At 64.1% G+C, this 110,599-nt stretch carries 110 protein-coding genes and 2 tRNA genes (1 of these 112 running past the window's edge); 44 read left to right on the forward strand and 68 right to left on the reverse strand.

What is annotated here, in order from left to right:
- Both JYG34_RS10245 and JYG34_RS10250 read left to right on the forward strand, forming a co-directional pair.
- On the forward strand, positions 1-356 hold the final stretch of the coding sequence (locus JYG34_RS10245; RefSeq protein WP_213660573.1) for a LysR family transcriptional regulator. Its footprint begins 550 nt before the window's first position; 356 of the gene's 906 nt are visible here — the last part of the coding sequence; the start codon falls outside the window, past its left edge; its stop codon occupies positions 354-356.
- 251 nt (positions 357-607) lie between these two features.
- The gene (locus JYG34_RS10250; RefSeq protein WP_213660574.1) at positions 608-868 is read left to right on the forward strand and encodes a DUF1652 domain-containing protein; all 261 of its coding nucleotides are present in this window, start codon (positions 608-610) and stop codon (positions 866-868) included.
- A gap of 52 nt (positions 869-920) precedes the next feature.
- Here the strand turns inward: JYG34_RS10250 and JYG34_RS10255 are convergent, their stop codons facing one another.
- Both JYG34_RS10255 and JYG34_RS10260 read right to left on the reverse strand, forming a co-directional pair.
- A complete protein-coding gene (locus JYG34_RS10255) occupies positions 921-1,208 on the reverse strand; it encodes a hypothetical protein (RefSeq protein WP_213660575.1) in 288 nt (95 codons plus the stop codon).
- Between the two features lie 185 nt (positions 1,209-1,393).
- The gene (locus tag JYG34_RS10260) at positions 1,394-1,705 is read right to left on the reverse strand and encodes a hypothetical protein (protein WP_213660576.1); all 312 of its coding nucleotides are present in this window, start codon (positions 1,703-1,705) and stop codon (positions 1,394-1,396) included.
- Positions 1,706-1,864: 159 nt separating this feature from the next.
- On the opposite strand from JYG34_RS10260, the gene JYG34_RS10265 reads away from it, so the two are divergent.
- The 3 genes from JYG34_RS10265 to JYG34_RS10275 are packed head-to-tail and all read left to right on the forward strand — an operon-like array spanning position 1,865 to position 3,989.
- Complete coding sequence (locus JYG34_RS10265) at positions 1,865-2,518, forward strand: STN domain-containing protein (RefSeq protein WP_213660577.1); 654 nt, start codon at positions 1,865-1,867, stop codon at positions 2,516-2,518.
- Positions 2,515-3,057 carry an RNA polymerase sigma factor gene (locus JYG34_RS10270; RefSeq protein WP_213660578.1) on the forward strand — a complete coding sequence of 181 codons (543 nt, stop codon included), beginning with the start codon at positions 2,515-2,517 and terminating at the stop codon, positions 3,055-3,057. The genes JYG34_RS10265 and JYG34_RS10270 overlap by 4 nt, the downstream gene beginning before the upstream one ends.
- Positions 3,058-3,086: 29 nt before the next feature.
- A complete protein-coding gene (locus JYG34_RS10275) occupies positions 3,087-3,989 on the forward strand; it encodes a FecR family protein (protein ID WP_213660579.1) in 903 nt (300 codons plus the stop codon).
- Here the strand turns inward: JYG34_RS10275 and JYG34_RS10280 are convergent.
- Complete coding sequence (locus JYG34_RS10280) at positions 3,982-4,578, reverse strand: type II secretion system protein GspJ (RefSeq protein ID WP_213660580.1); 597 nt, start codon at positions 4,576-4,578, stop codon at positions 3,982-3,984. The genes JYG34_RS10275 and JYG34_RS10280 overlap by 8 nt on opposite strands.
- Positions 4,575-5,009, reverse strand: coding sequence for a GspH/FimT family pseudopilin (locus JYG34_RS10285; RefSeq protein WP_249746241.1), 435 nt, complete (start codon positions 5,007-5,009; stop codon positions 4,575-4,577). The genes JYG34_RS10280 and JYG34_RS10285 overlap by 4 nt, the downstream gene beginning before the upstream one ends.
- Positions 5,010-5,125: 116 nt before the next feature.
- Between JYG34_RS10285 and JYG34_RS10290 the strand changes: the two genes are divergently transcribed.
- Entirely contained in the window at positions 5,126-5,545 is a 420-nt protein-coding gene (locus tag JYG34_RS10290) for a type II secretion system protein N (RefSeq protein ID WP_213660582.1), read from the forward strand.
- Between the two features lie 68 nt (positions 5,546-5,613).
- Here JYG34_RS10290 and JYG34_RS10295 read toward each other — a convergent pair whose 3' ends face one another.
- The 4 genes from JYG34_RS10295 to JYG34_RS10310 all read right to left on the reverse strand — a co-directional run bounded on the left by JYG34_RS10295 (position 5,614) and on the right by JYG34_RS10310 (position 11,361).
- The gene (locus tag JYG34_RS10295; RefSeq protein ID WP_213660583.1) at positions 5,614-7,302 is read right to left on the reverse strand and encodes an alpha-keto acid decarboxylase family protein; all 1,689 of its coding nucleotides are present in this window, start codon (positions 7,300-7,302) and stop codon (positions 5,614-5,616) included.
- On the reverse strand, positions 7,299-9,044 hold the full coding sequence (locus JYG34_RS10300) for a flavin monoamine oxidase family protein (protein WP_249746242.1): 1,746 nt from the start codon (positions 9,042-9,044) through the stop codon (positions 7,299-7,301). Before JYG34_RS10300 ends, JYG34_RS10295 begins: the two co-directional genes overlap by 4 nt.
- Before the next feature lie 198 nt (positions 9,045-9,242).
- A complete protein-coding gene (locus JYG34_RS10305; RefSeq protein WP_213660585.1) occupies positions 9,243-10,019 on the reverse strand; it encodes a hypothetical protein in 777 nt (258 codons plus the stop codon).
- A gap of 64 nt (positions 10,020-10,083) precedes the next feature.
- Entirely contained in the window at positions 10,084-11,361 is a 1,278-nt protein-coding gene (locus JYG34_RS10310) for a bifunctional O-acetylhomoserine aminocarboxypropyltransferase/cysteine synthase (protein WP_213660586.1), read from the reverse strand.
- Between the two features lie 199 nt (positions 11,362-11,560).
- Here JYG34_RS10310 and JYG34_RS10315 point away from each other — a divergent pair, with 199 nt between their 5' ends.
- Positions 11,561-12,043: an Hcp family type VI secretion system effector gene (locus JYG34_RS10315; protein ID WP_213660587.1), complete on the forward strand. Its 483-nt coding sequence runs from the start codon at positions 11,561-11,563 to the stop codon at positions 12,041-12,043.
- Complete coding sequence (locus JYG34_RS10320; RefSeq protein WP_213660588.1) at positions 12,040-12,756, forward strand: DUF4225 domain-containing protein; 717 nt, start codon at positions 12,040-12,042, stop codon at positions 12,754-12,756. The genes JYG34_RS10315 and JYG34_RS10320 overlap by 4 nt, the downstream gene beginning before the upstream one ends.
- A gap of 684 nt (positions 12,757-13,440) precedes the next feature.
- Here JYG34_RS10320 and JYG34_RS10325 read toward each other — a convergent pair.
- A complete protein-coding gene (locus JYG34_RS10325) occupies positions 13,441-13,731 on the reverse strand; it encodes a hypothetical protein (protein ID WP_213660589.1) in 291 nt (96 codons plus the stop codon).
- Positions 13,732-13,758: 27 nt separating this feature from the next.
- Between JYG34_RS10325 and JYG34_RS10330 the strand changes: the two genes are divergently transcribed.
- Positions 13,759-14,079 carry a hypothetical protein gene (locus JYG34_RS10330; protein ID WP_213660590.1) on the forward strand — a complete coding sequence of 107 codons (321 nt, stop codon included), beginning with the start codon at positions 13,759-13,761 and terminating at the stop codon, positions 14,077-14,079.
- A gap of 13 nt (positions 14,080-14,092) precedes the next feature.
- Positions 14,093-14,431 (forward strand): hypothetical protein, encoded by a 339-nt coding sequence (locus JYG34_RS10335; RefSeq protein WP_213660591.1) that lies wholly within the window; start codon positions 14,093-14,095, stop codon positions 14,429-14,431.
- 10 nt (positions 14,432-14,441) lie between these two features.
- Here the strand turns inward: JYG34_RS10335 and JYG34_RS10340 are convergent, their stop codons facing one another.
- Positions 14,442-15,389, reverse strand: coding sequence for an SCO family protein (locus tag JYG34_RS10340; RefSeq protein WP_213660592.1), 948 nt, complete (start codon positions 15,387-15,389; stop codon positions 14,442-14,444).
- Between the two features lie 211 nt (positions 15,390-15,600).
- Entirely contained in the window at positions 15,601-18,996 is a 3,396-nt protein-coding gene (locus tag JYG34_RS10345; protein WP_213660593.1) for an Ig-like domain-containing protein, read from the reverse strand.
- 241 nt (positions 18,997-19,237) lie between these two features.
- Between JYG34_RS10345 and JYG34_RS10350 the strand changes: the two genes are divergently transcribed.
- Positions 19,238-19,984, forward strand: a complete 747-nt coding sequence (locus JYG34_RS10350; RefSeq protein ID WP_213660594.1) for a sulfite exporter TauE/SafE family protein — start codon at positions 19,238-19,240, stop codon at positions 19,982-19,984.
- 89 nt (positions 19,985-20,073) lie between these two features.
- Positions 20,074-20,805 (forward strand): hypothetical protein, encoded by a 732-nt coding sequence (locus tag JYG34_RS10355; RefSeq protein WP_213660595.1) that lies wholly within the window; start codon positions 20,074-20,076, stop codon positions 20,803-20,805.
- A 25-nt stretch (positions 20,806-20,830) separates the two neighbouring features.
- On the opposite strand, the gene JYG34_RS10360 is transcribed toward JYG34_RS10355, so the two are convergent.
- The 3 genes from JYG34_RS10360 to lpxO all read right to left on the reverse strand — a co-directional run bounded on the left by JYG34_RS10360 (position 20,831) and on the right by lpxO (position 22,811).
- Positions 20,831-21,400: a GNAT family N-acetyltransferase gene (locus JYG34_RS10360; RefSeq protein ID WP_213660596.1), complete on the reverse strand. Its 570-nt coding sequence runs from the start codon at positions 21,398-21,400 to the stop codon at positions 20,831-20,833.
- A 78-nt stretch (positions 21,401-21,478) separates the two neighbouring features.
- Positions 21,479-21,823, reverse strand: coding sequence for a carboxymuconolactone decarboxylase family protein (locus tag JYG34_RS10365; RefSeq protein WP_213660597.1), 345 nt, complete (start codon positions 21,821-21,823; stop codon positions 21,479-21,481).
- Between the two features lie 88 nt (positions 21,824-21,911).
- On the reverse strand, positions 21,912-22,811 hold the full coding sequence (lpxO, locus tag JYG34_RS10370) for a lipid A hydroxylase LpxO (protein ID WP_213660598.1): 900 nt from the start codon (positions 22,809-22,811) through the stop codon (positions 21,912-21,914).
- Between the two features lie 458 nt (positions 22,812-23,269).
- Here lpxO and thpR point away from each other — a divergent pair, with 458 nt between their 5' ends.
- Positions 23,270-23,815, forward strand: a complete 546-nt coding sequence (gene thpR / locus JYG34_RS10375) for an RNA 2',3'-cyclic phosphodiesterase (protein WP_213660599.1) — start codon at positions 23,270-23,272, stop codon at positions 23,813-23,815.
- A gap of 8 nt (positions 23,816-23,823) precedes the next feature.
- On the opposite strand, the gene JYG34_RS10380 is transcribed toward thpR, so the two are convergent.
- From JYG34_RS10380 to JYG34_RS10395, 4 genes are all read right to left on the reverse strand, one after another.
- Positions 23,824-26,253, reverse strand: a complete 2,430-nt coding sequence (locus JYG34_RS10380; RefSeq protein ID WP_213660600.1) for a TonB-dependent siderophore receptor — start codon at positions 26,251-26,253, stop codon at positions 23,824-23,826.
- A 92-nt stretch (positions 26,254-26,345) separates the two neighbouring features.
- Positions 26,346-27,317, reverse strand: a complete 972-nt coding sequence (locus JYG34_RS10385; RefSeq protein ID WP_213660601.1) for a FecR domain-containing protein — start codon at positions 27,315-27,317, stop codon at positions 26,346-26,348.
- Positions 27,314-27,820: a sigma-70 family RNA polymerase sigma factor gene (locus JYG34_RS10390; RefSeq protein WP_213660602.1), complete on the reverse strand. Its 507-nt coding sequence runs from the start codon at positions 27,818-27,820 to the stop codon at positions 27,314-27,316. Before JYG34_RS10390 ends, JYG34_RS10385 begins: the two co-directional genes overlap by 4 nt.
- Before the next feature lie 121 nt (positions 27,821-27,941).
- Positions 27,942-28,541, reverse strand: a complete 600-nt coding sequence (locus JYG34_RS10395; RefSeq protein ID WP_213660603.1) for an NAD(P)H-dependent oxidoreductase — start codon at positions 28,539-28,541, stop codon at positions 27,942-27,944.
- 93 nt (positions 28,542-28,634) lie between these two features.
- Here JYG34_RS10395 and JYG34_RS10400 point away from each other — a divergent pair, with 93 nt between their 5' ends.
- The gene (locus JYG34_RS10400) at positions 28,635-29,231 is read left to right on the forward strand and encodes a TetR/AcrR family transcriptional regulator (RefSeq protein WP_213660604.1); all 597 of its coding nucleotides are present in this window, start codon (positions 28,635-28,637) and stop codon (positions 29,229-29,231) included.
- Between the two features lie 40 nt (positions 29,232-29,271).
- Here JYG34_RS10400 and nhaR read toward each other — a convergent pair whose 3' ends face one another.
- The gene (gene nhaR / locus JYG34_RS10405) at positions 29,272-30,165 is read right to left on the reverse strand and encodes a transcriptional activator NhaR (protein ID WP_213660605.1); all 894 of its coding nucleotides are present in this window, start codon (positions 30,163-30,165) and stop codon (positions 29,272-29,274) included.
- Positions 30,166-30,297: 132 nt separating this feature from the next.
- Between nhaR and JYG34_RS10410 the strand changes: the two genes are divergently transcribed.
- Both JYG34_RS10410 and JYG34_RS10415 read left to right on the forward strand, forming a co-directional pair.
- A complete protein-coding gene (locus JYG34_RS10410) occupies positions 30,298-30,537 on the forward strand; it encodes a hypothetical protein (protein WP_213660606.1) in 240 nt (79 codons plus the stop codon).
- Between the two features lie 15 nt (positions 30,538-30,552).
- Entirely contained in the window at positions 30,553-31,305 is a 753-nt protein-coding gene (locus JYG34_RS10415; RefSeq protein WP_011533390.1) for a TerC family protein, read from the forward strand.
- 80 nt (positions 31,306-31,385) lie between these two features.
- Here the strand turns inward: JYG34_RS10415 and JYG34_RS10420 are convergent, their stop codons facing one another.
- Positions 31,386-31,565 (reverse strand): hypothetical protein, encoded by a 180-nt coding sequence (locus JYG34_RS10420; protein WP_213660607.1) that lies wholly within the window; start codon positions 31,563-31,565, stop codon positions 31,386-31,388.
- A gap of 154 nt (positions 31,566-31,719) precedes the next feature.
- Between JYG34_RS10420 and JYG34_RS10425 the strand changes: the two genes are divergently transcribed.
- Entirely contained in the window at positions 31,720-32,463 is a 744-nt protein-coding gene (locus JYG34_RS10425; RefSeq protein ID WP_213660608.1) for a peptidase C39 family protein, read from the forward strand.
- A 74-nt stretch (positions 32,464-32,537) separates the two neighbouring features.
- Here JYG34_RS10425 and JYG34_RS10430 read toward each other — a convergent pair whose 3' ends face one another.
- On the reverse strand, positions 32,538-33,821 hold the full coding sequence (locus JYG34_RS10430; protein WP_213660609.1) for an NAD(P)/FAD-dependent oxidoreductase: 1,284 nt from the start codon (positions 33,819-33,821) through the stop codon (positions 32,538-32,540).
- Between the two features lie 202 nt (positions 33,822-34,023).
- Here JYG34_RS10430 and JYG34_RS10435 point away from each other — a divergent pair.
- Together JYG34_RS10435 and JYG34_RS10440 are read left to right on the forward strand one after the other, a co-directional pair.
- Positions 34,024-34,100 (forward strand) — tRNA-Val (locus JYG34_RS10435).
- 155 nt (positions 34,101-34,255) lie between these two features.
- Positions 34,256-34,825, forward strand: coding sequence for an SPOR domain-containing protein (locus JYG34_RS10440; protein ID WP_213660610.1), 570 nt, complete (start codon positions 34,256-34,258; stop codon positions 34,823-34,825).
- Between the two features lie 12 nt (positions 34,826-34,837).
- Here the strand turns inward: JYG34_RS10440 and JYG34_RS10445 are convergent, their stop codons facing one another.
- The 8 genes from JYG34_RS10445 to JYG34_RS10480 form a co-directional block, all read right to left on the reverse strand.
- The gene (locus JYG34_RS10445) at positions 34,838-35,143 is read right to left on the reverse strand and encodes an NIPSNAP family protein (protein WP_213660611.1); all 306 of its coding nucleotides are present in this window, start codon (positions 35,141-35,143) and stop codon (positions 34,838-34,840) included.
- Positions 35,144-35,213: 70 nt separating this feature from the next.
- Complete coding sequence (locus JYG34_RS10450; protein WP_213660612.1) at positions 35,214-35,792, reverse strand: hypothetical protein; 579 nt, start codon at positions 35,790-35,792, stop codon at positions 35,214-35,216.
- Positions 35,793-35,967: 175 nt separating this feature from the next.
- Positions 35,968-36,984, reverse strand: a complete 1,017-nt coding sequence (locus tag JYG34_RS10455; protein ID WP_213660613.1) for an XdhC family protein — start codon at positions 36,982-36,984, stop codon at positions 35,968-35,970.
- A gap of 22 nt (positions 36,985-37,006) precedes the next feature.
- The gene (locus tag JYG34_RS10460; protein WP_213660614.1) at positions 37,007-38,341 is read right to left on the reverse strand and encodes a c-type cytochrome; all 1,335 of its coding nucleotides are present in this window, start codon (positions 38,339-38,341) and stop codon (positions 37,007-37,009) included.
- A gap of 18 nt (positions 38,342-38,359) precedes the next feature.
- Positions 38,360-40,606, reverse strand: coding sequence for a xanthine dehydrogenase family protein molybdopterin-binding subunit (locus JYG34_RS10465; RefSeq protein WP_213660615.1), 2,247 nt, complete (start codon positions 40,604-40,606; stop codon positions 38,360-38,362).
- A complete protein-coding gene (locus JYG34_RS10470; protein WP_213660616.1) occupies positions 40,606-41,061 on the reverse strand; it encodes a (2Fe-2S)-binding protein in 456 nt (151 codons plus the stop codon). Before JYG34_RS10470 ends, JYG34_RS10465 begins: the two co-directional genes overlap by 1 nt.
- Before the next feature lie 252 nt (positions 41,062-41,313).
- On the reverse strand, positions 41,314-41,787 hold the full coding sequence (locus tag JYG34_RS10475) for a GNAT family N-acetyltransferase (RefSeq protein ID WP_213660617.1): 474 nt from the start codon (positions 41,785-41,787) through the stop codon (positions 41,314-41,316).
- A gap of 153 nt (positions 41,788-41,940) precedes the next feature.
- Positions 41,941-42,600: a DUF3885 domain-containing protein gene (locus JYG34_RS10480; protein WP_249746243.1), complete on the reverse strand. Its 660-nt coding sequence runs from the start codon at positions 42,598-42,600 to the stop codon at positions 41,941-41,943.
- Between the two features lie 99 nt (positions 42,601-42,699).
- On the opposite strand from JYG34_RS10480, the gene JYG34_RS10485 reads away from it, so the two are divergent.
- The 3 genes from JYG34_RS10485 to JYG34_RS10495 all read left to right on the forward strand — a co-directional run bounded on the left by JYG34_RS10485 (position 42,700) and on the right by JYG34_RS10495 (position 49,737).
- Positions 42,700-43,341 carry a LysE family translocator gene (locus tag JYG34_RS10485; protein WP_213660619.1) on the forward strand — a complete coding sequence of 214 codons (642 nt, stop codon included), beginning with the start codon at positions 42,700-42,702 and terminating at the stop codon, positions 43,339-43,341.
- A 378-nt stretch (positions 43,342-43,719) separates the two neighbouring features.
- Complete coding sequence (locus JYG34_RS10490) at positions 43,720-45,441, forward strand: ShlB/FhaC/HecB family hemolysin secretion/activation protein (RefSeq protein WP_213660620.1); 1,722 nt, start codon at positions 43,720-43,722, stop codon at positions 45,439-45,441.
- Positions 45,442-45,486: 45 nt separating this feature from the next.
- Complete coding sequence (locus JYG34_RS10495; protein WP_213660621.1) at positions 45,487-49,737, forward strand: hemagglutinin repeat-containing protein; 4,251 nt, start codon at positions 45,487-45,489, stop codon at positions 49,735-49,737.
- 141 nt (positions 49,738-49,878) lie between these two features.
- On the opposite strand, the gene JYG34_RS10500 is transcribed toward JYG34_RS10495, so the two are convergent.
- From JYG34_RS10500 to nhaB, 4 genes are all read right to left on the reverse strand, one after another.
- The gene (locus tag JYG34_RS10500; protein ID WP_213660622.1) at positions 49,879-50,580 is read right to left on the reverse strand and encodes a YoaK family protein; all 702 of its coding nucleotides are present in this window, start codon (positions 50,578-50,580) and stop codon (positions 49,879-49,881) included.
- A 117-nt stretch (positions 50,581-50,697) separates the two neighbouring features.
- Complete coding sequence (locus JYG34_RS10505; protein ID WP_213660623.1) at positions 50,698-51,312, reverse strand: dihydrofolate reductase family protein; 615 nt, start codon at positions 51,310-51,312, stop codon at positions 50,698-50,700.
- A 300-nt stretch (positions 51,313-51,612) separates the two neighbouring features.
- Entirely contained in the window at positions 51,613-52,221 is a 609-nt protein-coding gene (locus JYG34_RS10510; RefSeq protein ID WP_213660624.1) for a hypothetical protein, read from the reverse strand.
- 85 nt (positions 52,222-52,306) lie between these two features.
- Positions 52,307-53,809, reverse strand: a complete 1,503-nt coding sequence (gene nhaB, locus JYG34_RS10515; protein ID WP_213660625.1) for a sodium/proton antiporter NhaB — start codon at positions 53,807-53,809, stop codon at positions 52,307-52,309.
- Between the two features lie 151 nt (positions 53,810-53,960).
- Between nhaB and JYG34_RS10520 the strand changes: the two genes are divergently transcribed.
- Entirely contained in the window at positions 53,961-54,773 is an 813-nt protein-coding gene (locus JYG34_RS10520; RefSeq protein WP_213660626.1) for a crotonase/enoyl-CoA hydratase family protein, read from the forward strand.
- A gap of 34 nt (positions 54,774-54,807) precedes the next feature.
- Positions 54,808-55,638: an NAD(+) diphosphatase gene (gene nudC / locus JYG34_RS10525; RefSeq protein ID WP_213660627.1), complete on the forward strand. Its 831-nt coding sequence runs from the start codon at positions 54,808-54,810 to the stop codon at positions 55,636-55,638.
- Positions 55,639-55,844: 206 nt separating this feature from the next.
- Here the strand turns inward: nudC and JYG34_RS10530 are convergent, their stop codons facing one another.
- The 5 genes from JYG34_RS10530 to JYG34_RS10550 all read right to left on the reverse strand — a co-directional run bounded on the left by JYG34_RS10530 (position 55,845) and on the right by JYG34_RS10550 (position 62,223).
- Positions 55,845-56,624 carry a TSUP family transporter gene (locus JYG34_RS10530; protein WP_213660628.1) on the reverse strand — a complete coding sequence of 260 codons (780 nt, stop codon included), beginning with the start codon at positions 56,622-56,624 and terminating at the stop codon, positions 55,845-55,847.
- 197 nt (positions 56,625-56,821) lie between these two features.
- Entirely contained in the window at positions 56,822-58,165 is a 1,344-nt protein-coding gene (locus tag JYG34_RS10535; RefSeq protein WP_213660629.1) for a glutamine synthetase family protein, read from the reverse strand.
- 171 nt (positions 58,166-58,336) lie between these two features.
- A complete protein-coding gene (locus JYG34_RS10540) occupies positions 58,337-58,897 on the reverse strand; it encodes a helix-turn-helix domain-containing protein (RefSeq protein ID WP_213660630.1) in 561 nt (186 codons plus the stop codon).
- Positions 58,890-60,179, reverse strand: coding sequence for an NAD(P)/FAD-dependent oxidoreductase (locus tag JYG34_RS10545; protein ID WP_213660631.1), 1,290 nt, complete (start codon positions 60,177-60,179; stop codon positions 58,890-58,892). Before JYG34_RS10545 ends, JYG34_RS10540 begins: the two co-directional genes overlap by 8 nt.
- Before the next feature lie 94 nt (positions 60,180-60,273).
- Positions 60,274-62,223: a DNA topoisomerase III gene (locus JYG34_RS10550; RefSeq protein WP_213660632.1), complete on the reverse strand. Its 1,950-nt coding sequence runs from the start codon at positions 62,221-62,223 to the stop codon at positions 60,274-60,276.
- A gap of 234 nt (positions 62,224-62,457) precedes the next feature.
- Between JYG34_RS10550 and JYG34_RS10555 the strand changes: the two genes are divergently transcribed.
- Positions 62,458-64,308: a polyurethane esterase gene (locus JYG34_RS10555; protein WP_213660633.1), complete on the forward strand. Its 1,851-nt coding sequence runs from the start codon at positions 62,458-62,460 to the stop codon at positions 64,306-64,308.
- Positions 64,309-64,370: 62 nt separating this feature from the next.
- Here JYG34_RS10555 and JYG34_RS10560 read toward each other — a convergent pair whose 3' ends face one another.
- The 7 genes from JYG34_RS10560 to JYG34_RS10590 all read right to left on the reverse strand — a co-directional run bounded on the left by JYG34_RS10560 (position 64,371) and on the right by JYG34_RS10590 (position 72,280).
- Complete coding sequence (locus JYG34_RS10560) at positions 64,371-64,805, reverse strand: GNAT family N-acetyltransferase (protein WP_213660634.1); 435 nt, start codon at positions 64,803-64,805, stop codon at positions 64,371-64,373.
- A complete protein-coding gene (locus JYG34_RS10565) occupies positions 64,798-65,964 on the reverse strand; it encodes a cupin domain-containing protein (protein WP_213660635.1) in 1,167 nt (388 codons plus the stop codon). Before JYG34_RS10565 ends, JYG34_RS10560 begins: the two co-directional genes overlap by 8 nt.
- Before the next feature lie 81 nt (positions 65,965-66,045).
- A complete protein-coding gene (gene purB, locus JYG34_RS10570; RefSeq protein WP_213660636.1) occupies positions 66,046-67,416 on the reverse strand; it encodes an adenylosuccinate lyase in 1,371 nt (456 codons plus the stop codon).
- Between the two features lie 200 nt (positions 67,417-67,616).
- On the reverse strand, positions 67,617-68,243 hold the full coding sequence (gene hflD / locus JYG34_RS10575; protein WP_213660637.1) for a high frequency lysogenization protein HflD: 627 nt from the start codon (positions 68,241-68,243) through the stop codon (positions 67,617-67,619).
- Positions 68,240-69,364 (reverse strand): tRNA 2-thiouridine(34) synthase MnmA, encoded by a 1,125-nt coding sequence (gene mnmA, locus JYG34_RS10580; RefSeq protein WP_213660638.1) that lies wholly within the window; start codon positions 69,362-69,364, stop codon positions 68,240-68,242. Before mnmA ends, hflD begins: the two co-directional genes overlap by 4 nt.
- 60 nt (positions 69,365-69,424) lie before the next feature.
- Entirely contained in the window at positions 69,425-69,865 is a 441-nt protein-coding gene (locus JYG34_RS10585) for an NUDIX hydrolase (protein ID WP_213660639.1), read from the reverse strand.
- A 189-nt stretch (positions 69,866-70,054) separates the two neighbouring features.
- Complete coding sequence (locus tag JYG34_RS10590; RefSeq protein ID WP_213660640.1) at positions 70,055-72,280, reverse strand: NADP-dependent isocitrate dehydrogenase; 2,226 nt, start codon at positions 72,278-72,280, stop codon at positions 70,055-70,057.
- Between the two features lie 506 nt (positions 72,281-72,786).
- On the opposite strand from JYG34_RS10590, the gene icd reads away from it, so the two are divergent.
- Positions 72,787-74,043: an NADP-dependent isocitrate dehydrogenase gene (gene icd, locus JYG34_RS10595; protein ID WP_213660641.1), complete on the forward strand. Its 1,257-nt coding sequence runs from the start codon at positions 72,787-72,789 to the stop codon at positions 74,041-74,043.
- Positions 74,044-74,119: 76 nt separating this feature from the next.
- On the opposite strand, the gene cspD is transcribed toward icd, so the two are convergent.
- A complete protein-coding gene (cspD, locus tag JYG34_RS10600) occupies positions 74,120-74,374 on the reverse strand; it encodes a cold shock domain-containing protein CspD (protein WP_186716100.1) in 255 nt (84 codons plus the stop codon).
- A 232-nt stretch (positions 74,375-74,606) separates the two neighbouring features.
- On the opposite strand from cspD, the gene clpS reads away from it, so the two are divergent.
- Complete coding sequence (gene clpS / locus JYG34_RS10605) at positions 74,607-74,981, forward strand: ATP-dependent Clp protease adapter ClpS (RefSeq protein WP_203652216.1); 375 nt, start codon at positions 74,607-74,609, stop codon at positions 74,979-74,981.
- Positions 74,982-75,011: 30 nt separating this feature from the next.
- Positions 75,012-77,282, forward strand: a complete 2,271-nt coding sequence (gene clpA, locus JYG34_RS10610; protein WP_213660642.1) for an ATP-dependent Clp protease ATP-binding subunit ClpA — start codon at positions 75,012-75,014, stop codon at positions 77,280-77,282.
- Between the two features lie 133 nt (positions 77,283-77,415).
- Here the strand turns inward: clpA and infA are convergent, their stop codons facing one another.
- The 3 genes from infA to aat all read right to left on the reverse strand — a co-directional run bounded on the left by infA (position 77,416) and on the right by aat (position 79,183).
- Complete coding sequence (gene infA / locus JYG34_RS10615) at positions 77,416-77,634, reverse strand: translation initiation factor IF-1 (protein WP_002553999.1); 219 nt, start codon at positions 77,632-77,634, stop codon at positions 77,416-77,418.
- Between the two features lie 103 nt (positions 77,635-77,737).
- Positions 77,738-78,445, reverse strand: coding sequence for an arginyltransferase (locus tag JYG34_RS10620; RefSeq protein ID WP_213660643.1), 708 nt, complete (start codon positions 78,443-78,445; stop codon positions 77,738-77,740).
- 57 nt (positions 78,446-78,502) lie between these two features.
- The gene (aat, locus tag JYG34_RS10625; RefSeq protein WP_213660644.1) at positions 78,503-79,183 is read right to left on the reverse strand and encodes a leucyl/phenylalanyl-tRNA--protein transferase; all 681 of its coding nucleotides are present in this window, start codon (positions 79,181-79,183) and stop codon (positions 78,503-78,505) included.
- A gap of 357 nt (positions 79,184-79,540) precedes the next feature.
- Between aat and ftsK the strand changes: the two genes are divergently transcribed.
- From ftsK to cysG, 6 genes are all read left to right on the forward strand, one after another.
- Positions 79,541-81,958 carry a DNA translocase FtsK gene (ftsK, locus tag JYG34_RS10630; RefSeq protein WP_213660645.1) on the forward strand — a complete coding sequence of 806 codons (2,418 nt, stop codon included), beginning with the start codon at positions 79,541-79,543 and terminating at the stop codon, positions 81,956-81,958.
- A gap of 62 nt (positions 81,959-82,020) precedes the next feature.
- Positions 82,021-82,644 (forward strand): outer membrane lipoprotein chaperone LolA, encoded by a 624-nt coding sequence (lolA, locus tag JYG34_RS10635; protein ID WP_213660646.1) that lies wholly within the window; start codon positions 82,021-82,023, stop codon positions 82,642-82,644.
- A 12-nt stretch (positions 82,645-82,656) separates the two neighbouring features.
- On the forward strand, positions 82,657-83,982 hold the full coding sequence (locus JYG34_RS10640) for a replication-associated recombination protein A (RefSeq protein ID WP_213660647.1): 1,326 nt from the start codon (positions 82,657-82,659) through the stop codon (positions 83,980-83,982).
- On the forward strand, positions 83,979-84,353 hold the full coding sequence (gene crcB / locus JYG34_RS10645; protein WP_011533436.1) for a fluoride efflux transporter CrcB: 375 nt from the start codon (positions 83,979-83,981) through the stop codon (positions 84,351-84,353). The genes JYG34_RS10640 and crcB overlap by 4 nt, the downstream gene beginning before the upstream one ends.
- A 30-nt stretch (positions 84,354-84,383) precedes the next feature.
- The gene (gene serS, locus JYG34_RS10650) at positions 84,384-85,664 is read left to right on the forward strand and encodes a serine--tRNA ligase (protein WP_213660648.1); all 1,281 of its coding nucleotides are present in this window, start codon (positions 84,384-84,386) and stop codon (positions 85,662-85,664) included.
- Positions 85,665-87,056 (forward strand): siroheme synthase CysG, encoded by a 1,392-nt coding sequence (gene cysG, locus JYG34_RS10655; protein WP_213660649.1) that lies wholly within the window; start codon positions 85,665-85,667, stop codon positions 87,054-87,056.
- Between the two features lie 33 nt (positions 87,057-87,089).
- Here cysG and JYG34_RS10660 read toward each other — a convergent pair whose 3' ends face one another.
- The 8 genes from JYG34_RS10660 to JYG34_RS10695 all read right to left on the reverse strand — a co-directional run bounded on the left by JYG34_RS10660 (position 87,090) and on the right by JYG34_RS10695 (position 92,873).
- Positions 87,090-88,049: a glutathione S-transferase family protein gene (locus tag JYG34_RS10660; protein ID WP_213660650.1), complete on the reverse strand. Its 960-nt coding sequence runs from the start codon at positions 88,047-88,049 to the stop codon at positions 87,090-87,092.
- Between the two features lie 96 nt (positions 88,050-88,145).
- Entirely contained in the window at positions 88,146-89,129 is a 984-nt protein-coding gene (locus JYG34_RS10665; RefSeq protein WP_213661145.1) for a glycosyl transferase family protein, read from the reverse strand.
- A 14-nt stretch (positions 89,130-89,143) separates the two neighbouring features.
- The gene (locus JYG34_RS10670) at positions 89,144-89,479 is read right to left on the reverse strand and encodes a TusE/DsrC/DsvC family sulfur relay protein (protein WP_213660651.1); all 336 of its coding nucleotides are present in this window, start codon (positions 89,477-89,479) and stop codon (positions 89,144-89,146) included.
- Positions 89,476-89,772, reverse strand: coding sequence for a sulfurtransferase complex subunit TusB (gene tusB, locus JYG34_RS10675; protein ID WP_213660652.1), 297 nt, complete (start codon positions 89,770-89,772; stop codon positions 89,476-89,478). Before tusB ends, JYG34_RS10670 begins: the two co-directional genes overlap by 4 nt.
- Positions 89,772-90,131, reverse strand: coding sequence for a sulfurtransferase complex subunit TusC (gene tusC, locus JYG34_RS10680; protein ID WP_213660653.1), 360 nt, complete (start codon positions 90,129-90,131; stop codon positions 89,772-89,774). Before tusC ends, tusB begins: the two co-directional genes overlap by 1 nt.
- A 1-nt stretch (position 90,132) precedes the next feature.
- Complete coding sequence (tusD, locus tag JYG34_RS10685; RefSeq protein WP_213660654.1) at positions 90,133-90,525, reverse strand: sulfurtransferase complex subunit TusD; 393 nt, start codon at positions 90,523-90,525, stop codon at positions 90,133-90,135.
- An 87-nt stretch (positions 90,526-90,612) separates the two neighbouring features.
- The gene (locus JYG34_RS10690) at positions 90,613-91,992 is read right to left on the reverse strand and encodes a nucleobase:cation symporter-2 family protein (protein WP_213660655.1); all 1,380 of its coding nucleotides are present in this window, start codon (positions 91,990-91,992) and stop codon (positions 90,613-90,615) included.
- Between the two features lie 209 nt (positions 91,993-92,201).
- Positions 92,202-92,873 carry a Bax inhibitor-1/YccA family protein gene (locus JYG34_RS10695; protein WP_011533446.1) on the reverse strand — a complete coding sequence of 224 codons (672 nt, stop codon included), beginning with the start codon at positions 92,871-92,873 and terminating at the stop codon, positions 92,202-92,204.
- A gap of 148 nt (positions 92,874-93,021) precedes the next feature.
- Here JYG34_RS10695 and JYG34_RS10700 point away from each other — a divergent pair.
- A tRNA-Ser gene (locus JYG34_RS10700) sits at positions 93,022-93,109 on the forward strand.
- A 109-nt stretch (positions 93,110-93,218) separates the two neighbouring features.
- On the opposite strand, the gene JYG34_RS10705 is transcribed toward JYG34_RS10700, so the two are convergent.
- From JYG34_RS10705 to JYG34_RS10715, 3 genes are all read right to left on the reverse strand, one after another.
- The gene (locus JYG34_RS10705) at positions 93,219-94,238 is read right to left on the reverse strand and encodes a tyrosine-type recombinase/integrase (RefSeq protein WP_213660656.1); all 1,020 of its coding nucleotides are present in this window, start codon (positions 94,236-94,238) and stop codon (positions 93,219-93,221) included.
- Between the two features lie 1,294 nt (positions 94,239-95,532).
- Positions 95,533-95,754 (reverse strand): phage virion morphogenesis protein, encoded by a 222-nt coding sequence (locus JYG34_RS26640; protein WP_213660657.1) that lies wholly within the window; start codon positions 95,752-95,754, stop codon positions 95,533-95,535.
- A gap of 145 nt (positions 95,755-95,899) precedes the next feature.
- Positions 95,900-96,946, reverse strand: a complete 1,047-nt coding sequence (locus JYG34_RS10715) for a sensor domain-containing diguanylate cyclase (protein WP_213661146.1) — start codon at positions 96,944-96,946, stop codon at positions 95,900-95,902.
- 307 nt (positions 96,947-97,253) lie between these two features.
- Between JYG34_RS10715 and JYG34_RS10720 the strand changes: the two genes are divergently transcribed.
- The 3 genes from JYG34_RS10720 to JYG34_RS10730 all read left to right on the forward strand — a co-directional run bounded on the left by JYG34_RS10720 (position 97,254) and on the right by JYG34_RS10730 (position 99,763).
- Complete coding sequence (locus tag JYG34_RS10720) at positions 97,254-97,436, forward strand: hypothetical protein (RefSeq protein ID WP_213660658.1); 183 nt, start codon at positions 97,254-97,256, stop codon at positions 97,434-97,436.
- A 306-nt stretch (positions 97,437-97,742) separates the two neighbouring features.
- Complete coding sequence (locus JYG34_RS10725; protein ID WP_213660659.1) at positions 97,743-98,603, forward strand: RNA ligase family protein; 861 nt, start codon at positions 97,743-97,745, stop codon at positions 98,601-98,603.
- Between the two features lie 14 nt (positions 98,604-98,617).
- A complete protein-coding gene (locus JYG34_RS10730) occupies positions 98,618-99,763 on the forward strand; it encodes an AAA family ATPase (protein WP_213660660.1) in 1,146 nt (381 codons plus the stop codon).
- Positions 99,764-99,833: 70 nt separating this feature from the next.
- On the opposite strand, the gene JYG34_RS10735 is transcribed toward JYG34_RS10730, so the two are convergent.
- The gene (locus JYG34_RS10735; RefSeq protein WP_213660661.1) at positions 99,834-100,262 is read right to left on the reverse strand and encodes an anti-virulence regulator CigR family protein; all 429 of its coding nucleotides are present in this window, start codon (positions 100,260-100,262) and stop codon (positions 99,834-99,836) included.
- Positions 100,263-100,382: 120 nt separating this feature from the next.
- On the opposite strand from JYG34_RS10735, the gene fos reads away from it, so the two are divergent.
- Positions 100,383-100,793, forward strand: coding sequence for a fosfomycin resistance glutathione transferase (fos, locus tag JYG34_RS10740; protein WP_213660662.1), 411 nt, complete (start codon positions 100,383-100,385; stop codon positions 100,791-100,793).
- Positions 100,794-100,804: 11 nt separating this feature from the next.
- Here fos and JYG34_RS10745 read toward each other — a convergent pair whose 3' ends face one another.
- A complete protein-coding gene (locus tag JYG34_RS10745) occupies positions 100,805-100,990 on the reverse strand; it encodes a hypothetical protein (protein ID WP_213660663.1) in 186 nt (61 codons plus the stop codon).
- Between the two features lie 355 nt (positions 100,991-101,345).
- On the opposite strand from JYG34_RS10745, the gene JYG34_RS10750 reads away from it, so the two are divergent.
- Positions 101,346-101,837: a GNAT family N-acetyltransferase gene (locus JYG34_RS10750; RefSeq protein ID WP_213660664.1), complete on the forward strand. Its 492-nt coding sequence runs from the start codon at positions 101,346-101,348 to the stop codon at positions 101,835-101,837.
- A gap of 46 nt (positions 101,838-101,883) precedes the next feature.
- Positions 101,884-102,237, forward strand: coding sequence for an SH3 domain-containing protein (locus tag JYG34_RS10755; protein ID WP_213660665.1), 354 nt, complete (start codon positions 101,884-101,886; stop codon positions 102,235-102,237).
- A 2-nt stretch (positions 102,238-102,239) separates the two neighbouring features.
- On the opposite strand, the gene JYG34_RS10760 is transcribed toward JYG34_RS10755, so the two are convergent.
- Positions 102,240-102,800, reverse strand: a complete 561-nt coding sequence (locus JYG34_RS10760; protein ID WP_213660666.1) for a cysteine hydrolase family protein — start codon at positions 102,798-102,800, stop codon at positions 102,240-102,242.
- A gap of 515 nt (positions 102,801-103,315) precedes the next feature.
- Between JYG34_RS10760 and JYG34_RS10765 the strand changes: the two genes are divergently transcribed.
- Positions 103,316-103,510, forward strand: a complete 195-nt coding sequence (locus JYG34_RS10765; protein ID WP_213661147.1) for a hypothetical protein — start codon at positions 103,316-103,318, stop codon at positions 103,508-103,510.
- A gap of 117 nt (positions 103,511-103,627) precedes the next feature.
- Here JYG34_RS10765 and JYG34_RS10770 read toward each other — a convergent pair whose 3' ends face one another.
- Positions 103,628-104,545 (reverse strand): LysR family transcriptional regulator, encoded by a 918-nt coding sequence (locus JYG34_RS10770; protein WP_213660667.1) that lies wholly within the window; start codon positions 104,543-104,545, stop codon positions 103,628-103,630.
- A 99-nt stretch (positions 104,546-104,644) separates the two neighbouring features.
- Here JYG34_RS10770 and JYG34_RS10775 point away from each other — a divergent pair, with 99 nt between their 5' ends.
- Entirely contained in the window at positions 104,645-105,403 is a 759-nt protein-coding gene (locus tag JYG34_RS10775) for a sulfite exporter TauE/SafE family protein (RefSeq protein ID WP_213660668.1), read from the forward strand.
- A gap of 1 nt (position 105,404) precedes the next feature.
- On the opposite strand, the gene JYG34_RS10780 is transcribed toward JYG34_RS10775, so the two are convergent.
- The 4 genes from JYG34_RS10780 to JYG34_RS10795 all read right to left on the reverse strand — a co-directional run bounded on the left by JYG34_RS10780 (position 105,405) and on the right by JYG34_RS10795 (position 109,798).
- Positions 105,405-106,829 carry a GGDEF domain-containing protein gene (locus JYG34_RS10780; protein WP_213660669.1) on the reverse strand — a complete coding sequence of 475 codons (1,425 nt, stop codon included), beginning with the start codon at positions 106,827-106,829 and terminating at the stop codon, positions 105,405-105,407.
- A gap of 115 nt (positions 106,830-106,944) precedes the next feature.
- On the reverse strand, positions 106,945-108,774 hold the full coding sequence (locus JYG34_RS10785) for an SLC13 family permease (protein WP_213660670.1): 1,830 nt from the start codon (positions 108,772-108,774) through the stop codon (positions 106,945-106,947).
- Between the two features lie 384 nt (positions 108,775-109,158).
- Positions 109,159-109,539, reverse strand: coding sequence for a glycine zipper domain-containing protein (locus JYG34_RS10790; RefSeq protein WP_050706284.1), 381 nt, complete (start codon positions 109,537-109,539; stop codon positions 109,159-109,161).
- A 73-nt stretch (positions 109,540-109,612) separates the two neighbouring features.
- Positions 109,613-109,798 (reverse strand): hypothetical protein, encoded by a 186-nt coding sequence (locus JYG34_RS10795; RefSeq protein WP_213660671.1) that lies wholly within the window; start codon positions 109,796-109,798, stop codon positions 109,613-109,615.
- A 183-nt stretch (positions 109,799-109,981) separates the two neighbouring features.
- On the opposite strand from JYG34_RS10795, the gene JYG34_RS10800 reads away from it, so the two are divergent.
- Positions 109,982-110,332 carry a hypothetical protein gene (locus tag JYG34_RS10800; RefSeq protein ID WP_213660672.1) on the forward strand — a complete coding sequence of 117 codons (351 nt, stop codon included), beginning with the start codon at positions 109,982-109,984 and terminating at the stop codon, positions 110,330-110,332.
- The last annotated feature ends 267 nt before the right edge of the window (positions 110,333-110,599 follow it).

The following is a 110,599-nucleotide window of genomic DNA, read 5'->3' on the forward strand; positions in this document are numbered from 1 at the left end:
CCCAGGTGTCGCTGCGCGACCTGTGCCCGGAACCGATGATCTTGCTCGACGTGGCGCCCAGTCGCACTTACTTCGTCAGCCTGTTCAACGAGCTGGGGCTGACACCCAACATCGTCTTCAGCTCACCCTCCATCGAGATGGTGCGGGGCATGGTGGGGCAAGGCTTCGGCTTTTCACTGCTGGTCACCCGGCCCTGTTCGGAGTTCACCTACGACGGGCAGCGTCTGGTGATGCTGGATATCGTCGAACCTGTGGCGTTGTCGGGGTTGGCGGCGGCGCACCTCAAGCGTGTGCAGTTGACCAAGCCGGCGCAGTTGTTCGTGGAGTTCTGCCGGGAGGAACTGGCGCGGTTGTAGCGCCGAAATGGCAGCGCCTGAACGAGGCTCGCTTATCGTCCAGTTTCCGACCACCCGTCGCTCCGTGCGCGCAAATGATCGAACGAACACTGCCTGGCAGGATTCTTCCACTAAGGTGCTAGAGGATCTTGCATGCCTTCATTAGGCGCGACGCATGAAGCGCCGCTTGGGCATGGGCAATATCAATTGGCGCCCGTCCACGCGAAAGCGTACTCACATGACAGGCCATCCAGCACAGAGAGGGTCGTACCATGTCGTTGATAGGAGTTTCAATGCTTGAGATGCGGCAGATGATCGAGCAGGCCTGCCTGCCGGACCGCTGCGAGGTAAGCTGCCCGGACGGCGAAAACCTCACCATCCGCCTGGGCCAGGGGCAGAACCTGGACGACTGCCTGACCCTGACCGGCGTTCCGGTCGCCAGCCTCAACAGTTGCCGCGACCTGGTGGGGTTGGTGACGCAGCTCAAGGAGCAGCGTCACGCCCATCCATCCACGCTCAAGGCCATCGCCTGAGCATCAGGTCAACCCGGCCGACCAAGGTTGGCCGGGTACACACAGGGCCGGCTCATTGCAGTTCGAGCAGAAGGTTCAGCCCGCCATCCCCACATTTGACGTGATCGCGAACGACGCCTCGATAGCTGCGTCCCTCCCAGGTGAACGACACACTGTGCGCACGGTCGACTTTGCCAGGCAGCGGCGGCTCGATATGCAGGCGCAGGGCCGGGCGGCCCTGGAGGCTCAGGGCGGCGATCTGGACCTGGCATTCGGCGTGTTGCGCCACCGGGCCGAACAGGGTGTCGCGTACGTAGTCCAGTTCCAGGCAGGCGCAGGGGGCACGGCAGGACATGCGCATGGCGGAGCTCCGGATGATCGAGGGCAGTCATCAATCATTGGAAGCCTACCGCGCGCAGACGTTCAATTTATTTCAATTCGCAAAATCAATGGGCGAACATCCCCTGGGGTTGCCACTGCCTTGTGCTGATTGCTCTGGCCCATTCGCCGGCAAGGCCGGCTCCTACAGCAGCGCCGTACTTGATTTCAAGGTCGTTGCGGTAGCACCGAGCCACCGAATGCATTACCCATCCGCGTCGAAGTCGCCGCCGGCGTGGCCAAGCCCATCTGGTTCGGTGCCTGGCGTTGCAACTGCTGCACCGGATCAAGCCGTTCCCGCAGGCCTTTGGCCGCCCGCGGATCGCTGCCTTGCAACTGCTGGCTCAGGCAGTCATAGGCCAATACCCGTGACTGGCCGACCTGCACGTCGATGCAGCCTTGGCCGGTCTTGGGCGTCTCGGCGAGCGCCGGCAACGCACAGGCCAGCAGTGCACAGGTAGCCAGCGACAATCTGCCCATGGGCACACTCCTTGAACCATTCCTCGGCGAAGTCTAGCCCGTGCTGTGTCGACCCTGGGTGAAGCTTTGGTTGCCGCGCACTGTCACCACAGCGTCATGCACAAGCCCCAGGATGGCGTTTCCCGGGCAGCGGCGGCCAGCAAGGAGGCCTGTTCATCCATGCGAGCATTGCGTGTGGCCGGCCTGGTGGCCCTGGCCTGGCTGCTGGTTGCGCTGCCCGTGCGCAGCCAGGTGCCATTGGCCCTGGATATCCCGGCGCAGCCTTTGAACCTGGCCCTGGACAGCTTCGCCCGGCAGAGCGGCCTGGCGGTGCTGGTCGACCAGGCGCTGCTGGCCGGGCAACGCTCAAGCCGGGTACAGGGACGTTACGCCGCGCGGGAAGGCCTGCAGCGTCTGTTGCAAGGCACCGGCTTGCAAGCCCACTACAGCGCGGCGGGCGGTTTCACCTTGCAGCCAGTGCGTCGGGAGACGGTGACAGGTGGGGGGCGCGGCAGCACCACAACAACGGAGGGCAACAGTTATGCCCTGGCATTGCAACAAGCGGTGGAGCAGGCCTTGTGCAGCTCCACACTGACCCGCCCCGGCAGCTACCGGGCGGCCGTGCAGGTGTGGATCGACGCGGGAGGCCAACTGGTGCAGAGCCGGCTGCTGGCCACGACCGGCGATTTCACCCGTGACGCCGAGCTGGTCGAACGTTTGCGCGCGGTGCGTCTGCAACGCGCACCACCGACATCCCTGGCGCAGCCGGTCACCCTGCTGTTGCGCCCGGTACCTATGGATTGCCCTTTATCGCAAGGAGCTGCGGCGGCATGAACACACCTCGGGACAGTGCGTTGCTCAAACTGTTTCTGAACTCCTACGACGCCCTCAGGCTACGCCTGAAGCGCCGGTTCGGGTGCGATGACCTGGCCCACGATGTACTCCAGGAAACCTACCTGCGGGTCGACCGCATGGAGGTGGTGCACAACCTGCAGAAGCCGGACGCCTATCTGTACCGTATGGCCCTGAACGTCGCCGCCGACCGCCGCGAGGCCGACGCACGGCTGCTTACCGGCGCCGAGATCGAAGCCCTGCTGCAGGTGGCCGAGGACCAGGACCCGGCGCGCATCGTCGGTGGCCAGCGCGAGATCCAGAACCTGCTGGGGGCGCTCTACGAGCTGCCGGCCAGGCGCCGCAGAATCTTCATTGCCGCACGCCTGGAGGAGGCTTCGCACCTGGAGATCTCCCAGCGTTTCGGCATTTCCACGCGCACCGTGGAAAAAGAGCTCAAGGCCGCGCTGGGACATTGTGCAATGCGCCTGGACAGAAAAGCGTTCCAGCGGTTCGGTCCGGGGGCGGGAAAACCGTCTTGATCAATAGTCGATTCTTTCATGTGAGCACCATGCACCAGATTTCGCCCGATCCCGACTTGCAGCGCCAGGCCCAGGACTGGGTCGTGCGGCTGACCTCCGGCCAGGCCACCGAGGCTGATGCCCAAGCCCTGCGACAATGGTGCGCGCGCAGCCCGGCGCATGCCGAAGCCTTCACCCAGGCACGTCGATTGTGGCGGCTGCTGGAGCCTGCCGCATGCCAGGCCAACCAGGTGCTGCCGCTCCTGGGGCGGCGAGCCTTGCTCGGTGGCGCGGTGGCGGCCACGGCGGCATTCGCGGCCTGGAACACCGGCCTGTTGGGCAACGTTGATGTTCAACCGGCTGCCTTCGAGACGGCGTTGGGCGAGCAGCGCCGGGTCGAACTTGCACCGGGGATCGACCTGGAGATGAATGTACGCACCCGTGTCAGTCGCCAGGCACACGGCATCGCGCTGCTGGGAGGGGAGATCGAGGTGTTCGCCCGCCACGCTGTGCAGGTGCGCGCGGGCGAGGGGCTGATCCGTGCCGAACAGGCGCGGTTCAATGTGCGCGAAGACGACGACGGTGTCTGTGTCACCTGCCTGAGCGGTGAGCTGCGCATTACGGCGTTGGGGCGTGTCGAAGCCTTGCCAGCCGGGCGCCAGCTGCGTTTTGGCGCTCGGCAGATCGGCGAGCCCCAAGCCTTCGATGCCAGCCAGGTGATGGCCTGGCGCGAGCGCATGCTGGTGTTCAACGACGCACCTTTGGCCCAGGTGATCGACGAGATCAACCGCTACCGCCCCGGGCGCCTGCTGCTGCTCAATCCGTCCCTGGGGCGTCGCCGGGTGCAGGCGCGCCTGAGCTTCGAGCAGTTGCCCCAGGCCGCCGAGCTGATCCGCGCCGCCTACGGGGCTCGTTGCCTGGAGTTGCCCGGTGGCGTGGTGCTGGTCAGTTGAAGGGGCCCAGTACCTGGCGGTAGTGCTCCTCGCCCTGGGGGCCACGCCAGGCCAGGCGCACTTCGAGGCCGGCAGGGTTGTCCAGGGGCTGGCTCCCCGGTGCCTGCCAACCGCCCTTGGCCTGCCAGCCGCGCAGGCTGAAAACCGTCACGTTGGCCAGTACCGCCGTCGCCGCCTTTGGCGCCGGCAGCGGGTAACGGTCACTGGCTGGCGCCATGGCGCGATACAGGATGCCACCGCGTACATACCAGCGCACACGTTGCAGGCCGCTGCCCGGCACGGCGCCGTTGCGGACCAGCTCGAGACGGTCGGGGCGGGCGCGCAGGGCAGGCAGTAGCGGTTTGTCGGGCGGCTCGCGCCCCGGCAGCGGTGGTTCGGCCAGCTCCAGGGTCGCGCGCAGCGCCAGGTCGCGCTCCAGTTGCTGGAACACCCGTAGCACCGCCTGGCTGTCCTCGCTGGCCTGGCGCACATGGCGGTCGGCGCGGCTGACGCTGTCCAGCCCGCGCCAGGCGATCAGGCTGACCACCGCCATCAGCAGGATGGCGATCATCACTTCGATCAGGGTGAAGCCTTGGGCGCGGCACTTCATGGCTGGCTCACCCGGACCTGCCCGGCGCCCGTGCGCGTCAGTTGCACCGTGGCCTGGCCGCTGCGCAGGCGCAGGCTCAGGGGCGCCGTGACCCATTCGCCCTCCAGCCACAGCGGGCCACGCGGCTCGACCTGTACCTTGACCGCCTCGGCCTGCCAGCGTCGTGGCTGCAACGGACCCTCTGCGAGCACCTGTCCGTCGGCCCGGACGAAGCGATAGCCGCCTGGCTCGCTTTGCCAGCGCAGGGGCTGGCCGTCGGCCTGGGCTTCGCTTTGCGCCAGTTCCAGCAGGTGCGCCAGGCGTTCGCCGTCGGTGCGCAGACGCTTGCCGGGGTCGGGGCGGATGTTCAGGCTGATGGCGGCGCTGGCGATTCCGACGATCACCAGTACCACCATCAGCTCGATCAGGGTGAAGCCGCGTTGTCCATTCACAGAATCGCTCCTTGTCCTGCAAGGCAGCATGCCCGACGAAGATGATCGCGATGTGAAACAAAACCGTGAGAATTGGCCGTTATGCTCGGGCGCAGGTGCACAAGGAGCCCGTGACCATGCAGATTGCCCGCATCACCTTTTCCCCCAACCTGCTGCTGCAAGGGCTGGGGGCGTTGGCCGCAGTTGCCGGCGTGCTCACCTGGGCCAGCGTGATGTTGCCGTCGGCACCGTCGGCGAATCTGGTTGAGCCCGTTGCCACGCAGGCCATGGGCGATGCGCCTGCCGCTCGCTGGTTCGCCGATATCCCCGTGCAGGTGGACATCAAGGTCAGCGGGGTGATGGCGGGTAGCCAGGGCGCTGTGGCCATCGTCAGCCTGGACGGCGGCCCGGCCCGTGCGGTGCGCAGTGGCGAGGAGCTGGCCCGTGGCGTGCGTCTGCTCGCCATCGAGGCCAGCGGGCTGCTGATAGAGCGTGCAGGGCAGCGCAGCCGTGTCAAGGTGCCGGTGCTGGTACGTACATCGTTCTGGGGGGAGTGAGTGGGCAGTGCCGCTCAGGGGAATGAGAAGCCGCTTCCACTGATGGGGAAGCGGCTTCTCACCGACCCTCAACAGGAGTTGCTCACCCCAGCCAACCGCTTGATCTGCTCGGCAAAGTCTTTTTCGGCGATCTTCACCTCCACCAGCACCGGACGGCCCACGACCATCAGCAACTGCGCCAGCAACTGCTCCAGCTGGTCCACCGTCTCCACCCGATACCCCAGCGCACCATACCCTGTGGCCAACGCGGTGTAATCCAGCGTGGGCAGGGTATCGAATGGCGCGAACTCACCGCCTGGAGTGAACGCATCGGGATCGACGAACGCCTGCTCGATCGCATACACCTGGTTGCTCATCACGAACACCACGGCATTGACCTGGTTGCGCGCCAGTGCCGCCAGCGACTGGCTGACCATCATGAACCCGCCATCGCCGGCCACCACCACCGGGCGGCGGCCGCTGCCCAGCGCCACGCCCAGGGCGCAGCCGGTCTCGTGGCCGAGCGAGCCCCAGATGGCGTCGGAAATGAAGCTGCCGCGGGGCATGCCATTGATGTTGCTGGCCACGTACAGCGACGAGCTTTCCCCCAGGATCAGCGTGCTGGTCTGCCACAGGCGGTGTTCCTGGGCGAAGTTCACCAGGCTGTCGAAGAAGCTCGCGTAGCTCAGCGCGCTGGGCACCGCACCGCTGCCCAGCAGCGGACGCGCAGCGGCGAGGGCCATGCCCTGGCGGGGGAACTGGGTGTCCACCTTCAGGGCCTTGAGCAGCGCGTCGACGTAGTCCGGCAGGCGTACGTTGGGGTAGTTGTCGTCGCCGGCGCGGGCCAGTTCGCAGTTCACCTGGATGATCTGGCCGTAGCGCGCATTCAACAGGTCGAGGTAGTCATCGGTGAAGATCACGCCGATGGCCAGGATGCAGTCGCAGGCGTCCACCCGGGCCGAGGTTTCCGGGCGCGAGGCGGGGCCGGCGTAGGTGCCGATGAACGGTGCCTGGCTTTCGTCGAGCACGGTCTTGGCGTCGAGGGTGGTGGAGAAGGGCAGGCCGCAACTGTCGATCAGATGTTGCACGGCATCCTGCAGGCCGTAGCGGATCACCTCCACGCCCAGCAGCACCAGGGGCTGGCGCGCCGCGGCCAGGCGCCGGACGGTGGCATCGACCAGCTCCTGCAGGGCCTGCGGGTTGGACGGGCGCGGGGCCGGGGTCAACTGGCCGTGGGGGCGGTTCACCTCGGCGCCCCAGATATCCTGGTAGGCCTCCAGGTAGATGGGCTGGCGGTGGGTGAGCGCAGCGATCAGGGCGTTGTCGATCTGCCAGGGCGCACGGTGCGGGTCGGACAGGATCTCGCAGGCCACGGTTACCTGTTCCAGCACGTTGCGGTCGGCCTCGAAGTCGCCGGTGGAGTGGTGGAACAGCACATTCTGGCTATTGGCCTTGAGGCGGTCTGCGGTCGAGGGGCTGGCGGAAATCACCACCACCGGGTTGCGCTCCACGAAAGCGCCGGCGATGGCGTTCACCGCGCTGAAGGTGCCCACGCCGTATTGCAGCGACACGGCACCCAGGCCATGCACCCGGGCGTAGCCATCGGCGCTGTAGGCGGCGCCCATCTCGTAGATCTCGCCCACGGCGTCGATACCTTCGAAGGCATCCAGCGCGCTCATGAAGTGCGAGCAATAGTCCCCCGGCACCTGGAACACCTTCTCCAGGCCCAGTTGCTTGAGCCGGGTGAGCAAGTAGTCGGCCACGGTGAATTGACTCATGGCTTGATCCCCGCACAGATGTTCTGGGTGATGCCGTCGAGCACCTGCGCGGGATGCGTGGGCATGGGTGGCTTGCTGTAGTCGATTTCCTCTGGCGCCGGGGTTGGCAGCAACTGATAGCTGGCGGGCAACCAGCTGGGGCGTGGCAACTCGAAGAACTCCTGCAGGGTGGACTCGGCGGTGGTCAGCGCGCCCTCGACCCAGCCCTGGCCATAGGAGTAGGCCTCGCCGACGATGAACACCTGCTGGTCTTTCACCGGGTGGCGCATCTTCTGGATGATCAGGTCCACGCGGTAGTTGGCCTTCCATTCGTGCCAGCCACCGCCGTACGGGTCGGCGTCCCAGGCGTGGTAAACGGCCGAGTACGGCGCCGGCAGCTCGACCTGTGCATGCAACTGGGTGACCTGGCGTTGGGCGATGCGTACCATCTCGTCGCTGATCTGGAACTGCGTGCGCGGCACCACCGCGTCGTTGGCGATGCGCCCTTCGAGGCTGCGCGGGGTGTAGCCGACGAACTCGGGGCCGTCTTCCAGGCCTTTCCAGAACGGCACGGTGCCGATGTCGTTGTAGGAGGCCATCAGCAGCGAGTTGAAGGTCTGTTCGCCGCCCGGCTGATCGCACTCGGTGCCCATGTAGTAGCACTGGCGGATCGGCAGGTCGGTGACCGAACGCCCGGCCACCAGGCCGAGGTTGCGCCACCAGGGTTGCTCGTAGGCCAGGAACAGCTTGAAGGCCGACTGCACCAGCACCGACTTCAGGTTGTCCTTGAGCCACGGGTCGTCGAACAGCGGCGAGTCGATCAGTTCCAGCGAGCGGCGCGGCAGGGCGAGGATCACCTGGCGGGCCTCTACCACGTCCTCGCCTTCGAGGTCGTGGGTCTTGCCGTTGATGGTCTCGGTGTGGCGCAGGTGCAGGCGGTAGGGGTATTCGCTGTTGCCGCTGTAGCTCAGGGCGGTCAGGCGGCGGTTCATCTGGATGCGCTGGTCGCCGGGTACCAGCCCGCCGGCGTGCTCGACGAAGCGCTGGGCCAGGGTCAGCGGCAGGCTCTGGAAGCCGTCTTTGAGTGTGTGGAACACGGTGGCGTCGCTGTACTCGGTGGCGGGCAACTGGGTCACGGCGCTGGCGTTGGCGACGTTGGCGTCATAGCCGCCGGCGTCCTTCATGAATTGGTAGCCTTCGTTGCTCAGTACGCGGTAGAGCAGGTCCCAGAAGCCGTAGCGCCAGATCGGCTTGCCGAACACCTGCACTTGCATCTGCTCGGCCAGGCTCAGTTTGTCGAAGCCGGGGTAGAGGCTGTTCATCACGTTGACCTGGAGGTCTTCGGGGTTGTAGCCGCGCTCGGTCCAGCCCAGGTCGTAGGGGATCTTGTGCGGCGCTTCGACGAAGTCGCGGAAGCGCAAGCGTTGGCCACGCAGGTAGAACAGGTTGTCCTTGGCGCCGATATGGTCCTGTTCGTTACCCATGGGGAAGACTTTGCTCGGCAGGCCCAGGTGCTGCACCAGGGTATCGACCATCACATGGCCGTCGGCACCGGGCATGTAGCGCATGCCACCCACTTCGGCGACCACATTGGGCAGGCCGGGCAAGTTGACGCTGAACAGGCGCCCGCCGATGCGATCACCGTATTCGAAGAGTTGGATGCGTTGGTTGGTGCCGTGGGCCTGTTGCAGGCGCCAGGCGCTGTAGGTACCGGAGACACCGCCGCCGATGATGGCGACGTCCAGGGGGTGGTTGTGGCTCATCGCAAATTCCCTTTTGTTGTGTGTGGGCAAGGAAATCCATGTGACGAGCCAGTATTGTCGAGGTTTGCCGGAATGCCAGTTTGCCATCACCGATTACCCATCGATTTGGCAAAACCTCCGTAGGCGCGGCTTCAGCCGCGATCACCCGCGCAGCGGGTGCCAGGCACCGCGCTGTCTGCATCGCGGCTGAAGCCGCTCCTACTGAGGGCGTTGTTTCTTGCGTGACAGCGCCGCCAGCCCGACAGTCAGCACTACCGCCAGCCCCATGGCCAAGCTGATGGTCATGGCCACGCCCAGCCGCTCGAGCAGCCCTGCCATCGCCAGGTAGAACGCAATCACCCCCACCGCGCCGATGGCATTGCCCCGTACCATCGCGGCCATCCCGGCCCGCCCACCCTGCACATGGGCGAACACCACCAGCGGCCAGGCGATCACCGGAATCGGCGCCAGCATGCCGCTGGTCGCCGGGCCCAGCCAGCTGGCCAGGCTGGTGGTGATCATCAGCAACGAGGTGGCGGACACCATGCGCAGAGGAATCTCCCAGTACCGGTGTCGGGGGCGTGCGAGTGTATCGGGTGTGGGCTCGCGGCCACTGGCGCGGATCAGCACGGCGATTAGTAGCAACGCCACGGCAATCGACAGGTACAGGCTGCCCCAGTGGGTGAAGGCGTAGGCCGCCAGGCCGTAGAAAAGGATCGCCAGTACGACCGCCGGAGCGATACCAAGCTTGCGTGTGGCGAACAGATAGAACGTGTAGGTGGCCTGCACCGCCGCCAGCCCACCGAGCGCGCCGGGCACCGCGCCCAAGGCGAAGTCCGTGCCTTGTTCCAGGCACAGGAAGGTCATCACCAGGGCCGAGGTGATCGGCAGCCCGGAAAGCAACCCACCCAGCAGGCCACCCCAGCGTCGCGAGGCAAGGGAGATGGCCCACATCAGCAGCGGGGTGACGATGAGTTTCAGGTAGAAAAGGGTCATTGCGCGGGGTTCCGGTTCTGCAAGGTGCGCGCCCGCCGTCGGCATTGGGTGGGGCGCGGGTGACTCAAGCGCGGCTGGCCTCCAGCGCCTGCGCGAGGTCGGCGATGATGTCGTCGCTGTGCTCGATGCCGATCGACAGCCGCACCATGTCCCGTGGCACGCCGGCCTTTTCCAGCTCTTCGTCGTTGAGCTGGCGGTGGGTGGTGGAGGCGGGGTGGCAGGCCAGCGACTTGGCGTCGCCGATGTTCACCAGGCGCACCACCAGTTGCAGCGCATCGATGAAACGCGCCCCGGCCGCCTGGCCGCCCTTGATGCCGAACGACAGGATCGACGCCGGCTTGCCGCCGGTGTAGCGCTGGGCCAGTTCATGCTCGGGGTGGTCGGGCAGGCCGGCGTACTTCACCCAGGCCACCTGGTCGTGTTGTTGCAGGTAACGGGCGACCTTGAGCGCGTTCTCGGTGTGGCGCTCCATGCGCAGGGCCAGCGTTTCCAGGCCTTGCAGGATCAGGAAGGCATTGAACGGCGACAGCGCAGCGCCCGTATTGCGCAGCGGCACCACGCGGCAGCGGCCGATGAAGGCGGCGGGGCCGAAGGCTTCGGTGTAGGTGACGCCGTGGTAGGACGGGTCGGGGGTGTTGAGCAGGGCGAAACGCTCCTTGTTTTCACTCCAGGGGAACTTGCCCGAATCGATGACGATGCCGCCGATGCTGGTGCCATGGCCACCGATGTACTTGGTCAGCGAGTGCACGACGATATCGGCGCCGTGCTCGAACGGGCGGCAGAGGATCGGCGTGGCGACGGTGTTGTCGACGATCAGCGGCACGCCATGGCGGTGGGCGGCGTCGGCCAGGGCCTGGATATCGACGATGTTGCCGGCGGGATTGCCGATGGACTCACAGAACACCGCCTTGGTGCGTTCATCGATCAACGCTTCGAGGGCGGCGATGTCGTCGTGGGCGGCGAAGCGGGTGGTGATGCCCATGCGCGGCAGGGTGTGGGCCAGCAGGTTGTAGGTGCCGCCGTACAGCTTGGCCACCGAGACGATGTTGTCGCCGGCCTCGGCGACGGTCTGCAGGGCGTAGGTGATGGCGGCCATGCCGGAGGCCACGGCCAGCGCGCCGACCCCGCCCTCGAGGGCGGCCATGCGCTGTTCGAGCACGTCGTTGGTGGGGTTCATGATGCGCGAGTAGATGTTGCCGGCCACCTTCAGGTCGAACAGGTCGGCACCGTGCTGGGTGTCGTCGAAGGCGAACGAGGTGGTCTGGTAGATGGGCACGGCCACGGCCCGGGTGGTCGGGTCGGGGCTGAAGCCCGCGTGGATGGCGAGAGTTTCCAGCTTCATGCGGTCGTTCCTTGCGCGTGGGTGGAAGCGGCTGAGCATGGGGTGGCAGGCGCAGGGCGGTCAAGCGCGCGGATGGCACGTCGGGGCGCGATTGTCTGTCGTACTTGGTAACTTCTCTATGTCGTAATTTCGGACGCGTCCGACATACAACGAGGTTTTACGTTTTTACAGTGCGAACTTTTTACAGGGAGTTCGCAGCATGGCTTATCACGGCTACATGACGATCACGGGCGCGCTTCAGGGCCTGATTTCGGCGGGGTGTTCCACTCAAGACTCCATCGGCAACAAATGCCAGGCGGGTCATCGGGACCAGATCATGATTCTCGCCTTCGATCACAGCCTTTCCAACCTCGACAGCGTCAGCCGGGCGTTGCACCGACCGGTCTACCTCACCAAGTTCGTCGACAAGTCCACTCCGTTGCTGGCGCAGGCGCTCGATTCGAGGGAGCGGGTGGAGTGCGATCTCACCTTTTTCCGCACCAGTGCTGCGGGCCTGCAGGAGCGGTACTACTCGGTAAGGCTCGGCGGCGGGCTGATCGTCCAGCAGAACGTGGCCATGCCCCATGCCGTCCTGCTCAACGAGCAGGAACCGCAGGAGCACCTGGCGATCCGCTATCGGGAGATTTCCTGGGTGCACCATGCGGCGGGGACCACCGGTTATTCGACCTGGGGTGAGGAATGACGGCGCGCAGCGAGCACGAGGTCCCGTGGGATGACGACTTCTGGGAAGTGAGCCATGCGGCGGCCCGGCTGACTCAATATGCCTGTGAGGTGGCCGCGCGGTGTTTGGATGACGGGATGTTGCGGCTGCAGTTCACGCAGGAGATGGCGTATGTCGGGAAGGGCATTGTGGAGGAGGTTCGGACGGGGAAGAAAACGCCGGAGCAAGGGCTGAATCTTATAAAAAAAGAGCATGTCGAATTGACTCGGCAGGCGCTTCAATATTCAAGGTTGGTTGCGGGTTTGGCGGCTGGAGTGTTGCAAGTTGCTGGAGGCGTTGCGGTCTGCAAACTTTCCGCAGGGATTGCATGTGCTACGGGTGGTATTGCGCTCGTACAGCACGGAATCAATGGAATTTATGAAAATGGCCGGAATATTATTCAAAGGCGAACCGATACGGTAGGACCACTTCGGTCGGGCTATCAAGAAATGGCGAAGGCTCTTGGTGGGAAAGCGTCACATGGGAATGTTGCGTATGGGGTTATGGAAATCGCTCTTTCGGTGTTTGGGTTGACCACGCTCGTGGTCAGTCGTTCTGCATGGCGACTCTACAGGTATGTCAGGGCTGATATGGTTCCTGCTTACAAAAAAATGGGGACGACTCTTGTAACGTTTGAGCTTGGGGTAAATGTCATGAACGGGGAGTTGATCTGGGTGGAGTTGACAAAGGAATGATCTCCTGGCTGTTTGGAGTCTGCGTAATTATGGGTGTGGTCGCCGCGCATGCACTCAGGTACAGATTTTCTGGGCAGAACTTCAGGTGGTGGAGTTTTTGGGTTTGTCTAATTTTTAATTTGTTTTTTATAACTTACTACATGAGGATTATGGAGCGTTCTTACTTGCTGTTTATTGGCTATAGGCCTGATTTTTTGTATGAGAACCCTGCTACAGGTTGGTGGTGCCTGGTGGGTATGGTGCTGCACAGCTTTGCAACACCTGTGCAATGGGAGCCCAAAAGATGGTTTAGGAAAAAATGAAGGGCGTCTGCATGGCTGTGGATGAAGTGGTACGCCAATAATTAGCGGGTGCTAAATGGGGTGTGAAGCTCATGTTGTATATTGCAATGATGGTTTGGTAAGTTCTGAAGGTCAGCAGCCTCGGAGGTGAATGATGGGTGCTCAGGAGGAGAGGTGATGATTTTATACATTGTTCTGGCTGTGGTGGGGCTTGCAATCTCAAGAGTGCTTCGTTGCTTGTTGACCACACCAAGCGAAAAGCGTGAGCTGAATTTCTTTGTCGTCATGTACAATTTTGTTCTCATGCTGCTACATGAGGATGTCGCTATGCGGGATACCTATTTGTTTCTCTACCACTGGCCAGAGATTTCGGAGAGGTATCCAGCTATCACATGGTTGGCGTTCATGTTCCTGTTTGTTCACCTTTATGGAATTGTGGCGAAAAATAATGTTCGGTGTTTTCCCGGGATGAGAAGGAAGGGGCAGTCAATTTAATTGAAGCTCCATGCCACTTCACTGCCCCTGTACCCGTACGGTCTTCTCCTCCGTATACGCCAGCAAAGCCGCCACCTCCGTCTCCTCCCAACTGTAGGTTGAGCATCGCGAACGGGTTGTGCTGGGCAGCAAATAGGGGCGGCGAGTGATAATCAATAAATTTTGAGCCTGTCGGCGTGAATGTTCGGGGGTTGTGCATTTAACTTTTGAGGAAGGTGGGGGTTGTATGCTGGCAATTTATCTGGTTTTTTCGGTCGTTGGGCTGGCTGGCTCCCGCCTTCTTCGTTGTTTGGTTACGATGAGGGGAGAGGAACATCTGAGGCATGGCTTGGTGATGTTTTATAATTTCATTTTTGCTTTTATGCATATGGCAGTTATAGCGCAGGACAAATATTTTTATGTTTATGTGCGGCCGGATCTGGTGGGGCTTCATCCTTGGTTGGTCTGGTTTGCCTGGTTGTTTATGGTTTTGCACGTTTGGGCTAAATATCGTAATAATGATGTAAATTGCTTTCGCTGGAAAAAAGACATGGATCGATTTAAGTGATGGCGGGGCGAAGATGAGTGTTATGGTGTTTGTCCTTGTCGTGGGTTGGAGTTTTATCTCTTCACCTCTTTTGAATTTGGTGCTTTCGGGAGCTGATCTGACCGAGGGCAAAGAGCTTGTCGGCATTTATTACAACAGCGCATTCGCGGTTTTTTACTACTTCAATGTATTCCCTGGGGAGTATGGTGGCTTTGGTCCACCTCCTGAAGTCATCTTGGATCATCCCTGGATCGTATGGCTCTCCATCCCGATGATCCTCTTCCACCTCTGGATGTTCCCTGGTCTGCGCCCCGCCCCTCTTCGCCTACGCCGAAAATGGGACCCCACGTTCAAACGCCACGGTGAACCATAGCCCTACCACCTCACTGCCCCTGCACCCGCACGGTCTCCTCTTCCAGATACGCCAGCAAAGCCGCCACCTCCGTCTCCCCCAACCGCAGGTTGGGCATCGCCAGTTGGTTGTACTGCCCGTACAGCAGCACCGCCAGCGGATCGCGCTCGGCCAGCATCTGGTCCGGTGCCATCAGCCAGCGTTTCAACCACGCCTGCTCCCGCTGCCGGGTAACGCCGAGCAGATCGGGCCCGATGCCGCGGGTGGCGCCGGGTTCGGCCTCGCCGACGGTATGGCAGGACGAACAGCGGGTGCGGAACAGCTGCTCGCCCGCACTGGGTGGGCGGATCTCGGGGGCCTGGGTGTAGTCGTGTCGCTGGGCGCTGGCGGTCTTCCAGTTGTGCAGGCTGTTGGCCAGGCGGTCGGCGAGGATGTACGGGCTTTCGAACGGTGATGCCTTCATCCAGCGCCCGGTGGCCTGGTTACCAATGATCAGGCTGAGGTTGTGGTCGTTGCTGCGGCCGTTCTCCAACCCTTCGATATACAGGCCGAGGCTGCGACGCAGTTGCTCGATGTCGGCAGCTTCGCCGGTGAGCAGGGTCCAGCCGGGGCCGATGGCGAATTTCTCGGCGTAGCGTTTCAGGGTGGCAGGGGTGTCGTTGTAGGGGTCGATGCTGATCGAGTAGAAGAAGATGTCCTGGCCGACGCGCTCGCCCAGCAGCTTCTGCACCTGGCGCAGGCGGGCGGTCTCCACCGGGCAGGCGTCGCCGCAACCGGTGAAGATGAAGTTGATGGCGACCACCTTGCCCTGGATCAGGTCGTCGTAGAAGTGCACTTGCCGGCCGTCCTGGGTGAGCAGGGGGATGTTGGGGAAGTAGTCGGCGCCCCAGGGGCCGGGGTCGGCGCTGGTGGGGGGGAGGGCGCCGGCGAGGTTGAGGAGGATCAGCAGGGGGAGCAGCAGGCGCCAGTGCCGAGGCATGGTGGTCGTCCTCTGATTGTGGGAGCGGGTTTACCCGCGAATCAGGCAACACAGTGCATGGCACCGGCTTTGCCGGTGTTCGCGGGTAAACCCGCTCTCACAGGAAGGCGTGCCAACCTCAAGAACAACGCCGTACCTGCAGGAGCCGGCTTTGCCGGCGAAGAGGCCCGCTCGGCCAATACCGTTGCTCCCGCAGGTAGGGTGCATCAATTCACCTGATACTGATCGGCGCGGTCACGCTCTGCCCCAGCGCCGAGCGCACGGTCACCGTCGGTGGCGAGGCTGGGCCGCTACCAATGGTGGTCACCGACAGCCGCCAGCGCGCGCCGGTGCCGCTGGTGGTGAGTGTCGCGGCCCCCAGCTCCAGTGGGCCGCTGGTGGTGTTGGCGGTCACGCTGATGCTGTTGTTGGCCGCCACTGACGTGGTGCCGGACAGCTCCCAGGTCCAGCGGTTGTTGCTGCGCAGTTGCACCGTGGCACTGCTGACCTGGATCTCGTCCATGGCCACCGCCGGCGTCACGGCGACGCTCACCGTGGCCGGCACCAACGACTCCAGGCTTTTGGCGTCGCGCGCGGCGTAGGTGAAGCTGGCGGTGAACGGGTTGGCCACCGTGGCCGGTGGGGTGTAGGTCACCTGGGTGCCGTTGCTGCTGGCCGTACCCTGCCCGGAGTCGGGCTGGGCCAGGCTGCTCACGCTCAGCGGCAGGTTGCCGTCGGGGTCGCTGTCATTGGCCAGCACGTTGAGCACGATCGGTTTGCCGGCGCTGGTGGCGGCGCTGTCGTTCGCCGCCACGGGCGGCTTGTTGCCGCTGTTGTCGTCGCTGCTGGCGGCTGTGCGGAAGGTCGGCAGGGCGGCGGAGTCGACGTACTCCACGCCGTCCCAGCCGGGCAGGGGCGTGGGCATCAGCTGGAACTGGCCGGGGTGTTCCAGGTCCCAGCGCAGCAGCATGGAGGTGTCTTCATGCTGGGTGTTGTGGCAGTGCTCCATGTAGGTGCCGGCGAACTCGCGGAAGCGAATGGCCATTTCCACTTCCGCGGTCGATTCGCTGTCCGGGCCGATGCGGTAGACGTCCTTGCGCGCCCACTTCTCCCACTCCGGCGGCGCCTTGCCGCCACGGCTGAGGATCACCCCTTCCTCGAAGTGCACATGCACCGGATGGCTCCAGCCATTGCCACCGTTCTTGATCTTCCACACCTCCAACGTGCCGTCGCCGCTGAAGCCGCCGTCGGTGGCCTCGCTGGCCAGCTGCGGGGCGGCATTGATGCGCCGTGGGTCCATGCTGTAGCCGAAGCCGCCGTCGGTCTTGATGGTCCAGGGCGCGCTGTCGGTGCCGTCCGCGCGGCCGAAGACGAACTCGCGGTGGCGCGCCGCCTTGAGCCTGGCCTGGTCGCTGGTACTGCCGGGGTCCAGGGGCAGGGGGATCATCACCAGGCCGGCGGCCTTGCCGGGCTTGGCCGGTTCGTACAGGGCCGGGTCCATGCTCAGGTCCTGGCCGCTGTAGGGCTGCACCAGCAGTTGCAGGAACTTGCCGACCGCAGGGTCGCCCTTGTCCCATTCCGGGCCCTTGCTGGTCTGCTTGATCACCGCCTTGTACTTCTCCGACAGCACGTCGGCCAGGGCGATGGCCTTGTTCGGGCCCTTGCCGGTCTGGTGTTCCATGAGGTTGACGAAGTACAGCTTGTCGCCGGGCTTGATCCCGTTTTTCGCGAAGTTGACGATGATGTCGTAGCGCTCGGCGATGCCTTGCATGGGCAGGATCGCGTTGTGGTCCTGGCGGTCACCGTCGCCGTTGAGGTCCATGCTGCCGTCGAAGGGCACGGCGTGCTCCATGAGGTTGCCGTCGTTGGCGACCAGGTGGAATGGCACGCGGTTGTAGGACAGGTTGGCGCCGGACGGCCCCTTGAATTCGCCACTGCTGCCGGCCACTTCACGCACCACGGCGAACTTGAAGTAGCGCGACACCGAGCCGTTGAGGATGCGGAAACGGTAGCTGCGCGCGCGCACCTTGAGCTTGGGTTGGTACTGCCAGTTGACCAGGATCTGGTCACCGAGGAAGCCGTCGCTGTTGAACGGGTTGAACCACAACTGGCCGTTGGCGTCCCAGGCCTTGTCGGCCACCACCAGGTTGACGTCGTAGTCGCGGTTGCCCCAGGGCATCGCGCTGCCGCTGGGCAGGCGCAGGTTGACGCCGTCCTGCAGCGCCTCGTTGCCACGGTCCAGGGCCGAGTAGTAGTTCATCATCACCGCGTTGCCCTTGTAGACGTTCTGCGCGGTGAAATCGAGCATGTGATCGTGGAACCAGTGGGTGCTCATGGTTTCGCGCCAGTCACCGCGGATCTTGATACTGCCGTTCTCGCAGGTCTTCAGCCCGGGGGAGGCGTCGTTGACGAACAGGGTTTCGCCCGGCGAGCAGGGGAAGGCGGCGCGTGGGTCCTGGGCGCGGGTGTTGATGGTGTCGTAGCCGGCCAGCTGGATCGGCCAGCGGTAGTCGTAGTACTGGCCGGGGAAGAAGTAGGCGTTGGCGAAACCGTCGCTCTCGGCCGGGGAGTGGCCGTTGTGTTCGTGAGTGGAGATGGTGTGCAGGCCGAAGCCGTTGTTGGCCGACGGGTCGATGGGCAGGGCGTTGTAGTGGCGCATCAGCACCGGTTGACCATAGCGCACCATCAGCAGCTTGGCCGGGAAAGTGCCGTCGAAGGTCCACAGGGCCTTGTGGCCCTGCAACGGCATTTTCGGGTGGAAGCGGGTGTCGATGCCCTTGGTGGTGCCCAGGGTGGTGGGGATGTCGGAGGTCTGGTAGTAGAGGCCGCCGGGGCCGAATTCGCCCTTGCTGTAGCCGTGCAGCTGCTTGCGGTCGCGCAGGCCTTGGTTGATGCGCGCACCGGCTTGCGCGGTCTTGAACGCGGCCTGGGGGTAGAACTCGTTCCAGCGCTGGTGCGACCAGCCCTTTCCTGGGGGCCGCCCTTCGGCGGGGGAACCGACCGAATTGCGGTTGAGGAAGGCTTCGATCTGCGCCTTCCACGGGTTGCGGTCGAGCACGTTGGCGTACTGCGACGGGAAGGGGGTCAGGCCCGGCTGGGTGAGGAAGGCTTCCAGGGCATTGCCGTTGGGGCTGCTGCGCGCGACGTTGTTCGGGTCCTGGGCGGGCGCCGGGCCGGTCACGGGTAGCGGGAAGGTGAGGCTGTAGGGTGGGGTGGCCGGGTCGAGTTTTTCCGGGCCGAACTCCTCGAACAGCAGCAGTTGCTGGGTGAACGGCTCGGCGCCGAACAGCGGGCTGGGCTTGCCGTTGGTGGGGTACTGGCTGGAGGTCTGCTGCGCGGGAGGCAGCACATTGTCGGTGCTGACCGTGGCGCGGGTGCCGAACACGCCGTCGTTCAGCTCCAGCGAGCCCTCGTTGGCCTCGGGCATCGATTTCAGGGCCTCCAGCGCCGCCGCCGTGGCTACCGGGTCCGCAGGCGGGTCGCTGTAGGCGGACGGATCGGTGGGCGGCGGCGGGCTCACATCGTCGAGCCCGCTGGCGACCGCACAGGCCACTCCGAGGCCGAGCAAAAGCGCCGTGACAGAGGATAACCTGAACAGGTGCGTGGAAGTCGCTGCTGGTTTCTTCATAGCCGTGTGCCCCGTGCTGTGCAGCCTGGCATCTGCTGCCACCGGCGAAGGTGGCGATGTGCCTTGTTTCAAAGGGGCTGAGCAACGGTTATGCCAAGGTGAAAACGGCTGGAAGGTACATGTTTCAAGATGTTGCAGTGATGCGAAGTAGAACCGATCCGGTCTGCCCCGCAAACCTGGGGCTGGACACCCACTCCTGGGTGGGGAATGCTGCCCCACGACCACCCCGCCGGGAGCACCCATGGACCCGCTTTACCTCATCGCCCTCGGGGCCATCGTCGCCGGTTTCGTCCAGGGCCTGTCGGGCTTTGCTTTCGGCATGGTGGCCATGTCGTTCTGGGCCTGGGGCCTGGAGCCACGAGTGGCGGCGGTGCTGACCGTGTTCGGCAGCCTCACCGGCCAGCTGATCGCCGTGTTCAGTGTGCGCCGGGGCTTCAGTTGGGAGCTGTTGTGGCCGTTCGTACTCGGTGGCCTGGCAGGGATTCCGCTGGGGGTGTGGGTGCTGCCGCACCTGGACATGCTGTGGTTCAAGGCGGTGTTCGGCACCTTGCTGGTGGTGTGGTGCCCGTTGATGTTGCTGGCGCCACGCCTGCCCCGGCTGCAGGGCGGGCGCCTGGCCGATGGCGCGGTGGGCATGGTCGGTGGTGTGCTGGGGGGCATAGGCGGATTCACCGGCACCGTGCCGACCCTGTGGTGCACACTGCGTGGTTTCGAACGCGACACCCAACGCGCGGTGATCCAGAACTTCAACCTGTCGATGCTGGCGGTGACCATGCTCACCTACCTGGGCAGCGGGCTGGTGACCACGGCGCTGTTGCCATGGTTCGGCGTGGTGGCGCTGGCGATGGTGCTGCCGACGGTGCTCGGCACCCGGGTATACCTGGGCATCAGTGAGCTGGCGTTCCGGCGTATCGTGCTGGGGCTGCTGACCTTGTCGGGGGTGGCGATGCTGGTGGTGGCGGTGCCGGGGTTGCTGGCGCGGGGGTGAGTGGCCAGCCCTTGCTCCGCACTCTGCTTCTTGGCACCCTTTGCCGGCCTTTGCTGGTCATCGACACCGTAGAACAAGGAAACACCAAGGTGAGCTGGGAAAAAATCGGTAAATCTCTCGTGGGCCTGCTAGTGGTCGCCATCATCGCAGCCGTGCTTTATGCGGTGCTGCGCAATGGCGATCGCCTCGAGGCGCGCCTGACCTACGCCTACCTCACCTACCCGGGCCAGTTCAGCGAACGCATCAGCCAGACCAACGAACTGCTCAAGTACGAGCGCTTGCATGCGCGTATCAGCGAGATTGGCGACGGTGCACTGAGCCATCCGCAGATCGAGCGCCTGGTCGAGCTGACCCAAGCGCCGTATTTGCAGCTGTTCGCCAAGCCGTTCGAGGCTGGCCTGGTGGACCACCGCACCGGGCTGCTCATCGAGCTGGTCAACCACCGCAAGGAACCGGTCAAGGCCGTGAAGATCCGTCTGCCGGCCAAGGGGTTGGTGCAGGTTCGCGACGATGCCGGCAACGACAGACTGATCCCGGCACCGACCGGTATCGTCGAGATCCCCGCCATCGATGCGGCAGGCGAGAGCAAGGTGTGGGTGTACTTCGATTCGGACTACTCGCAGGTCCGCCACGGCGGGGTCAACATTCGATACGCCGGTGGCACGGCCGATATCCAGGTGTACCGCGAGGTGATCGGATTCCCGGCGCTGGTGGCGCGTTACAGCCGGGAATTGATGGCGCTGTTGGTGGTGCTGGTGGCCTGTGTGCTGGGCCTCGGTTATCACAGCCTTGGGCCGGGCCGCGCCAGAACCTCACAGTGAACCTTGCCGGCGCCTGCGAGAGCGGTCACCGACCGCGTCTGCGGGAAACCCGTGCCTCGATATTCTTGCGCCCGATCAGCAATGGCGGTTTCTCCACCACCGGCTCGTCGGCCAGCCACTTGTACATCACCAGGCAATCCACCAGCCCATGCTTGGCATGGCGATAGGCCTTGGGCAGGCGTCCGACGGTCTCGAAGCCCAGCGCGTGCCACAGCGCCACGGCCACTTCGTTGGTGGCCACCACCGAATTGAACTGCAGGGCCAGGAAGCCCTCTTGGCGCGCCAGCTTCTGCGAGTGCTCGCACATCAGCCTGGCCACGCCACGGCCACGCGCCTGCTCGCAGACCATGTAGCCACAGTTGCCCACGTGCGCGCCGGGGCCGGCGGCATTGGCCTTGAGGAAGTAGGAACCGAGCAGTTCGCCGTCTTCTTCAGCCACCAGGGTGCGCAGGGGCAGTTCCAGCCACAGCTGTCGGGCCCGGCCGATGTCGAGTTCGGGGTCGAAGGCGTAGGTCTGGCGGGCCTGGACGATGGCCTGGAAGGTGGGCCAGAAGCGCTCGAAGTCTTCCGGGGTCATGGGGCGAATGTGGATCATGGTGATACCTGCGCGGGCTGGACCGCCCAGTCTGGGTGTCGCGGCGCCGTCGCGCAAGGGCTCCGACGCCGCGTGGGGTCAGGCGCCGGCCTTGCCGACGGCATCCAGCGCCCGTGCCGAGTAGACCAGCGCCGCGCCGGCGTTCATCGCCACGGCAACGCCCAAGGCTTCGGCAATCTCTTCGCGGGTGGCGCCGTGCTTGACTGCCTGCTGCGAGTGCACCGCAATGCAGCCATCGCAACGGGTGGTGACGGCCACGGCCAGGGAGATCAACTCGCGGGTCTTGGCGTCGAGGTGGTTGGTCTTGGTGCCGGCGCCGCTGGCGGTCATGTAGCCCGCCACGGTGTCGGGGGAGAGTTGCTTGAGATCGCCGATGCCGGCCATCAACTGCTTACGGTAGGCGTCCCAGTCCATCATGCTCATCGTCTTCACCTTGTCAGGTTGGCAACAGGAGCTATCAGGCTAGTCGAAGTTGAGGCGCCTGGGGCTGCGTGGCAGCCCCAACAGGCGATCAGATATAGATGAACACCAGCACCAGCGCCGCGACCACCGCCCACTTCTCCAGGTAGTAGCGGGTGCGGTTGCGCTTCTTCATCGCCTTGCCGCGCTCGCGGATCTTGTAGATGCGGGTGAACAGGCGGTTGATGCCACCCGTCTTGTCATTGGCGTCGTTGGGCGCGGCGGCGGCGGCCATCACGTTGCGGCTGAACCAGCGGTTGAAGGCGCTCGCCCAACGGTACTTGAGCGGGCGCTCGACGTCGCAGAACAGGATGATGCGGTTGTGCTCGGTGGTGTTGGCGGCGTAGTGGATATAGGTTTCGTCGAACACCACGGCCTGGCCGTCGCGCCACGAGTACTTCTCGCCGTCGACGTCGATGTAGCAGCCGTCGTCGTTGGGCGTGTCCAGGCCCAGGTGGTAGCGATACGAGCCGGCATACGGGTCGCGGTGGCGCACCAGCTTGGCGCCCGGTGGCAGGGTGGCGAACATCGCCGCCTTGACCGAACCGATGCCCTGCAGCAGCTCGGTGGTGCGCGGGCACAGGGTCATCGCCGACGGGTGGCTCTCGCCGTACCACTTCAGGTAGAAGCGCTTCCAGCCAGTCTTGAAGAACGAGTTGAAGCCGACATCGTCGTAGTTGTCGGACTTCTTGATTTCGCCCGCATGCAGCAGTTGCTGCGCCTCTTCGCGGATCTCCTGCCAGTGGTCCTGGAGCGTCTGCAGCTCGGGGAACGCCTCGACTGGCAGGTAGGGTTTGGCTGGATGTTTGGAGAACAGGTAGAGGAAGCTGTTGACCGGCGCCAGGAAGCTGGAGTGGTCGCCCAGCTGGCGGGTCAGCTTGTGACGAACCCGACCGCGCAGGTGAACATAGGCGATCGAGAGGACGAAGATCAGTACGAGTGCAATTTTCATGGACGATTACTTGTCGAAAAATGGCCATGCGCCATGGCTAGAGCCCGCCAGCATAAACAATCGTGACTTGGGTTTGTACTTATTGTTACGACAATTCCGGGCGACTTAGGTGTAATGGCCTACGGGTTGCGTAAACGATTCAACTGGAGGTGGGTCGTCATTTCGTGCTTGGAGTTGTTTTTCAACGTGGTCGACGGGAAGGTTGCAGCGCCCTCAAGATCGAGCGCCGCCCGCGCGGCGCATCGCGGATGAATCCGCTCCTACGTTTGTTGCAACGTGCCACACCTGCCATTGGCGCGGGTCGTTGCCATTGCCTCGCCTGACTGTAGGAGCGGCTTCAGCCGCGATGCGCCATGCACATTTTCATGGATCGGAACCAATCGCTTCCACTGACCTTGAAAAGGTTCGCACTTGAGCTTGTACACTCGATCACCCCTCTGCGCCCCAAGGAGCTTTACATGGTTCAGGATGCACGCCTCAGCGGCGCTCCGTTCAAGCGCCTGTTCTTCGCCCTGTCGGTCAGCGATGCCCAGCGCCGCGCCCTGGCCCAGTGGCGGCGCGAACTGAACCTGCGCAGCGGCAAGCCGGTGCCGGCGGATAACTTCCATGTCACCTTGCTGTTCCTGGGCGTTGTGGATGCCGATCAGGTGCCGGCGATCTGCGCTGCGGTCGACCTGCTGCAGCGCCCGCAAGCGCCGCTGCGCCTGCTGCTCGACCGCTTGCAGGTCTGGCAACGCGCCAATGCCCTGGTGCTGGCGCCGCAGGACACGCCAGCGCCCTTGCGGCAACTGGTGTATGGCCTGCACCAGGCCCTGCTGCCGCTGGGGGTGGAGGCCGCGAACCGTGAGTACCGGCCGCACCTGACCTTGTCCAGGGACTATCGTGGCCAACCGCCGGAGGCCGGCACGGCACCGGAGTTTTTCCTCACGGCTCGACAGTTCACGCTGTACGAGTCGCGCAAGGGCCGCTACTGGCCACTGGCGCAGTGGCCATTGCCGGAGTGAGGGCGTGCTCAAAACTGCGGCGTGTACTTCACCGAGAACATGAGGTTGCGCGGCTCGCCATAGTTGTTGCTGCCGTTGAGCTGGTTGAAGCCCGCGACCCAGTACTTCTTGTCGAAGAGGTTGTAGGCGTTGACCGCCAGGCTCACTTCCGGGGTCAGCTGATAGGCCACGCGCGCGTTCCACACCGTGTAGCCAGGCACGCTGTAGGTGCGCTCGTAGCCCAGGGTGTGGCTCTGGCTGGTGAAACCCAGGCCGGTGCTCCAGCGCTGGTCGTCCAGCGGTAGCGTGTAGTCGGCCCAGGCGCGCAACATGTGCTTTGGCGTCCACTGGCTGAACACCCGGCCCTCGTTTTCCGGGTCGTCGATGAACTTGGTGGTGTTGTAGGTATAACCAGCGAACAGTTGCAGGCCACTGAGGACCTCGCCACTGATCTCGGCTTCGATACCCTGGCTGCGCACCTTGCCCGCGGCAGTGGAGCAATACCAACCGTCGCAGGCAAAACCTGAGGCGGTGTCGGTGACGGCGCGATTTTCCTGGTCATAGCGGAACAATGCCAGCGAGGCATTGACGCGGCCATCAAGAAGCTCACCCTTGAGGCCGGTTTCGTAGTTGCTGCCGATCACTGGCTTGAGCGGCGTATTGCCAACACCGCGTTCGGTCTGCGGGGCGAACACATCGGTGTAGCTGGCGTACCAGGCCCATTCGGTGGTCAGGTCGTAGACGAAGCCCGCGTACGGTGTGACTTCGCCAGACTCGGTCATGCGGCTGGTGGGGTTGACCTGACCTGGGTTGAGCCCTCGATAAGTGGTGCTTGCATAGCTGTAGTCATACCAGCTGACGCGTGACCCGAGAATCAGCGTCAGGCGCTCGGTCGGCTTGACGCGCCAGGCGCCATAGAGGCCTTTCTGGCGAATGTCGTAGCCGCTGTGTTCATGCCGGCCGGTGGGCGCGGCGAGCAGCCCGTCGCGGCTGGGTTCAGGGCGGTCATGGTCAATGTCGAAGATGCTGTCATTGCCGCCAAACGTGCGCCAATAGGCATCATCGGAGGTCAGCTTGGAGTAGTTGGCGCCCACGGTTACCTCATGCGCCAGCGCACCGGTATCGAAGTGGCCGACCAGGTTCATGTCCAGGCCCAGCTTGGTATTGTGGAAATCGGTGATCCAGTCGGCGTACTCAACGCCGCTGCCATCCGGCTCCAGGCCTTCGCCGACGGTCTGGGTGCGCTGGTGGGTGGAGGTGTTGGTTTCGTCCATGCGCACGGCGGCGGCCTTGAACGTCCAGTCGTCGTCGAAGCGGTGTTCGAGGTCGAGGTAATAGGTGGTGACGTCGGTCTGCGCGCGGTTCCAGCGCGCACCGGTGTAGGTCGAGCGGGGCAGGTCGACTGCCTTGCCGGTGGCATAGCGGGGGATGCCGCGCAACATCGGCCGGGATTGCTGGCGGTTGTAGCTGATGCCGGCACCCACGGTGGTGGCATCGTTCAGGTCGATATCCAGCGCGCCGTACAGGGAGTGGGACTTGCTCCAGGCATAGTCGATGAAGCTGTCGCTCTGGTCCTCGTCGGCGACCATCCGCCCGCGTACCCGTCCGTCGGCGGTCAGCGGGCCGCCGGCGTCCAGTTGCAAGCCATAGTGGTCCCAGGAGCCGGCCTTGCCGGTGACGGTGACGCTCGGTGCGGCCTGGCCACGTTTGCGCACCAGGTTGATCGCCCCGCCTGGGCTACCGGTGCCTTGCAGCAGACCGGAGGCGCCGCGCAGGACCTCCACCCGGTCGAAGAACACCAGGTCCTGGGTCGCCCAGTTGCCCAGCGAGTAGTTGTTGCGTGGGATCGGCACACCGTCGTATTGCCAGTCGTCGATCTGGAAACCTCGCGAGGTCACTACCACGCCAGGTCCGATGCCCTGGGCGCCAACCAGGCCGGTGGTGTGGTTGAGCGCATCCTGCAGGTCGGTGATGCCCTGGTCATCCAGCTGCTTGCGGGTGATCACCGTCACCGACTGGGGGATCTCCTTGAGCGTGTGCACGCCTTTGCCCAGGGTCACCGCCCGCGCCGCGTAGGAGCCACTGCCTTCGCTGGTGGCATCGAGGTAGTTGTCGGTGACGCTGGTGCTGCCCAGCTCCAGCACGTTGCCCCCCAAGCTGGCCGGTGCGACGCTGAAGTGCCCGCCAGGGGTGACCCGAAGTTGCAGGCCACTGCCGGCCAGGGCGGCTTGCATGGCCTGTTCGGTGGTCATCTGGCCGACCACTGCGGGCGCCTGCTTGCCACGCACCAGCTCGGGCTCCAGGGCGATGATATGGCCGCTCTGGCTGGCGATGCGGTTGAGGGTGGTCGCCAGGCTGGCGGGCGGCAGGTCGAACGCCAGGGGCTGTGCCTGGGCGAGGGGGCTCAGGCAGCTCAAGGTGGCGACGAGGGGCAAGGCGCGGGGCCAGGGGTTGTGCACGGTGTTCTCCCGATTGAAGTTGGCTGTCAGGAGAGAGGTGGGATGAGAAACGAAAACCGGACACCCTTGCGAATGATTTTCAATAAAAACTTTCAGGGCGCATCTTTTGCCCCGATCAAGGTCAGCCACGGCCCGTAGTGGGTGAGGCTGATCGGCAGGGTCTCTGCCAGCGCAATCAGGGCCTGGCGTGGTTGATCCAGGGGGAACACGCCCTGTACGCGCAGGTCGCCCACGGCCGGGGCCAGGCGTAGGTAGCCACGCTGGTAGGGGCGCAGGGCGTCGATGACCGCGTGCAGGGGTTCGTCGAGGACTTCGAGGCGGCCGTCGAGCCAGGCGGCGCGCTGGCGTTGCTCGTCCGCCAGCGGCTCGATGCCAGACCCGCGCAGCAGGGCGGCCTGGCCTTCGTGCACATCTTGCCAGTGGCCATCGGCCAGGCTGGCGCGCACGCTGTGCTGCAGCACTACCACGCGGGTGGCGTTGGCCTCCTGGCTGACCAGGAAGCGCGTGCCGAGTGCCTGCACCTGCCCCTGTGCCGTGCGTACCCGCAGTGGCCGGCGTGGGTCCGGGGCGACCTGGATCAGCAGCTCGCCACGGCGCAGCACCAGCAGGCGCTGGCCGTCATCGAAGCGCAGGTCGACGGCACTGGCACTGTTCAGCTCGAGGCGGCTGCCATCGGCCAGGGTGAAGCCGCGCCGTTCACCGCTGGCGGTGTGCAGGTCGGCCAGCCAGCCCTGGGCGGCGTCGCTGCGCCAGCCGCTCCAGGCCGCGCCACCGAGCAGGCCCAACCCAGCCAGGCCACGCAGCACCTCACGGCGCGAGTGGTTCGGTTGGAGCAACAGCCGGCGCGCCTCGGCGGCATGGCCTGGGGCGTTGTGCTCCAGGGCCCTCAGTGCGGCGCAGGAGCGGCCGAGGCGTTGCTGCAGCAGGTCCCAGGCGTGTTGATGGGCGGGGGCCTGGCGCAGCCAGTGTTCGAAGCGCGCGAGCAGTGCAGCGTCGGGTGCGCGGGCGTTGAGTTCGACCATCCAGTCGATGGCCGCTTCGCCGATGGGGTCCAGGGTGGTCATGGCTGGGCCTCGCTCAGGTAGCACTGGCGCAGGGCCTGCTTCATGTAGCGGCTGACGGTTCGTTCGCTGATTTTCAGCCGGGCGGCGATCTCGACGTAGCTCAGGCCATCGAGCTGGCTGTACAGGAACGCGGTCTTGACGATGGTCGGCAGGCCGTCCAGCACCTGGTCGATGGTTACCAGCGCCTCGATCAGCAGCAGTTGCTCTTCGGCAGACGGTGCCACTTGCTCAGGCAACAGTGCCAGGCGCTCCAGGTAGGCCTGTTCCAGTTGGCGGCGGCGATGGCGGTCGAAGATCAGGCGGCGAGCGATGGTGGACAGGTAGGCGCGCGGCTGTTGGATGCTCTCGGGGTCGACCCGGGCGCCGAGCATCTGGCAGAACGCCTCGGCGGCGGTGTCTTCGGCATCGGCACGGTTGCGCAGGCGTTTCTGGATATGTTGGAGCAGCCAGCGGTGGTGGTCGCTGAAGAAGAAGCCCAGCTTGCGGGTCGAAGTGCTGTCCAACGCAGGATATCCAGTCGTGAGTGTGAATCGTTCTCAATACTAGCCGGGACAATTGTCAGCTCGCAACTGGGGTATCGTCACAACCTCTCGCGCCGCTGCCCGAAGCAGCGGCGCGCAAGCCTCAGGCCGCCGCTTCGCGGTCTTCGAACAGTGTCTGGCCCAGTGCGTGAGCCGGCGCCAGGAAACTGCTACCGGGCTCGATCTCACTGTCGGTGAACAGGGTCGAGCTCAGGACCTTGGCACCGCAGTAGTCGAAAATGCCGTGCTCGATCTGCACGCGCATCGCCCCGCCATAGCCATGCCGGTCGAAGGTACCGGCGTCGGCGCCGGCCACGCCGACCAGGTGCGCGGTTCGGCCCTTGAGCAGCTTGTTGATCTTGCCTTCGGCGGTATAGGCGAACGCCCAGCCATGGCTGAACACGCGCTCGACCCAACCCTTGAGCAGGGCGGGCAGCGACCACCAGTAGACGGGGTAGACCAGCACCAGGGTGTCGGCGCGGTCGATGCGTGCCTGTTCGGCCAGCACATCCGCAGGTGGTGCGGCCTGCAGGCGGTGGACGGCGTGGTCGGCCAGGCCAAAGCGCGGGTCGAAGCCTTCGCGAGCCAGGTCGGCGAATTCGCTGGTGTGGCCGGCGGCGCGCAGGCCGGCGGCGACCTGCTCGGCGATGGCGTGGGTGAGGGAGTCGGGGTCGTGGTGGCCAATGACGATCAGGGCATGCATGGCTGGTTCTCCAGAAGCAGGGTGCATGAATGGGGCGAGCGCTATATACTCGCAGTAAGTTACCGTTGGTAAGTTACTTTTGGTAGGTAATCAATGTCAAGCGATGAACAACCTACGGCGCGCAGGCGCCTGTCCCGTGAGGAGCGTCGCCGGCAGTTGCTCGACGTGGCCTGGCGGCTGGTGCGTGAAGAAGGGACCGATGCCTTGAGCCTTGGGCGCCTGGCCGAGCAGGCTGGGGTGACCAAGCCTGTGGTGTACGACCATTTCGAAACCCGTACCGGGTTGCTGGTGGCGTTGTATCAAGAGTACGACGCGCGCCAGACCGCCATGCTCGACAGCGCCCTGGCGGGCAGCACGGCCGATCTGCCGGGCAGGGCCTGGGTGATCGCCGAGGCGTATGTGGATTGTGTGATGAGTCAGGGGCGGGAGATTCCGGGCGTCAGCGCGGCCCTGGCCGGCTCGCCGGAGCTGGAGGCGCTCAAGCGTGTTTATGAGGGGCCGTTCCTCGCCAAGTGCCGTGAGGCGTTGCAGCCGTTCTCGGCCGCAGGCCGCATCGGCCAGGCCGGGATGCGGGCGCTGGTGGGGGCGGCGGAGGCGTTGTCCCAGGGCGCGGCGGCCGGTGAGCTGGAGGCGCGGGAAGCCAAGGAGGAGTTGCAGGCAACCATCGTGGCGATGGTGGGGCGGCATTGATCAGGCCTGACGGCTCCTACCAGTTGGTCGCGGGGGCGGGCTACCAGTTGAACAGCTCCCGCCGCGCACCTTCGGTGATCGCGATGATCCCGGGATGCTTGACCTTCCTCTCCACCGAGATGGCATAGAACGACTCATTCACCGCCTCGGTCTGGCCGATCAGGCGCACGCCATACTGCCGGCACACTTCTTCGGCGATCACGCTGGGGGCGACGAAGATCCCGCTGCCGGACTGCCCGAACGCCTGCATCAACGCACTGTCATCGAACTCGCCGACGATCCGTGGCTGCACTTGCTGCTCGGCCAGCCAGCGCAGCAGGCGGCTGCGCACCACGGTCTCCTGGCCGGGGATCAGCAGCGGCGCGTCGTCCAGGCAGGCGGGGAAGGGTTTGTCGAGCAACTCTGCCAGGGCGTGGGTGGCGAAGAAGCTCAGGCCGCATTCGCCGAGTTTCTGGCTGTAGCCCTTGATGTCCAGGTGGCTGGGCATCGGGCTGTCGGAGATCACCAGGTCCAGGCGCTGGATCGCAAGGTCCGCGAGCAGGCGCTCGAGTTTGTCCTCGCGGCAATTGATGCGCAGCACCTCGTCCAGCTCCATGGTCGGTGCCAGCAGGCGATAGACGATCGACTTGGGCACCACGTCGGCCACCCCCACGCGGAACAGGATCTGTTCTTGCGGCCCAGCACGCAGCATGGCTTCCAGCTCGCCGCCTATCTGGAACATCTGCTCGGCATAGACCAATGCCTGGCGCCCTGTCTCGGTGAGTTCCAGTTGGCGGCCGACGCGCTGGAACAGTTCGAGGTTCCAGGTCTGCTCGAACAGGCTGATCTGGCCGCTGATGGTCTGCGGGGTAAGGTTCAGTTGCTCGCTGGCGCGGGCGATGCTGCCGGTCTTGGCCACGGCCCAGAAATAGTGGAGTTGGCGGTAGTTGAGCATGGCGCGTCCATATTCGTAAAAACCGAAGTATATACGCTGAAAATACGAATTTTCCGGATGTTTCAGTCTCTCTAGAATGCGATCCCATCAGGCGCATGACGCGCCGCACGGTATTCGACAAGCGAGGACCCCATGCTACAACTCAAATCCATTGGTACACCGCTGGTGCTGGCGCTGGCACTGTTCGCAATTTCCGGCTGCGACCAGGCCGAGAAGTCCGCCCAGCAGATGCTCGACCAGGCGGCCGAAACGGCCAAGCAGGCCATCGACAAGACCAACGACGCCGCCCAGGAAGCCCTGAGCGAGGCTATCGGCAGTGATGGCGATAAGGCCAAGGCCGAAGACGACAAGAAAGACACCCAGGACATCTGAGAGCAGGACTGACCCATGGAATATTTGCTGGAACTCGCCGCAAGCCCCACCGCCTGGGTTGCCCTCGCCACCCTGGTGGCCATGGAGGTCGTGCTCGGCATCGACAACCTGATCTTCATCTCCATCCTCACCAACAAGCTGCCTGAGCAATACCGCTCCAAAGCCCGCCGCATCGGTATCAGCATGGCCCTGGTCATGCGCCTGGCGCTGCTCAGCACCGTGGCCTGGATCGTCCAGCTGACGGAGCCGGTGGTCGAGGTGTTCGGCCACACGTTCTCGTGGAAGGACATGATCCTCATTGCCGGTGGCCTGTTCCTGCTGTGGAAGGCGACCAAGGAAATTCATGAAAGCGTCGACCCCCATGGCGCCAAGGAAGAGTCCAAGGTCGGTAGCACCGTGACCATTGGCTTCACCGCGGCGATCTTCCAGATCCTGCTGCTGGACATCGTTTTCTCGATCGACAGCATCATCACCGCCGTGGGCATGACCGAGCACCTGCCGATCATGATCATCGCCGTGATCAGCGCCGTGATCGTGATGCTGGTGGCCGCCGACCCGCTGGCCAAGTTCATCAACGACAACCCGACCGTGGTGATGCTGGCCCTGGGCTTCCTGATCATGATCGGCATGACCCTGATCGCCGAAGGCTTCGGCGCCCATGTACCGAAGGGCTACGTGTACGCGGCCATGGCCTTCTCGACCGCGATCGAGATCCTCAACATCATGGCGCGTCGGGCACGTCTGAAGCGTGAGGCGGCTGAAGGGTAATCAAGCGCCAAGCTGCATGTGAACGACAAGAGGGGGCCACTGGCCCCCTCTTGTCGTTCATGGCTCGGAGACCGTTTCCGTCAATGTGCCCCGACATGGCGCCGCGCACGGCGCACGGGCTGTGGCTTGGCCAGGGCCTGAGGGGGCAGGTGGTGAGGGTGGGAGTGCCGCCGCACGATGCGCAGCACGCCCCAGAGCATGGCGGCCGCTACGCTCAGCCACATGCCGACCAGTATGAGAATTGCCATTGTCAGGCTCATGTGTGCCTCCTTCTCTCCGGCAAGCCGTGCTTGCCGTCCAGACACAGCTTCAGTCTAGCGCGACGCCTGTGACGTTCCATTGACCGAAGGTCTAGTGCTTGGGCCGTTTCGTTCCAAGCCCGTGCCGGGCTATACCCGCAGGCGCCCGACGCCTATGATCTGTGCCCAGGGCCGGGCGTCGCCTGCCTGGCATCGGAACAAGCGAGTGCCCATGTTGCAACATTCCCCCAAGTCCCGTATCCGCGGCCCACGCCGCCTGCTGGCAGCTTGCCTGGTGGCCGCCACGTTGTCCGGTTGCGCCAGTGCACCGCCGGCATCGCTCAACAGCCTGCCGCAACGGGTCGAGATCAGCAGCGTGCCGTTCTACCGTGGCAACGCCAACCACAGCGGTTCGATGGCCCTGGCCGCGGTGCTGTCGCAGAAAGGCGCGCCGATCACCCCTGGCCTGCTGGACAAGTCGCTGGGCCTGCCCAAGGATGCAGATAGGCTGGACACCGGCATCCCCCGGGTGGCCCGCGAGTACGGCATGGTCGTCTATCCCCTGGACAAGCGCATCGATGCCTTGCTGGCGCAGGTGGCCGCGGGCTATCCGGTGCTGGTGCGCTACCAGGAGGGGTCGGCCTGGTGGAGCGAGGCGCGCTATGCGGTGTTGATCGGTTATGACCGTTACAAACAGCGTGTGCTGCTGCGTTCGGGCATGCATCGCCGCCAGTTGCTGAGCTTCGCTGACTTCGAGTCGGCGTGGGCGAAGGAGGGGAGTTGGGCGGTGCTGGTACAGTCGCCACGGCAGGTGCCGGCCCAGGTGGATCGCCAGCGCTGGTTGCAGGCGGCCGATGAACTGGCCCGCGCGGGGCAGGAGATCGCGGCGAAGCAGGCGGTCAACAGCCTGGGGCATTGAGGTTGAAATGATCGCGGGGCAAGCCCGCTCCCACGATGATCGTGGGAGCGGGCTTGCCCCGCGATGGATTCACATCAGAAGCCCAGGCGGTCGCGCAGGCTGTAGTACCAGGCACCGATGGCGCTGAATGGCACGCGCAGCATCTGACCACCCGGGAACGGGTAGTGCGGCAGGCCGGCGAACGCGTCGAAGCGTTCGGCCTGGCCGCGCAGGGCTTCGGCCAGCACCTTGCCCGCCAGGTGGGTGTAGGTTACGCCGTGGCCCGAGCAACCTTGCGAGTAATAGATGTTGTCGCCGATACGGCCGACCTGCGGCAGGCGCGACAGGGTCAGCAGGAAGTTGCCGGTCCAGGCGTAGTCGATCTTGACGTCCTTGAGTTGCGGGAAGGCCTTGAGCATCTTCGGACGGATGATCGCCTCGATGTTCGCCGGATCGCGCGCACCGTACACCACGCCACCGCCGAAGATCAGGCGCTTGTCGCTGGTCAGGCGGTAGTAGTCGAGCAGGTAGTTGCAGTCTTCGACGCAGTAGTCCTGCGGCAGCAGGGTGCGGGCCAGCTCCTCGCCCAGCGGCTCGGTGGTGATCACCTGGGTGCCGCATGGCATGGACTTGGCGGCCAGTTCCGGCACCAGGTTGCCCAGGTAGGCGTTGCCGGCGACGATGATGAATTTGGCGCGGACCTTGCCCTGTGGGGTGTGCACTACCGGGTTGGCGCCACGCTCGATACGTACGGCCGGGGTCTGCTCATAGATGATGCCGCCCAGCGACTCGACCGCGGCGGCTTCGCCCAGGGCCAGGTTCAACGGGTGGATGTGGCCGCCGCTCATGTCGAGCATGCCGCCGACATAGCTGTCGCAAGCCACCACTTCACGGATGCGCTTCTGGTCCATCAGCTCGAGCTGAGTGTGCCCAAAGCGTTCCCACAGGCGTTTCTGCGATTCCAGGTGGCCCATCTGCTTGCTGGTCAGCGCGGCGAACACGCCGCCGTCCTTCAGGTCGCACTGGATGTTGTACTTGGCCACGCGCTCACGGATGATGCGCCCGCCTTCGAAAGCCATCTGGCCGAGCAGTTGCGCCTGCTTGGGGCCGACGGTGCGTTCGATGACATCGATGTCGCGGCTGTAGCTGTTGACGATCTGGCCGCCGTTGCGGCCCGAGGCGCCGAAGCCGACCTTGGCGGCCTCGACGATGCTCACCTTGAAGCCGTTCTCCAGCAGGAACAGGGCGCTGGACAGGCCGGTGTAGCCGGCACCGATGATGCATACATCGGTTTCCACCTCACCCTGCAGCGCCGGACGTGGCGGCACCGGGTTGGCCGAGGCGGCGTAGTAGGACTGGGGGTAGGGGGTGTTGGCCATGCTCGAGGAACCTCGTGTTTTATATTTTTAACGAATGTACCGATGCTATCAATAATAATAAACACCCGCTAGTCGTCCGGTGAAAATCCTTTACGAGCACCTGTCGCCTGGCCTTTCTATAAATATTTTAAGATTCAGTGAGTTAGCGTGAAAAAAACGGTTGACAGCGGTTTTGGATCGCGTAGAATGCGCCCCACACGACAGGCACATAGCTCAGTTGGTTAGAGCACCACCTTGACATGGTGGGGGTCGTTGGTTCGAGTCCAATTGTGCCTACCAAATCAGAAGAGGGCGATCCGAAAGGATCGCCCTTTTTGCTTTCCGCGATCCCGTTGCCGCGGACACACGCTGCAACCTTCCACCTTCGCCGCCTATCCCCGGCAACCCCCTCCCGCCATGCTAGAATCCGCCCCTTCGAATCTGGAGGTACAGGCGTGCGCAAACTGGCGGTGGTAATGGCGATGTTGGCCCTGGCAGGCTGTAACAACGAAGTCGAGGGTGTGCACAAGCAGGTGGCCGAACACCTGCACAACCCCAAGACGGCCAAGTTCGCCAACGTGCGTTTCGACACGCAGGGCTCGATCTGTGGCCAGGTGCGTGGCAAGGACGATGCCGGGCAATACGAGCCCTACCGCAGCTACGTGGCGATCAAGCATGACGGCCAGTACGAGATCCTCATCGACGAAACCGGCAATAACCTGCGCATCCGCGAGGTTTGCGGTGGCGCCGACCTGCAGCGTCGCGCCGAGGCGCTGGCCGAGCAGCCGGCACCGGAAGGCTGGGATGTCGAGGTGATCCAGGGCCCGAACATGGGCGCCCTGACCGACATGACCGCGCGCCTGATCGAGAAGGGCATCCCATCCTGGGTCGAGTACCGCGACGGCAAGCCGGTGGTGCTGATGGGGCCGTTCCCGGCCAAGGCCGAGGCCGACGCGCACAAAGCAGAAGTCATGGCCAAGCTCGGCACCGACTCGATCGTCATCCAGCACGGCGCCCAGCGCTGACCTCTATCGTGCTCAACCAAGCATCGGGCGCAGGAAACTGCGCTCGTAGCTGAGGATGAAGCGCTGCTCCTCGGCCAGGGCAAAGGCGGCGATGCACTCAGGGTCGGTTTGCGACGCTGTGCGGTATTGCTCGTAAGTCGCGAGGCTTTCGAAGCTGAAGAGCGCGTAGGCGATGTTGTTGGCGCCTTCGCTGGGCAGGAAGTAGCCATGGTGCACACCGCCCATGCGGTTGACCAGGTCGATCCATAGCTTGCCGTAGGCCTCGAAGGCCGGGAGCTGGTACGGGTCGATGACGTACTTGAGGTGGCAGGTGATCATGGCGGGCATTCCTTTGAGTGGGCCGTGGGGGCCCACCTTACAGGCAACCCCGCCACCTGGGCGAGGGGATCTAGCGCGAGGTTTCCACGCGCAGTACTTCGGTGTAGATAGCGTCGACGGTCTGGCCGACCTTGAGGTTCTTCATGCGGGCCTGGAGCTCGGGCTTCTCGACCTTGACCACTTGCACCTTGCCCTCGGGCGGCAGCAGGGTGACTTCGTGGGTCTTCAGGTTGATCTTTTCGATCTTCGAGGTGACCCGCACCTGGCGGAACGCCTCGCCACCGGGGTTGGGGTTATCCTTGGTGGCGCGTATGGTGCCGGACTCCTCACTGGCCTTCGGCGCGCCCCCCACCTTGGTGTCCAGTACATAGGCGATGGCCCGGGTCACATAGATGTCGACCTGGTCGCCGACCTTGAGGTTGGGCAGGGCCTTGGCCTTTTCGGTGAGCTGGAAGGTCACGTCCTTCTCATGGGGGCCCTTGACCGTCACCTGACGGTTGGCCAGGTCGATGGCGGTCACCTGGGTGGTGACGTGGCTTTCCAGCGCTTCGCTGGCGATGGGCAGTTCGGCGGCCTGGGCGGTGAAGCTGGTGGCGGACATCAGTGAAGCGAGCGCGATGGCACGAGCGAGGGAGCGGGTGGATTTCATGGGCCTGTCTTCCTTGTGGTCGATACCGGTGGGTTTTGCGAGGTGAAGCATAGCCACTGGCAGGCAGAACGGGAGCAACGGCCCAAATTCTTGTGTAGGAGCCAGCCTTGCTGGTGAACAGGGGCGGTGTAGATCGCGGATCGGTGTGGACCTCTTCACCAGCAAGGCTGGCATCCTACAGATGCATGCCTTCAAGCCCGCTCTTCGCCCGGGACACGTTGACCGTGCCCGGCAAGCTGACGGCGTTCTTCGCCGCAAGCACTTCGGCCATCACGCTGACCGCGATTTCCGCCGGGGTCTTGCTGCCGATATAGATGCCGATGGGGCCGTGCAGGCGTTCGAGCGAGGCTTCGCTTTCGCCGAAATGCTCGATCAGCCGCTCGCGGCGCAGTTGGCTGTTGCGCCGCGAACCGATGGCGCCGATGTAGAAGGCCGGGCTGTGCAAGGCCTCGAGCAGGGCCAGGTCGTCGAGTTTCGGGTCGTGGCTGACAGCGATGATGCAGGTGCGCAGGTCGGCTCTGAATTCACGGACAACATCGTCCGGCATGCCCTTGAGGTACTCCACGCCCGTGACCGACCAGGTGGCCAAGTGTTCCGGCCGCGGGTCGCACACGGCCACCTTGAAACCATTGAACAGTGCCATCGTCGCCAGGTACTCGGCCAGCGCGCCGGCACCAATCAACAGCATGCGGTAGCCGGGGCCGAGGGTATTGATCATATGCTGGCCATCGAAGCTGAACTGTTCCGGTGTGGCGGTGGTTTCGAGGCTGGTCGTACCATCGGCCAGTGCCAGGCGTCGACGCATCAGGTTGCCGTTGTCGAGTTGATCGAGCAACTGCTGCAGCGGGGCCGCCGCGGGGCTGAACTCAAGCACCAGTTCCAGCGTGCCGCCACAGGGCAGCCCGAAGCGGTGGGCCTCATCGGCACTGACACCGTAGCGGATCACCTCGGGCGGCCCTTCCGGCAGTCCGACGCCGCCATAGGCGGTGGTGTAGCGGTGGATCAGGTCATCCTCGATGCAACCGCCGGATACGCTGCCGACTACCCGGCCGTCGTTGCGCAGGGCCATCATCGAGCCGACCGGGCGGGGCGATGAGCCCCAGGTGCGGGCGACGGTGGCCAGCAGCACGCGTTGGCCGGCCTGGAGCCAGTCGTGGGTGGTGCGCAGGACCAGCAGGTCGATGCTTTCCATGGTGTCCTCGTTTGTCTGCAGGTCAGCGCATGTGCAGGATGATCGGGCTGCTGCTGGCCGGGTCGGTATGGCCGCGCAGCTTGCCGACCGCCTGGGTGTCCACCGCGCCCCCCTGGTTGCCCCAGGTGGCGCGGGCAAAACTCAGCACCGCGGCGATCTCCTGGTCCGACAACTGCTCGCGGAACGCCGGCATGCGATAGGCGTCCGGCACGCCGGCCGCGACGATGCGCTGGGAGCCATTGAGGGTGATGTTGATCGCCGAGGCGTTCTCCTTCGCCAGCATCGAGGTGGCGCCCGCCAGCGGCGGCATCCATTCGGCCTGGCCCTTGCCATCCAGGCCATGGCAGCTGGCGCAGCGGGTCGCATAGATATGTGCCCCCGGCGTGTCGAGGTCCGCAGATACCGCCTGGTACTGCCACGGTGCACCGTCACGTTGCGGGTCGCCGGGCAGCGACTTGAGGTAGCGGGCGATCGCGGCCAGGTCGTCATCGGCCATGAACTGCGTGGAGTTGTTGAACGCCTCGGTCATCGAGCCGTACACCACTGCATGCTGATTACGCCCGCTCTTGAGGAACTGCACGATCTGCGCTTCGCTCCAGCGGCCCAGCCCGGTGTTGTGGTCCTGGCGCAAGCTGGGCGCGTACCAGCCATCGAGCAGGGCGCCGGCCAGGAAGGGCGTGCCCGATTCGTCCAGGGCCTTCTCGTTGAAGGCCAGGCCGCGCGGGGTATGGCAACTGCCGCAGTGGCCGGGGCCCTGGACGATATAGGCGCCGCGATTCCACAGCGGATCCTGTTCGGTTTTCTGTGCATAGGGCGTGGTTGGCGCGAACAGGCCGTTCCACAGGGCGATGGGCCAGCGCAGGTTCAGCGGCCAGGGAATAGCGCTGGGGATATTGGCTTCGGCAGCCGGTTGCACGCCTTTCATGAAGAACGCATAGAGCGCCCGCATGTCTTCGTCGCTGAGCTTGACGTAGGAGGGGTAGGGCATGGCCGGGTACAGCCGTCGCCCGCCCGGTGCGACGCCATGGCGCACGGCGCGGTCGAAGTCGGCCAGGCTATAGCCGCCGATACCGTGCTCTTGGTCGGGGGTGATGTTGGTGGCATGGATCGCCCCCAGCGGCGTGGCCATCTCCAGCCCGCCGGCAAACGGTGCCTTGCCGGGCAGGCTGTGGCAGGCCACGCAATCGCTGAGGCGGGCGATGTATTCGCCACGGCTGACCAGTGCCGCATCGGCGCTTTCTCCAGGGGGGAACGGCGAGGCGGGCTCGCGGGTGACATACCAGGCCAGCAGGCCTGCCGCGACCAGGCACGGCAGGGCCAGCCAGCCGGCGGCTCTGGCGAATCGGCTATTGCTCATTGGGCATTCCTTGTCGTGTCAGCTGAAGGTATGGCGGCTCAGGGGCATGCTGCGCACGCGTTGGCCGGTCAGCTGCGCCACGGCGTTGGCCACCGCGGGCGCCACGGCCGGCAGCGGCGGTTCACCGATGCCGCCCATCTTCGCGCCGCTTTCGACGATGCGCACATGCACCCGGGCCATGCGCGACGGCGGTAGCACCGGGTACAAGTCGTAGTTGCGCGCCCGTGGCATGCCGTTCAGCCACACCGCCTCTTCCAGCAGCACCTGGGACAAGCCCAGGGATACCGCACCATTGACCTGCGCCTCGATGATCGCCGGGTTGACGATGCTGCCCGGGTCGATGGCCTGCCAGATGTCGTGCACCTTGACCTGGCCGCCCTCCAGCGAGACTTCGGCGATCACCGCCGCTTCAGAGCCGAACGGCGAGGCCATGGCCACGCCGCGGGCGCGCTTGCTGCCGTCCTCGGCGGTGAACGGGCCGCGCTTCCAGCCGCCGGACAATTCGCCCACCGCCTGCAGCAGTGTGGTCAGGCGCGGGTTGTCGCGCAGCAGGTGCAGGCGCAGTTCGAAGGGGTCGTGGCCGCCTTTGTCGGCCAGTTCGTCGAGGAACGATTCGTAGAAGAAGTCGTTCAGCGAATTGCCCACCGAGCGCCAGTAACCCAGCATGGCCGGGCCCTTCACGTAGATCTGCGCGATGCGCTTGTTGGCGATGGCGTAGGCCTTGCCCGACAGCCCTTCCAGGGCGGTGGGGTCGACCTTGTCGCCTTGCTTGCCGGCGATGGCCTCGGTCGGGCCTTCGGTGGCGCTGACCGCCTCGATGGCCACCGGCAGGCCCTTGTCGTCCAGCCCGGCGCGGAACTTGACCACGGCCATGGGGCGCATGGCATCGCGCAAGAACTCCTCCTCCCGGCTCCAGATCAGTTTCACTGGCCGCCCCACGGCCTTGGCCAGGGCGATGGCCTGCGGGTAGGGGTTGGCCGAGTCGTACAGGAAGTGCCGGCCGAAGAAGCCGCCAAGCAACGGCGAGTGCAGGGTGATCCGTGCCGGATCCAGGCCGGTGCGCTTGGCGATGTCGTCGCGGAACATGTCCTGCGCCTGGTTGGGCAGCCACACCTCCAGCGAACCGTCGGGGTTGAAGCGGGCGGTGGCGGAGGGCGGTTCCAGCTGCGCATGGTTGAGGAACTGGTTGTGGTAGGTGGCCTCGACCGTGGTCTTGGCGCCAGCCAGGGCGGCGGCGACGTCGCCGTCGTTTTCCTCGTCGCGGCTTGGCCCGGTCTGCGCGGCCAGGTGGTCGCGCCAGCCGTCGCTGGAGAAGTCGGCGGGCATCGGCCGCACCTGGCTGTCGGCGCCGGGCGCTTGCCAGTCCACCTGCAGCGCTTCCACGGCGCGCTTGGCGTGCCACCAGCGCTCGGCGACCACCGCCACCGCGCCGGGCAGTTGATGCACCGAGTGCACGCCTTTCATGGCCTTGACCTGGTCTTCGTTGCGCAGGCCGCTTACGGTCATGCCCAGGCGTGGCGCGTGCTGCACGGCGGCGTGGAGCATGCCGTCGACCTTGATGTCGATGCTGTAGATCGCCTTGCCGGTGGACTTGTCGTGGGCGTCGAGGCGCTGCACCGGCTTGCCGATCCAGCGGAACTGGCCAGGGTCGCGCAGCGTGACGCTGGCCGGGTCCGGTACCGGCAGGTCCATGGCCTTGCCGGCCAGTTCGCCATAGCCCAGCTCGCGGCCCGACGCCGTGTGCACCACCTTGCCGGGCTTCGTGGTCAGTTCACTGACCGGAACACCCCATTGCGCGGCGCCTGCCTGCAGCAGCATGGCCCGGGCCAGGGCGCCGAGGCGGCGCATGGTCGGGTAGCTCATACGCACCGACATGCTGCCGCCGGTGATGCGCCAGCCGTTCTCCATCACCACGTAGGCTTCACCCGGTGGCGCGCTGTCGACCACGAAGGTGGCGGGGTCGGCATCCAGCTCCTCGCCGATGATCTGCGCCATGGCGGTATTGATGCCTTGCCCGCCTTCCATGAACGGGCTGAGCAGGTGCACGCTGCCGTCCGGGCGGATTTCCAGGAAGGCCGGCACCTGGGTGCCGCGTTCGGTTGTGGTGGTGGCTGCCTGGACCCGTGCCGAGCCCAGTGGCAAGCCAAAGCCCAGTACCAACGCGCCAATGGCGGTGCCTGCCAGGAAGCGCCGGCGCGACAGGTTGACGGTTTCGCCGTGGCGCAGGCGCAGCAGGTCGTCCGGGGAATCGATACGCGCGTTCATCAGGCGTTCTCCCCTTGGGCCAGGTCATGCACGGCGGCATGGATGGCGTTGTAGGTACCGCAACGGCACAGGTTGACCATGGCCGCGTCGATCTGCGCATCGCTCGGTTTGGGGGTGTGCTTGAGCAGCGCGGTGGCCGCCATCACCTGGCCGGACTGGCAGTAGCCGCACTGGGCCACCTGGTGCTCGACCCAGGCGGCGACCACGCGCTTGCCGACCGCGTCCTGCTCGATGGCCTCGATGGTGGTGACCTCGCGGCCGACCACGCCGGCCACCGGGGTGACACAGGCGCGTACCACGTTGCCGTCCACCAGCACCGAACAGGCGCCGCACTGGGCCAGGCCGCAGCCGTACTTGGTGCCGGTCAGGCCCAGGTCGTCGCGGATCACCCAGAGCAAGGGCGTGTCGGCGTCGGCCTCGACCTGGTAGGTCTGCTGGTTGATGCGTAGTTCCATGGGCTCACCTGCTGATCATCGGTTGGTTTCGTGGCCGGGGAATACGTTGTTCCCCAATCCGGAAACGCTAGCACAGGGGGATCGTTGCGGAACCGGTACACCCCGCAGGTCGAGAGGATCAGGCAAGCAATTCGGCGGAATGCGCAAGCAGTGCCCGTGGGGCCGCGCCATACCTGCAGGAGCCGGCCTTGCCGGCGAAAGGGCCAGTCCCGTCAGCCCAGGGCAGTGGCCAGCGCAGGGGGGCATGGCATGTCAGGGGGCAGTGGCGGCAAGGTCACGAGACATGAGCCATTGCCCCTCGCCCCATGCCTCGAACCGCTCCACCAGGCGCCATCCACGCTTCGCGTAATAGGCCTGCCGGTCATGGGTATGCAGGTACAGCGTCGGGATGCCGCCGTCACGGGCGTGATTACAGATCCCTTCGATCAACCTTTCGGCGAGTCCCTGGCCACGTGCCTGCGGGCTGACGAACACGCAAGCCAGCCAGGGCCCGAGCTCCGGTCGTTCAGGCAGGTCGTCGACGGCCAGTGCGGCACTGCCGAGCAAGCGGTCGCCGTCCAGGGCCACCAGGCACTTCCACCTGCCATTGCGTTGCCCCTCGGCGAACTCGCGTTGCCAGGCTGGCAAGGGGAAATCCTGGAACTCGTAGTGGAACTGTTCGTGCAGCCATTGCGCCAAGGTGTCGCAATGGGCCATGTGGTGTTCGAGCCAATCCAGGCGGGGCATGGGCAGTTCCCTTTTTGTTTTCGTTGACGGGCAGCGAACTTTGGTTTTGGTGATTTCTCTGTGGGAGCGGGTTCACCCGCGAATGCAGCAGTGAGTCACCTACCGTATTCGCGGGTAAACCTGCTCCTACAGGTATTGCGCTGAACCAGAGCCTTACGACAAACCTGCAGGCGCCGGTTTGCCGGCGAACACGGCATCCATATCCTGGCGATCATGGTCCAGCAGGTAGCGGTTGTACTGGTGGTACAGCTGTTCAAGCCGGGCATGGTTGGGCCCGACCACGTCCATGCCCCGGTCGTCGTAAGGCCAGACCATCAACTGTTGGGGCAGGTTGAACAGGTAGAGCAGGCAGGAAGGATTGGGGGTGATCGGGGTATCCGAAGCCATTGAGCACCATAACAATGCCTGCAAGTGGCTGACCGGCAGTTCGAAGGCCAGGCTGATCCAGTATTCGGGCGCGTGTTCGTCCCACCATGGCTCGTCTTCGATCAGCTCCCGCCACAGTGTGCGTTGCCGGGGAATGGTGATGTTGAGGTCGCCCAGTGCACGCAGCGTCTGGCGGGTAACTTCGCCAATGCAGCTGGAGTGGCTACGCAGGCAGACCACCAGGGTCCGTTCGCCAGCAAAGGCTTCGGTGCAGACCTCCGTGGCTTTGCGCAGCGCAGTGGTGAAGCGCTCGATCATGCCGCCCGATTCGGCCAGTTCGAAGCGCAGGCCACCCGGGTAGTTGTAGTAGACCGGGCGGGTAAAGCAGTCACGCCCGAAGATGCGCTCGATTTCGCCTTGCAGGTTCACATGTCCCTCGACAGTCACAGGTCTCACTCCCTGAAGCAACGGGATGATACGCCAGCGCATCCGTTGCCGCGAAGCCGCTGTATGATGCGGGTTCCGTAGCCTTGCACGAGCCTGAACATGGACACTCACTCGCTTCTCGCTTTCACCCTGGTCGCCGCGATCGCCATCGCCAGCCCAGGCCCCGCCACACTCATGGCGATCAACAACAGCCTGGCCCACGGGCAACGCAGCGCGGTGTGGTCGTCGCTGGGCAACGCCACCGGGCTGTTCTGCCTGTCGGCGGCGGCGATGCTCGGGCTGGGGGCGTTGCTGGCCAGTTCGGAAATGCTGTTCAACGCGGTCAAGGTCATCGGTGCCGGCTACCTGTTCTACCTCGGCGCGCGGCAACTGTTGAAGAAGAGCCCGATGCTGGTAGAGGGGCTGGAGGAGGGCGCGGGCAAGCGCCGGCCGACGCCGTTGAAACTGTACAAGTCGGCGTTCCTGACCGCGGTCACCAACCCCAAGGCGACGATGTTCTTCACCGCGCTGTTCCCGCAGTTCATCGACCAGGGCGCGGCATTGCTGCCGCAGTTCCTGATCCTGACCGGGATCTTCATCCTCCTGTCGTTGACCTCCCTGAGCTTGTACGCCGCGCTCGCCGCACGGGCCAAGGGCATACTGACCCGACCGTCGCTGTCGCGCTGGGTGAGCCGGGTCGTGGGCTCGACTTTCATTGGGTTTGGCGCGGCGATCCTGGCGATGCGTCGGCAGACGGCCTGAGCGACTTTTCATGACGGGGCGCCTGGCGCCCCGTACTGCAACTTCCCCGCGTAATGGTCTTGATGACCGTCCCTCTTCGAATCCCACTCTAAAGTTGTTGCCCGGTGATTCGTGTCTATTTGAAAGCGGGCACTCTGCTTTCGTCGGATTGTTCGACAATCCTTGTTTCGTGTTTTATGGAACCTGCGAGGCAGATGGGTTTGCGTGGGTTGCTATCAAAATGATGCGCAACTAATCGTCGAACTAATGACGCCAATTTTCCGAACTTTCTCAAGTTTCAAGACGAGGGCCGATAACCTGAAGTAGGCACGCCGGAAAGTTAAAAGATCCGACTGCCTGAATGCGTTAGTTGTGCAGTTCTGTCCGAATGGGTGTTGTATGTTGTACCTGCCTGCCATGTCCCGCCGTCCCGCCACGCCCAGCCGGTTGTTGCCTGCCATGTGGCTGTGCCTGTGTGCCGGTTTTGCCCACGCCGAAACAGTCGCCCCGGGTCAGGAAGTGCTGCGCCAACAGCAACAGCAGCAAACCGACCTGCAACAGTTGCAGTTGGAGCAACGCCGTCGACAATTGCAACGCGGCGCGTTTGGGCCCTCGGCGACGACAGCGCGGACGCCCCAGGCCGTGACCCCGGATGCACAATGCTGGCCCCTGGCGGGCGTGCGCGTCGGTGGCGTCACGCTGATCGACCGCGCCACGCTCAACGCCCGCATCGAGCCCCTGGTCACCCCTTGCATGGGCGTGGGCCAGATCAATCACCTGCTGGCAACCCTCACCGCGCTGTATGTCGAGAAGGGCTATATCGCCAGCCGACCTTACCTGAGCAGTGCGCCCGCCGCAGGGCATTCGCTGGATATCCTGGTCGACGAAGGCTATCTGGAGGCCATCGAACTGGCCGACCAACGCCTGCCGGTGTCCCTGGCCGGTGCCTTCCCCGGTATGCTGGGCGAGCCGTTGAACCTGCGCGATCTGGAACAGGGGCTGGATCAGCTCAACCGCCTGCGCTCGGTCGACCTGACCGCCGATATCGCCCCGGGCAGCCAGCCCGGCGCCTCGCGCATCGTTTTGCGCCCGCGCAGCGCCGGGCAGCCGCGGGTGGCCGTGGGGCTGGGCCTGGACAACCTGGGCAGTGCCGGCACCGGGCGTGACCGCCAGGTGCTCAGCCTGAGCCTGGACAACCCGCTGGCGCTCAACGACCTGCTCAGCCTCAGCGCCAGCGACACCCTCAACCAGGGCGATCGCTACAGCCGCAATGCCAGCCTGTACTACGCCATCCCCTACGGCTACTGGACCTTCAGCCTGTTCGCCAGCCATGCCGAGTACCGCTCGCCGTTCAAGCTCAGCAGCGTCACCCTGCACAGCACCGGCATTACCGACCAGCTCAGTTTGCGCAGTGAGCGTGTGCTGTGGCGCGACCAGCAGCACCAGCTGAGCGCCAACCTGCAGCTGGCGCACAAGGGGGTCGACACTGAGTTCGCCAAGGTGCGGCTGGATGTGCAGAGCCCGACCCTGACGGTGGCCGAGGCCGGGCTCAACCTGTTCTGGCTCGACCGCGCGGTGTGGAACCTCGACGTCAACTATGCCCAGGGCCTGCGTTGGCTCGGCGCCGACGACGATGGCCGGCGCTTGAACGGTGACCTGCCCAAGGCGCAGTTCCACAAGTACCGCGCCAGCCTCGGCCAGTGGCGCAACGGCCAGCTTGGCGGGCAGGCCTGGCAATGGCAGAGCCAACTCAACCTGCAATACAGCCCCGACCCGCTGCCGGCCATCGAGCAGTTGCTGGGTACCGACGATTCCGCCGTGCGCGGCTATCGGGTCAACAGCGTGTCCGGGGCCAACGGGGCGATCTGGCGCAACACCTTGCGCCTGCCCCTGCGCCATGACGGGCCCTTCGCGATCACCCCGCGCATTGGCCTCGACCATGGCTGGATCAAGGCCGACCACGGCGCCTCGAGCCAACGCCTGAGCGGTGCCAGTGTCGGCCTGAGCCTGGGCTACAAGGCCCTGCAGATCGATGTCGACTACCAGCGTGGCCTGACCACGCCCAGTGGCCTGCGCCACGAACCCGAAGTCTGGCTGTTCCGGGCCGGCCTGCAGATCTGACCGCGATCGCGCAGTGAATTGCAGCACCTACATGGAGAGTGACCTATGCCAAAGAACACCTTTGCCTTCCACCTTTCGCCGCAGGGCAAACTGCGCTGGGCGATTGCCAGCCTGTTCCTCGCCGCCAGCCTGCCGCAGGCATTGGCCGAGGGCGTGGTAGTGGCGCCCGGCCCCGGTGGCACGGCGCAATTACAGACCCAGGGTGGCGTACCCATCGTCAATATCGTCGCGCCCAATGGCGCGGGGCTGTCCCATAACCAGTTCCTCGACTACAACGTCGACCGTCAGGGCCTGGTGCTGAACAACGCCTTGCAGGCCGGCAATTCCCAGCTCGCCGGCCAGCTGGCGGCCAACCCGCAGTTCCAGGGCCAGGCGGCGAGCGTGATCCTCAACGAAGTGGTCAGCCGCAACCCGTCGGCGATCAACGGTGCCCAGGAAATCTTCGGCCGCGCCGCCGACTATGTGCTGGCCAACCCCAATGGCATCTCGGTCAATGGCGCCAGTTTCATCAACACCCCCAACGCCAGCCTGGTGGTCGGCCGACCCGAGGTGAACGAGGGCAAGTTGAAAGCCCTGGGCACCCAGGACGCCAGCGGCCAATTGCAGGTGCAGGGTGGCGGGCTGCGCAACGATGGCGGTTCGGTCAACCTGATCGCTCCGCGCATCGACAGCCAGGGGCGCCTGGATGCGCGTGACCAGCTCGACCTGACCGTGGGCCGCCAGCAGGTGGATTACGCCAGCGGGCAGGTCACTCACGTCGACCCAAGCGCCAGCACCACCGAGCAGCGCATCGACGCCAGCCTGTTCGGCGCAATGCAGGCCGGGCGCATCAACATCGTCAGCACCGCGCAGGGCGCGGGCGTGCGGGTCGGCGCGGTGCAGGTCGAAGGGCGTGATGGTGTGCGCATCGATTCGGCCGGCGACCTGAACATCAGTGGTGCGGCCGTGGCCGACAAGCTGGAGGCGACCCGTGCCGGCATCCACAGCAGCCAGGGCGATGTCGGGCTGCGCAGCGGCCAGGACCTGACCCTGGCCGCCGCCGATATCAGCGCGCGCGACGTTGGGCTCGACGCCGGACGCAACCTCACCCTGAGCACCGTGCAAAGCCGCAAGCTTCAGGAAAAGCGCGAGAACTGGCGCAGCGGCGCGCTGGGTATCGACTGGGAAACCTACCAGCGCACCCAGACCGACAGCGACACCCGCGAGCACGGCACCCAGGTCGTGGCCCGGCGCGACGCCCAGCTGAAATCGGGGCAGGACACGCAGCTCAATGCCGCCAGCGTCGAAGCGCCGGGCCACCTGAGCGTGACCAGCGGCGCCGACCTGCGCGTGACCGCGGCCACCGAACGCCATGTGCAGACCGACCAGGGCAAGCACACCAAGGGCTTCTGGAAAGCCGACTGGGACACCCGCAGCGAAGAACAGCGCAGTGTCACCAGCCAGCTCAAGGGCGGCGACATCGAACTGCGCGCCAAGGCGGCGGTGCTGGCCGAGGGCGCACAGCTGACCAGCGGCAAGGATATCCGCATCGCCGGCAAGCAGGTGCAGATCAACAACGCCTCGCGCACCGACCAGCGCGACAGCCAGAACCAGCAGAGCAAGTTCTTCGGCGTCAGCCACAACGAAGCCAAGCAGAACACCCGGGAAAGCACCTCGGTGCGCAGCGAACTGGTGGCCGGTGGCAATGTCGGCCTGAACAGCACTGAAGGCATCGATGTGGTCGGCTCGACGGTCAAGGCCAGCGGTACGCTGAACGCCGAGGCGGCGGGCGATGTGAAGGTCACCTCGGCCCAGGACACCCGTGAACAAAGCAGCGCCAGCAGCAATCGAGGTTTCGTGGCCTCTGCCAAGGAGACAGCACCTGGCTCCGGTCAGTACCGTGCGGGCGTGGGGTATGCCAGCGAGCAGCAGGGAGCGACCCGCACCGATGTCAAGCAGCAGGGTTCGAGCCTCAGCGGCAGCGAGGTACAGGTCAATGCCGGTGGCGAGCTGGCGCTCAAGGGCGCGACGGTGAAGTCCACTTCCGGCGACACCACCCTGACCGGCAAGCAGGTGTCGTTGCTGGCCGAGCAGGACCGCCACAGTGAATCCAGCGACAGCCGCCGCACTTCAGGGGGTGTCTACCTCACTGCCGGCCTCGATCGCGCGGGCGCCGGGGTCGATTTCGCCCATGGCACGCAACAGGATGCCTCGAGCACGACGACCGCGAAGACCACCGGCGTGGACAGCGCTGGCAAGCTGACGATCAAGGCCGACAGCCTGGCCAGTGAAGGGGCGCAGGTGAACAGCGCCGGTAAATTGAGCGTGACCGCCAACCAGGTGGACAACCGCGCGGCCAGCGATACCACCAGCAGCAGCCACCAGCAAAGCAGCTGGTCGGCGGATGTCGGTGTCAACGTCGAGTACAAGGACATCGCCCGGCCGATCGCTGGCGTGGTCAAGGATGTGGTCGATGGCAAGGTCTCGGTCAAGGATGCGCTCGACGGCAAGCTGCCGCTCAAGGACGTCAAGGATGTGCTGGACGGCAAGACCTCGCTGACCGATGCCCTGGGCAAGCTGGGCACGCCGAACCTGGGCGTCGACCTGGCCGTCGGGCATGCCAGCGAGCAGCGCAGCGAACAGACCGGCACTGCGGTGGTCGGCCAGTTCAATGGCCAGGGCGTGGAGCTGAATGTGGCCGGCGCAGTGAAGGACCAAGGCACCCAGTACAACGCCAACGCTGGTGTGCTGAGCGTCAAGGCGGGCTCGCTGCAGGCCGAGGCGGCCAGCAACACCCACAGCCGCAGCGAGCAGCAGGTAACCGCCGATGTGTCCGCCCGGGTCTACACCAAGACCGGCGAGGACCTGAACGTGACCGCCAACGGTTCGGGGGGCAGCAAGTCCCTGTCCGAAGACAAGTCCACTGCCGTGGTTGGCAGCTACATCGGCAGCCAGGGCCTGAACATCCAGGTCGGTGGCGATGCCCGCTTCGAAGGCAGCCGCCTCGACGGTGGCCAGGGCGCCGTGGCCGTCACCACCGGTGGCAAGCTGGCCCTCGACCAGGCCAACAACCATGAGCGTCGCGACACCGGCAGCCTCGGTGGCAGCGGTTCGCTGACCGTGGGCACCTTGCCGGTGGGCGACAAGATCGACCTGGGGGCCGGGTTCCAGCTCGACCATGCCGGTGAGCACATCGTTGACCGCAAGGCCCAGGTGGCGAGTATCAAGGGCAGTGGCTCGGTGCAGCTGGTCAGCGGTGGTGACCAGGTACTGCAAGGTACGCGCGTCGACGCGGGCGGCCCGGTCGAGGTCAAGGCCGGTGGCGCGCTCGACCTGCAAGCGGCCAGCGACACCCGTACCGTCACCGGCAGCCATCTGGGCGGCGGCCTCAACCTCGGCGGCAAGGCCGCCACCGGTGAACAAGGCCGTGACCTGAGTGGCAAGCTGGGTGGCAACTTCAATGTGGGGCAGACCAACGAACGCTCGCAGACCCTGACTGGTGGCCAGTTCGACAGCCGTGGCACCGTGGGCCTGGAAGGCCAGTCGGTCCATCTGCAGGGCACGCAGGTCGGCGCGGTGGGTGTAAACGTGGCGGCAGGCGAGGGAGGCCTGGTGCTGGAGTCGGCGCAGTCCACCCAGAGCCGCGGCAACTGGGGCGTCGAGCTGAAGGCTGGCAGCAACCTGAGCCGCAACACGCCAGCGGACGCCGGGCAACAGGTCACCACGTCGAAAGACTTCGACCTCGGTGGCAAGGTGCACGTCGACTACCTGCAAGGCGCCACCCAGCAGAACAGCCACATCACCGCTGGCGAAGTGACGCTGAACAGTGCCGGCGCGGCGCAACTCAGCGGCGCACGGGTCGATGGCCAGCAGGTCGGTGGCAAGCTGGCGGGTGGGCTGACGGTCCAGGACCGGCAGGACACCACCACGTCGGTTCGTCTTGACCTGGGCGCGGGCCTGGCCGGCAAGCCGGGCAAGGTGAAGGAGGGCCAGGACAAGGAAGGCCAGGAGAAGGCCGGCTTCGACTACACGCCATCGTTCAACGCCCAGGGCGAGTTCATGCGCAAGGCTTCGACCAACGAGTCGTCGCACATCGCAAGTGAGCGCAACCTGGCGCTGGAAGGCAAGGGTGTCGAGCAGGCCGGGACGCAGATCGGTGCCGAAGTGAAGCCGCTGGGCTATGAGGTCAAGGCCACGCTGGACCTGCCCAAGCTGCCTGAGGGTGGCGTGCCGAGCGTTTCGCTGGACAACGGCAAGCTGAAGGTCGGCCCTGTCACGGTCGAAGGCCATGTTGACGGCCTGACCACCAAGGGCTGATCGACACCCGCCGCAGGCGCCGGCATGGCCGGTTCCTGCGGTGGTCGGCGCGGTCCCTGTAGGAGCGGGTTTACCCGCGAATGCGAAGGTGGGCTCACCGGCGTATTCGCGGGTAAACCCGTTCTCACAAGGCCTCGTTGTTCAACGGGGCATGTAGCCCAACTGCCAGGCCCTGGGGATGAACCGCGTCACCAGGGCCAACAGGCAGGCCAGGGCACAGCTGGCCGCCAACGCCCGCAACCCGAGCCGCTGTTCCAGCCAGGCCCCCATCGCCGCACCCAGCAGCATGCCGCTCCATGGCACCAACTGCACGCGCCAGCCATGCCGACGTTCGCCCAACAGCCAGCGCCCGAGCCCGCGCCCGAACCGCGAAAGCGCCCCGGTCACGTAGGTCAGGCCGATGGGCAGGCCATTCACCTGTTCGACCACGGCATTGAGCATGCCCATGGCGAGAATCGTCGTGACCAGCGCCGCGAAGGTCGACGTCCCGGGCCAGGCGGCGGCGAAGGCAAGCAGCGCGGCGACCAGCAACAGCAATGGCGAGGCCCGTCGCCTGAATTGCCGGGCCAATAGCACACCCATGGCATTACCCAGCACGAAGCTGAGGATCGCCAGGGCCAGGCGCAGCATCAGGGCGAAGTCCGCCTGGCTGATCGCCACGGCCAAGCGGGTGGTGTTGCCGCTCATGAACGAGACGAAGTCCCCCAACGCCAGCAGGCCGATCGCGTCGGTCATGCCCGCCAGCACCGACAGCCCGGCCACCAACCCAAGGCCGACCCGCCCGCGCAGTACTTGCAATCTGACCCGGCGGGCGCTGTGCAGGGAGGAGGCGGTGGGCAGCATGCGGGTATCTCCGGTACAGGACGGGATGGGACCCCGATCATATACCTGGCGTCATGTTGGCGGCTGCCCACGGACGGATCTGAATCATGCTGTGGCTCTATTGCATGGGCTCATTGTTCAAAAGCTACCGGTGCGTACATCGCCACTGCGCACATAGTGGGCGACCAGTACACCGCTGGGTGAGACGGCCGATTCCCTCAAGGTGAATGCCGCCGCCTGCGCATCGTCACCGAACAGGCGCTTGCCGCGCCCGAGCAGCAACGGGTGGATCAGCAGGCGCAGCTCATCCACCAGGCCCGCGGCCAGCAACTGGCGGACCAGTTCGCCACTGCCCTGGGTCAGCAGGTGAGCGCCGTCCTGCTGCTTGAGCCTGGCGACCGCTGCGGTCACATCCTGGCCCAGGGCATGACTGTTGTGCCACTCGATCGATTCGGGGTGGTGGGTGGCGACGTGCTTGGGGACACTGTTGAACAGGTCGGCGAGCGAACCATCTTCCGAATCTTGCCCCTGGCGTGGCCAGTAACCGGCAAAGATGTCGTAGGTGCGCCGCCCCAGCAGCAATTCGAAGGGCTCGCTGAACAGCGCCTGCATGGCCTGGCCGAAGATCTCGTCGGCGTAGGGCGGAATCCAGCCGCCGTAGGTGAAGCCGCCGCTGGTGTCTTCCTCTGGCCCGCCGGGGGCCTGCATGACGCCGTCGAGGGTGATGAAGGCGGCAACGATGAGCTTGCGCATGGGGTGGACCTCCTCGGTTGTGTGAGGGGTAGTCGAACGGCAGGGGCTGAAATCGACGGGCGCACTGAACGATAGTTGGATATGGGCGGCTGTCGGCCTTGTTGGATGGGGAGGGTGATCGTCTTGCACTGCTCTCGGGATCGAGCGCCGCCCGTGCGGCGCATCGCGGATGAATCCGCTCCTACAGGTTTGTCTCGGGTAGGAGCGGATTCATCCGCGATGCGTCGCGTTGGCGGCGCTCGATCTTGAATGCGCTGCGACACTCACGTCGCACACCCAGAAAGGGTAGCGGCCACGTGCTCAAGGACGACCTGGCAGCAACGCGATCATTCGGTCGAAGGCCGCAATCGAATAACGTCCAACTGGGCTTTCCAGGGCAGGCAATTGCCTAGGGAAGTCGAAATGGACACGCCCGGGCAACACCTTGTCCAGGGTCGAATACCAGTCCATCAGCGCCGGTTGCAGGCGCACATGCAGCTCGAAGCCGCTACGTCGGCGGGTGCTGTCCGCCTGGGCACGTTCCCGCGCCAGTCGAGGGTCGATACGGCCGACAAGGTAACAGTCGGCGAAGCCGATGCGCCCTTGCGCGATCGTCTCCCGGGTGGCGGCAAGCTCCAGGCGCCAGTCACGCTCGCTTGCCTCGCCGATCTGCCACAGGCTCCAGATGTAGTGCAATTTGAGCGGGTCGCTGTCGCACACGGCCCATGTCGCGGTACTTTCCATCGCCAGCGCCGCCTGCCAGCGATCCACGTTGCGCTCCGCCCAGAAGGCCGCCGCGCCGGCCGGGTCCGTCGAGCGCTCCGGCACGTTGGCGAAACGCCCATGTTCAGCAACGACCTGTTGCCCACCATGCTGCGTGCACCAGGTGGTCTTGCCACAGGCGCTGATCCCTTCGACCACCAGAATCATGCTTCGACTGCTCCGTTGCTTGCCTCATCCATGTGGACAGGGGCGCATGACGCCCCTGCCCGAGGACATTCGAAAGGCGCGCACTTTACAGCCAGTAGGTCACCGCCCACCAGCCCAGGCCACCCATGACCACCGTGTAGGGCAGGGCCATCCACACCATGCGCCCGTACGACAGGCGAATCAGCGGCGCGATTGCCGAGGTGAGCAGGAACAGGAACGCGGCCTGGCCGTTGGGAGTAGCCACGCTGGGCAGGTTGGTGCCGGTGTTGATCGCCACCGCCAGGGTCTCGAAGTGCTCGCGGCTCATCGCGCCGTTGAGGAAGGCCTGCTTGACCTCGGTGATGTAAATGGTGGCGACGAACACGTTGTCGCTGATCGCCGACAGCAGGCCGTTGGCCAGGTACAGCATGCCCGGCTGCTGCTCGCTGGGCAGGGCCAGCACCCAGGCGATCAGCGGGCTGAACAGCTGCTGCTGGTGGATCACCGCGACCACGGCGAAGAACACCACCAGCAGCGCGGTGAACGGCATGGCGTCCTGGAACGCACGGCCCAGGCGATGCTCGTCGGTGATGCCGGTGAACGCGGTGATCAGCACGATCACCAGCAGGCCGATCAACCCCACCTCGGCAATGTGCAGGCCCAGGCAGACGATCAGGATCAGCGCGGCCAGGCCTTGGACCACCAGGGCGATACGTTGCCCCTGGGTGCGCGCGGCGTCGTCTTCGGCGGCATAGGCGGCCAGTACCTGGCGCACGCGCTCGGGCATCAGCGTGCCGTAGCCGAACAGCCGCAGTTTCTCCAGCAGCACGCAGGTCACCAGGCCTGCTGCCAGCACCGGCATGGAGACCGGCGCGACCTTGCTGAAGAAGTCAGCGAAGTGCCAGCCCATCTCATGGCCGATCAGCAGGTTCTGCGGCTCGCCCACCAACGTGCACACGCCGCCCAGGGCGGTGCCCACCGCGCCATGCATCAGCAGGCTGCGCAGGAAGGCGCGGAACTGGTCGAGATCTTCGCGGTGCAGTTGCTCGACCTGGTGGTCGCTGTCCAGCGCCGACTCCTCGCGCGGATTGGTGCCGGAGGCGACCCGGTGGTAGACGGCGTAGAACCCCACCGCCGCGCTGATGATCACCGCAGTCACGGTGAGGGCGTCGAGGAACGCCGAAAGGAACGCCGACAGCACGCAGAACAGCAGGCTGAGCACAGCCTTGGAGCGCACCCCCAGCAGGATCCGCGAGAACAGGAACAACAGCAGCTCCTTCATGAAGTGGATGCCGGCGACCATGAACATCAGCAGCAGGATCACCGGGAAGTTGTGCTGCAGCTCCTCATACAGCGCCTCGGGCGTGGTCATGCGCAGCAGCAGCGCCTCGACCAGCAGCAGCCCGCCGGGCATCAGCGGGTAGCACTTGAGCGCCATCCCCAAGGTGAAGATGAACTGGATCACCAACACCCAGCCGGTGGCCACCGGGCCGAGCGTCGCCAGCAGTACTGGGTTGAGGATCAGGAACAGGGCGATGACGGCCTTGTACCAACGCGGCGACTGGCCCAGGAAACTGTGGGCGAGGGCGCCGGTCAGGGAACGGGACATGAATTTGTATCCTTTTGATTCAGCAGTCGCGCACGGTGCCCCATCAAGCCGCGCGGCGCAAGGCATCCAGTCCAGCTTTTGGCACATGCGCGGCCTTGCCGCTGCGCTAAGATCCTGCACTGTGAACCCTTTCCCCACAGGAGTGCCGTCCGTGACCGACTACACCGCGTTCAAGGTCGAACTGACCGACAACATCGCCCACGTGCAAATCAACCGCCCGGAAAAGATCAACGCGATGAATGCCGCGTTCTGGGAGGAGATCGTCGACATCTTCCAGTGGATCGACGACACCGACGCGGTGCGCGCGGTGGTCATCAGCGGCGCGGGCAAGCATTTTTCCTCGGGCATCGACCTGATGATGCTGGCCTCGCTGGCCGGCCAGATGGGCAAGGACGTCGGCCGCAACGCCCGCCTGCTGCGCCGCACCATCCTGCGCCTGCAAAGCTCGTTCAACGCGGTGGACAATTGCCGCAAGCCGGTGCTGGCGGCGATCCAGGGCTATTGCATCGGTGGCGCCATCGACCTGGTCTCGGCCTGCGACATGCGTTACTGCGCCAGCGACGCGCAGTTCTCGATCAAGGAGATCGACATGGGCATGGCCGCCGATGTCGGCACCTTGCAACGTCTGCCGCGTATCATCGGCGACGGCATCCTGCGCGAGCTGGCCTACACCGGGCGCACTGTGGACGCCGAGGAGGCGCTGCGCATCGGCCTGGTCAACCGTGTCTACGATGACCAGGCGGCGCTGCTCGACGGGGTCTTTGCCATCGCCCGGGAAATTGCCGCAAAATCACCGGTCGCGGTGGCCGGCACCAAGGAGATGCTCAGCTATATGCGCGACCATCGCATCGACGATGGCCTGGAGTACATCGCCACCTGGAACGCCGCCATGCTGCAGTCCGAAGACCTGCGCGTGGCCGTGGCCGCCCACATGAGCAAACAGCAACCGACGTTCGCCGACTGACCGGGTTGGCGGGCGCCCTGAAGGGACCGCAAGCATGTCAGCACGCTGGACAACCGCAGTACTCGACCCGCAGACCACCGGGGGCTGGGCTGTCGCCCGCAGCCCAGAGGGGTTCCTGGTGGACGCCAACGGCGCACTGTTTCCCCGCGACTGGCTCAAGCGCCAGGAACTGGACGTGCTGTGCGAGCACGGCATTGGCCATTTCGACGGCCAGCCGGTGTTCCTGCTGGAGCTGCGCAGCGCCAGCGAAGTCCAGGGTTGCAACTGGCAAGGGCTGCGCCGGTTCATGCTCGAGGGCGATTTCGACACCTACAAGGTGCTGGGTTACGCCGCGCAGATCGGCACCTGGGCCCGCGAGCACCGTTTCTGCGGCAGCTGCGGGCAACCCATGACGCAGATCCACTGGGAGCGGGCGATGTATTGCCAGCCCTGCGACCTGCGCAGCTACCCGCGCATTTCACCCAGCATGATCGTGTTGATCACCCGTGGCGACGAGGTGCTGCTGGCCCGCTCGCCACGCTTCGTCACCGGCGTGTACAGCACCCTGGCCGGCTTCGCCGAGCCAGGCGAATCCGCCGAAGACTGCCTGGTGCGTGAGGTGCGTGAAGAAGTGGCGATCGAGGTGAAGAACATCCAGTACGTGGGCAGCCAATGCTGGCCGTTCCCGCACTCGATGATGCTGGGCTTCCATGCCGAATACGCGAGCGGGGAGATCGTCATGCAGCCGGACGAGATCGAGGACGCCCAATGGTTCAACGTCCACGACCTGCCGCCCCTGCCAGCCGGGCGCTCCATCGCGCGCTACCTGATCGACCTGTACGTAGCGCGGCGGTTGGGGCTGGCGGAGCCTGTACTGCCGGCCTGACGCCGCCGCGACCGCGCTAACTTCAAGCCTTACGCGATTCCTGTAGGAGCGGCCTTCAGCCGCGAAAGGGCCGCAAAGCGGCCCCGGCGATTGTTGCTCAACCTTGAAATCCTGGGGCCGCTATGCAGCTCTATCGCGGCTAAAGCCGCTCCTACAGGGGGAACGTAAATCCTGAACATCTGCAGGGCTGTTTCCCCCACGCCGTATCAGGCCTGACCGAACCAATGCTGCCACGCCAGGCGCACGGTCAACGCCAGCACCACGGTAATGAACACCGGGCGGATGAACTTGCTGCCGCCGCTGATCGCGGTGCGTGCACCAAAGAAAGCGCCCACCATCACCGACAGGCCCATGCACAGGCCGACGATGTAGTCCACCTGCCCGGAAATGATGAACACCGTCAGCGCCGCGATGTTGCTGACGAAGTTCATGCTGCGCGCCACGCCGCTGGCGCGGACCAGGTCGATGGGGTAGAGCAGCAGCGTACTCACGGTCCAGAACGCACCGGTACCGGGGCCGGCCACACCGTCATAGAAGCCCAGCGAGAAGCCCTGGGGAAACTGCCATTTGCGCTTGATCGGCGCATTGGCGTCCAGCGGTGCCTTGGGCGTGCCACCGAACAGCAGGTAGACGCCGCAGGCGAAGACGATCACCGGCAGCATCTTGTTCAGCCATTCGGCCGGCATGTAGTGGGCGGCCACCGCGCCGATCAGCGCGCCCACCAGCGTGCCGAGAATCGCCAGGCGCCATTGCGCCGGGTGGAACAGTTTGCGCCGGTAGTAGGTGATGCTGGCGGTGGCCGCGCCGAAGGTCGAGCTGAGCTTGTTGGTGCCCAGCACCAGGTGCGGGGGCATGCCGGCGGTCAGCAGTGCCGGGGTGGTCAGCAGGCCGCCGCCGCCGGCGATGGCATCGATGAAACCAGCGACGAAGGCGACCAGGGCGAGGATCAGCAGGGTGAGCGGTTCTACGGTGAGTTCGAAGGGCATGGGGGCTTGGGCTGGCAGGGAGGCGGGGTGCGGCAAAAGGCCGCGCTAGAGGCGGTACATGGTAATCCCAGGCGGTTTGGGTTGCCAGTGCCGGCCTCTTCGCGGGTAAACCTGCTCCCACAGGGATCGCGCCAGCCTCAAGACTGGCGACGCACCTGCAGGAGCCGGCCTGGCCGGCGAAGGGGCCGGAACAGCGCTCACAGGAACCAGCGATACTCCCGCGCACTCACCTCCTGCATGAACGCCAGGTGATCCTGGCGCTTGTTCTCGCAATACACCATGACGAACTCCGCCCCCAGCCCTTCATTCACCACCGGATGCCCGCGCATGGCCGCCACGGCGCCAAGCATGTCCTTGGGAAAATCGATGCCGCTGCCACGGTTCTCGTTCAGTGGCGCGATGGGTTCCTGCGCGGCATCCAGCCCATGCTCCATCCCACACAGGATCGCCGCCAGCACCAGATAAGGGTTGGCATCCGCCCCCGCCAGCCGATGCTCGATGCGCAGGTTGCGTGGGTCCGACTCGGGGATGCGGATACACGCGTCGCGATCCTCGAAGCCCCAGCTGGCGCGGCTGGCGGCATTGACCATGGCGCCGTAGCGGCGGAACGCGTTGTGGTTGGCGGCGAAGATCGGCATGCAGTGCGGCAGCAGCGCCAGGCAGCCGGCCACGGCGTGGCGCAGCGGGCGTTGCTGGTCGCTGGCGAGCAGGTTGTTGCCATCCCGGTCGTAGAGGCTGACATGCACGTGCATGCCGCTGCCCGGCGCCTGCAGGTAGGGCTTGCTCATGAACGAGGCGCGCAATCCGTGTTTCAGCGCCACGCCACGGGTGCTGCGGCAGAACATCGCCGCCCAGTCGGCGGCGCGCAGGCCATCGTCGCAGTGGCCGAAATTGATCTCGAACTGGCCCGGCCCCAGTTCGGCGGTGATGACATTGGCGTCCACGCCCTGGGTGTTGGCGGCCTCGACCATTTCGCGCAGCACGTCGGAGAAGCGCGACAGGCGTTCGATGTGCAGGTTGGGCTGGTCGTCGGCGTCGTTGCTGAACGGGTCGTGGGGAAACTGTGGCAGGCCTTCCTTGAGCGCGCGGTCGAACAGATAGAACTCCAGCTCGAACGCCACCACCGGGCGGATGCCGCGTCGCGCCAGGCGCTGCAACACACGGGCGAGCACTTCGCGGGGCTCGAACTCGATGGGCGCGGTGGTGCCATCGGAAGTGATCAACATCTGGCCCAGTGGCTCGCGCTCCCAGCTCACCGGCTTGAGCGTGCCCGGTACCAGGCGGCGCAGGGCGTCCGGGTCACCGTCGTTGAAGCAGTAGTCGCCAATCGGGAACAGGCCGCCCTGGACACCCAGCAACACGCAGTTCTGCGGCAGCTTCAGGGGGCTGCCGGCGGCGACCTTTTCCAGCATGTCGATGGGGTAGCGCTTGCCGTAGAAGTGGCCGGGGATGTCCAGGCTGATCAAGTCGACGTAGCGCACGTCGGGATGCTGTGAGCGGAAGGCACGGACTTCGTCGAGCAAGCTGTGGTTCGTGGTCATCGTGTGCTCCATTGCAATGAAACATGATTCGGTGATCGCTGGGCGTGCGCCAGCTTCAAGGTCAACGCCGCGCCTGTAGGAGCCGGCCTTGCCGGCGAATGGGCCCGGGCAGTCGACACAACTCAGTCGCTCCCACAGCGGCGATGGCCCCGGGCAGGCAAAGCCGTGCCGTCAACGGAATACCCAGAGGACACGCGTCACCAGGGACGTCAGGTTGGCGTAGCGAAACTGGCTGTGCGGCGGCAGCTGGAAGCTGTCGTTGGGATGCAAGGTCACGGCCGCTTCATGGCCGTGCAGCCACAGGGTCAGCTCGCCTTCGAGGACGAAGCCACCCTGCTCCGAGCTGTCGTCCAAGTGCCCCTCGCCACTGCTGGCGCCCGGTGCCAGGTGGCTTTCGAGCATGGCGAAGCGGCCGGTGAGCGTCGGCGAGACCAGGACGTCGGTAACCCCGGCGGCGTAGTACAGGGTGCGCCGTTCGCCGGGGCGGGTGACCCAGTCGATCTCCCTCGGTGGCACCGCCTGGTAGAAATAGGTGGTGGGTACCTGCAACGCTTCGCTGATGGCGGTGAGATCGGCCACGGTGGGGCGTGACAGGCCGCGCTCCACCTGGGAGAGAAAGCCCACGGAACGGTTCACCCGCGTGGCCAGATCATCCAGGGTGAAACCTCGGTGCTTGCGCAGGTCGCGGACCAGGCGCGCCAGGTCTTCGAATGCATCACGTGGCTCAGACATGATCGCGCATCCTGTACCAAGCCTTGGCCGCGGCCTCCAGCGGGGCGGCCAGCAGGTCGCCACCGAGGAAGCGGCCATTGTCGATACTCTGGTACAACGCCAGCAGGTCCTCGTCGCCGAGGATCGCGTCGCTGACCGCGCGCGCCCCGGCCAGGGTCGGCAGCACGCCGTGCCCGGAGAAACCCTGCAGCCAGTAGCGCTGGCCCTGGCGGCCGATGTCCGGCGTGCGCTGGAGGCTGCAGTCGATATGCCCACCCCAGGCGTGCTCGATGGCCACGCCTTTGAGTTGTGGGAATACCCGCTCCAGGCAGGGGCGGGTGGCGGCGGCGACATCTTTGGGGATGCCGCCCAGGTAGGTGCATCCGCCACCAAACAGCAGGCGGTGATCGGGGGTGAGGCGGAAGTAGTCGGGGATGAACTGGTTGTCGATCACGCAACTGTTGCGTGGCAGCAGCGAGGCGGCGAGGCTTGCTTCGAGCGGCGCGGTGGCCACCTGGTAGGAGCCCACCGGCAGCAAGCGGCGCGAGAGGGCGCGATCGAGGCCGTCGATGTAGGCATTGCAGGCCAGCACCAGTACGCGGCTGCGTACTTCACCTCTGGCGGTGCGGGCCACGAAGCCGCCTGCGTGTTCCTGGTAGTCGAGCACCTGGCTCTGTTCGAAGATGTCGCCTCCGGCCGCCTCGATCTTGCTCGCCAGCCCCTGGGCCAGTTTCAGTGGGTTGAGGTGGGCACCGTTGGGGTCGTATAGCGCGGCCTGATAACGCGGGCTGTCGATCCACTCGGACAGCTCATCGCGGCCGATCAGGCGCAGGCAATCGTAGTGGAGTGTGTCCTGCGCTTCGCGACGGGCTTCCTCCAGCAGCTTGACCCGGCGCGGCAGCACCGCAGTCCACAGACTGCCAAGGCGGTAGTCGACATCGAAGCCGTGGCGTTGGGGCAGCTCGCGCATTTCCCGAGCGGCCCAGCACATGCTGTCCCACAGGCGGCGCCCGCGCTCCAGACCAAGGGCCTTGAGCAGGGGCGGCATGTCGCACGACCAGCCGAGCAACGCCTGGCCGCCGTTGCGCCCGGATGCCGCCCATGCCACCCGGCTGGCCTCCAGCAGGGTTACGCGCTTGCCGGCCAGGGCCAGGCGCAGGGCGGTGTGCAGGCCACTGAAACCGGCGCCGATGATCAGAACATCGGTGTCGACGGAGCCTTTCAGGGTAGGGCGCAAGGGGATGGGAGCGGGGTAGGTCTGGGCGTAGTAGCTGGCGACGTGCTGGGCGGATTGTTTGAACATGCCGAAGCCTCGTGAAATTTTTTATGATTATTTTCATGAAAAAATAGCAGAGGATTTTCATATCGCCAGTCGAGGGCTCACCTCGGGGCAAGCCTTACGAGGTTGCCGCCTTGCGTCGCGGCTGTCGGGGTTTGCCGGCGGGTGCCTTGCCTTTCGCCGCGCCCTTGCGTTTCTTCTTCCAGGGCGCCGTGGCCTTGCCTGCCGCCGGCCCGGTGATGTTCAGGCGCATGCCGCTGCAGCGCTGCACCAGCTTGCCCATCCACGCCGACTGGCGGGTGACGAACTCGTCCAGGCTCATTTCGCCACTCTGTACCATGTCCAGCGCCTGTTCCCAGATCGCCGTGGTGCCGGGGTCGGCGATGGCTCGGGGCACGGCATCGATCAGGCTGAAGGCCGCCGGTGTCGCCGACAGTGCCTTGCCGTTCTTCACCAGGTAGCCGCGGTCGAGCAGGCCCTGGATGATGCTCGCGCGAGTCGCCTCGGTGCCGATGCCGGTGGTCTCCTTGAGCTTCTGCTTGAGCAGTGGGTCGTCCACCAGCTTGGCGACGTTCTTCATCGCCTTGATCAGGTCGCCTTCGGTAAACGGCTTGGGGGGCTGGGTCCACAGGTCCTTGAGCTGCAAGCCCTGCACCGCGCAGTCCTGCCCCTCGCGCAATGCCGGCAGCACCTGGGCCGGTGGCGCCTCGCGGCCCTTCGTGGGGGCCAACGCCTCAGGCAGCGCACGGCGCCAGCCCGGCTCGATGATCTGCTTGCCGACCGCCCGCAGCGTGTGCCCGGCGCAATCGAAGTCGGCCTGGGTGCGGTCGTACTCGTGGTTGGGCAGGAACTGCGCGAGGTAGCGGGCGCGAATCAGGGTGTACACCGCCTTGTACTTCGGCGGCAGGCGCGACGGGTCACTGGCGGCGGCAGTGGGGATGATGCCGTGGTGGGCGCTGACCTTCTGGTCGTTCCAGGCTCGCGAGCGTCGTTGCGGGTCGAGGTATGGCTGCAGCGGTGCAAGGCTGGCGTCGGTGCGTTGCAGCGCGGCGAGGATGCCCGGCGCCTCGCCATGCTGGCTGAGGGGCAGGTAACCGCTGTCGCTGCGCGGGTAAGTGATGAGTTTGTGGGTTTCGTACAGCGCCTGGGCGATGTCCAGTGTCTCCTGGGCACCGAGCCCCAGTTTCTTCGAGCAGACCTCTTGCAGGGTACCCAGGTCGAAGGGCAGGGGCGCGGCTTCGCGGACGCGCTCGGTGGCGATTTTCATCACCCGGGCGCTGCCGGCTGCCTGCATGTCATGGGCGGCCTGTTGCGCCAGGGCCTGCCTCAGGCAACGGCCCTGGTCATCGCAGACATCCTCCGGCGCACGCCATTGAGCGTTGAACACACTGCCAGCACTCTCCAGTTGCACGTCGATGGCCCAGAAGGGCACCGGCACGAAATCGGCGATGCTGCGGTCGCGGTCCACCACCAGGCGCAGCGTCGGTGTCTGCACCCTCCCCACGGGCAACACGCCTTGATAGCCGGACTGGCGCCCGAGCAGGGTGAACAGGCGGCTCATGTTCATGCCGATCAGCCAGTCGGCCCGCGAGCGGCCCAGCGCGGAGTGGTAGAGGTTGAAGGTTTCCTGGCCGGGCAGCAGGCGTGCCAGCGCCTTGCGGATCGAGGCGTCGTCCAGGGCCGACAGCCACAGGCGCTGGATCGGCCCCCGGTAGCGGCAGTGTTCGACCAGCTCGCGGGCGATCATCTCGCCCTCGCGGTCGGCGTCGGTGGCGATCACCAATTCGCGGGCCTCGCCGAGCAGGCGCTTGACCGCCTTGTACTGGCTGGCGGTCTTGGGCTTGACCGTCATCTTCCACTTCTCGGGGATGATCGGCAGGTCGTCGAGCGACCAGCGCTTGTAGCGCTCGTCGTAGCTGTCGGGCGGGGCGGTTTCCAGCAGGTGGCCGATGCACCAGGTCACGCAGACATCGGTGCCTTGCCAGCAGCCGTCGCCCCGGCGCTGGGCGCCGAGCACCTTGGCGATGTCTTTTGCCTGGGAGGGTTTTTCGCAGAGAAAGAGGCGCATGGCCGCAACGCTTGATCGGTGGGAATGGGCACTAGGATGCGCAAGGCAGGGCGCGCAGGCAAGTTTTATCTGTATGCATGTACAGTTTTTTTGTCCGCGATTTTGGCGGGGTTGCCACTTCCTGGGGCTTGAATCATGTGGCACTGGCGTGCCAGCTTTGCCTTTCGCCCTTCAGTCGTGTCAAAGGACGATGTCGCTGGGGCGTCCTACCTACAACGAACAGGGATGTATCCAATGCCCGTATTTGACTACCGCCAACTTGGCAGTGCTGCCTCTTCCGCCCTCTACAAGGATGCCATGGCCCTGGCCATGTACGCCTACCACGGTATCGACGATGGATTCGCCGCAGGCTACCAGCAGCATGGCTTCGGCCTCGGCCTGCCGGCAACGCTGGTCAAGGCACTGATCGGCGGCACCGACAGCCAGGGCGTGATCCCCGGCATCCCCTGGAACCCGGATGCCGAAGCCAAGGCCCTGGCCAACGCCAAGGCGATCGGCTGGAACCCGATCAGCGCCGCGCAACTGGGCTACCAGGGCAAGACCGATGCGCGGGGAACCTTCCATGGTGAAAACGCCGGCTATACCACGGCACAGGCCGAAGTCATGGGCCGCTACGACGCCGAAGGTCATCTGACGGGCATCGGCATCGCCTTTCGCGGCACCGGTGGGCCACGGGAAGTGCTGGTTGGCGACACCATCGGCGATGTGATCAACGACCTGTTGGCGGCGTTCGGGCCACCGGGCTATGCCCGCGACTACACCGGCAATGCCTTCGGCCGCCTGCTCGACAATGTGGCGGCGTTTGCCAAGGCCAACGGCCTGAGCGGCGCCGATGTCACCGTCAGCGGCCACAGCCTTGGCGGCCTGGCGGTGAACAGCCTGGCAGACCTCAGCACCTCGCGCTGGGGTGGCTTCTACCAGGATTCGCGCTACGTCGCCTTCGCCTCGCCGACCCAGGCTGCCGACGCCAACAAGGTGCTCAACATCGGCTACGAGAACGACCCGGTGTTCCGTGTGCTCGACGGCACCTCGGTCACCTGGGGCACCGCTGGCGTGCACGATGGCGCCAAGGCCTCGGCCACCAACAACATCGTCAACTTCAACGACCACTACGCCTCCGACGCCTGGAACCTGCTGCCGTTCTCCATCGCCAACATCGCCAACTGGCTGTCGCACTTGCCGGCCGCCTACACCGATGGCCTGGGGCGGGTGGTGGACTCTTCGTTCTACCCGTGGACCACCCGCGACTCGACCGTGGTGGTCAGCAACCTGTCCGATGCGACCCGGGGCTCGACCTGGGTCGAGGACCTCAACCGCAATGCCGAGCCGCACAAGGGCAGCACCTTCATCATTGGCACCGACAAGGACGACCTGATCCATGGCGGGCGTGGCAACGACTACCTCGAAGGGCGTGCCGGCAACGACACCTTCCGTGATGATGGCGGCTTCAACCTGATCGATGGCGGCGACGGGCATGACACGCTCAAGCTGCAGGACTCACTGGCCAACCTGAGCATCGCCCGCGACGGCGAGGGCACGGTGTATGTGCAGGATGCCGTGGGCGGCATCAGCCAGTTGCACAGTGTCGAGAACCTGGTCAGCAAGGAGCCGAGCCTGGTGATCTTCACCAAGGAGGTGACCCATCAGCTAGGTGTGGATGGGTTGCTGAACAGTGGCAAGCTCAACCCCTACGCAGCGTCGATCAGTGGCAGCCAGGCGGGTGACCAGCTGGTGGCGGGGAACCAGGGGCAGTGGTTGTTCGGCCTGGGCGGAGATGATCGCCTGCAGGGCGGCGCGGGCAATGACGTGCTGGTCGGTGGCACCGGCAACGATATGCTCAGTGGCGGTGCGGGGCGCGATACATTCCTGTTCAGCGGGCACTTCGGTCAGGACCAGGTGCTCGACTTTACCGGCCAGGACCGCCTGGTGTTCATGGGCGTGGAGGGCGGCACGGCTACGCCGGCCTGGCGCGATCATGCCAGCCAGGTGGGCAATGACCTGGTGCTGAAGTTCGGTGCGGACAGTGTGACGCTGGTGGGGATTGCAGCGCAGTCACTGGGGGATGGCCAGGTCGTGATTGCCTGACCCAATGATTCGCCGGCAAGCCGGCTCCTGCAGTAGGAGCCGGCTTGCCGGCGAATGGCGGCTCAAGCGATCTCGCGTGAGTCGCGCACCATGTCCACGTGTGGGATCCCGGCCTCGAGGAACTCCTCGCTGACCACGCGGAACCCCAGGCGCTCGTAGAACGGCGTGGCGTGCACCTGGGCACTGAGCATCTGCTGCTTGAGGTCGCGGTTCTGCGCCTCGATGATCACCGCCTTCATCAACGCGTCGCCCACCTTCAGGCCGCGCCAGTCCTTGAGCACCGACACCCGGCCGATGGTGCCGTCGGGCAACAGGCGCGCGGTACCGATCGGGTAGTCGCCTTCCATGGCCAGGAAGTGCACGGCGCTCGGGTCTTCGGCGTCGAACTCCAGTTCCGGCGGCACATGCTGCTCGGCGACGAACACGGCGCTGCGGATCCGGTGGATATCGGCGTTGTCCTTGTGCCAGTCGGCCAGTCGAACGCTGATCTTATTCATCGGCGAACCCCAGGCTGCCTTGCATGACCAACTGCTGAACCAGCATCAGGCCGTCTTCGTCCTGCAGCCACTCGGCCAGGTTTTCACTGTGCAGGGCGTCGGCGGAGCAGATCAGTTTCAGCAGCTCGCGCAGTTTCCCCGGCAGCGGGCAACTGCGGCCGCTGGCGAACAGCAGCAGGTCGTCGCCGAACTCCGACCAGGCCAGGCGTGCGCTCGGGTTGCGGATCAGGATGGCGCCCTGGCCGAGGTAGTCGAGCAGCTCCTGTTCGGACAGCTCCTCGCCTACCACCTGCTCGGGGTAACGCGGCTCGGTCATGAACTGGCCGAACCAGGTCAGCAGCAGGTCCTTGTCGGCCATGTGCTTGTCGATCAGGGCCTTGAGACGGTCAAGGGCGTCGTGCTGGATCTGGTGCGGGTCGCTGACCGGCTGGGCGTCGGCATCGCTGTAGCGCTCTTCGTCCGGCAGGAACTGGCCGAGGAAGTCGGTGAAGTGGGTCAGCACTTCGGCCGCGCTCGGGGCGCGGAAGCCCACCGAGTAGGTCATGCACTCACCCTCGGCGACGCCGTAGTGGGCCAGGCGCGGCGGCAGGTAGAGCATGTCGCCGGGCTCCAGGGTCCACTCGCCGCTCTGCTCGAATTCGGCGAGGATGCGCAGGTCGGCATGGTCGATCAGCGCGCTGTCGCTGTTGCACATCTGGCCGACTTTCCAGTTGCGCTTGCCATCGGCCTGCAGCAGGAACACGTCGTAGTTGTCGAAGTGCGGGCCGACACTGCCACCGGGGGCCGCGTAGCTGATCATCACGTCATCGATACGCCAGCTGGGCAGGAAGCGGAACTCTTCGAGCAGTTCGGCCACTTCCGGGACGAACTGGTCCACCGCCTGCACCAGCAGGGTCCAGTCACGCTCGGGCAGGTCGGCGAAGGCGTCCTCGGCGAACGGGCCGCGGCGCAGCTCCCACGGGCGCTCGCCGTGTTCGAGCACCAGGCGCGACTCGACTTCTTCTTCCAGGGCCAGGCCGGCCAGCTCGTCGGCGTCGATGGGGCTGACGAAGTCGGGGAAGGCCTGACGCACCAGCAGCGGCTTCTTCTGCCAGTAGTCGCGCAGGAATTCACGGGCCGTCAGGCCGCCCAGCAGTTGCAGTGGAGTATCAGAATTCATGTTCAACCTATTGAAAAAACGTAGTTTTCAGACGGGAATAAAAACGCCCGGCCAGGCCGGGCGTTAAGCGCGGGGCGCAGGTCAGATGCGTTTGGCCTGGGCCACGGCGTTGCCAATGTAGGTGGCAGGGGTCAGTTGCTTGAGCTCGGCCTTGGCTTCGGCCGGCATGTCCAGGCCGTCGATGAAGGTCAGCAGCGCTTCAGGGGTGATGCCCTTGCCACGGGTCAGCTCCTTGAGCTTCTCGTAGGGGTTCTCGATGTTGAAGCGGCGCATCACGGTCTGGATCGGCTCGGCCAGGACTTCCCAGCAGGCGTCCAGGTCGGCGGCGATACGGGCGGCGTTGACTTCCAGCTTGCCGATGCCCTTCAGGCTGGCTTCGTAGGCGATGACGCTGTGGGCGAAGCCCACGCCCAGGTTGCGCAGCACGGTGGAGTCGGTCAGGTCACGCTGCCAGCGCGAGATCGGCAGCTTGCTGGCCAGGTGCTGGAACAGTGCGTTGGCGATGCCCAGGTTGCCTTCGGAGTTCTCGAAGTCGATCGGGTTGACCTTGTGCGGCATGGTCGAGGAGCCGATTTCGCCGGCGACGGTCTTCTGTTTGAAGTAGCCCAGCGAGATGTAGCCCCAGACGTCGCGGTCGAAGTCGATGAGGATGGTGTTGAAGCGGGCGATGGCGTCGAACAGCTCGGCGATGTAGTCGTGCGGCTCGATCTGGGTGGTGTAGGGGTTGAACACCAGGCCCAGCTCGTCCTCGATGAAGGCGCGGGCGTTCTGCTCCCAGTCGATCTGCGAGTACGCGGACAGGTGGGCGTTGTAGTTGCCCACGGCGCCGTTGATCTTGCCCAGCAGTGGCACGGCGGCGACTTGCGCGATCTGGCGCTCCAGGCGGTAGACGACGTTGGCCAGCTCTTTACCCAGGGTGGTCGGCGAGGCCGGCTGGCCGTGGGTGCGCGACAGCATGGGGACGTCGGCGTGGGCGTGGGCCAGGGCGCGGATCGATTCGGCGATCTGGCGCATCAGCGGCAGCAGCACGTCGTCACGGCCGGCGCGCAGCATCAGGGCGTGGGACAGGTTGTTGATGTCCTCGCTGGTGCAGGCGAAGTGGATGAATTCGCTGACCTTGGCCAGTTCAGGCAGTTGAGCGGCCTGCTCCTTGAGCAGGTACTCGATGGCCTTGACGTCGTGGTTGGTGGTGCGCTCGATCTCTTTGACGCGTTCGGCGTGCTCGAGCTTGAAATCGGTGGCCAGGCTGTCCAGCAGGGCGTTGGCTTCGGCGGAGAACGCCGGCACTTCGCCGATCTGCGGGTGGGCGGCCAGGCGCTGCAGCCAGCGCACTTCGACCAGGGCGCGGAAACGGATCAGGCCGAATTCGCTGAAGATGGGGCGCAGGGCCTGGGTTTTGCCGGCATAACGGCCGTCTACAGGGGAAACCGCAGTGAGCGAGGAGAGCTGCATGGGGTGTTCTCGGACAGTCAGGCTTTTGGAAGGGCGCATATCATACATGAAAAACGCGCCCGAGTCGGGTGGCTGACCAAAGGTCGGGCCATTTCGAGTCTTGCTTGGGCCCCTGTAGGAGCGGGTTTACCCGCGATGCAATGCTGGATTCACTGACGCATTCGCGGGTAAACCCGCTCCTACAGGGGCACGGTGTTCGTTCAGTCGTTGGTGCGCATCATCCCGTACAGCTCCTTGAGCAGCTTGCGCCGGCTGAACACCAGCTGCCAGCGATGCCCGCCCAGCTGGCGCCACAGGCGCGCGGCGCGGATCCCGGCCAGCAGCAGGGCGCGGATCTTCGAGGCATTGCTCGCCTGCTGCAGGAAACGCATGTCGCCATGCACCTGGATGCGCTGGCGCAGGGTGCTCAAGGTGTCCTGGTACAAGGCTCCGCTGGAAGCGATGACGTTTTCGTGAACCAGGCCGAAATGATCGGCCTGCGATTGAATCTGCGGCAGGCGATTGCCGATGATGTCGAGCATGTCGCCGCGTTTGTTCAGCTGGCGCTCCAGGCCGAGCATCGACAGGGCGTAGCGCAGCGGCTCGCGCTGCAGGCTGCTGGGGTCGCGCTCCAGGGCGCCGACCAGCGCGCGGTAGCCGTCGCGCAGGTTGAGGTCGTCGCCGCCGAATACCTCCAGCGTATCCTTCGGGTCGCGCACCAGCAGGCTCCCAAGCATGCAGCCGATGTTGGCCTCGCTGGCCTGGCCGGTGCGGGCGATGCGGTCGACCAGCACTGCGGCCTGGAACACGCCGCCCAGGGCGATCAACTGCTCCTGGAGGTTGTTCATTGGCGCGGGCTCCACGGCTCGGCGGTCTCGATCACGCCGCCGCCCAGGCACACCTCTTTGTCGTAGAACACCACCGACTGGCCGGGGGTAACGGCGCGTTGAGGTTCGTCGAACACCGCGCGGTAGCCGTTCTCGGTGCGCTCCAGGGTGCACTGTTGGTCGCCCTGGCGATAACGCACCTTGGCGGTGAGCCGGCGCGGGCTGCTCAAGTCGATCGGGTTGACCCAGAAGATTTCCGAGGCAAGCAGGGCGCGGGAGAACAGCCAAGGGTGTTCGTTGCCCTGGCCGACCACCAGCACATTCCGTGCGAGGTCCTTGTGCAGCACGTACCACGGTTCGTCGCCGGCGTCCTTCAGGCCACCGATGCCCAGGCCCTGGCGCTGGCCGATGGTGTGGTACATCAGGCCGTGGTGGCGGCCGATGACTTCGCCATCGGTGGTCTGGATCTCGCCCGGCTGGGCAGGCAGGTACTGTTTGAGGAAATCACTGAAACGGCGCTCGCCGATGAAGCAGATGCCGGTGGAGTCCTTCTTCTTCGCCGTGGCCAGGCCGTGTTTCTCGGCGATGGCGCGCACCTCGGGCTTCTCCAGCTCACCGACCGGGAACAGGGTACGGGCGATTTCCTTGCCGCCGACGGCATGCAGGAAGTAGCTCTGGTCCTTGTTCGGGTCCAGGCCCTTGAGCAGTTCGGTCAGCTCGCCAGTGTCGCGGCGGCGCACATAGTGGCCGGTTGCAATCAGGTCTGCGCCCAGAGACAGGGCGTAGTCGAGGAACGCCTTGAACTTGATCTCGCGGTTGCAGAGGATGTCCGGGTTCGGTGTGCGGCCGGCCTTGTACTCTTCGAGGAAATGCTCGAACACGTTGTCCCAGTATTCGGCGGCGAAGTTGGCGGTGTGCAGCTTGATGCCGATGCGGTCGCACACGGCCTGGGCGTCGGCCAGGTCTTCGCGGGCGGTGCAGTATTCGGTGCCGTCGTCCTCTTCCCAGTTCTTCATGAACAGACCTTCCACCTGGTAGCCCTGCTCCATGAGCAGAAGGGCGGAGACGGAAGAGTCCACGCCGCCGGACATGCCGACGATGACGCGGGTCTTGGCGGGGTCTTTGAGTGCTGGGCTGGTCATGGCTACCGAATGTGTATCAGAGGGGAAAAATGCCGATTCTATCAAACCCGCAGGCTGGCGTCAGTCGCGCAGCAGGTCGAGGCTGTGCAATGGGCCTTTGAGGTAGTCGTCGAGGCAGCGGGGCACCAGTTCGCTGCGCCAGCGCGACGGTTCGGCCAGCAGCTCATCGCGGCTCAGCCACACGGCGCGGACGATGTCGCTGTCCAGGGCCAGGTCAGTGTGATGGCGCACGGGGCGGGCGGCGAAGCAGATGCGCTGGTAGGTTACACCGTTGCTCGGGGCGGTGTAGAGGTAGATGCCGACCACGCCGGTGAGTTCGACTTCCCAGGCGGTCTCTTCGAGGGTTTCGCGCAGGGCGGCCTGGGTGATGGTTTCGTTGGCTTCGAGGTGGCCGGCAGGTTGGTTGAAGACGTGTTGGCCTGCCTTGAATTCCTCGACGAAGAGAAACTTGCCCTCGTGTTCGACGATGGTGGCGACGGTGATGTGGGGTTGCCAGATCATGAGCATTTCCTATGGTTGGCGCGGCCCCTGTAGGAGCGGGTTTACCCGCGAATGCGTCAGTGGATTCACCATCGCATTCGCGGGTAAACCCACTCCTACAGGGGCCATGTAGGCCGAGAAATATCATCTATCCAAAAAGCACAAACCCCGGTGCGTGGCCGGGGTCTGTGCTGTTACTTCAAGCGAACCTTACAGTGCGGCAATGGCGCTGTTCAGGGTCTGGCTCGGGCGCATCACTTTAGCGGTCAGCTCGGCATCCGGGGCGTAGTAGCCACCGATGTCGGCCGGCTTGCCCTGGACGGCGTTGAGCTCGGCGACGATGGTCGCCTCGTTCTCGCTGAGGGTCTTGGCCAGCGGGGCGAAGCGCGCCTGCAGGGCGGCGTCGTCGGTCTGGGCGGCCAGGGCTTCTGCCCAATAGAGCGTGAGGTAGAAGTGGCTGCCGCGGTTGTCGATACCGCCGACCTTGCGCGAGGGCGACTTGTTGGTGTCGAGGAACTTGCCGGTGGCCTGGTCCAGGGTGTTGGCCAGCACTTTGGCGCGCGGGTTGTCGTAGGTGTTGCCCAGGTGCTCGAGCGAGGCGGCGAGCGCGAGGAATTCACCCAGCGAGTCCCAGCGCAGGAAGTTCTCTTCGACCAACTGCTGCACGTGCTTCGGTGCCGAACCGCCGGCGCCGGTTTCGAACAGGCCACCGCCGTTCATCAGCGGGACGATCGACAGCATCTTGGCGCTGGTACCCAGCTCCATGATCGGGAACAGGTCGGTCAGGTAGTCGCGCAGCACGTTGCCGGTCACCGAGATGGTGTCCTTGCCTTCGCGGATGCGGGCCAGGGAGAACTTGATGGCGTCGACCGGGGCCAGGATGCGGATGTCCAGGCCGGAAGTGTCGTGATCTTTCAGGTACTGCTGCACCTTCTCGATCATCACGCCGTCATGGGCGCGGGCCGGGTCCAGCCAGAACACCGCCGGGGTGTTGCTCAGGCGGGCACGGTTGACGGCCAGCTTGACCCAGTCCTGGATCGGCGCGTCCTTGGTTTGGCACATGCGGAAGATGTCGCCGGCCTCGACGTTCTGCTCCAGTACGATCTTGCCCTTGCTGTCGACCACGCGCACGACACCGTCGGCCTTGATCTGGAAGGTCTTGTCGTGGGAGCCGTACTCTTCGGCTTTCTGGGCCATCAGGCCGACGTTGGGAACGCTGCCCATGGTGGTCGGATCGAAGGCGCCGTGTTGCTTGCAGTCTTCGATGGTGGCCTGGTAGATGCCGGCGTAGCAGCGGTCAGGGATCACGGCCTTGGCGTCCTGCAGTTCACCGGCGGTGTTCCACATCTTGCCCGAGTCGCGGATCATCGCAGGCATCGAGGCGTCGACGATGACGTCGCTCGGTACGTGCAGGTTGGTGATGCCCTTGTCCGAGTTGACCATGGCCAGCGCCGGGCGAACGGCGTACAGGGCTTGGATGTCGGCTTCGATCTCGGCTTGCTTTTCAGCAGGCAGGTCCTTGATGCGGGCGTACAGGTCGCCGATGCCGTTGTTCGAGTTGAAGCCAACCTCGGTCAGCGCCGCGGCGTGCTTGGCCAGCACGTCGTTGTAGAACTCCTCGACGATCACGCCGAACATGATCGGGTCGGAGACTTTCATCATGGTGGCTTTCAGGTGCACCGACAGCAGCACGCCGGAGGCCTTGGCATCGGCGATCTGCTCGGCGATGAAGGCTTTCAGGGCCTTGCGGCTCATGGTGGCGCAGTCGATGACTTCGGCGGCCTTGACGGCGGTTTTTTCTTTCAGGACGGTGGTGGTGCCGTCCTTGCCGACCAGTTCGATGCGCAGGCTGTCGTCAGCCTCGATCAGCGCGGCCTTCTCGCTGCCGTAGAAGTCGCCGTGGGTCATGTGGGCGACGTGCGACTTGGAGTCGGCGGCCCAGGCGCCCATCTTGTGCGGGTGCTTGCGTGCGTAGTTCTTGACCGACAGCGGGGCGCGGCGGTCGGAGTTGCCTTCGCGCAGGACCGGGTTCACGGCGCTGCCCTTGATGCGGTCGTAACGGGCGCGGGATTCTTTTTCTTCCGCGGTGGCCGGCTCGTCGGCGTAGTCGGGGATGTTGAAGCCCTTGGTTTGCAGTTCCTTGATCGCCGCCTTCAGCTGGGGAACCGAAGCAGAGATGTTCGGCAGCTTGATGATGTTGGCTTCAGGGGTGGTGGCCAGCTGGCCCAGTTCCGCCAGGTGATCGCCTACCTGCTTCGCGCTGCCCAGTTGCTCCGGGAAGGCCGCGAGGATTCGGCCGGCCAGGGAGATGTCGCGGGTTTCGACGGCGATATCGGCCGAAGCGGTGAAGGCTTCGACGATCGGCAGCAGCGAGTAGGTGGCGAGGGCGGGGGCTTCGTCGGTGAAGGTGTAGATGATCTTGGAACGGGTGGGCATGCGGGTTAACTCTCTATGTGCTGAGCGTACTCGAGTCTCGAGGTGCGCAGGGTAGGCGCTTCGCCCTGGCGACGCCATGAGCGGAAAGTCGAGAGGCTGCGAGCGGTGATGGTGGATGCATCAGTCGAGCGTCAAGTGCTGGGCTGCGGTAACAACCCAGGCTTATGGCCATTTCCTGGCCAAGGGCGAGCCGCATTTTCCTAGGGTTCGCCCCGATGACCCTTCGGTCGCGCCGGAGTATATCAAACCCTTTGGGCTAATCAGCAAGGTGAAGTCGTATCAGCGCATTTATAAGACCAAAGACGTAGGAGCAATGTGGCGTGTTGCCGCAGGGGCTCAAGCCCGGCACGGGGCCTGTAGGCGCCGGCTTGCCGGCGAATGGCGCGCTGCGGTCAACCCAAAAAAGTTGCAGCCAGCGGGTGCCACCTTGCAGGTCGACAGATGTGGTTTAGGCTCAGTGGATCGCACGATTTCCAATCACACCAGGAAAAGCGGAGTAGTGCAGCATGGGATACCAGAAAATCAAGGTGCCGTCTGATGGTGCCAAGATCACCGTCAATGCAGACCATTCGCTCAATGTTCCCGACAACCCCATCATTCCCTACATCGAAGGCGACGGTATCGGCGTGGATGTCTCGCCGGTGATGATCAAGGTGGTCGACGCCGCCGTGCAGAAGGCCTACGGCGGCAAGCGCAAGATCGCCTGGATGGAGGTCTATGCCGGCGAGAAGGCTACGCAAGTCTATGACCAGGACACCTGGCTGCCCCAGGAAACCCTCGATGCGGTGAAGGATTATGTGGTCTCGATCAAGGGGCCGCTGACCACGCCGGTCGGCGGTGGCATCCGTTCGCTCAACGTGGCCCTGCGTCAGCAGCTCGATCTTTATGTGTGCCTGCGCCCGGTGGTCTGGTTCCAGGGCGTGCCAAGCCCGGTGAAAAAGCCGGGTGACGTCGACATGGTGATTTTCCGCGAGAACTCCGAGGACATCTATGCCGGCATCGAGTGGAAGGCCGGCTCGCCCGAGGCGAACAAGGTGATCAAGTTCCTCAAGGAGGAAATGGGCGTCACCAAGATCCGGTTCGACCAGGATTGCGGCATCGGCGTCAAGCCGGTTTCGAAGGAGGGCACCAAACGCCTGGTGCGCAAGGCGCTGCAATATGTGGTGGATAACGACCGCAAATCGCTGACCCTGGTGCACAAGGGCAACATCATGAAGTTCACCGAAGGGGCTTTCAAAGATTGGGGCTACGAGGTGGCGCGCGACGAGTTCGGTGCGGAACTGCTTGATGGTGGCCCATGGATGAAGTTCAAGAACCCCAGGACTGGCCGTGAGGTGATCGTCAAGGACGCCATCGCCGACGCCATGCTCCAGCAGATCCTGCTGCGCCCGGCCGAATACGACGTGATCGCCACCCTCAACCTCAATGGCGATTATCTGTCCGACGCCCTGGCGGCAGAGGTGGGCGGTATCGGTATCGCGCCGGGCGCCAACCTGTCGGACACCGTGGCCATGTTCGAGGCCACCCACGGTACCGCGCCCAAGTATGCCGGGAAGGACCAGGTCAACCCGGGTTCGGTGATCCTGTCGGCCGAGATGATGCTGCGGCACATGGGCTGGACCGAAGCGGCGGACCTGATCATCAAGGGTACCAATGGCGCGATCGCGGCCAAGACCGTGACCTATGACTTCGAGCGCTTGATGGAGGGCGCGACCCTGGTCGGCAGCTCGGGCTTTGGCGAGGCGCTGATCAAGCACATGTAAGCGGGGCAAAAAAACCGGTCGCCTCTTTATTAAAGGGGCGACCGGTTTTTTCGTTTACCGGCAGACAGGTCGGGGATCAGACTTCGACGGTGTTGCCCGGGTTCGTCGCGCTGGCCTGGACGCTGCTGGTGGCGCTTCTGATGTCGGTCGCGTGCAGCCCTTTGGGGCCCTGGATGATCTCGAAGTTCACGGCCTGGCCGGCTTTCAGCGTCTTGTATCCGTCCATCTGGATCGCTGAATAGTGGGCGAACAGATCATCGGTCTTGCCGTCCTCGTTGATGAATCCGTAGCCCTTGGCGTTGTTGAACCACTTGACTTTACCGCTTGCCATCCCTATGTCCCTCTGCAAAGGACTCCATCACTGGAGTATCATCCACTTCATCCGCATACGAACCATGCGAGAAAATCTGGTTGACTGCGCGGATCTTTATAGACCACGGTGGGTTCTTATTGGTTGTAACACCGTTTTGCCGTTAGTCAAGGTCAGCCGGCGCCCGCGCCGACAGCCACCTGAAGCGGTCAACCCACAACCTTAACCTGTCGCTCATGATGAAATTCTTTCCATGCATGTACCCAGTGAGATTCGACTAACATTCAATCAGGATCGCCCGCAGTCGAACGAGGACGGGCATGAGGACGATGGCGCCGGCCTTGCGGTCCAGGAGGCCAAGCCGATCCTGCAGGCGCCACCGATGTACAAGGTGGTTTTGTTCAACGATGACTACACGCCAATGGATTTCGTCGTCGAAGTGCTCGAGACGTTCTTCAATCTGAACCGCGAGCTGGCAACGAAGATCATGCTGACCGTCCATACCGAAGGGCGGGCAGTGTGCGGATTGTTTACCCGTGACATCGCCGAGACAAAGGCCATGCAGGTCAACCAATACGCCAGGGAAAGCCAGCATCCGCTACTCTGTGAAATCGAGAAGGACGGTTAATCGCCGACCACTTGGGTATGAGGTGAAGCTATGTTAAACCGCGAGCTCGAAGTCACCCTCAATCTGGCCTTCAAGGAGGCGCGTTCGAAACGTCATGAGTTCATGACTGTCGAACATCTGCTGCTGGCACTCCTTGACAATGAGGCTGCCGCGACCGTTCTGCGCGCCTGTGGCGCCAATCTCGACAAACTCAAGCATGACCTGCAGGAGTTCATCGATTCGACCACCCCGCTGATCCCCGTGCATGACGAGGACCGTGAAACGCAACCGACGCTGGGCTTCCAGCGCGTGCTGCAGCGTGCCGTGTTCCACGTGCAGAGCTCCGGCAAGCGCGAGGTGACCGGCGCCAACGTGCTGGTGGCGATTTTCAGCGAACAGGAAAGCCAGGCCGTGTTCCTGCTCAAGCAGCAGAGCGTGGCCCGCATCGATGTGGTCAACTACATCGCCCACGGTATTTCGAAAGTGCCGGGCCATGGCCCGCATACTGAAAACGAACAAGACATGCAGGACGAGGAGGGCGGCGAGACTTCTTCTTCCGGCAACCCGCTGGACGCCTATGCCAGCAACCTGAACGAACTGGCCCGTGCCGGGCGCATCGACCCGCTGGTGGGGCGCGAGCAGGAGGTCGAGCGCGTCGCGCAGATCCTCGCTCGTCGGCGCAAGAATAACCCGTTGCTGGTCGGTGAGGCCGGCGTGGGCAAGACCGCTATCGCCGAAGGCCTGGCCAAGCGCATTGTCGATGGCCAGGTGCCAGACCTGCTGGCCCAGAGTGTCGTCTACTCCCTCGACCTTGGCGCGCTGCTGGCGGGCACCAAGTACCGTGGCGACTTCGAAAAGCGCTTCAAGGCACTGCTCGGTGAGCTGCGCAAGCGTCCGCAGGCGATCCTGTTCATTGACGAGATCCATACCATCATCGGTGCCGGCGCGGCATCCGGTGGCGTGATGGATGCCTCCAACCTGCTCAAGCCACTGCTGTCGTCCGGTGATATCCGTTGCATTGGTTCGACCACGTTCCAGGAGTTCCGTGGCATCTTCGAGAAGGATCGCGCCCTGGCGCGTCGCTTCCAGAAGGTCGATGTCAGCGAGCCTTCGGTGGAGGATACCGTGGGTATCCTGCGCGGCTTGAAAGGCCGCTTCGAGAGCCACCACAACATCGAGTACAGCGATGAAGCCCTGCGCGCCGCCGCCGAACTGGCCTCGCGCTATATCAATGACCGGCATATGCCGGACAAGGCCATCGATGTGATCGACGAGGCGGGTGCCTACCAACGCCTGCAACCGGAAGCCAGTCGCGTCAAGCGTATCGATGTACCGCAGGTCGAGGACATTGTCGCCAAAATCGCGCGAATTCCGCCGAAACATGTCACCAGCTCCGATAAAGAGCTGCTGCGCAACCTGGAGCGTGACCTCAAGCTCACGGTGTTTGGCCAGGATGCGGCGATCGATTCGCTGGCCACTGCCATCAAGCTGTCACGTGCCGGCCTCAAGGCGCCGGACAAACCGGTAGGCTCGTTCCTGTTCGCCGGCCCGACCGGTGTGGGCAAGACCGAGGCGGCTCGCCAGCTGGCCAAGGCATTGGGTGTGGAACTGGTGCGCTTCGACATGTCCGAGTACATGGAGCGGCATACCGTGTCGCGCCTGATCGGTGCGCCGCCCGGCTATGTCGGGTTCGACCAGGGTGGCCTGCTGACCGAGGCCATCACCAAGCAGCCGCACTGCGTATTGCTGCTCGACGAAATCGAGAAGGCGCACCCCGAAGTCTTCAACCTGCTGCTGCAGGTGATGGACCACGGCACCCTGACCGACAACAACGGGCGCAAGGCGGACTTCCGCAACGTGATCCTGATCATGACCACCAACGCCGGCGCTGAAACCGCTGCGCGGGCCTCGATCGGCTTCACTCATCAGGACCATTCCTCCGATGCCATGGAGGTCATCCGCAAGAGCTTCACGCCGGAGTTCCGCAACCGTCTGGACACCATCATCCAGTTTGGCCGCCTGTCCCACGAGACGATCAAGAGCATCGTCGACAAGTTCCTCATCGAACTGCAGGCGCAGCTGGAAGACAAACGTGTGCTGCTGGAGGTCACCGACGCCGCCCGCGGCTGGCTGGCGGCCTCGGGCTACGACGTGCAGATGGGCGCGCGGCCGATGGCGCGGCTGATCCAGGACAAGATCAAGCGGCCGCTGGCCGAGGAGATCCTGTTTGGCGAGCTGGCCGAGCATGGTGGCGTGGTGCACATCGACTTGCGCGATGGCGAGCTGGTGTTCGACTACGAGACCACGGCTGAGGTCGCATAAGGCTGGGCCCATCGCGGCTGAAGCCGCTCCTACAGGGATGCGCGGTGCCTGTAGGAGCGGCTTCAGCCGCGATGCGTTTCCCATCAGGCACAAAAAAGCCCGGCACATGGCCGGGCTTTTTCATGGCTCGAGCTTAGCGCGCACGGTAGGTGATGCGGCCCTTGCTCAGGTCGTATGGCGTCAGTTCGACGCGGACCTTGTCGCCAGTGAGAATACGGATGTAGTTCTTGCGCATCTTGCCGGAGATGTGCGCGGTAACGACGTGCCCGTTTTCCAACTCCACGCGGAACATGGTGTTGGGCAGGGTGTCGACGACAGTGCCTTCCATTTCGAAGCTGTCTTCTTTCGACATGCAGTAAAGCCCTCGGTATCCAGTGTTGGCCCGACGCACGACTGCACCGGGCAAAAAAAGTGGCGTGGAGTATGCCCGAAAACTGCGTGTCAAGCCAATGCTTTCAGTTGAGGGTGACCCAGCGCTGATTGATCAGTAGTTCGATGGGGCGATATTGGGTCTTGTAGTTCATTTTCTTGCAGTTCTTGATCCAGTATCCCAGGTACACGGCTTCGAGGTTCTGGCGCAGGGCTTCGGTGATCTGCCAGAGGATGGCATAGCGGCCCAGGCTGCGCCGTTCTTCATCGGGTTCGTAGAAGGTGTACACCGCCGACAGGCCATTGGGCAGCAGGTCGCAGACTGCCACCGCCATCAGGCGGCCCTCGAGGCGGAACTCGTAGAACCAGCAGAACGGCAGGTCGCGGACCAGGAAGGTCGAGAACTGGTCACGGCTGGGCGGGTACATGTCGCCATCGGCGTGGCGCTGCTCGATGTAGCGACGGTACAGGTCGAAATACTCTTCCTTGAACACCGGACGCACGGCGCTGACGGTCAGGTCGGCATTGCGCTTGAGAATGCGCCGCTGCTGGCGGTTGGGGATGAAGCGCGCGGCAGGAATGCGCGCGGGCACGCAGGCATTGCAGTTCTGGCAATGCGGGCGGTACAGGTGGTCACCGCTGCGGCGAAAGCCCATTTCCGACAGATCGGCGTACACATGCACGTCCATCGGCTGGCTCGGGTCGAGAAACAGCGTGGTGGCCTGCTCATCCGGCAGGTAGCTGCAGGAGTGGGGTTGAGTGGCATAGAACTTCAACCGCGCCAACTCTGTCATGGTCAACCCCTTTGATGAGTCGTTGTCTCTAAGTGTAAGCCAGCTCTGGAAACTCGCCTAGCGAACCCAGCTGGCGCCGCTGGGCTGGTCGAGGTGGCGCGCCAGGTGGTCGGCGAATTCAGCGCGGCTGATGGCTCGGGCGCCCAGGCTGTGCAGGTGGTGGGTGGGCATCTGGCAGTCGATCAGGGCGAAACCGGCCTGTTTCAGGTGCTCGACCAGTGCCACGAAGCCCACCTTCGAAGCGTTGTCGGCGCGGCTGAACATCGATTCGCCAAAAAACAGGCGGCCCATGGCCAGGCCGTAGAGCCCGCCGACCAGTTCTCCTGCCTGGCGCACTTCCACCGAGTGGGCGTAGCCGCGGCGGTGCAGTTCGCAGTAGGCCGCGCGCATGCTGTCGGTGATCCAGGTGCCGTCCGCGTAGTCGCGCGGGGCGGCGCAGGCCTCGATCACGGCCGGGAAGTCGCTGTCGAAGCTGACCTGGTAGTGGCCCTGGCGGATGAACTTGGCCAGCGAGCGCGAGACGTGCAGTTCTTCGGGGAACAGCACGGTGCGTGGGTCGGGCGACCACCAGAGGATCGGTTGGCCATCCTGGTACCAGGGGAAGCAGCCGTGACGGTAGGCGGCGACCAGCCGTTCGGGCGTGAGATCGCCTCCGGCGGCAAGCAGGCCGTTGGGGTCGTGCAGGGCCTTTTCCAGGGGCGGGAAGGTCAGCGAGTCGCGGGTGAGCCAGGTGAGCATGGTGTTCTTGGGCGGCGGGGGAGGGGAGAGGGCAGCATGGCGTGCGTGCCTGGCAGGGTCAACTGCTGCGGCCCCTTCGCGGGCTGCATCCGTTGCAATTTTTCCCAGCATTGGCAGGCCGCTCGGCACCATCTGGCACATTTGCTGTCACACCTGTGCAAAAACACAGCATAAGCCTTTGTCACAAAAGAAAATGCATGCTCAAATTGCAACCATTGTGAAAGTAGCCCCCGTTCACGCTCTAGCAGCGTGCCGCCATGGCGGCTGGCGGGCAGTAATGTTAAAAGTAGTGGCTCAAAGGCCTGCGTACGGCCTTTCACTGTTTGGACGCGCAGCACGCGCAGGAATAGACGCGTTTTGAAGAAATCCACCGCAACTCCAGCCCCCTTGCCAGTGCCTCTCTGGCGGCAACAGCTGCACTACCGTCTGAAGGAAGGTGCGCTGATCGCCGTCGGCGCCCTGTGCCTGTACCTGTGGATGGCACTGGTCACCTACGACACCGCCGACCCAGGCTTCAGCCACACCAGCAACGCCGACCAGGTGCAGAACGCCGCCGGCCGTGCCGGGGCGTACTTCGCCGACATCCTGTTCATGGTGCTTGGCTACTTCGCCTACATCTTCCCGCTGCTGCTGGCGATCAAGACCTGGCAGATCTTCCGCGAGCGTCACCAGCCCTGGCAGTGGAGTGGCTGGTTGTTTTCCTGGCGGCTGATCGGCCTGGTATTCCTGGTGCTGTCGGGCGCGGCGCTGGCGCATATTCATTTCCACCCGTCGGCCAGCCTGCCGTTCTCCGCGGGCGGGGCCCTGGGCGAGAGCCTGGGGGACCTGGCGCGCAACCTGCTCAATGTGCAGGGCAGCACGCTGATGTTCATTGCCCTGTTCCTGTTCGGCCTGACCGTGTTCACCGACCTGTCCTGGTTCAAGGTGATGGATGTCACCGGCAAGATCACCCTTGACCTGTTCGAGTTGATGCAGGGGGCCGCCAACCGCTGGTGGGAGGCGCGTAACGAGCGCAAGCGGCTGGTGGCGCAGCTGCGCGAGGTGGATGAGCAGGTCGAGGATGTGGTTGCTCCGGTGGTGGCGGACAAGCGTGAGCAGGTCAAGGCGCGCGAACGCATCATCGAGCGCGACGAGGCGTTGACCAAGCACGTTGCCCAGCGCGAACAGCAACCGGCCCCGGTGATCAACATTCCGCCTGCGCCGGTCAAGGCGCCAGAACCCAGCAAACGGGTGATGAAGGAGAAGCAGGCGCCGTTGTTCATCGACAGCGCCGTGGAAGGCACCTTGCCGTCGATCTCCATCCTCGACCCCGCCGAAGAGAAGAAGATCGAGTACTCGCCTGAGTCGCTGGCCGGTGTCGGTCACCTGCTGGAAATCAAGCTGAAGGAATTCGGTGTCGAGGTCTCGGTCGATTCGATCCACCCAGGCCCGGTGATCACCCGCTACGAGATCCAGCCCGCCGCGGGCGTCAAGGTCAGCCGTATCGCCAACCTGGCCAAGGACCTGGCGCGCTCCCTGGCGGTGACCAGTGTGCGCGTGGTCGAGGTGATCCCCGGCAAGACCACCGTGGGTATCGAGATCCCCAACGAGAACCGCCAGATGGTGCGCTTCTCCGAGGTGTTGTCGACGCCGCAGTACGACGAGCAGAAATCACCGGTCACCCTGGCCCTGGGCCATGACATCGGCGGCAAGCCGGTAATCACCGACCTGGCGAAGATGCCGCACCTGCTGGTGGCCGGTACCACCGGTTCCGGTAAGTCGGTGGGAGTGAACGCGATGATCCTGTCGATCCTGTTCAAGTCGGGCCCGGAAGACGCCCGCCTGATCATGATCGACCCGAAAATGCTCGAACTGTCGATCTACGAAGGCATTCCGCACCTGCTGTGCCCGGTGGTCACCGACATGAAGGATGCCGCCAACGCGCTGCGTTGGAGCGTCGCTGAGATGGAGCGCCGCTACAAGCTGATGGCGGCCATGGGCGTGCGCAACCTGGCCGGCTTCAACCGCAAGATCAAGGATGCAGAGGAAGCCGGTGAGGTCGTTCACGACCCGTTGTACCGCCGCGAAAGCATGGACGACGAGCCGCCTACGCTGAAGACGCTGCCCACCATCGTGGTGGTGGTCGACGAATTTGCCGACATGATGATGATCGTCGGCAAGAAGGTCGAGGAACTGATCGCCCGTATCGCCCAGAAGGCCCGTGCCGCCGGTATCCACCTGATTCTCGCGACCCAGCGCCCGTCGGTGGATGTGATCACCGGCCTGATCAAGGCCAACATCCCAACCCGCATGGCGTTCCAGGTGTCGAGCAAGATCGACTCGCGGACCATCATCGACCAGGGTGGCGCCGAGCAACTGCTGGGTCACGGTGACATGCTCTACATGCCGCCGGGCACCAGCCTGCCAATCCGCGTACATGGCGCCTTCGTCTCCGACGACGAGGTACATCGCGTGGTCGAGGCGTGGAAACTGCGCGGCGCTCCGGACTACAACGACGACATCCTCAACGGCGTCGAAGAGGCCGGCAGCGGCTTCGATGGCGGTGGCGGTGGCGGTGATGGCGAAGATTCCGAGAGCGACGCCTTGTATGATGAAGCCGTCCAGTTCGTGCTCGAAAGCCGTCGCGCCTCGATTTCGGCGGTGCAGCGCAAGTTGAAGATCGGCTACAACCGGGCCGCCCGGATGATCGAGGCGATGGAGATGGCCGGCGTGGTCACCCCCATGAACAGCAACGGCTCGCGGGAAGTGATTGCCCCAGGCGGCCCGCGCGACTGATGAACACCCTGCCGGGCACCAACGAAGGTGCCCGGCCTTTCCAATGCTCAATGAGGATTCCCATGCGCGCGATTCGCATGCTGTTGGTTTCTGCCCTGGCCATGGGCGCCGTGTCGGCACATGCCGACGAGAAAGACGTGGCTCGCCTCACCCAGCTACTGGAAAAGTCCCAGACCATTACCGCGCGCTTCTCCCAGCTGACCCTGGACGCCAGCGGCACCAGCCTGCAGGAAGCCAACGGCGAGATGGCGGTCAAGCGCCCGGGCCTGTTCTACTGGCACACCGATGCACCCCAGGAGCAGGTGGTAGTGTCCGATGGCCAGAAGGTCACCCTGTGGGACCCGGACCTGGAACAGGCCACCATCAAGAAGCTCGATGTACGCCTGAGCCAGACGCCGGCGCTGCTGCTGTCCGGTGACGTGTCGAAGATCAGCCAGAGCTTCGATATCAGCTCGAAGGAGCAGGGCGAGGTGACCGACTTCACCCTCAAGCCGAAAACCAAGGACACCCTGTTCGACTCGCTGCGGGTATCGTTCCGCAAGGGCCTGATCAACGACATGCAACTGGTCGACAGCGTCGGCCAGCGCACCAACATCCTGTTCAACGGGGTCAAGGCCAACGAAGCCATCGCGCCGAGCAAGTTCAAGTTCGATGTCCCGAAAGGCGCGGACATCATCCAGGAGTAACCAGAGCCCGCCATGGACCTGTTTCGTAGCGAACCCGTCGCCCAGCCCCTGGCCGCCCGCCTGCGCCCGTCCAACCTGGACGAGTACGTCGGCCAGGAGCACCTGCTGGCACGCGGCAAGCCGCTGCGCGAGGCGCTGGAGCAGGGCGCGCTGCACTCGATGATCTTCTGGGGGCCGCCGGGGGTGGGCAAGACCACCCTCGCGCGGCTGCTGGCGCAGTTCTGCGACGCCCACTTCGAGACCGTCTCGGCGGTACTGGCCGGGGTCAAGGAGATTCGCCAGGCGGTCGAGGTGGCCAAGCAGCAGGCGGGGCAGTATGGCCGTCGCACCATCCTGTTTGTCGACGAAGTGCACCGTTTCAACAAATCGCAACAGGACGCCTTCCTGCCCTACGTGGAGGATGGCACGCTGATCTTCATCGGCGCCACCACCGAGAACCCCTCTTTCGAGCTGAACAACGCCTTGCTCTCGCGGGCGCGGGTGTATGTGCTCAAGAGCCTGGACGAAGCAGCGCTGCGCAAGCTGGTCGATCGCGCCCTCAGCGAGGAGCGTGGCCTGGGTAAGCGCAACCTGCGTGTGGGCGATGAAGCGTTCAGGATGCTCATGGCTGCCGCCGATGGCGATGGCCGGCGCATGCTCAACTTCCTCGAGAACGCCTCGGACCTGGCCGAAGACGGTGGCGAGATTGGCGTCGAGTTGCTACAGAGCCTGCTCGGTGACAGCCGCCGCCGTTTCGACAAGGGCGGCGAGGCGTTCTACGACCAGATCTCGGCCTTGCACAAGTCCGTGCGTGGCTCCAACCCAGACGGCGCGCTGTACTGGTATGCGCGCATGCTCGACGGTGGCTGCGACCCGTTGTACATCGCCCGCCGCGTGGTGCGCATGGCCAGCGAGGACATCGGCAACGCCGACCCTCGGGCTTTGAGCCTGTGCCTGGCGGCGTGGGATGTGCAGGAGCGCCTGGGTAGCCCCGAGGGTGAGCTGGCAGTGGCCCAGGCCATCACCTACCTTGCCTGCGCGCCGAAGAGCAACGCGGTGTACATGGGCTTCAAGGCGGCCATGCGCGAGGCGGCCGAGCATGGGTCGCTGGAGGTGCCACTGCACCTGCGCAATGCCCCCACCAAGCTGATGAAGCAACTGGGCTACGGTGAGGAGTACCGCTACGCCCATGACGAACCGGACGCCTACGCCGCCGGCGAAGACTACTTCCCCGAGCAGCTCGAGCCACGCCAGTACTATCAGCCAGTGCCACGCGGCCTTGAGCTGAAGATCGGCGAAAAGCTGCGCCATCTGACCGAGCTCGACCGCAACAGCCCCCGCCAGCGGAGAAAGCCGTGATCGCACTCATCGCCGCCGTCAGCGCGGGCGGCATTGCCGGCACGCTGCTGCGCTTCGCCACCGCCAATTGGGTAGCGGCCCACTGGCCACGGCACTTCTATGCCGGTACGCTGGCGGTCAACCTGGTCGGCTGCCTGCTGATCGGCCTGCTTTACGGGCTGTTCCTGCACAAGCCCCTGGCGCCGGTCGAGCTGCGCGCCGGATTGATCGTCGGATTTCTGGGTGGCCTGACCACTTTTTCCTCTTTCTCGCTCGATACCGTGCGCCTGATGGAAAGCGGGCAAGTACCGCTGGCCATGGGCTATACCATTATCAGCGTGGTGGGCGGCCTGCTCGCGACCTGGGCTGGCCTGTCCCTGACCCGATTCTGAACCAACTTCTACACATAACGAGAGAACGACATGCTCGATTCCAAACAGTTACGCACTGAACTTCAGGTAGTGGCGGACCGCCTGGCCACCCGTGGCTTCAGCCTGGATGTCGCGCGCATCGAATCGCTGGAAGAGCGCCGCAAATCGGTGCAGACCCGCACCGAGCAACTGCAGGCCGAGCGTAACGCCCGTTCCAAATCGATCGGCCAGGCCAAGGCCAAGGGCGAGGACATCGCGCCGCTGATGGCCGACGTCGAGCGCATGGCCAACGAACTGGCCGAAGGCAAGACCGAACTGGATGGCATCCAGGCCGAGCTGGACGCGATCCTGCTGACCATCCCCAACCTGCCGGACGCCAGTGTGCCGGTCGGCGCGAGTGAAGAAGAAAACGTCGAAGTGCGCCGCTGGGGCACCCCGACCACCTTCGACTTCGAGATCAAGGACCACGTGGCCCTGGGCGAGATCAGCCGTGGCCTGGACTTCGAAGCCGCCGCCAAGCTGTCCGGTGCCCGTTTCGCCGTGCTGCGCGGCCCGATTGCACGCCTGCATCGCGCCCTGGCGCAGTTCATGATCAACCTGCACACCGGCGAGCATGGCTACGAGGAACACTACACCCCGTACCTGGTTCAGGCCCCGGCCTTGCAGGGCACGGGCCAGTTGCCGAAGTTCGAGGAAGACCTGTTCAAGATCAGCCGCGAAGGCGAGGCCGACTTCTACCTGATCCCGACCGCCGAAGTGTCGCTGACCAACCTGGTGGCCGGCGAGATCATCGACGCCAAGCAGTTGCCGATCAAACTCGTCGCTCACACCCCGTGCTTCCGCAGCGAAGCCGGTGCCTCGGGTCGTGACACCCGCGGCATGATCCGCCAGCACCAGTTCGACAAGGTCGAGATGGTGCAGATCGTCGAGCCGTCGAAGTCGATGGAAGCCCTGGAAGGCCTGACCGCCAACGCCGAGCGCGTGCTGCAATTGCTGGAGCTGCCGTACCGCGTGCTGGCCCTGTGCACCGGCGACATGGGCTTTGGCGCAGTGAAGACCTACGACCTGGAAGTGTGGGTTCCAAGCCAGGACAAATATCGCGAGATCAGCTCCTGCTCCAACTGCGGTGACTTCCAGGCCCGCCGTATGCAGGCCCGCTGGCGCAACCCGGAAACCGGCAAGCCAGAGCTGGTGCACACCCTCAATGGTTCGGGCCTGGCCGTTGGCCGCACGCTGGTGGCGGTGCTGGAGAACTACCAGCAGGCCGACGGTTCCATCCGCGTGCCGGAAGTGCTCAAGCCCTACATGGGCGGCGTTGAGGTCATTCGCTGAATGGACTACCTGCCGCTGTTCCACAAGCTGCAGGGTGGCCGCGCGCTGGTCGTCGGTGGCGGCGAGATCGCCTTGCGCAAGGCGCGTCTGCTGGCAGATGCCGGTGCCGTGTTGCGTGTAGTGGCGCCGGAGGTCGACGGTCAGCTCGCCGCGCTGGCCCGTGAGCGCGGTGGCGAGGTTCTGGTGCGCGGCTATCAGCCGTCGGACCTTGAGGGCTGTCGCCTGGTGATCGCGGCCACCGATGACCCCGGGCTCAACGCCCAGGTCTCGGCGGACGCACAGGCGCGCAGCCTGCCAGTCAACGTGGTGGACGCGCCGGCCCTGTGCACGGTGATCTTCCCGGCCATCGTCGACCGCTCACCGCTTGTGGTGGCGGTGTCCAGCGGTGGCGACGCCCCGGTGCTGGCGCGGTTGATCCGCGCCAAGCTGGAAGCCTGGATTCCCTCCGCCTATGGTGAACTGGCCGGGCTGGCCGCGCGTTTTCGCGACAAGGTCAAGGCCTTGTATCCGGACGTCAACCAGCGCCGCGGCTTCTGGGAAAACGTCTTCCAGGGGCCGATCGCCGAGCGTCAGCTGGCCGGGCAGGGCGCGGAGGCCGAGCGCTTGCTGCAGGCAATGGTCGATGGCGCGCCGGTGCAGCAGGGCGGCGAGGTGTACTTGGTGGGGGCAGGCCCAGGTGACCCGGACCTCTTGACCTTCCGGGCCCTGCGCCTGATGCAGCAGGCCGATGTGGTGCTCTATGACCGCCTGGTGGCACCGGCCATCATCGAGATGTGTCGGCGTGACGCCGAGCGCATCTATGTCGGCAAGCGCCGCGCCGACCATGCCGTGCCTCAGGATCAGATCAACCGCTTGCTGGTGGATCTGGCGCGCCAAGGCAAGCGCGTACTGCGGCTCAAGGGCGGCGACCCGTTCATCTTCGGCCGGGGTGGCGAGGAGATCGAGGAGCTGGCCGATGAAGGGATTCCGTTCCAGGTGGTGCCGGGAATCACCGCGGCCAGTGGCTGCTCCGCCTACGGCGGCATTCCGCTGACCCATCGGGATTATGCCCAGTCAGTGCGCTTCGTGACTGGTCATTTGAAGGATGGCACCAGCAATTTGCCTTGGCACGACCTGGTGGCGCCGGCCCAGACCCTGGTGTTCTACATGGGCCTGGTCGGGTTGCCGACCATCTGTGCCGAGCTGATCCGCCATGGTCGCGCGGCCAGCACGCCTGCGGCGCTGGTGCAGCAAGGCACCACGCGTAACCAGCGGGTGTTTACCGGGACCCTGGCTGACTTGCCCGAGCTGGTAGCCCGCCATGAAGTGCATGCGCCGACCCTGGTGATCGTCGGGGAAGTGGTGAAGTTGCGCGACAAGCTGGCCTGGTTCGAAGGGGCGCAACTTAGCTGAAACTGTTGGGGCCGCAAAGCGGCCCCAATTTTCTCATGCCTGCCAGATGCCTTTGCCTGGCAACCGCTGCCGATCATGCGGCAAGTTGAAATCCTGCAGCGGCCCCTTGGGCACGATCCCATTCGGGTTGATGGTCTTGTGGCTCATGTAATAGTGCTTCTGGATATGCTCCATGTTCACCGTCTCGGCCACGCCCGGCCACTGGTACAGCTCGCGCAGCCAGTTGGACAGGTTCGGGTAGTCGCTCAAGCGGCGCAGGTTGCACTTGAAGTGGCCGTGGTACACCGCGTCGAAACGTACCAGTGTCGTGAACAGGCGCACGTCGGCCTCGGTCAGGTACTCGCCGGCCAGGTAGCGCTGGCGGCCCAGTAACCTTTCCAGCTGATCCAGCTCGTTGAATACGTCATCGAAGGCCGCCTCGTAGGCGGATTGCGAAGTGGCGAAGCCTGCGCGGTACACGCCGTTGTTCAGCGCAGGATAAATACGTTCATTGAGCGCATCGATGGTTTCGCGCAGGGGCGTCGGGTACAAATCCAGCGTATTACCGGTGAGTTCGTTGAATGCCGTATTGAAGATGCGAATGATCTCCGCCGACTCGTTGTTGACGATGCGCTTCTCCTGCTTGTCCCACAGCACCGGCACGGTCACGCGCCCGGTATAGTGCGGGTCGTCCTGGGTGTAGCGCTGGTGCAGGTACTGCAAGGCCTCCAGGTGGTCGCCCGTGGAGCCTTCCTGCTGGTCGAAGGTCCAGCCGTGCTCACCCATCAGCCAACTGACCACCGAGACGTCGATCAGGGGTTCGAGGCCCTTGATGGCTCGAAAGATCAGGGTACGGTGGGCCCAGGGGCAGGCCAGCGACACATACAGGTGATAGCGGCCGGCCTCTGGAGCAGGCAGCGGATTGCGGCGCTGTGCGTTCTCGCGCTGGAAGGCGCCGTCCTTGCTGCTCTGGTACCACTGGTCATGCCAGTGGCCGTCAATCAAAAGGCCCATGCTGGAGCTCCTCGAACAAAGTTGTCTGTCGTTGGAGCTCAGTCTAGATAAAAGCGTTCGAATAAATAGCGCAAAGACTGCAATATTCCGATCTGATTATTCGATGTTTTTCCGGGTTGCCCAGTAGGATTGTGCGGTGCTGAAGGCCTGTTCGCGGTTCTGTCCAAGCCCGCGCAGGGCCAGGGCCATGGTGGCGATGGCGGCCAGTTCGCCATAGCTGTCGTCGGCCTCACCGCGCCACACGGCCAGCAGGTGCTCAGGTTGCAGGCTGGCGGGTTTGACATGGCGCTGTGCACTCAAGGCTGGCCATTCCTCATCCCACGCCTCGCCGGCCGACGTGCCGTAGAGATGGCTGATCACGTCCGGATTGATCTCGATCTCGCCACCGTCGCCTTTGATCACCAGCGCATGGTCACCGAGCAGGCGGCTGGCTTCGCGGTGCACGGCCTGGTAGCCGGGGTGGAAGATACTTTGCAGCCCGCAGCGTGCGCCAAGGGGGTTGAGCACGCGGGCCAGCGAGTGGATCGGCGAGCGCAGGCCCAGGGTGTTGCGCAGGTCGATCATGCGCTGCAGTTGTGGGGCCCAGTCCAGCAGGGGGGCAAAGGCCAGCCGACGAGCGTCCAGCGCCTGTTCGACCGATGCCCAGTCGCGGCACAGGGGGATGTCCAGCAGCCCCAGCAGTTGCTCGGTGTACAGTCGCCCGGCGGTGTGCGCACCGCCGCCGTGCATCAGGATGCTTACACCATTGCCCGCCAGGCACTTGGCGGCTAGCAGGTACCAAGGCAGGTGACGTTTCTTGCCAGCGTAGCTCGGCCAGTCCAGATCGACGGCAATCCGTGGTGCTTGCAAGTGAGTGCGCAGAGCCTCGGTGAAACCGGCCAGCTCCTCGGCGCTTTCCTCCTTGTGCCGCAACAGCATCAGGAAGGCGCCGAGCTGGGTGTCTTCCACCTTGCCTTCGAGTAGCAGCGCCATGGCGGCACGGGCCTCTTCGCGGGTCAACCCGCGGGCGCCACGTTTGCCTTTGCCGAGAATACGCACGAATTCGGCGAAGGGATGTTCGGCCGGGGTTTCCAGGGTCAGTGCAAGCGGTTCGGTCATATGCAGTTGGTCGGCTTGGGCAGGCCCGCCAGCTTGGCGGCGAGTTTGGCGGGAGTGCCGTTGAACAGGCGGTTCAGGTGCGGGCTGTTGCCCTTTTCCGCACCCAGCTTGAGCGCGGTGTACTTGATCAGTGGGCGGGTGGCCGGGGACAGCTGGTACTCGGCATAGAACTGGCGCAGCAGTTCGAGGACCTCCCAATGATCCGTGGTCAGGGCGATGGCTTCGCGGGCGGCGAGGCACTCGGCGACCTCATGGGACCAGTCCTGCAGGTCGACCAGGAAACCATCCTTGTCCAGGGCGATCGAGCGATCGCCAACAGTCAGTGTGCTCATAGCCAGCTATTGACCTTGTCGTGGTGCAGGGTGAGCTCGACGAAGGCGGGGTAGTCCACGGCCCTGGCCAGTTGGCTGTAGAGAGCTCGAGCCTGCAGGTCCTCGGTGAGTGCGAACAAGCGGTCGCCAAGATGGGCGGCCTGCAGGGCCGCGAAGGGCTCGCTGCCGGGCTTGAGCGCGTAGGTGGCGTCTCCACACAGTAACAGTGCGTCTTGTGGGCCCAGCAGGCGCAGGCAGCTGGACAGGCGCTCGTCACCGAACGGCGAATGGGCGATTATGTGCAGGGTTGTCATCAGAGCGTCACCACCTGGTCGAAACGGGCAATCAGCGCAGCGAGCGCGGCATCGTCGAGCACCTCTACCGGCAGGCTAAGCGTGCCTTCGTCCAGCCCGCGACGGGCCAGGCTATGGCCGCAGGCGAACAGTTCCTCGACACCGAACATCGGCAGGGCCTGTAGGTTGGCGGCAAGGTTCTTCTGTTGCAGGGCATCGGGTTGCTGGTCGGCAGCGAGCTGGAACACGCCGTCATCGAGGAACAGCATGCCCAAGGGCAGATCGAAGGCCCCGCCAGCCAGGGCGATGTCGAGCGCCTCGCGAGCGGAAGGGCCATTCCAGGGCGCCTGGCGGCTGATGATCAACAGCGACTTGGCCATCTCAATCCCCTCCGAAACAGACCAGGCGATCGGCCAGTTGCGCCGCCTCGTGCAGTTGGCCCAGGCCGGACAGCTCCCAGGGCATGGGCAGATTTACGGCTGGACGCTGATAACGGTTGGCCTCCGAGTCGTCCAGCACGCCACGGCGCAGGGCAGCGGCAATACACACCACGGCGTCGAGCCGGTGTTCGCTGACAAATGCACGCCACTGAGCCGCCACATCCAGCTCATCCTGTGGTGCGACGATGTTGGCTGAAGCGCTGTGCACGCCGTCCTGGTAGAAGAACAGCCGGGCAATTTCGTGCCCGCCGGCCAGCGCCGCCTCGGCGAAGCGCAGGGCGCGGCGCGAGGAGGGTGCATGGGCCGGGGAAAAAACCGCGATGGCGAATTTCATGGAAAGCTCATACAAAGGAATGCGGTCATGATAAAGCAAAAAGCCCGCGCTGGTGGGCGCGGGCTTTTCGGTTCAGCCGGGCATGGCTCAGGCCGCTTCCTTGCTCTCCGGCAGGAACCAGTTGAGCACCAGGGCGCAGATGCCGCCGGTGGCGACACCTGACTCCAGCACATGGCGCAGTGCCGACGGCATGTGCGACAGGAACTCCGGCACCTGCGCCACCCCCAGGCCCAGGGCCAGAGAGACGGCGATGATCAGCAGGGCACGGCGGTCGAGGCGGGTGCTGGCGAGGATATTGATGCCCGAGGCGGCCACCGCGCCGAACATCACCATGGCCGCGCCACCGAGTACGGGCTCCGGCACGGCCTGGATCACACCGGCAACGCTCGGGAACAACCCCAGCAGGATCAGCATGGCCGCGATCCAGATACCGATGTGGCGGCTGGCAATACCGGTCAGCTGAATCACGCCGTTGTTTTGGGCGAAGATCGAGCTGGGGAAGGTGTTGAACAGGCCGGCCAGCAGCGAGTTGGCGCCGTTGACCAGAACGCCGCCCTTGATCCGCTGCATCCACACCGGGCCTTCGACCGGCTGGCGCGAGACCTTGCTGGTGGCCGTCACATCACCAATCGCTTCCAGCGAGGTAACCAGGTAGATCACCAGCATCGGGATGAACAACGCCCAGGAGAAGCCCAGGCCGAAGTGCAGCGGTGTGGGCACCTGGAACAGCGCGGCCTGGTGCATGCCGGTGAAGTCCAGGCGGCCCAGGTAACCGGCCAGGGCATAGCCCACGGCCAGGGCGATGACGATGGCGCAGCTGCGCATCCACACCACCGGGACACGGTTGAGGATGACGATGATCGCCAGCACCACGCCCGACAACAGCAGGTTCTCGCCGTTGGCGAAGGTGCCGTCGGCCATGGCACCGAAGCCACCGCCCATGCTGATCAGGCCGACCTTGATCAGGGTCAGGCCGATCATCAGCACGACGATGCCGGTCACCAGGGGCGTGATCAGGCGTTTGACGAAGGGCAGGATGCGCGATACGCCCATTTCCACGAACGAACCGGCGATGACCACGCCGAAGATCGCCGCCATCACGCTTTCCACCGGCGTCCCTTGCTTGACCATCAGCGCGCCACCGGCAATCAGCGGCCCGACGAAGTTGAAGCTGGTACCCTGGACGATCAGCAGCCCGGCACCGAATGGCCCGAAGCGCTTGCACTGGACAAAGGTGGCGATCCCCGAGATCACCAGCGACATCGACACGATCAGGTTGGTGTCCCGTGCCGACACCCCCAGCGCCTGGCAAATCAGCAGTCCCGGTGTAACGATCGGCACGATGATCGCCAGCAGATGCTGCAGGGCGGCCAGCAGGCCGATCATCAGGCGTGGCTTGTCTTCGAGGCCTAAAACCAGTTCATTGGCGGGCGCCGTGGCGCCTGGGCCTTGCTCGAGTGAACTCATGGAAATTGCTGCCCCGGATGAAAAAAGGAGCGCATTCTACGGGGTGAAATCGCGGAGGGGTAGTGGCAAGCACGATGGCCGCATAATCACGGAGGAATCAGCGAACAAGCTGACTTTTAGGTCAATTGTTTTGTTGGCAATTTCCAGTTTCGACCAGGCACGAAAAAGCCCGCCGAGGCGGGCTTTTCGAGGTGAGGCGGACGGTTGGATCAGTCGTCGCGACCCATGATGCCGAACAGTTGCAGCAGGCTGACGAACAGGTTGTAGATCGATACATACAGGCTGATGGTCGCCATGATGTAGTTGCGCTCGCCGCCGTGGATGATGGCGCTGGTCTGGAACAGGATGCAGACCGACGAGAACAGCACGAAGCCAGCGCTGATCGCCAGTTGCAGGCCGCTGATCTGGAAGAAGAAGCTGGCCACCACGGCACCCAGCAGGACGAAGAAGCCAGCGGTGATGAAGCCGCTGAGGAAGCTCATGTCCTTGCGGGTGATCAGCACGTAGGCGGACAGGCCGCCGAACACCAGGGCGGTCATGGCGAACGCCGAGCTGACGATTTCGGCGCCGCCGGCCATGCCCAGGTAACGGTTGAGGATCGGGCCGAGGATGAAGCCCATGAAACCGGTGAGGGCGAAGGTGGACACCAGGCCCCAGGCCGAGTCACGCAGCTTGTTGGTGAGGAAGAACAGGCCGTAGAAGCCGATCAGCACCACGAAGATGTTCGGGTAGCCGACACGCATCTGCTGGGCGACGAAGGCCATGATGCCGCTGAAGGCGAGGGTGAGCGCCAGCAGGCTGTAGGTGTTGCGCAGGACCTTGCTGACCTCCTGCTGATCGGCCTGCAGGCCGTGTTGGATGGCGTAATCCTGTTCGCGCATGGCGCACTCCTTTGGTGTGAAACCGGTGGGTCGGGACCCATGGTATTGGAACGTATGGGCTGAAGCATACCAGAGCTGCCACAACCCGCGACACAGAGAGTTTGACAGCGTGTTTCATTAAGGTATTATTGCCGCCGCAAAACCAGCTGGAAGCGTGGCCGAGTGGTTTAAGGCAACGGTCTTGAAAACCGTCGATGGGCAACTATCCTAGAGTTCGAATCTCTACGCTTCCGCCACATTCAAAGCCCTGATTGTTCAGGGCTTTTTGCGTTTTTGGGGTGCAGAAAAACTACCCGTGGGAACACCTTGGGAATGGTTTGATTTGTCAGCGCTGACAATACTTTGCTACTTGGTGGGTTTCGCCAAGGCTCCAATTCGACGATAAACTCGCTCGGTAATGTCGCCCTTGGTGTGGCCCAGCAGCAGGCTGGCGTGGTCGACATCCGTGATCTCAGACGCCGCTTTGGGGCGAATGTCGCGCAATTGGAACTGGCTGACCCGGCCGGCCAGGACCTGCTCGCCGGCGGCAACTGCCTCCTTCACCGCCTCCTCCCTGGCGTCGTCCCAGCGATGGCGCAGCATGGGTGCCGTCACCCGTTTGCCGTTGTCGGTCAGCAGCAGGTATGGCGACCCATGCGGAGCGTTGCGCTCCAAAATCTTCCTGATCAGGGCGCCAAGGCTGCTCTCCACGCCATCCACCTCCAGCATGATCCGCAGTTTCTTGTGGGTCTTCTTCTGCTTCACGCCGAGAGCCTTGCCCTCGATGTCGTCCCTCCTCATCACCAGAACGTCCGCAGGACGCTGGCCCGTCAGATACGCCAAGTCCATGGCGTCCTTCAGTTCACCCACCGCTTTCGCATACACCGCGTTCCAGATCGCGTCGTTGGCGTAGAAGTCGCGCGGCACCTCTTTGTTCTTGCGCACGCCCTGGCACGGGTTCTCGTTTGTGGTAAGCCCCCATTCCCGGGCGATGTTGAAGATGTGCGACAGGGTTGCGATCTCGCGGTTCGCCCTGACCGGTGCTGTCCTGGCATCGCGGTACTTCGCCACATGCGCAGGCGTGATCCCGTCGATTGGTGCCTTATCGAAGTAATTGCGCAACTGCCGTATCTCGGCCAGGTTGTCCTTCTGGGTGCACGCCGCCTTCTTCGGGATGATGTCGCGCTCGTACCGATCGAAGATCGCGCCCATGGTGACCAGGTCTTTCGGCTTTTCGTTCGCCTCCAGTTCGGCCCACTTCAGCCTCGCCAGACTCAGGTCGGTGCCCAGCGGCACCGGCTTCCCTGACTTGTCCAGGTAGAAGTAGCTGATCCACTCCTTGCCGGGGCTCTTCTTGCTCTTGCTGGTGCGTTTGCGCCGGTACACCTATTCAGGGCCTCGACATAGTTCGAGGCCTTGTCGTTTCTGGCCTCGCAGACCAGATCCGTCAGGTCATCCGCGACGAGCTCAAACCTGGCGGCATGCTCCATCGCGGCTGACGTCTACCGCGCCTGCCAAGAACGGGGGCTGCAGTAAGCTAATGAAGCCATCAACCGCCTGGAGCATCCTGGCATTCGCCAGTTACGCCCTGCGCCGAGACATCAGCGCCGATGTCTTTCTTGACTGCGTCTTCATTATCCAAGGTCTAAAAGGTCACGGTGCAAATACTGGTTGCATATACAGTGTCGGGGTGAGACAATTTATTTACTCCATCGTCAGACCCAAACAGTGCGCGCAATGCGCTTGGTGGGTTTTTCTAGAGAAGGCCTTTGAGTCTCGAGTGATAGTAGTCAGGTGCTAACCCTGCCTAATAAAACTTTCAATCATTTTCTAAGGTGTATCTATGACAATTCGCACGCTGGGTAAGCAATTCAAGTATCAAACCGTAAGTGGCAGGGTACAAGAGGTGCATACCGTTATTGCGCCAGAAGAAAATCTGCATGGTCTATTGATTAGGTCTTTGCATAATGCTAGCTGGGATTACGTTTACGTTTATGGCCCGGTCAAACCACTGGATCGCAAAGATGCCACTTGCGTGAGGTTTCCGCGAGATTGCGTTATTTACAACGACTACTTTGTACCGGCTGGAAATGGTGTCTATTTCCTAGCTCCGAATGAGTACACTAACAATATGAATATTTCGTGGGACTTCCTCAGCGCAGATGGGTCGGTAGCATAAGTAGTCTTTCCGTTACTTTGGCTCGTTTAGCACGAGCATGAGCTCGGATGTTTACACCCATTCATTAGATAGGCTCGCCATTTGGCGGGCCTTTTTCATTTTAGCTCCCTACAACGGGAGGAACCGAGATGCCAAGCATGCACGAGACGGACCCTGGCCTATGGGCCGCCGTGCTCACATGGGTTGAATCGCTGTCTTCGCAGCCTCACAGGCTTTCGCAAACTCGGCATCATGCAGGATGGTCGAAGTTGAAATGGAAACCGCGCCATGGTCGCTGACTTGTACCTGCTCAGCGACCTCATTGAGTTGCCTGGCAATGGCCAGTGACTCTTCGGACGGTTTGGAAACCAGTTGCAGAACGGTCTCCCAGAAATTTTTGTCGCTCGCTGTCGTAGCTCCTTTGTCTCAGGCCGGGCCTGAACACGTACCCCTAGATTAGCAGCTTGGTATCGAAGCTCTGCTAAGCCGGGCGCGGAGACTAGCATACCGCAAGGTCCACACCTAAAGAGACAGATGGTTGGCCAGGATGTTTCGGGTAGTTTCGAGGGCTGCCTCTGCGAAACCTGGCAGTTGTCGGCGTTCATACCGTACGGCAAGTGCACCAAGCGTTGGGCGGTCCCTCAAGCCATTCTGATGGACATTGGCGATCCTGGCTATCCGGCCGGTGAAGCCAACCGCTACGCCCGCAGCTTCACTCCGCGCCTGATGTAGGTTGCCGTGCACTGCTTCTGGAACAACTTCACAGTGCGGCCCACACGACCGCTCCTACCCCGCAATTGGCGGGCTTGACTGAGCGCTAAAGGCGAGCGCGCGCGGATTGACGCCAATCCGAGACCAGCGCGGTTGATCTTTCGTTTGTTCCAATAATTCAATGCTCTACAGCCGGCGCCGGCATATAGACAACTTGGTCACGCCCTCCCTGTTTGGCGGCGTAGAGTCCGCTGTCGGCACGCCGCAGTGCGTCATCGATCTGTTCGCTATCGGTAAGTAGAGTACATCCAATACTGGCGCTCACCCTCAACGGACCGCTGGAGAGTTGCACCGGTCTGCTGCCGATGAGTAGCCGCACGCGCTCCGCGATCAGCATCAGTTCTTCACGGTCATTTACCCGCAGCAGGGCGACGAATTCCTCACCGCCCTGGCGCACCAGCAAATCATCGGGACGAAGCGCAGCGCGCAGGCGCCGCGCGCACTCGCAGAGCACCAGGTCGCCCTCGGCGTGCCCATGCTTGTCGTTGATAGACTTGAAATGGTCAAGGTCCGCATAAACAGCACCCAACTGTAGACCTCTTTCCTCTGCCAAACGCCGTTCACGATCCTGGAAGGCTGCCAGCGCGCCGCGGTTCCAAAGCTGTGTAAGTGGATCAAGTAAAGCCTTGCGTTGCTCACGGTCCATTTCCAACCGAAGGTCGCGGTTGGCCTGTATCAAACTGCGTAGTTGCAGATAACCCTCAGCGAGTGTCGCGAGATCCCTGAAGTTGGATTGTTGGGCTTCGCTCAGAAGGCGCGGACGAGGGCCGAACATGCATAGGGTGCCGATGGCTTTGCCGTTTCCAGCACGCAAGGGGTGCCCGGCATAGAAGCGGATATAGGGTGGGCCCAGTACCAGCGGATTATCGGCGAATCGCGGATCGTTCTCAGCGTCCGGTACCAGCAAGGTGTCGTCACCCAGAATGGCATAGCCACAGAAGGATACATCGCGTGGGGTCTCGCTCACGTCTAACCCAATCCTGGCCTTGAACCATTGTCGATCTTGATCGATCAGGCTGATAAGCACAGTGTCCACGTGTGAAACTTCCTGGGTGAGCCGCACCAGGGTATCGAGGTAATGCTCGGCCGGCGTATCCAGCACATTCATCTCATCGAGGGTACGCTGGCGAAGCGTTTCGTCAGTCGGTATGGGGCAGGCCGGCATGTCTTTTCTCCAGTCCATGGGTAGGTAGCGTCTGCGAAAGGCAAGCTTTTGACGCCGAGACATGAAGTACTTTAGACAGATGAGAGCATTAGATCGAAGCCAGTTCTGGCATTCGAACACCTGGTTCAACGACCCACCACATCCGGCCCGTCCTGGCTGATCCACTTCGCGCAATACCCGAAAATCATGGCCGTCGAGGTGTGCCCCATCGCCAATTATCAGGACCCCTGGCGTGCTTTGCGTGGGTACGGTATCTCTCGCCGCGACGCGTCTAGAATCTTGATAGACGGGGGTGGTGAGGTGAGTCATGCGTTACTCGAAAATTCGGCCGTTTCTGTGGTGGGCTGCCGCACTGCAGTTTTTTGCCATCCTGGCGGCCATTGAGCACAAGGCGTGGGATGTCGTGTTCATCTGCCTGATGGTGATAGGGGTCGGGGTATGGTTCGCCAGGAATGCGCAGCGGCTGGAGACACGCAAGCAGCACAGCTGATCACGCCGATACCTGCTCAAGATGCTCTTGCAGCATCTGGCGCCGGCTCGCAGTTGGAAGTTGCGCAATGGCACATGGCTAGTAGAGCTTGACCCAACACGGCCATTTGCTGTTGAATGCGCGCCCTAAAGCCTCCGCAACCTTTCCCCCAAGTGGTGAAGCCAGTGCCCTACGCCAGCCAACACGCCTGATACCGACGACGGTCCATCGTGCCTGATGGCTGCCCGCGCCTGTGCGCGGCGGCGCTTCATCGCTGTGCCTGCCTGATCCTGTCGTCGGTTTTTCCCTTTTTTAATGGAGAAACCCATGAACATGGATTTTCGTGCCGACGCGCACACCCTCGAACTGCTCAAGTACCCGCGCACGCCTCACCTGGAAGGTTCGCGCCTTCAAGATGGCGACACTGACGCTGGCCAGGTCCGCTATGCCACCCTGGCCGGCCAATGGCTGGTGGTGGAAGAAAAACTCGACGGCGCCAACGCCGGCATCAGCTTCACCGAAGGCGGTGAGCTGCGCCTGCAATCGCGCGGTCATTACCTCACCGGCGGTGGCCGCGAGCGCCAGTTCAACCTGTTCAAGCAATGGGCCGTGGCCCATGAGCGCTGGTTGCTGGAACGCCTGGAAGACCGCTTCGTGCTGTATGGCGAATGGCTGCACAAGAAGCACTCGGTGTTCTACGACCACTTGCCGCACTACTTTTGCGAGTTCGACATCTGGGACCGCGCCACCGGGCTGTTCCTGTCCACCGCGGCACGCCGACGTTTGCTTGAGGGTGGGCCGGTGCTGTCGGTGCCGGTGTTGTACGAGGGTCCGGCGCCGCGCCGTTATGCGGACCTGATGGCGCTGGTCGGTGATTCGCTGGCCAAGACTGCACGGTGGCGAGAGGTGTTCGAGCAGGTAGTGAGCCGCGAAGGCCTCGACCTGACCCGCGCCTGGCGCCAGTGCGACCGCTCCAGCCGCATGGAGGGGCTGTACCTGAAGCTCGAGGACGAGCGACAGACCGTCGGCCGGCTCAAATGGGTGCGCCAGGACTTCGTCCAGGCCATCCTCGATGCCGACCAGCACCATGCCAACCAACCGTTCATCCCTAATCAACTGGCCGACGGCGTCGACCTGTATGCGCCTTGCCTGTCCATGGACTGGCAGGGCCCGCGCCACGGCTACTGAAGGAGCATCCCGAAATGGACATTCGACAACTGCAACAACTGGTGCCCGAGCCTGGGCGCGACATGGACGCCACGGCCTGCCTGGCGGCAATTCCGGCCTTGGCGCGCCTGGCCGACACACCGCAGGACCCGACCTATCACGCGGAGGGCGATGTGTGGACCCACACCCGCCTGGTGGTCGAGGCGCTGCTGGTACAACCTGCTTATCAGCAGGCCACCGCCGAGCAGCGCCTGGTGCTGTTCTTCGCGGCGCTGTTGCATGACATCGCAAAACCTGACACCACGGTGATCGACCCGGAAACCGGGCGCATCGGCCAGCCCGGCCACTCGCGCCGGGGGGCGGTGGATGCGCGGCTGCTGCTATGGCGCGCTGGCGTGCCGTTCGACCTGCGCGAGCAGATCTGTCGCATCATCGCGGTACACCAGTTGCCGTTCTTTGCCTTGCAGGATGATCGCAGCGGGCGCAGCGCGGAGTTCCTGCTGCACAAGCTGTCGTGGGAGCTACCGGTGTGGATGCTCTGCGCGGTGGCTGAAGCCGACATGCAGGGCCGCCACTACGCCGGCAAGGCCGATGTGCTGACCGCCATCGAGCTGTGGAAGGAGCTGGCGGCCGAGGAGGGCTGCCTGCATGGGCCGCGGGCGTTCGCCGATGACTACACGCGCATCCAGTACCTGCGCGGCGCCCGGGTGCACCCGGATTACTCGCTGCACGAGCCGGAGGGCTCGCAGGTGGTGATGCTCTCGGGCCTGCCGGCCAGCGGCAAGGATACCTGGACCGCGCGGCATCATCCGGATCTGCCGGTGGTGTCGTTCGACGATGCGCGCCAGGCCCTGGGCTTGCGCCATGGGCAGAACGAGGGGGCCGCCGCGCATTACGCCATTGACCGGGCCAAGGCCTTGCTGCGAGAGCAGCGGCCGTTCGTGTGGAACTCGACGCACCTGTCGGCGCAGATGCGCAGCCGTACCCTGGACTTGCTCTACGGTTACGGCGCGCAGGTGGAGATCGTCTACCTGGAGCGCCCCGAGGCCGAGATCATGCGGCGCAACCAGCGGCGTGACACGTCACTGCGCAACGACGATATCCGCCGCATGCTGTTCAAGTGGGAGGTGCCGTTGCCGACCGAGGCGCACCGGGTCACGTACCAGGCCGTGACGGCTTGATCGGGCCCGCATCGCGAAAGCTCTGGCACGTTGGGCTTTCGCGATACCGTGTGCCCGTGGCCATGCGCCTTCAGTCCAGCACGCTGTGCAAGACTTCATAGATCACGCCCGTGGCAATCGTCACCAACAGCAGGTCTGCCCCGGCCTGTCGCCATTCATAGCCGTCGTAATGCGGAAGTCTCCCCAACAGCCGGCTATCCAGCTTCTTGGCAATTCCCGGCGGAAGTGGTTTGCCCCGTTCAAGATTCTTTTGCACCCCAGGCGGTAACGCCGAGCCGCGACTCCAGTACTCGCGGTTGTCATCGAGTACGACCCGCACCCCGCCCAGGTCCACGGATGGGCCGCCATGCCAGTCGCTACCGTTCTGTGAGTGGCCCTGACTACCATGCGGGTTGCCCTTGTCATGGCCCTTTCCCTTGCCTGGATCCGCCAGCAAGGTAGGGCTCGCGCAAACCAGGGCCAGGCTCAATGCTGCAGTTAATAGCGATTCAAGCTTCATTAGCGGCTGCCTCTGGACGTCTTCCTTTGAACAAAGAGCGTAGTCAGTCTCTTGCGCCGTGCAGACATTTCACTGCGTGTGGCCTACAGTCCAGCGGTCAATTTCTCCAGGGTCTCTTCCATGCTGACGGGCTTCAATCACCTCACCCTCGCCGTAAGCCACTTGCCCCGAAGCATCGCGTTCTATCAGCAAGCCCTGGGCTTCAGGTTGCATGCGAGCTGGAAGGCAGGGGCCTATCTCAGCCTGGGCGACCTGTGGCTCTGCCTGTCATTGGACGAAGCGCGTGCGGTGGACTTGCCGCGCAACTACACGCACTACGCATTCTCCATCGAGCCGGGGCATTTCAGTGCTTTCGCGCAACGTTTGCGTGAACGGGATGTTCCGCTGTGGAGGCAGGACAAGAGCGAAGGTGATTCGCTCTACTTCCTCGATCCCGACGGCCATCAACTGGAAGCGCATGTCGGCGACCTGGCGTCGCGTTTGGCGGCGTGCCGTGCCAGCCCCTATAGCGAGATGGTGTTTTTCGACTGACCCGTGTCAGATCACTGCAAAGTGGTCGGCTTGAAGGCTTGCGGAGTATTGATCAGCCCCTGTTCCAGCCTGGCAATGATGCGCGCCAGTTCATCCGCACGCTTCAGGTCCCCGGTTGCTTTCAGTTTTGCGTGGTCCTTGCGCATGTTCAGCAGGCATTTTTGTAGCCCCAGTGCGGAAGCGTCGTAGTTTTCCATCGTGTTCTCTCTTGGCGTGGCATCCCTGCCGTTGTAGGAATGTGGCGACGGTATCAGCTCAATTCGGCATTCAATACTGATTATTCATACACGGGCGAGGGGCTAGAGTGAAACGTCCTACTCCACGAAAAGATCGTTCCTACAGAGTGTTCATCGAGAGTGTTTCCACATGCTTCCAGCCGATTAGCTGCAGGCCCTGCACCTAGCGGCCTGGCACTGAAAAGAGGATGCATGCATGGATGTTTTGGGTTGGCGGTGCTTGCAGGTCCCTGCTGAAAAGATATGTTGCAAATCAGCGCGGCAGGGCAACTTCCGTTAGCATGTTGCGTTCTGTTTCCCGCCATCCGGACACCCCATGAGTTCCCTGACCTTCCGCCAGGCCACGCCACACGATGTGGACCGCTGTTACCAGATCGAAACCACCGCCTACGAGGGCGATGAAGCCGCCACTCGGGAGAAGATCGCCACGCGCATCGCCCAGTATCCGGAAGGTTTCCTGATTCTGGAGCTGGACGACCAGGTGATCGGTTTCATCAACAGTGGTTGCGCCCACGAAGTCGTGATGTCCGATGAAGCCTTCAAGGAGCTGGTCGGGCATGACCCTCAGGCCCCCAACGTGGTGATCATGTCGGTGGTGCTGGACCCGGCACACCAGGGCCAGGGCCATGCCGGGCGCTTGATGGCGCGCTTCGTCGAGCAGATGCGCGAGCGCGGCAAGGCGACCATCCACTTGATGTGCAAGGACCGCCATGTCGGCCTCTACGAGAAGTTGGGCTACCGCTATGTCCGCCCATCGGCCTCCGACCACGGTGGCATGGCCTGGCACGAGATGGTCATGGTGCTCTGAGTCAGGTCTGTTAGCATCGACGCTTTTCGCAGCCAGGGAGAGGCTTGTGAAGTACGTCGTGATAGCACCCCACCGCAGTGAATACCCTGCACCCATCACTTTCGCCAGGGATACTCTGCTGGAAATAGGCCAGCGCTATGAGGGCAACGAGCACTGGGAAGACTGGTACCTGTGCAGTTGCGCGGGGCAGGCCCCGGGCTGGGTGCCGGCCCAGGTCATCGAGCGGCTCGGTGTTGGACGGGGCAGGGCACTGGAAGCCTACAGCGCCCATGAGCTGGACATCGACCCTGGCCAGATGGTCGAGGGCCTGCGGCCGTTGAACGGTTGGCTGTGGTGCCGCAGCCTGCGCAATGGCGAGCTGGGCTGGCTGCCATTGGCGAAGCTGCGGCTGATGGCTTGAGCTCAGTCGGCGGCCAGTACAGTGGCGCTGTCGACGATGCAGGCATAGTCCATGGCCAAGTTGCTCAGCGACAAGGTATGCACCTCTTCGGCAGGCCATCGGCGGCCCTGCAGATCCTGCTGGTCGAAGGTGTAGCAGGCATCGCTGACCACCGTTGTGGCGAAACCCAGGTTGCCGGCCGAGCGCGCGGTCGACTCCACCGAATTGTTGGTGATCACCCCGACGATCACCAGCTCGGTGACGCCGCGTACCAACAGCCAGCGCTCAAGGCCACTCTGGCAGAATGCATCGGGCACCTGCTTGGTGAAGACGGCTTCGCTGGCCAGTGGCGTGAACGCGGGCTGGAACTCGCAGCCAGGCTGTCCGGGCCAGAACACCGAGCCAGGGTCGCGCGAGGCGTGCCGCACGTGCACCACCGGGCGGCCATGCACGCGCCAGGCGGCCAGCAATTCGGCCATGCGCAGCTCCGCCTCGGGGTTGTTGCGCCGGCCCAGGCGAGGGTCGTTGATACCGGCTTGCATGTCGATGATCAGCAGGGTGGCGTTGCGGGTGCAAATGTTCATGCGTGGGGCGCTCTTCGGTGTGTCTCGCGGACCGTAGCACAGCTTGTCCAAGCAACGGATCAGCGATTCATCTGATCCGCTTTTTTTCCACGAACCTGCATCTGTAACCGTATCAGCCAAGCGCCGACAATAGCGACCAGGCCCAGCCTTGCGAACCGGCGTGCTGGGCAGGTTGGCCTACCTCGGCCGGCCCCGCCGACTAGTCATCACATCGTAGAGGTTCCAATGGGCAAGCTCGCTCTGTTCCTGGGTGGTTTTCTGCTGCTGACCATCATGATTGGCCTGCTGGGAACCATCCCGCCAAGCTGACACGTACATTTTCCTGGTTTCAGCCCGCCTCGCCGCAAGGCGGGCTCGATCCTTCCCCCAGGCTGCCAAGCCGTCTTTTTGCAGTTGTCTGGACAAGCGGTATCTGCAAGTCGTTCTCAAGTGCAGGACGCTCGTGTAATCTCGCGCCCCCATCTACCAGGTCCGGGCACACGGGCCAATCACCTGCCTTGGAGTCGAAGTTCACTATGGAATGCAAGAATGGCACTGCAGCGATGCTGGAGTGGCGCGGTCGTTTTCTTGGAGAAGGTATCCTGCACGAAGAAGATTACGACCAGGCACTGCGCCGTGCCGAGGCGTTGGAGCGTTCCGGGGTGATCAGCCCAAGCGAGTGGATTGAACTGGTCAAGCAGGCCAATGCGGCCTTGTTGCGATTGCGATAAACCCTACAGACCCTGCTGAAACTGTCCACAAAAATCGTGGGTAGGTCTGTGGATAAAACGCTACAGGCCAGGATTTGCAGGGGGTCTGTTAGATTGAGCAGAATTTGAACAGTGATTTCACGCAGGTGTTTGCGGCCGAGGGTGAGCCTCACGCAAGGCCTGCAGCAGTTCGCGAACCCGTGCAGGCATATTGCCTGCGGGGTACACCGCATGCATCTGCGGGTCATGACCACTGCTAGAGGTCAGGTGGTAGTCCGGGCAGATCTTCACCAGGCGACCAGCCTGTTCGTGTGGCTCGGCCAGCCAGTCGGCCAGCCGGGCGATACCAGCACCCGCCAACGTACTGTGCAATACGGCGACGCCCGAACCCAGCCGTAACCGGGGTTGTGGGCGCAGGCTGGTGATCTGGCCGTCACGGCAGAAGTGCCAGGCCTTGAGGATGCGCGGGGCGGTGTGCAGGATCAGTGCGTGCCGCTCCAGTTCATCCAGCGTTGTGGGGGTGCCTACGCTCGCCAGGTAGCGTGGGCTGGCATAGAGATGGCGACGATAAGCCCACAGTGGGTAGCCGATCAGTTCGCTGGACTGCGGAAAAGCCCCGCGGATGACGAAGTCGAACTTGCCCTGCAACGGGTCGAGCGCCTGGTCGCCGAACTGCACGTCGAGGGTCACTTTCGGGTGGCGCTGGGAGAATTCGGCCAGTACCGAGGGTAGTACATGCTGGGCCAGTACTTCGGGTGCGGCCAGGCGGATCCAGCCCTGGGCCGAGCCGGTCAGTGCCGCGAGCTCGTCGGCGGCATCTCGTTGCACATCCAGCAAGCGCTCGGCGTGGGGCAGCAACCGCTCACCGGCCTCGGTCAGGCTGACGGCACTGGCGCTGCGGTTGAACAGCTTGGCGCCGGTATTGTCCTCGAGCGCCTGCACCGCTCGGGTCACGGCGCTGGGTGAGCGTCCCAGCGAACGGGCGGCGCTGATGAAGCTGCGCTTGTGCGCAACGCTGACAAAGGCTTGTATCTCTCGCAACATGTCCAGGGCCATAGGGCTTTCTCATTGCAGTTTTTGCAATATGGCATTTCAACACAAGCGTGACGCTTTGATTAGTCTGGCAGCCTGTTTTCCGCTGCCCGGACGTTCAACATGATGGATATTGCCCTGCTTTCACTGTTCGCCTTCGCCGCCGGCTTGATCGATGCCGCCGTGGGAGGTGGCGGGCTGATCCAGATCCCGGCGCTGTTCAACGTGTTGCCGAACGCACAACCTGCCGCGTTGCTGGGTAGCAACAAGCTGGCCTCGGTGTGCGGCACAAGCTTTGCCGCGCGCTCGTTCATTCGCAAGGTGAAGCTGGACTGGGGGCTGATCGTGCCCGCGGCGTTGAGCGCCTTCGTCATGTCGTTCTTTGGCGCGGCCACGGTATCGCTGGTGCCCGCGAGCGTGATGCGGCCGATGGTGCTGGTGCTGATCGTGCTGATGGCGGTCTACACCTTCTGCAAGAAGGATTTCGGCACCCTGCACAAGCCCACCGTGATAGGCCGCAAGGAACAATGCCTGGCGGTGCTGATCGGTGGCGCCATCGGCTTCTACGACGGGCTGTTCGGTCCGGGCACCGGCAGCTTCCTGATCTTCCTGTTCATCCGCTTCTTCGCCCTGGACTTCCTGCATGCCTCGGCGTCGGCCAAGTTGGTCAATATCGCCACCAACCTCGCTGCGCTGGTGTTCTTCATCCCTTCCGGTAATGTGCTGTGGGCCATCGCCCTGCCCATGGCGGTGTTCAACATTCTCGGCGCACTGACGGGAACCTGGCTGGCAGTGCGCAAGGGGGCGGGCTTTGTGCGGGGGCTGTTCCTGATCCTGCTCTGTGTGCTGATTGCCAAGCTGAGCTGGGACCTGCTCAGTTGACTCAGACCAGCTGGCGCAGTGTCTCGGCTTGCTCGACACGATTGCGGCCGTGCGCTTTGGCCCGGTACAGGGCCAGGTCGGCCTGGGCCAGCAGTTCGTCGAGGCTGGACGAAGGATGCTCGGTGGAGCAACCCGCAAGGCCGATGCTGACGGTGATCTGCAAGCGTTGATCAGCTTGGCTGATGTGCAGGTCCTGTACCGTGCGGCGCAGTCGTTCGGCGCTGAATCGCGCCTGTTCGGGTGCCAGCCCAGGCATGACGATGGCGAACTCCTCCCCCCCCAGACGGGCGAACAGTTCGCCTTCGTGCAACTGATCCTGCAGGGCCAGGGCGAATTGGCGCAGCACCTGGTCGCCGAGTGCATGGCCATGGCGGTCGTTGATGCTTTTGAAGTGGTCGATGTCGAGCATCATCAAAGTCAGCGGCATGGGCTGCGCATCTCGCTGGCGACTCTCCAGCAGGCTATTGGCACGCTGGGTGAACGCGCTGCGGGTGAGGGCGCCGGTCAGGTGATCGATGGATGCCTGGTGCGCCAAGCGGGCCATCAGGTTGCGGTTGGCGCTGCTCACACAGGCCAGTACCAGCGGGCCCAGCACGAGCATGGCGATGCCCAGCCGCGCCGACATCAGCGCGGTGACCCCAGCCTCGCTCTGCGGCACGCTGAAATGCATGAGGTTCTGCGCCACGGCGACGATCAGCGTGCTACCGGCGGTCAGCGCCAGCAGTGAAACCAGGAAGGGCGTGTAGCTCAACGCACACCACAGCAGCGCGGCGATGGGGAAGGCGATGGCGCCGGGGCCGCCGAAGGCGATGCTCAGGGCAAGGGAGGCCAGCAGCACCAGCAACGGCGCGATAGGGATTGACTGGCTGCCGCTGCGTGTCAGGGCGCGCGGCGAGGGCGCGGTGAGCAGTACCGGCAATACCAGCACGCTGGTGGAGAACTGCTCACTGAACCAGGCCAGCCAGGTGGCGCGCAAGGATTGCTCGAACCACGGTGTGGCCATCACGCAGGCCAGGCTGGCGGCCACCGCGGCACCAGCGGCGCAAGCGCCGAACAGGCAAAGCGTGCCGTGTGGTGTTCGCAAGCGACGGTGCTGGCGCGGTAGGCGAGCTACCAGGTACCAGATAGTGGCAATGGCGCCCAGGTTGCACAGATTGAACCACAGGGCCGGTTGCCAGGCTGTACCGCAGGCCAGGTCGGCGATGACCATGGCCAGGTAGACCAGGCCGAAACCTGCCGGCGTGGCCTGGCGTGGGTTGCGCAGCAATACGCCGGCGAGCACCGCATTGACCGGCCAGAACAGCGAAAGGGACTCGATTGGCCGGGCCAGGATGCCGCCCAGGGTCAGAGCCAGGGTCAGGCCGAACAGGATCAGGGCAGGCAGCAGGCGCGAAGTGACTGGAGACACCATAGGCTCGACCGGCAAGCGAGGACGGAATCCAGGAAAGCGGCTGTAGGCACCTGGGGTGATGTCGCGTCAGTGTCTTTCAAGTCGTCAATTGATGTCAATTCACGGAAAACCGTGGGGATATTGCCAGGGATTACAACTTGAACACCCAGGGCACCATCAGTACGGTCACCAGCATCACCAGCAGCGTGAAGGGTACCCCAACCTTGACGAAGTCGGCGAAACGATATTGGCCAGGGCCGAGTACCAGGGTATTGACCGGTGACGAGACCGGCGTCATGAACGCCGCCGAAGCGGCCAGGGCCACGGTCATGGCGAAGGGGTAGGGCGACATGCCCAGTTGTTGGGCAGTGCTGATCGCCACCGGGGCCATCAGCACCGCGGTGGCGGTGTTGGAAATGAACAGGCCGATCAGCGCGGTGAGGGCGAACAGGCAGCCGAGGATCACGCCGGGGCCGGCGCCACCGAGCAGGCCGACCAGTGCTCCGACCGCCAGGTCGATGCCGCCGGTCTTCTGCAGTGCCAAAGCAAAGGGCAGCATGCCGACGATCAGCACCAGGCTCTGCCAGTGGATGGCGCGGTAGGCGCTGTTCATGTCGATGCAGCGGCCGGCACCCATCAGCAGGCAGCCGATCAGCGCGGCGATGACATTGGGTACCAGGCCGCTGACCATCAGCCCGACCATCACCGCCAGGCTGAGCAACGCGTAGGGTGCGCGGGCGCGTGCCGGCGCCACCTGGTCGATCTCGGCAGGCAGGCTGAGCACCAGGAAGTCACGTGGCTTGCCTTGCAGTTGGCGCACTGCTTTCCAGGGGCCGATCACCAGCAGGGTGTCGCCCAGGCGCAGCTTTTCTTCCACCAGTTGCCCTTCGATGGCCACCTGGTCGCGACGCAGGCCAACCACATTGAGGTCGTAGCGGGTGCGGAAGGCCAGTTCGAGAATGGTCTTGCCGATCAGTTGCGAACCGGGCGGCAGCGAGATCTCTGCCATGCCCACTTCCTGGGACTGGTCGATGAAGTAGGCCGCCTTGAAGTGCAGCGGCTCAAGCAGCATCCCCTGGCACAGGCTGCGCAGGTCGTCGCGGTTGGCGAACAGGTCGAGCAGCAGGATGTCGCCTTGCTGCAGCAGCGTGCCGGAGTCGGCGGGGATCACCCGAGTGGTGAACTTGTGCTGGCGCTCGATGCCCACCACGTTGGCGCCGTGGCGGGTGCGCAGCTCCAGTTCGCCCAGCGTGTGGCCGATCAGCGGCGAGTGTGGGCGGATGCGCAAGCGCCGCTCGCGGCCGTTGAGCTTGTAGTCCAGGACCAGGTCGAGCAGGGTGCGGCGGGTCTCCACCCGGCCATCCTTGCGTACTTCGCCATTGAGCCAGTGACGGGTCAGCAGCATGTAGCCGATGCCCAACACCAGCACCACCAGGCCGAAGGGGGTAAAGCTGAAGAAGTTGAAGCCCTGTTCGCCGTGGCGTACCAGTTCACTGTGCACCACCACGTTCGGGGGCGTGGCCACGAGGCTGAGCATGCCGCTGATCAGGCCGGCGAAACTCAGGGGCATCATCAGGCGGCTGGGCGAGAGTTGCAGGCGCGCGGCGATGCTCAGCACCACCGGGATGAAAATGGCGACCACCCCGGTCGAGCTCATCACCGAGCCAAGACCGGCCACCGCGATCATCAGCAGCACCAGCAGGCGTGCCTCGCTGTTGCCGGCGCGTTCGCTCATCCATTCGCCGATACGGTAGGCGATGCCGGTGCGGACCAGCCCTTCACCGATCACGAACAGCGCGGCGATCAGCACCACGTTCGGGTCGCTGAAACCGGCCAAGGCTTGTTCCACGGTCAGGATGCCGGTCAGCGGCAGCGCGAGGATCACCAACAGGGCGACCACGTCCATGCGTGGGCGATTGATGATGAACAGGACGACGACGATGGCGAGCAGGCCGAGGACCCAGATCAGCTCATGGTTCATGGAGGGAGGGGGTTCCTTCACACAGGGCACGAAAGGCAATGGCACCAGTGTGGCAGCTTGGCGTGAAGGTGGTGTTGACGTGCTGCAGTATTTTGCCGGGGAGAAGTGCATCAGCACGGCGTGGGGGCCGTCCGGTAGGCGCCGGCTTGCCGGCGAAGCCGGTGCCATTCACCGTGTTGGCGCCTTCGCGGACAAACCCGCACTCATGGAGCAAAACTTATCCTGTTGACCAGATGCAGCCCCCGCAGGAGCGGCTTTAGCCGCGATCACCCGCGATGCGGGTGCCTGCACCACGGTGCCTTCATCGCGGCTGAAGCCGCTCCTACAGGACCACTGCGGCGATTTGGGGCCCCGGTACAGGCCGTTGCCCCGCCGAGGCCTGGATCAGTGACGGTGCTTGTGCTTGCGGTTGTTGTCGCCCATGTGGTTGCCGATGGCGCCACCGGCCGCGCCACCCAGGCCTGCGCCAATGGTCGAGCCATTGGAACCACCCAGCTTGCCGCCGATCAGCGAGCCACCAGCTGAGCCCAAGCCGCCACCAATGGCCGCTTCGGTGCGGTTGCCCTTGCGCGCACCCACCGCGCTGCCGGCGGCGCCGCCCAGGCCGGCACCGATCGCAGCACCGGTGCTGCCACCGATCTGTTTGCCGACGACGTTGCCCAGCGCACCGCCCAGACCACCACCAATAGCGGCGGTACCGTCACCGGCGAAAGCGCCTTGGCACAGCAGCAGGCCGAGGGCGAGAGAAGGCAGAGTCAGACGCATGTTATGAACCTCAGGGGGAATCATCAGGGAATTTGCCGCACGGTCAGCGGCGAGTCAGGGATGCAGAGACGTTTCAGCGGTAGTAGCGGTCACGGTATTGGCGGTCATCGTCATCGCGGTCGTCCCGGTCATGGCGATGGTGGTGCCGGTGGTCACGGTCGCGCCAGCCGTCATCGTCGTCGTGGTAATGATGGCTGTAGCAGCCCCCAAGCAGCAGGAAGGCGGCAACCAGCGAGGCACTTGCGAGACGCGAAATCATGAAGTAGGTCCTTGATCCGAATAGGTTTACCGGATACGTGATCAGACCTGGATCGATCCATTTGGTTCTTCGTCGCGCAAAATTTTGTTGTGGGGTATTCATGTGGATCACACAGATCGAGAGCTCACCCATCAGCCCTGCACGATGCTAGAGTCGCGTTCTTTTTTGTCCCGAGGATGGAACATGCGAGCGATTCTGCCGATCACCGTGGCGCTGCTGCTGGCGGGCTGTGCGTCATCTACCATGGAGGCGGCGCGCAATGGCACGCCAACCGCTCGCCTGGATTCGCAAAAGACCCCGGACGTGGTTGCCCAATGCATCCAGTTCAGCTGGCAGGAAGAGTCTTCGTTCGGCGTCGATGCCAGCGGCTACCTGGAGGCACGCAAGCAGGGTGGGTTCACGGTGTATACCCGGGAAGCGGAATCGTTCGTCGATGTCTATGCACAGGCGGGTGGGACACGGGTGGACTACTACGCCCAGCAGGATGATGGCATGGCCTTGCGCCGGCGGGCCGCCGCCGCGACCTGCCTGTAAGAGATTGTTGCCCGGCGCACGGTAGGAGCGGCTTCAGCCGCGATGAAGGCACCGCGGTGTCAGGCACCCGCATCGCGGGTGATCGCGGCTAAAGCTCCTACAAAGACCGCGCCAAAGCAATGGGGTGTGGTTCGCTCCATGATTGTCGGCTTGCCGGAGAACACCGGCCGCAAGGGCAAGGAACACGCTGATCATGTGTTCCGGCTGCCCGGCAACTCGCAGAAGCTGCCATTGACGCGTTGCCAACTGCCTTCCAGGGCCAGTTCA

Origin of the sequence: Pseudomonas entomophila (assembly GCF_018417595.1) — a bacterium.
GTDB classification, from domain to species: Bacteria; Pseudomonadota; Gammaproteobacteria; order Pseudomonadales; family Pseudomonadaceae; genus Aquipseudomonas; species Aquipseudomonas entomophila_C.

Bases quoted from the DNA above. Each gene is read 5' to 3' on its own strand.
- JYG34_RS10250 (WP_213660574.1), top strand. From the start codon at position 608: ATGTCGTTGATAGGAGTTTCAATGCTTGAGATGCGGCAGATGATCGAG.
- JYG34_RS10255 (WP_213660575.1), bottom strand. From the start codon at position 1,208: ATGCGCATGTCCTGCCGTGCCCCCTGCGCCTGCCTGGAACTGGACTAC.
- JYG34_RS10260 (WP_213660576.1), bottom strand. From the start codon at position 1,705: ATGGGCAGATTGTCGCTGGCTACCTGTGCACTGCTGGCCTGTGCGTTG.
- JYG34_RS10265 (WP_213660577.1), top strand. From the start codon at position 1,865: ATGCGAGCATTGCGTGTGGCCGGCCTGGTGGCCCTGGCCTGGCTGCTG.
- JYG34_RS10270 (WP_213660578.1), top strand. From the start codon at position 2,515: ATGAACACACCTCGGGACAGTGCGTTGCTCAAACTGTTTCTGAACTCC.
- JYG34_RS10275 (WP_213660579.1), top strand. From the start codon at position 3,087: ATGCACCAGATTTCGCCCGATCCCGACTTGCAGCGCCAGGCCCAGGAC.
- JYG34_RS10280 (WP_213660580.1), bottom strand. From the start codon at position 4,578: ATGAAGTGCCGCGCCCAAGGCTTCACCCTGATCGAAGTGATGATCGCC.
- JYG34_RS10290 (WP_213660582.1), top strand. From the start codon at position 5,126: ATGCAGATTGCCCGCATCACCTTTTCCCCCAACCTGCTGCTGCAAGGG.
- JYG34_RS10295 (WP_213660583.1), bottom strand. From the start codon at position 7,302: ATGAGTCAATTCACCGTGGCCGACTACTTGCTCACCCGGCTCAAGCAA.
- JYG34_RS10300 (WP_249746242.1), bottom strand. From the start codon at position 9,044: ATGAGCCACAACCACCCCCTGGACGTCGCCATCATCGGCGGCGGTGTC.
- JYG34_RS10305 (WP_213660585.1), bottom strand. From the start codon at position 10,019: ATGACCCTTTTCTACCTGAAACTCATCGTCACCCCGCTGCTGATGTGG.
- JYG34_RS10310 (WP_213660586.1), bottom strand. From the start codon at position 11,361: ATGAAGCTGGAAACTCTCGCCATCCACGCGGGCTTCAGCCCCGACCCG.
- JYG34_RS10315 (WP_213660587.1), top strand. From the start codon at position 11,561: ATGGCTTATCACGGCTACATGACGATCACGGGCGCGCTTCAGGGCCTG.
- JYG34_RS10320 (WP_213660588.1), top strand. From the start codon at position 12,040: ATGACGGCGCGCAGCGAGCACGAGGTCCCGTGGGATGACGACTTCTGG.
- JYG34_RS10325 (WP_213660589.1), bottom strand. From the start codon at position 13,731: ATGCACAACCCCCGAACATTCACGCCGACAGGCTCAAAATTTATTGAT.
- JYG34_RS10330 (WP_213660590.1), top strand. From the start codon at position 13,759: ATGCTGGCAATTTATCTGGTTTTTTCGGTCGTTGGGCTGGCTGGCTCC.
- JYG34_RS10335 (WP_213660591.1), top strand. From the start codon at position 14,093: ATGAGTGTTATGGTGTTTGTCCTTGTCGTGGGTTGGAGTTTTATCTCT.
- JYG34_RS10340 (WP_213660592.1), bottom strand. From the start codon at position 15,389: ATGCCTCGGCACTGGCGCCTGCTGCTCCCCCTGCTGATCCTCCTCAAC.
- JYG34_RS10345 (WP_213660593.1), bottom strand. From the start codon at position 18,996: ATGAAGAAACCAGCAGCGACTTCCACGCACCTGTTCAGGTTATCCTCT.
- JYG34_RS10350 (WP_213660594.1), top strand. From the start codon at position 19,238: ATGGACCCGCTTTACCTCATCGCCCTCGGGGCCATCGTCGCCGGTTTC.
- JYG34_RS10360 (WP_213660596.1), bottom strand. From the start codon at position 21,400: ATGATCCACATTCGCCCCATGACCCCGGAAGACTTCGAGCGCTTCTGG.
- JYG34_RS10365 (WP_213660597.1), bottom strand. From the start codon at position 21,823: ATGAGCATGATGGACTGGGACGCCTACCGTAAGCAGTTGATGGCCGGC.
- lpxO (WP_213660598.1), bottom strand. From the start codon at position 22,811: ATGAAAATTGCACTCGTACTGATCTTCGTCCTCTCGATCGCCTATGTT.
- thpR (WP_213660599.1), top strand. From the start codon at position 23,270: ATGGTTCAGGATGCACGCCTCAGCGGCGCTCCGTTCAAGCGCCTGTTC.
- JYG34_RS10385 (WP_213660601.1), bottom strand. From the start codon at position 27,317: ATGACCACCCTGGACCCCATCGGCGAAGCGGCCATCGACTGGATGGTC.
- JYG34_RS10395 (WP_213660603.1), bottom strand. From the start codon at position 28,541: ATGCATGCCCTGATCGTCATTGGCCACCACGACCCCGACTCCCTCACC.
- JYG34_RS10400 (WP_213660604.1), top strand. From the start codon at position 28,635: ATGTCAAGCGATGAACAACCTACGGCGCGCAGGCGCCTGTCCCGTGAG.
- nhaR (WP_213660605.1), bottom strand. From the start codon at position 30,165: ATGCTCAACTACCGCCAACTCCACTATTTCTGGGCCGTGGCCAAGACC.
- JYG34_RS10410 (WP_213660606.1), top strand. From the start codon at position 30,298: ATGCTACAACTCAAATCCATTGGTACACCGCTGGTGCTGGCGCTGGCA.
- JYG34_RS10415 (WP_011533390.1), top strand. From the start codon at position 30,553: ATGGAATATTTGCTGGAACTCGCCGCAAGCCCCACCGCCTGGGTTGCC.
- JYG34_RS10420 (WP_213660607.1), bottom strand. From the start codon at position 31,565: ATGAGCCTGACAATGGCAATTCTCATACTGGTCGGCATGTGGCTGAGC.
- JYG34_RS10425 (WP_213660608.1), top strand. From the start codon at position 31,720: ATGATCTGTGCCCAGGGCCGGGCGTCGCCTGCCTGGCATCGGAACAAG.
- JYG34_RS10430 (WP_213660609.1), bottom strand. From the start codon at position 33,821: ATGGCCAACACCCCCTACCCCCAGTCCTACTACGCCGCCTCGGCCAAC.
- JYG34_RS10445 (WP_213660611.1), bottom strand. From the start codon at position 35,143: ATGATCACCTGCCACCTCAAGTACGTCATCGACCCGTACCAGCTCCCG.
- JYG34_RS10450 (WP_213660612.1), bottom strand. From the start codon at position 35,792: ATGAAATCCACCCGCTCCCTCGCTCGTGCCATCGCGCTCGCTTCACTG.
- JYG34_RS10455 (WP_213660613.1), bottom strand. From the start codon at position 36,984: ATGGAAAGCATCGACCTGCTGGTCCTGCGCACCACCCACGACTGGCTC.
- JYG34_RS10460 (WP_213660614.1), bottom strand. From the start codon at position 38,341: ATGAGCAATAGCCGATTCGCCAGAGCCGCCGGCTGGCTGGCCCTGCCG.
- JYG34_RS10465 (WP_213660615.1), bottom strand. From the start codon at position 40,606: ATGAACGCGCGTATCGATTCCCCGGACGACCTGCTGCGCCTGCGCCAC.
- JYG34_RS10470 (WP_213660616.1), bottom strand. From the start codon at position 41,061: ATGGAACTACGCATCAACCAGCAGACCTACCAGGTCGAGGCCGACGCC.
- JYG34_RS10475 (WP_213660617.1), bottom strand. From the start codon at position 41,787: ATGCCCCGCCTGGATTGGCTCGAACACCACATGGCCCATTGCGACACC.
- JYG34_RS10485 (WP_213660619.1), top strand. From the start codon at position 42,700: ATGGACACTCACTCGCTTCTCGCTTTCACCCTGGTCGCCGCGATCGCC.
- JYG34_RS10490 (WP_213660620.1), top strand. From the start codon at position 43,720: ATGTTGTACCTGCCTGCCATGTCCCGCCGTCCCGCCACGCCCAGCCGG.
- JYG34_RS10495 (WP_213660621.1), top strand. From the start codon at position 45,487: ATGCCAAAGAACACCTTTGCCTTCCACCTTTCGCCGCAGGGCAAACTG.
- JYG34_RS10500 (WP_213660622.1), bottom strand. From the start codon at position 50,580: ATGCTGCCCACCGCCTCCTCCCTGCACAGCGCCCGCCGGGTCAGATTG.
- JYG34_RS10505 (WP_213660623.1), bottom strand. From the start codon at position 51,312: ATGCGCAAGCTCATCGTTGCCGCCTTCATCACCCTCGACGGCGTCATG.
- JYG34_RS10510 (WP_213660624.1), bottom strand. From the start codon at position 52,221: ATGATTCTGGTGGTCGAAGGGATCAGCGCCTGTGGCAAGACCACCTGG.
- nhaB (WP_213660625.1), bottom strand. From the start codon at position 53,809: ATGTCCCGTTCCCTGACCGGCGCCCTCGCCCACAGTTTCCTGGGCCAG.
- nudC (WP_213660627.1), top strand. From the start codon at position 54,808: ATGTCAGCACGCTGGACAACCGCAGTACTCGACCCGCAGACCACCGGG.
- JYG34_RS10530 (WP_213660628.1), bottom strand. From the start codon at position 56,624: ATGCCCTTCGAACTCACCGTAGAACCGCTCACCCTGCTGATCCTCGCC.
- JYG34_RS10535 (WP_213660629.1), bottom strand. From the start codon at position 58,165: ATGACCACGAACCACAGCTTGCTCGACGAAGTCCGTGCCTTCCGCTCA.
- JYG34_RS10540 (WP_213660630.1), bottom strand. From the start codon at position 58,897: ATGTCTGAGCCACGTGATGCATTCGAAGACCTGGCGCGCCTGGTCCGC.
- JYG34_RS10545 (WP_213660631.1), bottom strand. From the start codon at position 60,179: ATGTTCAAACAATCCGCCCAGCACGTCGCCAGCTACTACGCCCAGACC.
- JYG34_RS10550 (WP_213660632.1), bottom strand. From the start codon at position 62,223: ATGCGCCTCTTTCTCTGCGAAAAACCCTCCCAGGCAAAAGACATCGCC.
- JYG34_RS10555 (WP_213660633.1), top strand. From the start codon at position 62,458: ATGCCCGTATTTGACTACCGCCAACTTGGCAGTGCTGCCTCTTCCGCC.
- JYG34_RS10560 (WP_213660634.1), bottom strand. From the start codon at position 64,805: ATGAATAAGATCAGCGTTCGACTGGCCGACTGGCACAAGGACAACGCC.
- JYG34_RS10565 (WP_213660635.1), bottom strand. From the start codon at position 65,964: ATGAATTCTGATACTCCACTGCAACTGCTGGGCGGCCTGACGGCCCGT.
- purB (WP_213660636.1), bottom strand. From the start codon at position 67,416: ATGCAGCTCTCCTCGCTCACTGCGGTTTCCCCTGTAGACGGCCGTTAT.
- hflD (WP_213660637.1), bottom strand. From the start codon at position 68,243: ATGAACAACCTCCAGGAGCAGTTGATCGCCCTGGGCGGCGTGTTCCAG.
- mnmA (WP_213660638.1), bottom strand. From the start codon at position 69,364: ATGACCAGCCCAGCACTCAAAGACCCCGCCAAGACCCGCGTCATCGTC.
- JYG34_RS10585 (WP_213660639.1), bottom strand. From the start codon at position 69,865: ATGATCTGGCAACCCCACATCACCGTCGCCACCATCGTCGAACACGAG.
- JYG34_RS10590 (WP_213660640.1), bottom strand. From the start codon at position 72,280: ATGCCCACCCGTTCCAAGATCATCTACACCTTCACCGACGAAGCCCCC.
- icd (WP_213660641.1), top strand. From the start codon at position 72,787: ATGGGATACCAGAAAATCAAGGTGCCGTCTGATGGTGCCAAGATCACC.
- cspD (WP_186716100.1), bottom strand. From the start codon at position 74,374: ATGGCAAGCGGTAAAGTCAAGTGGTTCAACAACGCCAAGGGCTACGGA.
- clpS (WP_203652216.1), top strand. From the start codon at position 74,607: ATGCATGTACCCAGTGAGATTCGACTAACATTCAATCAGGATCGCCCG.
- clpA (WP_213660642.1), top strand. From the start codon at position 75,012: ATGTTAAACCGCGAGCTCGAAGTCACCCTCAATCTGGCCTTCAAGGAG.
- infA (WP_002553999.1), bottom strand. From the start codon at position 77,634: ATGTCGAAAGAAGACAGCTTCGAAATGGAAGGCACTGTCGTCGACACC.
- JYG34_RS10620 (WP_213660643.1), bottom strand. From the start codon at position 78,445: ATGACAGAGTTGGCGCGGTTGAAGTTCTATGCCACTCAACCCCACTCC.
- aat (WP_213660644.1), bottom strand. From the start codon at position 79,183: ATGCTCACCTGGCTCACCCGCGACTCGCTGACCTTCCCGCCCCTGGAA.
- lolA (WP_213660646.1), top strand. From the start codon at position 82,021: ATGCGCGCGATTCGCATGCTGTTGGTTTCTGCCCTGGCCATGGGCGCC.
- JYG34_RS10640 (WP_213660647.1), top strand. From the start codon at position 82,657: ATGGACCTGTTTCGTAGCGAACCCGTCGCCCAGCCCCTGGCCGCCCGC.
- serS (WP_213660648.1), top strand. From the start codon at position 84,384: ATGCTCGATTCCAAACAGTTACGCACTGAACTTCAGGTAGTGGCGGAC.
- cysG (WP_213660649.1), top strand. From the start codon at position 85,665: ATGGACTACCTGCCGCTGTTCCACAAGCTGCAGGGTGGCCGCGCGCTG.
- JYG34_RS10660 (WP_213660650.1), bottom strand. From the start codon at position 88,049: ATGGGCCTTTTGATTGACGGCCACTGGCATGACCAGTGGTACCAGAGC.
- JYG34_RS10670 (WP_213660651.1), bottom strand. From the start codon at position 89,479: ATGAGCACACTGACTGTTGGCGATCGCTCGATCGCCCTGGACAAGGAT.
- tusB (WP_213660652.1), bottom strand. From the start codon at position 89,772: ATGACAACCCTGCACATAATCGCCCATTCGCCGTTCGGTGACGAGCGC.
- tusC (WP_213660653.1), bottom strand. From the start codon at position 90,131: ATGGCCAAGTCGCTGTTGATCATCAGCCGCCAGGCGCCCTGGAATGGC.
- tusD (WP_213660654.1), bottom strand. From the start codon at position 90,525: ATGAAATTCGCCATCGCGGTTTTTTCCCCGGCCCATGCACCCTCCTCG.
- JYG34_RS10690 (WP_213660655.1), bottom strand. From the start codon at position 91,992: ATGAGTTCACTCGAGCAAGGCCCAGGCGCCACGGCGCCCGCCAATGAA.
- JYG34_RS10695 (WP_011533446.1), bottom strand. From the start codon at position 92,873: ATGCGCGAACAGGATTACGCCATCCAACACGGCCTGCAGGCCGATCAG.
- JYG34_RS10715 (WP_213661146.1), bottom strand. From the start codon at position 96,946: ATGCCGGCCTGCCCCATACCGACTGACGAAACGCTTCGCCAGCGTACC.
- JYG34_RS10720 (WP_213660658.1), top strand. From the start codon at position 97,254: ATGCGTTACTCGAAAATTCGGCCGTTTCTGTGGTGGGCTGCCGCACTG.
- JYG34_RS10725 (WP_213660659.1), top strand. From the start codon at position 97,743: ATGAACATGGATTTTCGTGCCGACGCGCACACCCTCGAACTGCTCAAG.
- JYG34_RS10730 (WP_213660660.1), top strand. From the start codon at position 98,618: ATGGACATTCGACAACTGCAACAACTGGTGCCCGAGCCTGGGCGCGAC.
- JYG34_RS10735 (WP_213660661.1), bottom strand. From the start codon at position 100,262: ATGAAGCTTGAATCGCTATTAACTGCAGCATTGAGCCTGGCCCTGGTT.
- fos (WP_213660662.1), top strand. From the start codon at position 100,383: ATGCTGACGGGCTTCAATCACCTCACCCTCGCCGTAAGCCACTTGCCC.
- JYG34_RS10745 (WP_213660663.1), bottom strand. From the start codon at position 100,990: ATGGAAAACTACGACGCTTCCGCACTGGGGCTACAAAAATGCCTGCTG.
- JYG34_RS10750 (WP_213660664.1), top strand. From the start codon at position 101,346: ATGAGTTCCCTGACCTTCCGCCAGGCCACGCCACACGATGTGGACCGC.
- JYG34_RS10760 (WP_213660666.1), bottom strand. From the start codon at position 102,800: ATGAACATTTGCACCCGCAACGCCACCCTGCTGATCATCGACATGCAA.
- JYG34_RS10765 (WP_213661147.1), top strand. From the start codon at position 103,316: ATGGAATGCAAGAATGGCACTGCAGCGATGCTGGAGTGGCGCGGTCGT.
- JYG34_RS10770 (WP_213660667.1), bottom strand. From the start codon at position 104,545: ATGGCCCTGGACATGTTGCGAGAGATACAAGCCTTTGTCAGCGTTGCG.
- JYG34_RS10775 (WP_213660668.1), top strand. From the start codon at position 104,645: ATGATGGATATTGCCCTGCTTTCACTGTTCGCCTTCGCCGCCGGCTTG.
- JYG34_RS10785 (WP_213660670.1), bottom strand. From the start codon at position 108,774: ATGAACCATGAGCTGATCTGGGTCCTCGGCCTGCTCGCCATCGTCGTC.
- JYG34_RS10790 (WP_050706284.1), bottom strand. From the start codon at position 109,539: ATGCGTCTGACTCTGCCTTCTCTCGCCCTCGGCCTGCTGCTGTGCCAA.
- JYG34_RS10795 (WP_213660671.1), bottom strand. From the start codon at position 109,798: ATGATTTCGCGTCTCGCAAGTGCCTCGCTGGTTGCCGCCTTCCTGCTG.
- JYG34_RS10800 (WP_213660672.1), top strand. From the start codon at position 109,982: ATGCGAGCGATTCTGCCGATCACCGTGGCGCTGCTGCTGGCGGGCTGT.